General features: G+C 43.0%; 76 protein-coding genes, 2 tRNA genes and 1 pseudogene. 55 read left to right on the top strand and 24 right to left on the bottom strand.

Annotated elements, in window-relative coordinates; all coding sequences use genetic code 11:
• Positions 1-93: 93 nt before the first annotated feature.
• Positions 94-168 (top strand) — tRNA-Val (locus QYT14_RS11940).
• Between the two features lie 459 nt (positions 169-627).
• Here QYT14_RS11940 and mnmA read toward each other — a convergent pair.
• Together mnmA and cysK are read right to left on the bottom strand one after the other, a co-directional pair.
• Entirely contained in the window at positions 628-1,713 is a 1,086-nt protein-coding gene (gene mnmA, locus QYT14_RS11945; RefSeq protein WP_288325509.1) for a tRNA 2-thiouridine(34) synthase MnmA, read from the bottom strand.
• A gap of 14 nt (positions 1,714-1,727) precedes the next feature.
• Complete coding sequence (gene cysK, locus QYT14_RS11950; RefSeq protein WP_288325510.1) at positions 1,728-2,687, bottom strand: cysteine synthase A; 960 nt, start codon at positions 2,685-2,687, stop codon at positions 1,728-1,730.
• Positions 2,688-2,863: 176 nt separating this feature from the next.
• Here cysK and QYT14_RS11955 point away from each other — a divergent pair, with 176 nt between their 5' ends.
• The 3 genes from QYT14_RS11955 (at position 2,864) to QYT14_RS11965 (ending at position 7,784) form a co-directional block, all read left to right on the top strand.
• Complete coding sequence (locus QYT14_RS11955; RefSeq protein WP_288325511.1) at positions 2,864-3,775, top strand: endonuclease/exonuclease/phosphatase family protein; 912 nt, start codon at positions 2,864-2,866, stop codon at positions 3,773-3,775.
• Between the two features lie 31 nt (positions 3,776-3,806).
• Complete coding sequence (locus tag QYT14_RS11960; protein WP_288325512.1) at positions 3,807-6,266, top strand: PQQ-binding-like beta-propeller repeat protein; 2,460 nt, start codon at positions 3,807-3,809, stop codon at positions 6,264-6,266.
• A 237-nt stretch (positions 6,267-6,503) separates the two neighbouring features.
• The gene (locus QYT14_RS11965; RefSeq protein ID WP_288325513.1) at positions 6,504-7,784 is read left to right on the top strand and encodes a DEAD/DEAH box helicase; all 1,281 of its coding nucleotides are present in this window, start codon (positions 6,504-6,506) and stop codon (positions 7,782-7,784) included.
• Between the two features lie 74 nt (positions 7,785-7,858).
• Here the strand turns inward: QYT14_RS11965 and QYT14_RS11970 are convergent, their stop codons facing one another.
• From QYT14_RS11970 to QYT14_RS11980, 3 genes are all read right to left on the bottom strand, one after another.
• The gene (locus tag QYT14_RS11970) at positions 7,859-9,415 is read right to left on the bottom strand and encodes a DUF1566 domain-containing protein (protein ID WP_347280233.1); all 1,557 of its coding nucleotides are present in this window, start codon (positions 9,413-9,415) and stop codon (positions 7,859-7,861) included.
• A 220-nt stretch (positions 9,416-9,635) separates the two neighbouring features.
• Positions 9,636-12,314, bottom strand: a complete 2,679-nt coding sequence (locus QYT14_RS11975; protein ID WP_288325515.1) for a glycoside hydrolase family 2 TIM barrel-domain containing protein — start codon at positions 12,312-12,314, stop codon at positions 9,636-9,638.
• A 206-nt stretch (positions 12,315-12,520) separates the two neighbouring features.
• Positions 12,521-12,593 (bottom strand) — tRNA-Met (locus QYT14_RS11980).
• Positions 12,594-12,825: 232 nt separating this feature from the next.
• On the opposite strand from QYT14_RS11980, the gene QYT14_RS11985 reads away from it, so the two are divergent.
• The 3 genes from QYT14_RS11985 to QYT14_RS11995 are packed head-to-tail and all read left to right on the top strand — an operon-like array spanning position 12,826 to position 14,881.
• Complete coding sequence (locus QYT14_RS11985) at positions 12,826-13,425, top strand: TetR/AcrR family transcriptional regulator (protein ID WP_237040197.1); 600 nt, start codon at positions 12,826-12,828, stop codon at positions 13,423-13,425.
• Positions 13,426-13,455: 30 nt separating this feature from the next.
• The gene (gene fabG / locus QYT14_RS11990) at positions 13,456-14,202 is read left to right on the top strand and encodes a 3-oxoacyl-[acyl-carrier-protein] reductase (RefSeq protein WP_288325516.1); all 747 of its coding nucleotides are present in this window, start codon (positions 13,456-13,458) and stop codon (positions 14,200-14,202) included.
• A gap of 7 nt (positions 14,203-14,209) precedes the next feature.
• Positions 14,210-14,881 carry an RNA pseudouridine synthase gene (locus QYT14_RS11995; protein ID WP_237040195.1) on the top strand — a complete coding sequence of 224 codons (672 nt, stop codon included), beginning with the start codon at positions 14,210-14,212 and terminating at the stop codon, positions 14,879-14,881.
• A gap of 60 nt (positions 14,882-14,941) precedes the next feature.
• Here QYT14_RS11995 and QYT14_RS12000 read toward each other — a convergent pair whose 3' ends face one another.
• From QYT14_RS12000 to QYT14_RS12025, 6 genes are all read right to left on the bottom strand, one after another.
• On the bottom strand, positions 14,942-15,247 hold the full coding sequence (locus QYT14_RS12000) for a hypothetical protein (protein ID WP_237040194.1): 306 nt from the start codon (positions 15,245-15,247) through the stop codon (positions 14,942-14,944).
• A 195-nt stretch (positions 15,248-15,442) separates the two neighbouring features.
• On the bottom strand, positions 15,443-16,789 hold the full coding sequence (locus tag QYT14_RS12005) for a sigma-54 dependent transcriptional regulator (protein ID WP_237040240.1): 1,347 nt from the start codon (positions 16,787-16,789) through the stop codon (positions 15,443-15,445).
• A gap of 90 nt (positions 16,790-16,879) precedes the next feature.
• Positions 16,880-19,366 (bottom strand): hybrid sensor histidine kinase/response regulator, encoded by a 2,487-nt coding sequence (locus QYT14_RS12010; RefSeq protein WP_288325517.1) that lies wholly within the window; start codon positions 19,364-19,366, stop codon positions 16,880-16,882.
• A complete protein-coding gene (locus QYT14_RS12015) occupies positions 19,336-20,682 on the bottom strand; it encodes an MATE family efflux transporter (RefSeq protein WP_288325518.1) in 1,347 nt (448 codons plus the stop codon). The genes QYT14_RS12010 and QYT14_RS12015 overlap by 31 nt, the downstream gene beginning before the upstream one ends.
• A 24-nt stretch (positions 20,683-20,706) precedes the next feature.
• Positions 20,707-21,966, bottom strand: a complete 1,260-nt coding sequence (locus QYT14_RS12020; protein WP_288325519.1) for a pitrilysin family protein — start codon at positions 21,964-21,966, stop codon at positions 20,707-20,709.
• Positions 21,967-21,988: 22 nt separating this feature from the next.
• Complete coding sequence (locus tag QYT14_RS12025; RefSeq protein ID WP_288325520.1) at positions 21,989-22,834, bottom strand: peptidylprolyl isomerase; 846 nt, start codon at positions 22,832-22,834, stop codon at positions 21,989-21,991.
• 108 nt (positions 22,835-22,942) lie between these two features.
• On the opposite strand from QYT14_RS12025, the gene QYT14_RS12030 reads away from it, so the two are divergent.
• From QYT14_RS12030 to QYT14_RS12080, 11 genes are all read left to right on the top strand, one after another.
• Positions 22,943-24,010, top strand: coding sequence for a site-specific integrase (locus QYT14_RS12030; protein ID WP_288325521.1), 1,068 nt, complete (start codon positions 22,943-22,945; stop codon positions 24,008-24,010).
• Between the two features lie 321 nt (positions 24,011-24,331).
• Positions 24,332-24,892 carry a UpxY family transcription antiterminator gene (locus tag QYT14_RS12035; protein WP_288325522.1) on the top strand — a complete coding sequence of 187 codons (561 nt, stop codon included), beginning with the start codon at positions 24,332-24,334 and terminating at the stop codon, positions 24,890-24,892.
• Between the two features lie 13 nt (positions 24,893-24,905).
• On the top strand, positions 24,906-25,457 hold the full coding sequence (locus QYT14_RS12040; RefSeq protein WP_237040186.1) for a hypothetical protein: 552 nt from the start codon (positions 24,906-24,908) through the stop codon (positions 25,455-25,457).
• A 90-nt stretch (positions 25,458-25,547) separates the two neighbouring features.
• Positions 25,548-26,594 (top strand): AAA family ATPase, encoded by a 1,047-nt coding sequence (locus QYT14_RS12045; protein ID WP_288325523.1) that lies wholly within the window; start codon positions 25,548-25,550, stop codon positions 26,592-26,594.
• Positions 26,591-26,896, top strand: coding sequence for a hypothetical protein (locus tag QYT14_RS12050; protein WP_288325524.1), 306 nt, complete (start codon positions 26,591-26,593; stop codon positions 26,894-26,896). The genes QYT14_RS12045 and QYT14_RS12050 overlap by 4 nt, the downstream gene beginning before the upstream one ends.
• Positions 26,897-26,952: 56 nt before the next feature.
• Complete coding sequence (locus QYT14_RS12055) at positions 26,953-27,144, top strand: hypothetical protein (protein WP_288325525.1); 192 nt, start codon at positions 26,953-26,955, stop codon at positions 27,142-27,144.
• A 46-nt stretch (positions 27,145-27,190) separates the two neighbouring features.
• On the top strand, positions 27,191-28,078 hold the full coding sequence (locus QYT14_RS12060) for a hypothetical protein (RefSeq protein WP_288325526.1): 888 nt from the start codon (positions 27,191-27,193) through the stop codon (positions 28,076-28,078).
• Complete coding sequence (locus tag QYT14_RS12065; RefSeq protein ID WP_288325527.1) at positions 28,071-28,883, top strand: hypothetical protein; 813 nt, start codon at positions 28,071-28,073, stop codon at positions 28,881-28,883. Before QYT14_RS12060 ends, QYT14_RS12065 begins: the two co-directional genes overlap by 8 nt.
• Before the next feature lie 6 nt (positions 28,884-28,889).
• The gene (locus tag QYT14_RS12070; protein ID WP_288325528.1) at positions 28,890-29,795 is read left to right on the top strand and encodes a hypothetical protein; all 906 of its coding nucleotides are present in this window, start codon (positions 28,890-28,892) and stop codon (positions 29,793-29,795) included.
• A gap of 53 nt (positions 29,796-29,848) precedes the next feature.
• On the top strand, positions 29,849-30,079 hold the full coding sequence (locus QYT14_RS12075; RefSeq protein ID WP_288325529.1) for a helicase associated domain-containing protein: 231 nt from the start codon (positions 29,849-29,851) through the stop codon (positions 30,077-30,079).
• A 308-nt stretch (positions 30,080-30,387) separates the two neighbouring features.
• Positions 30,388-30,663, top strand: coding sequence for a hypothetical protein (locus QYT14_RS12080; protein ID WP_288325530.1), 276 nt, complete (start codon positions 30,388-30,390; stop codon positions 30,661-30,663).
• 156 nt (positions 30,664-30,819) lie between these two features.
• Here QYT14_RS12080 and QYT14_RS12085 read toward each other — a convergent pair whose 3' ends face one another.
• Together QYT14_RS12085 and QYT14_RS12090 are read right to left on the bottom strand one after the other, a co-directional pair.
• Positions 30,820-30,924 carry a smalltalk protein gene (locus QYT14_RS12085; RefSeq protein WP_237040239.1) on the bottom strand — a complete coding sequence of 35 codons (105 nt, stop codon included), beginning with the start codon at positions 30,922-30,924 and terminating at the stop codon, positions 30,820-30,822.
• A 26-nt stretch (positions 30,925-30,950) separates the two neighbouring features.
• Positions 30,951-31,424, bottom strand: a complete 474-nt coding sequence (locus QYT14_RS12090; protein WP_288325531.1) for an HU family DNA-binding protein — start codon at positions 31,422-31,424, stop codon at positions 30,951-30,953.
• Positions 31,425-31,697: 273 nt separating this feature from the next.
• Between QYT14_RS12090 and QYT14_RS12095 the strand changes: the two genes are divergently transcribed.
• Entirely contained in the window at positions 31,698-31,940 is a 243-nt protein-coding gene (locus tag QYT14_RS12095) for a DUF4248 domain-containing protein (RefSeq protein ID WP_237040178.1), read from the top strand.
• Positions 31,941-32,075: 135 nt separating this feature from the next.
• Here QYT14_RS12095 and QYT14_RS12100 read toward each other — a convergent pair whose 3' ends face one another.
• Together QYT14_RS12100 and QYT14_RS12105 are read right to left on the bottom strand one after the other, a co-directional pair.
• A complete protein-coding gene (locus tag QYT14_RS12100; RefSeq protein ID WP_288325532.1) occupies positions 32,076-33,986 on the bottom strand; it encodes a toprim domain-containing protein in 1,911 nt (636 codons plus the stop codon).
• Positions 33,987-34,044: 58 nt separating this feature from the next.
• The gene (locus QYT14_RS12105) at positions 34,045-35,085 is read right to left on the bottom strand and encodes a hypothetical protein (RefSeq protein ID WP_288325533.1); all 1,041 of its coding nucleotides are present in this window, start codon (positions 35,083-35,085) and stop codon (positions 34,045-34,047) included.
• Between the two features lie 123 nt (positions 35,086-35,208).
• Between QYT14_RS12105 and QYT14_RS12110 the strand changes: the two genes are divergently transcribed.
• The 25 genes and pseudogenes from QYT14_RS12110 to QYT14_RS12220 all read left to right on the top strand — a co-directional run bounded on the left by QYT14_RS12110 (position 35,209) and on the right by QYT14_RS12220 (position 60,491).
• Positions 35,209-35,361, top strand: a complete 153-nt coding sequence (locus QYT14_RS12110; RefSeq protein WP_237040175.1) for a hypothetical protein — start codon at positions 35,209-35,211, stop codon at positions 35,359-35,361.
• A 2-nt stretch (positions 35,362-35,363) separates the two neighbouring features.
• On the top strand, positions 35,364-35,528 hold the full coding sequence (locus QYT14_RS12115; RefSeq protein WP_288325534.1) for a hypothetical protein: 165 nt from the start codon (positions 35,364-35,366) through the stop codon (positions 35,526-35,528).
• Complete coding sequence (locus tag QYT14_RS12120; protein WP_288325535.1) at positions 35,525-36,844, top strand: UDP binding domain-containing protein; 1,320 nt, start codon at positions 35,525-35,527, stop codon at positions 36,842-36,844. Before QYT14_RS12115 ends, QYT14_RS12120 begins: the two co-directional genes overlap by 4 nt.
• A gap of 230 nt (positions 36,845-37,074) precedes the next feature.
• The gene (locus tag QYT14_RS18880) at positions 37,075-37,596 is read left to right on the top strand and encodes an acyltransferase family protein (protein WP_353886563.1); all 522 of its coding nucleotides are present in this window, start codon (positions 37,075-37,077) and stop codon (positions 37,594-37,596) included.
• Positions 37,597-38,203: 607 nt separating this feature from the next.
• On the top strand, positions 38,204-39,277 hold the full coding sequence (locus tag QYT14_RS12125; RefSeq protein ID WP_288325537.1) for an epimerase: 1,074 nt from the start codon (positions 38,204-38,206) through the stop codon (positions 39,275-39,277).
• Positions 39,278-39,279: 2 nt separating this feature from the next.
• A complete protein-coding gene (locus QYT14_RS12130) occupies positions 39,280-41,040 on the top strand; it encodes a thiamine pyrophosphate-binding protein (protein ID WP_288325538.1) in 1,761 nt (586 codons plus the stop codon).
• Between the two features lie 6 nt (positions 41,041-41,046).
• Complete coding sequence (locus QYT14_RS12135) at positions 41,047-42,570, top strand: oligosaccharide flippase family protein (protein ID WP_288325539.1); 1,524 nt, start codon at positions 41,047-41,049, stop codon at positions 42,568-42,570.
• Entirely contained in the window at positions 42,567-43,649 is a 1,083-nt protein-coding gene (locus QYT14_RS12140) for a polysaccharide pyruvyl transferase family protein (protein WP_288325540.1), read from the top strand. Before QYT14_RS12135 ends, QYT14_RS12140 begins: the two co-directional genes overlap by 4 nt.
• Entirely contained in the window at positions 43,585-44,904 is a 1,320-nt protein-coding gene (locus tag QYT14_RS12145) for a hypothetical protein (protein WP_288325541.1), read from the top strand. The genes QYT14_RS12140 and QYT14_RS12145 overlap by 65 nt, the downstream gene beginning before the upstream one ends.
• A gap of 10 nt (positions 44,905-44,914) precedes the next feature.
• Entirely contained in the window at positions 44,915-45,895 is a 981-nt protein-coding gene (locus QYT14_RS18885; protein ID WP_354002068.1) for an acyltransferase, read from the top strand.
• Positions 45,892-47,058: a glycosyltransferase gene (locus QYT14_RS12150; RefSeq protein WP_288325543.1), complete on the top strand. Its 1,167-nt coding sequence runs from the start codon at positions 45,892-45,894 to the stop codon at positions 47,056-47,058. The genes QYT14_RS18885 and QYT14_RS12150 overlap by 4 nt, the downstream gene beginning before the upstream one ends.
• An 8-nt stretch (positions 47,059-47,066) precedes the next feature.
• Entirely contained in the window at positions 47,067-47,459 is a 393-nt protein-coding gene (locus tag QYT14_RS12155; protein ID WP_289307532.1) for a hypothetical protein, read from the top strand.
• Positions 47,429-48,076: a glycosyltransferase family 92 protein gene (locus tag QYT14_RS12160; RefSeq protein ID WP_289307534.1), complete on the top strand. Its 648-nt coding sequence runs from the start codon at positions 47,429-47,431 to the stop codon at positions 48,074-48,076. Before QYT14_RS12155 ends, QYT14_RS12160 begins: the two co-directional genes overlap by 31 nt.
• Before the next feature lie 20 nt (positions 48,077-48,096).
• Positions 48,097-49,287 carry a glycosyltransferase gene (locus QYT14_RS12165; RefSeq protein WP_288325545.1) on the top strand — a complete coding sequence of 397 codons (1,191 nt, stop codon included), beginning with the start codon at positions 48,097-48,099 and terminating at the stop codon, positions 49,285-49,287.
• Positions 49,288-49,289: 2 nt separating this feature from the next.
• Positions 49,290-49,931 (top strand): CatB-related O-acetyltransferase, encoded by a 642-nt coding sequence (locus tag QYT14_RS12170; RefSeq protein WP_288325546.1) that lies wholly within the window; start codon positions 49,290-49,292, stop codon positions 49,929-49,931.
• Positions 49,931-50,842, top strand: a complete 912-nt coding sequence (locus tag QYT14_RS12175; RefSeq protein ID WP_288325547.1) for a DUF4422 domain-containing protein — start codon at positions 49,931-49,933, stop codon at positions 50,840-50,842. The genes QYT14_RS12170 and QYT14_RS12175 overlap by 1 nt, the downstream gene beginning before the upstream one ends.
• The gene (gene glf, locus QYT14_RS12180) at positions 50,839-51,966 is read left to right on the top strand and encodes a UDP-galactopyranose mutase (protein ID WP_288325548.1); all 1,128 of its coding nucleotides are present in this window, start codon (positions 50,839-50,841) and stop codon (positions 51,964-51,966) included. Before QYT14_RS12175 ends, glf begins: the two co-directional genes overlap by 4 nt.
• A gap of 24 nt (positions 51,967-51,990) precedes the next feature.
• The gene (locus QYT14_RS12185; RefSeq protein WP_288325549.1) at positions 51,991-52,905 is read left to right on the top strand and encodes a hypothetical protein; all 915 of its coding nucleotides are present in this window, start codon (positions 51,991-51,993) and stop codon (positions 52,903-52,905) included.
• Positions 52,906-52,929: 24 nt separating this feature from the next.
• A complete protein-coding gene (locus QYT14_RS12190) occupies positions 52,930-53,544 on the top strand; it encodes a putative colanic acid biosynthesis acetyltransferase (protein ID WP_288325553.1) in 615 nt (204 codons plus the stop codon).
• Between the two features lie 65 nt (positions 53,545-53,609).
• The gene (locus QYT14_RS12195; protein ID WP_288325550.1) at positions 53,610-54,107 is read left to right on the top strand and encodes a putative colanic acid biosynthesis acetyltransferase; all 498 of its coding nucleotides are present in this window, start codon (positions 53,610-53,612) and stop codon (positions 54,105-54,107) included.
• Positions 54,108-54,732: 625 nt separating this feature from the next.
• Positions 54,733-55,644 (top strand): glycosyltransferase family 2 protein, encoded by a 912-nt coding sequence (locus QYT14_RS12200; RefSeq protein WP_288325551.1) that lies wholly within the window; start codon positions 54,733-54,735, stop codon positions 55,642-55,644.
• A 57-nt stretch (positions 55,645-55,701) separates the two neighbouring features.
• Positions 55,702-56,472: a glycosyltransferase family 2 protein gene (locus QYT14_RS12205; protein ID WP_288325552.1), complete on the top strand. Its 771-nt coding sequence runs from the start codon at positions 55,702-55,704 to the stop codon at positions 56,470-56,472.
• 157 nt (positions 56,473-56,629) lie between these two features.
• Positions 56,630-58,354 (top strand): annotated as a pseudogene (locus tag QYT14_RS12210) (ATP-binding protein).
• 197 nt (positions 58,355-58,551) lie between these two features.
• Positions 58,552-60,036 carry a capsule assembly Wzi family protein gene (locus QYT14_RS12215; protein WP_289826352.1) on the top strand — a complete coding sequence of 495 codons (1,485 nt, stop codon included), beginning with the start codon at positions 58,552-58,554 and terminating at the stop codon, positions 60,034-60,036.
• On the top strand, positions 60,033-60,491 hold the full coding sequence (locus QYT14_RS12220; RefSeq protein WP_289307208.1) for a lipocalin-like domain-containing protein: 459 nt from the start codon (positions 60,033-60,035) through the stop codon (positions 60,489-60,491). Before QYT14_RS12215 ends, QYT14_RS12220 begins: the two co-directional genes overlap by 4 nt.
• Positions 60,492-60,564: 73 nt before the next feature.
• Here the strand turns inward: QYT14_RS12220 and QYT14_RS12225 are convergent, their stop codons facing one another.
• From QYT14_RS12225 to QYT14_RS12240, 4 genes are all read right to left on the bottom strand, one after another.
• Positions 60,565-61,476: a nucleotidyltransferase gene (locus QYT14_RS12225; RefSeq protein WP_237039143.1), complete on the bottom strand. Its 912-nt coding sequence runs from the start codon at positions 61,474-61,476 to the stop codon at positions 60,565-60,567.
• A gap of 260 nt (positions 61,477-61,736) precedes the next feature.
• On the bottom strand, positions 61,737-64,076 hold the full coding sequence (locus QYT14_RS12230) for a BamA/TamA family outer membrane protein (RefSeq protein ID WP_288324615.1): 2,340 nt from the start codon (positions 64,074-64,076) through the stop codon (positions 61,737-61,739).
• Between the two features lie 5 nt (positions 64,077-64,081).
• Complete coding sequence (locus tag QYT14_RS12235; protein ID WP_288324616.1) at positions 64,082-68,737, bottom strand: translocation/assembly module TamB domain-containing protein; 4,656 nt, start codon at positions 68,735-68,737, stop codon at positions 64,082-64,084.
• 113 nt (positions 68,738-68,850) lie between these two features.
• The gene (locus QYT14_RS12240; protein WP_288324617.1) at positions 68,851-69,750 is read right to left on the bottom strand and encodes a helix-turn-helix domain-containing protein; all 900 of its coding nucleotides are present in this window, start codon (positions 69,748-69,750) and stop codon (positions 68,851-68,853) included.
• Between the two features lie 218 nt (positions 69,751-69,968).
• Between QYT14_RS12240 and QYT14_RS12245 the strand changes: the two genes are divergently transcribed.
• From QYT14_RS12245 to hisS, 8 genes are all read left to right on the top strand, one after another.
• A complete protein-coding gene (locus QYT14_RS12245; RefSeq protein WP_288324618.1) occupies positions 69,969-70,649 on the top strand; it encodes a zinc metallopeptidase in 681 nt (226 codons plus the stop codon).
• Between the two features lie 137 nt (positions 70,650-70,786).
• Complete coding sequence (locus QYT14_RS12250; protein WP_288324619.1) at positions 70,787-71,362, top strand: sigma-70 family RNA polymerase sigma factor; 576 nt, start codon at positions 70,787-70,789, stop codon at positions 71,360-71,362.
• A 176-nt stretch (positions 71,363-71,538) separates the two neighbouring features.
• Complete coding sequence (locus tag QYT14_RS12255) at positions 71,539-72,525, top strand: FecR domain-containing protein (RefSeq protein WP_288324620.1); 987 nt, start codon at positions 71,539-71,541, stop codon at positions 72,523-72,525.
• A gap of 250 nt (positions 72,526-72,775) precedes the next feature.
• Entirely contained in the window at positions 72,776-76,039 is a 3,264-nt protein-coding gene (locus QYT14_RS12260) for a TonB-dependent receptor (RefSeq protein ID WP_347280238.1), read from the top strand.
• A 13-nt stretch (positions 76,040-76,052) separates the two neighbouring features.
• Positions 76,053-76,649: a RagB/SusD family nutrient uptake outer membrane protein gene (locus QYT14_RS12265; protein ID WP_288324622.1), complete on the top strand. Its 597-nt coding sequence runs from the start codon at positions 76,053-76,055 to the stop codon at positions 76,647-76,649.
• 150 nt (positions 76,650-76,799) lie between these two features.
• On the top strand, positions 76,800-77,669 hold the full coding sequence (locus QYT14_RS12270) for a RagB/SusD family nutrient uptake outer membrane protein (RefSeq protein ID WP_289307581.1): 870 nt from the start codon (positions 76,800-76,802) through the stop codon (positions 77,667-77,669).
• Between the two features lie 28 nt (positions 77,670-77,697).
• Entirely contained in the window at positions 77,698-79,227 is a 1,530-nt protein-coding gene (locus tag QYT14_RS12275; RefSeq protein WP_288324624.1) for a sulfatase, read from the top strand.
• 220 nt (positions 79,228-79,447) lie between these two features.
• Complete coding sequence (hisS, locus tag QYT14_RS12280; RefSeq protein ID WP_237039148.1) at positions 79,448-80,812, top strand: histidine--tRNA ligase; 1,365 nt, start codon at positions 79,448-79,450, stop codon at positions 80,810-80,812.
• A gap of 68 nt (positions 80,813-80,880) precedes the next feature.
• Here hisS and QYT14_RS12285 read toward each other — a convergent pair whose 3' ends face one another.
• The 5 genes from QYT14_RS12285 to QYT14_RS12305 are packed head-to-tail and all read right to left on the bottom strand — an operon-like array spanning position 80,881 to position 88,607.
• Positions 80,881-83,424 (bottom strand): prolyl oligopeptidase family serine peptidase, encoded by a 2,544-nt coding sequence (locus tag QYT14_RS12285; RefSeq protein WP_288324625.1) that lies wholly within the window; start codon positions 83,422-83,424, stop codon positions 80,881-80,883.
• A gap of 23 nt (positions 83,425-83,447) precedes the next feature.
• Positions 83,448-84,638, bottom strand: a complete 1,191-nt coding sequence (hydF, locus tag QYT14_RS12290) for a [FeFe] hydrogenase H-cluster maturation GTPase HydF (protein WP_237039150.1) — start codon at positions 84,636-84,638, stop codon at positions 83,448-83,450.
• Between the two features lie 10 nt (positions 84,639-84,648).
• Positions 84,649-86,067, bottom strand: coding sequence for a [FeFe] hydrogenase H-cluster radical SAM maturase HydG (gene hydG, locus QYT14_RS12295; protein ID WP_288324703.1), 1,419 nt, complete (start codon positions 86,065-86,067; stop codon positions 84,649-84,651).
• A gap of 16 nt (positions 86,068-86,083) precedes the next feature.
• On the bottom strand, positions 86,084-87,145 hold the full coding sequence (hydE, locus tag QYT14_RS12300) for a [FeFe] hydrogenase H-cluster radical SAM maturase HydE (protein WP_288324626.1): 1,062 nt from the start codon (positions 87,143-87,145) through the stop codon (positions 86,084-86,086).
• A complete protein-coding gene (locus QYT14_RS12305; protein WP_237039153.1) occupies positions 87,129-88,607 on the bottom strand; it encodes a 4Fe-4S dicluster domain-containing protein in 1,479 nt (492 codons plus the stop codon). The genes hydE and QYT14_RS12305 overlap by 17 nt, the downstream gene beginning before the upstream one ends.
• Positions 88,608-88,865: 258 nt before the next feature.
• On the opposite strand from QYT14_RS12305, the gene QYT14_RS12310 reads away from it, so the two are divergent.
• The 3 genes from QYT14_RS12310 to QYT14_RS12320 all read left to right on the top strand — a co-directional run bounded on the left by QYT14_RS12310 (position 88,866) and on the right by QYT14_RS12320 (position 91,438).
• Positions 88,866-89,138 carry a co-chaperone GroES gene (locus QYT14_RS12310; RefSeq protein WP_005941150.1) on the top strand — a complete coding sequence of 91 codons (273 nt, stop codon included), beginning with the start codon at positions 88,866-88,868 and terminating at the stop codon, positions 89,136-89,138.
• A 139-nt stretch (positions 89,139-89,277) separates the two neighbouring features.
• A complete protein-coding gene (groL, locus tag QYT14_RS12315; RefSeq protein ID WP_237039154.1) occupies positions 89,278-90,915 on the top strand; it encodes a chaperonin GroEL in 1,638 nt (545 codons plus the stop codon).
• Positions 90,916-91,021: 106 nt separating this feature from the next.
• Complete coding sequence (locus QYT14_RS12320) at positions 91,022-91,438, top strand: hypothetical protein (RefSeq protein ID WP_288324629.1); 417 nt, start codon at positions 91,022-91,024, stop codon at positions 91,436-91,438.
• Positions 91,439-91,605: the final 167 nt, after the last annotated feature.

The following is a 91,605-nucleotide window of genomic DNA, read 5'->3' on the forward strand; positions in this document are numbered from 1 at the left end:
CAGAGCATCTGCCTTACAAGCAGAGGGTCGGCGGTTCGAATCCGTCAACGCCCACCGAAGAAAAATTAAATATTGCACGAGAAAGCAACTATCGGGCGTTTAGCTCAGCTGGTTCAGAGCATCTGCCTTACAAGCAGAGGGTCGGCGGTTCGAATCCGTCAACGCCCACCGAAGAAAGAGCTTCATAAGAAAATGTGTATTAGATTTTAAGATTAATTGCTGCGGGCTGACGTGAATACGTTGACTCGTTTTTTTGTATATATACCTCTTGTTTGACATCCAACCTTCTGCATACGTTTAAAACTCCCTAAGTCGTTTCATTAGTCGGACTAAGCATTTTCGTCCTTTCGATTATGCCTGTCTGTCAGTCGAATTACTACAGTCTTCGGCAGTGGACTGTATAGTCCGTTACCGTAGACCGTACAGTCTGCTACAATGGACTGTACAGTCTATTATAGCAGACTGTAATAATCTTCCGTTTAAAAGGACTTGGCTGACCCTAAGAAACGGCTTACTCTTCCTTTGGTTAGTGATATGATATTTAAATCCCCAAGAAAACGATGTGGCCCAAGAATAATAAGTAATCCCAAGTGGACCGGTACTTCATAATCAACTGGACTGTTCCCGTTAAATTTCTGTTGGCCCATTGTTAGTTAGGGATATTTCACCGCTTCCCACGCAAATTTCCGCATCTTTGTCATACAGCACGCCGAACTGTCCGGGTGCAATGCCCTGCAAAGGTTCGTGGCTGTGGATTCGGAACAGGTCATCTTCCCGTGTCAGTATCCCTTTCATAAACGTATCGGTATGCCGGATTTTGAAAGAAACGTCTACAGGAGAATTTCCCTTCCATAAGTCCTCCGTGATGAAATGGAAACCGCGCAAGGCAAAGTCTGTACCGTATTGCTTTTCGGTATCATATCCGCGTGAAACATAGATTATGTTCTCGTCTATATCTTTGCGGATAACGAACCACGGTCCGCCGCTCAGTCCCAACCCTTTGCGCTGTCCTATGGTGTGGAACCAATATCCTTTGTGGGTGCCAATCCGTTTTCCTGTCTCCACTTCAATGATGGCTCCTTCTTTCTCGCCCAAAAAGCGGCGAAGGAAGTCATTATAATTGATTTTCCCCAGAAAGCAGATACCCTGACTGTCCTTGCGCCGTGCACTGGGCAGTTTGGCTTGCAAGGCAATATCCCTGACTTCATTTTTCATCAGTCCGCCAAGGGGAAACAGCAGTTTGGATACTTGCAGATAATCTATCTGTGCCAGAAAATCCGTTTGGTCCTTGACTGAATCTTGTGCGGTTCCGAGCCATATTTTCCCGTCTTTTTCAAGGATGCTGGCATAATGGCCGGTGGCTGTCTTGTCATACAGATGTCCGGCCTCCTGCTCGAAGCATCCGAATTTGATGAGTTTGTTGCACATCACATCCGGGTTGGGGGTGAGGCCGCGCTTCACTTTGTCGATGGTGTATGCCACGACATTGTCCCAGTATTGCCGGTGCAGGTCAATGATATTCAGGTTGAGGCCGTATCTGCGTGCGGTAGCCGTACACAGTTCGATGTCCTCTTCTGCGGTGCAGGTGAGGTCTTCATCACCGTCCATTCCGATTTTGATATAGAAAAGGTCGGGCTTATATCCTTGTTCGCAAAGGAGGTGTACGGCAACCGCGCTGTCGACTCCTCCTGAAATTAATGCAGCTATGTTCATTTTTATGTTTTGGGTCAATGATTATTAGACAGCGGATATTCTTCGGACGCATAGAGCACGGTCGACAGATATCTTTCTCCTGTATCGGGTAAGAGGACTACAATTTGTTTCCCCTCATTCTCGGGTAATTTAGCCAGTTCCAAAGCGGCATAGGCGGCAGCTCCCGATGAGATTCCTACCAGCAGTCCTTCTGTGGAAGACAATTCGCGTCCTGTGCGGATGGCATCATCGTCTTTTACACGGATTATTTTATCTACCAGGTTTCCGTTGTATATCTTGGGGACGAACCCTGCGCCGATACCTTGTATCTTGTGTGCTCCCGGTTGCCCGCCCGAAAGGACAGGGGAGTTGTCCGGTTCCACTGCTACGATTTGTATGTTGGGATTCTGTTTTTTCAATCCTTCCGCCACACCGGTCAATGTACCTCCGGTTCCTACTCCGGCAACAAAGATATCCACTTCCCCATCGGTGTCATCCCATATCTCCCGGGCGGTGGTGCGGACATGAACCGCAGGATTTGCCGGATTGTCGAACTGACCTAAAATGACGGCTCCGGGTGTGGTCTTGCGCAGTTCTTCCGCTTTTTCTATGGCTCCTTTCATTCCTTTGCCACCTTCGGTCAGCACCAATTGTGCACCTGCCGCTTTTAATAAATTCTGGCGTTCCAGACTCATGGTTTCGGGCATGGTGAGTATGGCTTTGTAACCTTTTACTCGGGCAACCCACGCCAATCCCACACCTGTGTTGCCGCTGGTGGGTTCGATGATTACCGAACCGGGTTTCAGGATGCCTTTACTTTCCGCGTCTTCTATCATTGCAAGTGCGACACGGTCTTTTACGCTTCCGCCGGGATTGAAATATTCCAGTTTGGCAATTACTAGTGCTTTCGCACCTTGTTTTTTACTGAGGCGTGACAGTTCCAGGAGGGGAGTGCCTCCAATCAGTTCAGTCAATTGTTTTTTTATTCTTGCCATAATCTTTTGAATTATTAGTGGGTTATCTTTAATAATGCAAAGATAGGGGTTGATGTTCAGACAAACAATACCATATTTATGGTATATTTCTTTTGTGCGGTTTTCTTTTTGTACTACCTTTGTTACATGAAAAACGAATCTAATCAATTATGCGAACACGAAAAACGATGAGGTTTATGGCAGCACTTTGCCTGCTATGTTGCGTGGCTTGTACGCCGCAAAAGGATACTCCTAAAAAACTGAAAGTTCTCTCATGGAATGTGTGGCACGGCGGTCACTCTAAAGCTTATCCGGGAAAAGGATGTGAAGGTACTGTCGGTATTCTCAAGAAGAGCGGGGCGGATGTGGTCTTGATGGTAGAGACATACGGCGCTGCTCCGATGGTGGCTGACTCACTGGGATATCAGTATCATTTAATTTCCAATAATCTATGTATCTACAGTCGTTATCCCATTGTTGAAAAGTATGCCTTCCCCGATAGCATCGGCACTTTTAACTTTGGCGGAGTAAAGATTGATATGGATGGCACTCCGGTGCGCATCTTCGACACTTGGTTGCATTATTTGCCCGATATGCGCTTGGCTCCCACCGACAAGTCGGAAGAAGAAATTCTGGCCTGGGAGACTGCCGGAACGAGGGATGACGAGATAGGGAAGATTCTTTCCGTTCTGAAACCGATGCTGGCGGAGGCCGATAGCATACCTGTCATCATGGGGGGAGACTTCAATGTACATTCGCATTTGGACTGGACAGAAGAGACGCGAAATTTGTATAATCACGGCGGGGCAGTCGTTCGTTGGCCGGTTTCTGTTGCGATGGAGAAAGCCGGCTTTAAGGATAGTTTCCGCGAAATGAATCCTGATGCGGCGGCCAAGTTGGGAGTGACCTGGCTGACTGACGCGGACTCTTTGGAAACGGAATGCCGGGCAGACCGTATCGACTTTATCTATTATCAGGGAAAGACCATACAGGCCACTACTTCAGAGTGTTATGATAACAGTCTGGGAAAGACATTCACTTTTGAGGGAGAGGATTTCTTCTACCCTTCTGACCATGGATTTGTTTTGTCCGAATTTGTTTTGAAATAGATTGTATGATTATTCAATTAAATATATACTGATGAAAAAGACTTTTTTAATTTCCTGCCTGTTGGCTGCTTCTTTTCCTGTGATGGCGGCATACACCGGGCATGTTTATGTAGACAAGAATAAGAACGGTGTGTTTGATAAGGGAGAGAAACCGATGTCCGGCGTCAAGGTATCTGACGGGCTGAATGTGGTGGAAACAGCTGCTGACGGTAGTTTTACGCTTCCCGGTCATGCCAGGGAACGTTTTATTTTTATTACTACTCCTTCTGGTTATAAGACCTATAACCGCCATTATCATAAAATAGAGGATAAGCAGGCTTCTTACGACTTTGGGCTGATGCCTTATGACGGAGGTTTGGGTAAGGATGGTTCCCATAAATATATTCATATTGCCGATACAGAGATTTTCAATACCAAGAATCATGATGAATGGGTAAATAATGTACGTGACTATGCAGCGAATGAGCATGCCGCTTTTATTATTCATACCGGTGATATCTGTTATGAGAAAGGGCTGAAAGAGCATATCAAGCTGATGAATACGGAGAATATGGATTGCCCAGTCTTCTATTGTATCGGAAACCATGACCTTGTCAAAGGTAAATACGGTGAAGAGCTTTTTGAAAATATCTACGGCCCTGTCTATTATTCGTTTGACGCCGGACGCGTGCATTACATTGTCACTCCGATGGCAGGCGGTGACCATGCTCCCGGTTATACCCGTGAGGATGTTTATCTTTGGCTGAAAAACGACCTTGCCCATGTAAAACCCGGGACGCCTATCATGGTGTTTAACCATGACTTGCTGACTTATGATGACACTTTTGTTTTTAAAGGAGACAACGGAGGCAGCATTAACCTGAACGAGCATAACCTGAAAGCGTGGGTATATGGCCATTGGCACATTAATTATATAAAGAAGCAAGGAGATGTGTATAGTGTGTCTACCGCTACATTGGATAAGGGCGGGATTGACCATTCTACCAGTGCTTTCCGTGTAATGCACGTGGATAAGAACGGTGATTTCACTTCCGAACTCCGTTATTCTTATTTGGATAAGAATATCTGCATCGCTTCTCCTGCAGGTACTGCCTCTGCCAATCGTGTTCCTGTCACGGTAAATGTTTATTCGTCTGTAACTCCGGTGAAAGAGGTGGTTTATAGTTGTCTGCAAGACGGAAAAGCCATACTCAAAAACAAGAAACTCGCTCCGGCTACCGACTGGACCTGGAAGGGGGATATGCCTCTGTCTGCCAAGTATCAAGATAAGGAACTGACCCTGCAGGTGACGGCTCGTTTTAATAATGGTGAAACCGCTTATGCCGAAAGCACCTTTACTGTCCAACCGGAACAGGTAAAAGTGTCATTGGGTGCCGACTGGAATAACTTGTTGGGAACTTCTGCCCATGTCGCTCCGGTTTGCCCGCCTTTGGAAGCCCCTCTGCAATTAGCCTGGACGAAGAACGTAGGAGCCAATATTTATATGACTTCTCCTTTGGTGCACAATGGCAAGGTATATATTGCTTCTGTTGACGAAAATCTGAAAGGCGAAGGTCATGTTTATGCCTTGGCCGGAGAAGACGGAGAAATACTGTGGAGTTATCCGGTCCGTAATTCCATAAAGAACACGATTGCAATAGACAAAGGTGTGGTTTTCGCTCAAGATGCACAAGGTTGGCTTTATGCCATCGATGCGGAAACGGGAAAACTCTGTTGGGAGAAACAACTTCCTGTCAACGGTTTGCCTGCATTGATTGACGGATTGGTGGCCAATGACGGTATCGTGTATGCCGGAGCCGGAAAAGGACTCGGTGCGTATGAAGCCCGTACCGGCAAACAGCTCTGGAAGAATGAAGATTGGGGACAGGGTGAAGGAACTACTACCACACTGACACAAGGCAACGGACTTTTAATCGGTTCCGTACAGTGGCGGGCACTTTATGGAAATGATGCCAAAACTGGAAAGAAATTGTGGGAAGCCAGTGATAACGGCTTGCGTAATCGCGGCTCATCGGTTGCCATGCATGGTTCGTTGTTGTATCTTATCTCCAACCAATCTTTCTTTATTCTCGAAGCAACTACCGGAAAGGTGATTGTCCGCAAACCTTTGCCTTATAATGTAGATGTGACTTCCACTCCGTTGCTTACCGACAAAGAGATTATTTTCGGTTCAGCAGAAAAGGGACTGATTGCGCTGGACAATGAAACGCTGGAAGAAAAATGGGTTTGTCCGGTAGGAGCAGGACTGGTCTATACCTGTCCTTATACCCGCAAGGGGGCGGCAACAATTGAAACCAGTCCGGTGCTGGCAGGAAATACCGTTTATGTGACCGCTTCGGACGGAGTGGTGTATGGCATCAATAAAAGTGATGGAAAGATTATTTGGAAATATGCTACCGGAGCACCTGTTTTCAGCTCTGTCGCTGTTTCTGGTAACGTATTGATTGCGGCGGATTTTGGAGGAAATGTCTATACATTCTGTGCCCGATAATCTTTCTTGCCGATTAGCTTATTCAGAAGCCTTTATATTATTGTTTTCTTTGTAAATGGCTTATATACAATGAATTATGGGCATATGGTGATACTGATTTCACCATACGCCCTCTTTATTGTCAATCTTGTTAAATAAGCATAAACTCTGTAGCTTGAATACCTTTGCAACCAATCATTCTCTTATCTTTGTAAAATAATAAATGAAAAGGCCGTGAGGCCCGCTTAATAATTTCAAATGACATTTAAAGAACTAGATCTTATAGAGCCGATATTGAAGGCTTTGGAACAAACCGGCTATACAACGCCGACCCCCATTCAGGAACAAGCAATTCCGGTATTATTAAAAGGTAAAGATTTGCTGGGATGTGCGCAGACAGGAACAGGAAAAACGGCAGCTTTTGCCATCCCCATTATTCAGGGACTTTATCAATCAGATAGTAAGAAAGGTATCAAGGCTTTGATACTCACCCCCACACGCGAACTGGCCATTCAGATAGGCGAGAGCTTTGATGCTTATGCCCGATATACACGTGTAAAGCATACGGTTATTTTTGGAGGGGTTCCTCCGAAACCGCAGATAGATGCATTGAAAAGGGGGGTGCAGGTATTGATTGCTACTCCGGGACGTTTGCTTGACTTGCAGGCGCAAGGATATATTTCCTTGAAAGGGCTTGATTATTTTGTGCTTGATGAGGCAGACCGTATGTTGGATATGGGCTTTATACATGATATAAAGCGCGTATTGAAACTGATTCCTGCCAAGCGGCAGACACTTTTCTTCTCTGCTACTATGCCGCCTGAGATAGAAAAATTGGCTAACTCCATTCTTACCTCTCCCGAAAAGGTGGAAGTGACTCCGGCTTCATCTACAGTGGATACCATCCAGCAAAGCGTTTACTTCGTAGAGAAAAACGAAAAAAAGGATTTGTTGCTCTATCTGCTGAAAGATAAGACGATAGAGTCGGTATTGATTTTTACCCGCACTAAATATGGGGCGGACAAGTTGGCAAAGATACTGAATAAGAACAGTGTGGTGGCAGAAGCTATTCATGGAAACAAATCGCAGAATGCACGCCAGCGGGCATTGAATAATTTTAAGGACCGGTCAACCCGTGTACTGATTGCAACGGATATTGCTGCCAGAGGTATCGACGTAAACCTGCTTTCCCATGTAATCAACTATGAATTGCCCAATATATCGGAAACGTATGTACACCGCATTGGCAGAACCGGACGTGCCGGACACGATGGGGTGGCAATTTCTTTTTGTGAATCGGAAGAATTGCCTTATCTGAAAGATATACAGAAGTTAATCGGATTGGAAATACCTGTGGTGAAAGAGCATCCTTTTATGACTACGGCCGGTGTGCAGCTTCAAAAAGAGAAGACTGAAGAGATAAAGGAGAAGGCAAAGGCAAATAAAGTATATCGTGGAAGCAAGAGTAATGGTGACTATTGGCGCAGAAAGAAACAGGCGCAGAATAAGAAGTCGGCGGCTGTTGCGGTGAAACAGTAATATTTGATTGTGCTTATATACTAAAAAAGGGATGTATCAAAACATCCCTTTTTTAGTGCTTGGCAGCTATGTGTTTAGAACATGGCTACCGGACGTGTATTGTAAGTACTTCCCTTACTGTTTGCCATTAATATTCCACTGAAGAAGTTCAAATACCAGGCCTTGTTTTTATTGCCTTCCGAAGAAGTCCAATAACTCTGCTGGTCGAAGTCCTTGAAACATTCCTGCTTGGCATTGCATATCACACCGGCATGTTGTAACTCCCACAGCAGTGCCAGTTCGCCCACTGCCGGCAGATACCATTCGCCTGCGCCTTTTCCGGGTTTGCTGTATTGGTAGCAATAAGTTCCTGCCGGATAAGTAGAGGTGCTCTTGTTGATATAAGATGTATTTGTTGCTCCATTAAAGTCGCTCAGGATACCCTCCGACGGCCAGGCGGTAATCAGTCCTGTTTCTGTATCGATGGTCGTTCCTTTAATTTGTTCTTCGGCATTGTCAGAGAAATACGAATCTGCGGTGCCATTGAAATAAGGCAGGCAGCCGGTTTGCTGTGTACCATTGATAATGGTGTCGTTCTTCAATTCTTCGATATCCTCCGATTTGCTTGCCCATCTCACTCTGGTTTGTGCATTGGTCAGTGCCACGATACGTCCGTAGGGAGATGCGGTGAGTGTCTTGTCTATATTGCCGTTCTTGTCGTTTAGTGCATAAACAATACCGATACATGTTTTTTCTTCGTTCACTTCTGTAGAATAAGTACCGTCACTATAGTAGTAGTCACCTACTTTGGCAGGGGCTACCGGAGTGCAAGTAAGGGCGGTGGCTGTGTAATACTTTCCTTTTTCCAATGTGATGCTTTCTGCAGTTGAGGCTTCATAGATGTTGCCTGCATTGGTGACCAGGGTAAAATGTAGCTGTGCCGCCTCCGAAGGGAAGAAGGAAATATAAGCGCTGCCCGGCAGTCCGGCGTCATTCTTTATGGTAAAGCTTCCTTCTGTGGTGCTGCTGAATTCTCCATCTTTCAACTTTAAGGTTGCATTGGAATAAAGTTTGCCTGCAGTGGCTGTCACGGTGATGCGTGAAATGTCGTTCAACGGTGTGCTTCCGTCCGTGGTGAACTCAAATTTTCCGATAGTCATCAGGCTTTTCATTTCACAACTGCCTGAGCCGGATTGTGCAGTCATGGTCACCTTGCACAAAGCCCATGAATAATCATAATCTGCCACGCCTGCCAATGTTCCGTCCTGACCGGCAAGACTTAGTTTCTGCGTCAGTGTATCACTGCTGTTTGCTGTAATGGCATCAGCCGGATAAAATACTGCAATTTCTTTATCGTTTTTCACTTTATTCGAGATGTCGCCGGTAAATAAGTCGGTAGAAGTGGGCGACAGGGTGAAGATACTCTTCTTTACTCCTGTCAGGCTGGAGTGCATGGCTGCCAGTTGGGTACCTTCATTCCAATTGCCTTGCAGCATACCCGGAGTTGCAGCGTCGTTGCGTACTTCCAGCGAGGCTGTTAGGGAGAAAGGAACGGTAGATGTCGTATTCGACTTGTCGTTATCATCATCATCGCTGCATCCGAACATGCACAATGTAATGCCTAAAAGGAGAAATGTTTTTGCCTTTTTCATCATAGTTTTGCTTTTGCAAGTTTTTTATTTCAATCGGCAAAGGTAAATGTAATTTGTAGTCTTTTCAAATCTATTCAATGAAAGAAAGGCTTTTTTCGACGAATTAAGAGTTTTTGGTGATGAAAGACTCTACAATTTCGTTGAAAAGGGCTTCTGTCTTATTCTGGATTTTCAATTATCTTCTTACATTTACCGATTGCAGACTGAATTTTTATGGCGTTTACTTTTTCTCGCCGAAATCGGCTTGCTGTTGCTCCACTTCCTTCAGTTTCCGTTTGTTTTGTTCTCTTACTGCTTTTTCCTTTTCCAGCTCCTCTTTAGATTTGGCCGTGATTGGAAAGTACTGTGAATCAAATTCCATTGGGATAAGTGCTGCCTCTTCCTTTGAATAAATCAAAGGATATGCTGCAGGTTTGCTTTCCAGTTCCAATTCTGCAGCAACCGGCATTTGCGAACCTTCGAACAATACGCTGGCTGTTATCTTTATCTTGCCGGGTTTCAGAGTGGATTGTACCAATACCGGCGCTGTTCCCCATTTTACAGGAGCCGGATTAGCCAACACGTTTGCACCGCCGAGGATGCGCCCTTCACCTTCGATGTGGAACTTCACATAGTAATTGTTCAGGCGTTTGATGTTGCCGTTTTTATCGGCAATGGCGGCTACCACCGTTACGAAGTCCGAACCGTCGGCTTTCAGTTCCGTGTTTTCATTATCTGCCCAAAGAAGTAATTGGGAAGGGCGGCGTGCCGGACGTACTTTGTGAGTGGCTACCACTTTTCCGTCCATCAGTCCTTCTGCCAGTAGAAAGACTTCCTTCTGCTTTCCTTCTTTCATAGACATGTTTTTGTCTATCATAAAGTCGTATACATCCTTAAATGTGATGATTGGCGATGGCATTCCTTCGCGGGCTGCCGGTTTAGTATACGTCAGGGTCTTTCCTCCTTTATTATAAGTGAGGCGCACTTCGTCACAGTTGGAATATACGGTCACGTCTTTAGGAGAGAACGGTGTCATTTCGTGGGCGATATATACCATGGGGCCGGTTTCGAACAGGCGTTCTTGCTTTTCGGGCGAACGTTGCGCTTGGAACATATAATAAGAATACTTGGGCTGGCGGAACACGTCCATCAATCCGCCGTAGAAGGGGTCGGGGTGATAGCCGCGCTGGTGGTCGAATGAATGCCACAGGCAGCCTCCCACGTGCTGTCGGGGGGTACGATAAAGTACGTCATAGCAAGTATATGGATAGCTAGGTGCTGCATAATGCCAGGCTTGGATAAGCATGGCCTGTTCTCCCCAGTTGCGGGCCACCCGGCTGGGAGAGTTATGAGAGTTCCAGTCGTCTACGTTATCTCCCCATTCACGGGTGAAGTAAGTGATTTTGGGGTCGAGCTTCTTTATAGCCCAGTCTTTGTCCGCATTGGCCGGATGGGTGAAAAGGACGGGATAGACTTCATGACCGCGCGCCTCGCTGTCGCAACCGGAGTAACAATAAGGATAAGGATATTCTTGTGCCACTAAGTCGAGTGTGTTTTTTGCAAAATCAGTCGGATACCAGGTTTCGTTCAGGATAGGTTCCCACAGCCATACGCAAGGATGATTACGGTCGCGACGGACCAGATTGCGGATGTCACTGTAAACGCGCTGGGCAAACTCGGGAGCGTCATTCCAGAATTGCCAGCCTGGGGTATTGACAATAACGAACAGGCCCAGTTCATCACAGGCATCCATAAAGGCAGGGTCTTGAGGACAATGAGCGTTACGGATGATTTTCAGACCGGCGTCGCGCAACTTTTTTGCATCACGCCAGTGAATACTGTTGGCTACTGCATTGCCTACCACAGCAAAATCCTGATGTCGGTTGGCGCCAATCAAAGGACGCTCGTAGGGTTTTCCGTTCAGCCAGAAACCGTCTTTGCCCTTGAATTCAATGCTACGGATACCGATTCGGCGGCGATAGCCGTCTACCGTGTTTCCTTCATTGTCGCGGATACGGACTATTAAATTATATAAGGTAGGGGTTTCGGGGCTCCAAAGCATCGGCTGCTTAACGATGATTTTATCTTTAGAGGTAATGGCTTTGCCGGGACGAACCTGCACTTTATCGTTTAAGAAAGCGACTTGCCGTCCGTCCGGCTGTTGCAGTTCATATTCCACTACGCCCGTAAAGGTCTTTTTGCCTTCATTGCGCACATGGGTTTTCAGTAGAACTTCCGCCGAGTTGTCGGACACTTTGTCGTAGGCAACGAAAAGTCCGCCTCCAGCCGTTTCGTTCTCAAAGTTGGGGTCGGTGATGAAGACGGAGTTATGGGCAATCAGCCAGCAGTCGCGATAAATGCCTCCGAAGTAAGTATAATCCAGCACATCCTGTGCTTTGCCGGGAGGATAACTGGGGTCATCGCTATTGTCGGTCCATACGGCTATGATGTTATCAGTTTCCCACTTCAGTGCATTCGTGATATCAACCACGACAGGCAGGTATCCTCCAAAGTGTTCGGCCAACAGTTTGCCGTTGACAAACACTTTGCTTTTTCCCATAATGGCTTCAAAATGGAGGAAAAGTTTTTTGCCTTTTAAAGCATCGGCAGGGGTGAAATGTTTGCGGTACCACGCTTCCCCTTGATAGTTGATGCAACCGCTGGCTTCGGTCGGCAGATATTCGATGCCGTTGGGAAGAGAGACCACCTCCCACTTCCGGTCATCGAAGTGGATAGCTTCGGCTCCCGGTGCCGCACCTTTGTGCAGTCGCCATGCGGGGTTCATGGAGAAGACATCGCGGCCGGAATTTGCCAGCCGATAGAAACCGGCAGTAGAGAATTCCGGTTGATGGGCCGCCTGCACTTTGCACAAAGGAAAGAGCAATAAGGCGATAAGATAAAGTAGAATACGTTGCTTCATAATAATAAATAGGGATTTATTTCCCAAAGATACAATATACTATGAGTCTATTCTAATCATGGCCGGTAATTTTATTATTTTTTCTTCGTTTAGCCGAAGCATTGGATTAATCCGAAAATCTTGTGGGTGATAAGCGTGAACTAGAGTTGCCCCATTTTAGTGCAAGAGAGGGAAAAGAGAAGCAATATTGCTTCTCTTTCTCTTAGTTGCGGAGGCCTGACTCGAACAGACGACCTTTGGGTTATGAGCCCAACGAGCTACCAACTGCTCCACTCCGCGATGTTGTGTTTTTGATTACGGATGCAAAGGTACGGCTTTTTTCTTTAACTCCAAATGTTTCTTGAATATTTTTTTGAATTAAAATAGGTAAACGATGTAAGTGGTTGATAATGAGTGTATGTTGTGAATGTTAATTAACATATACATGAATATTATACTTTAATTGTTTGTATGGTCCAAAGAAATGATGTAAATTTGCTCACATATATAAATAATGTGCAACTGAATCTATATGGCAGTATCAAAGACAAGAGCTAAATTGGTAGACGTTGCCCGTCAGCTTTTTGCTAAGAAGGGTGTAGATGACACTACGATGAACGATATAGCGGTGGCTTCCAAAAAAGGAAGACGCACCCTTTATACGTACTTCAAGAGCAAGGAGGATATCTACATGGCGGTGGTGGAATCTGAATTGGAAATGCTTTCGGACGCAATGGAACAAGTCGCAAAGAAAGATATCACACCGGACGAAAAGATTTTAAAATTGATAGAGACGCATTTGGATTCTATTAAAATGGTCGTGTATAGAAACGGAACATTGCGTGCCGGTTTCTTCCGTAATATATGGCGTGTGGAAGCTGTGCGTAAAAACTTTGATGCAAAAGAAATCAAACTTTTCAAGCAAGTATTGGCAGATGGGAAAGACAAGGGACTTTTTGATATCGATAATGTAGACATCATAGCTGATATTGTGCATTATTGTATTAAGGGAATCGAAGTGCCGTATATCCGTGGACAGATAGCTGAAGAGCTGGATGATGAGACCGGTTGGGCGTATGTGGCGAAAATCGTATTCGGCGCTTTGGGACGTAAAAATATTGAAAAAGAATAATTTAATTAATAACGTAAAATAGAAAACAAAATGGGATTATTAACTGGAAAAACTGCGATTGTAACAGGTGCTGCTCGTGGTATTGGTAAAGCAATTGCGTTGAAGTTTGCTTCTGAAGGAGCAAATATTGCATTCACAGACTTGGTTATCGACGAAAATGGTCAGAATACTGAAAAAGAAATTGCTGCTTTGGGTGTGAAGGTAAAAGGGTATGCTTCTAACGCTGCAAACTTTGAAGATACAGAGAAAGTAGTTAACCAAATCAAGGAAGACTTCGGTTCTATTGATATTCTGGTCAACAATGCCGGTATCACGAAAGACGGCTTGATGATGCGTATGAGCGAAGCACAATGGGATGCAGTAATTGCGGTCAATCTGAAATCTGCTTTTAACTTTATTCATGCTTGTACTCCTATCATGATGCGTCAGAAGAGTGGAAGCATTATCAATATGGCATCAGTGGTAGGTGTTCACGGAAATGCGGGTCAGTGTAACTACTCAGCTTCCAAAGCCGGTATGATTGGTTTGGCTAAGTCTATTGCTCAGGAACTGGGCTCTCGCGGTATCCGTGCCAATGCTATTGCTCCGGGCTTTATCATCACTGATATGACTGCCAAACTGAGTGACGAGGTAAAGGCTGAATGGGCTAAGAAGATTCCTTTGCGTCGTGGCGGTACGCCTGAAGATGTGGCTGACGTAGCTACGTTCCTTGCTTCTGATATGTCATCTTATGTATCCGGACAGGTGATTCAGGTTGATGGTGGTATGAATATGTAATCTTTGCATGACAGTCGTTTACGAAGATAATCATATAATCGTAGTCAGCAAGACTTCTTCTGAGATTGTTCAGGGTGACAAGACCGGCGATACTCCTTTGTCGGAAACGGTAAAGGCGTATCTGAAAGAGAAATATGCCAAGCCGGGAAATGTCTTTATAGGCGTTACTCATCGTTTGGATCGTCCCGTCAGCGGTTTGGTGGTTTTTGCCAAAACCAGTAAAGCGTTGGCACGGCTGAACGAAATGTTTCGTGATGGAGATGTGAAGAAAACCTATTGGGCGATAGTGAAAGAGTGTCCGAAGGAAACGGAAGGCGAATTGGTTCATTATCTGGTCCGCAATGAGAAACAGAATAAGTCCTATGCATACGATAAAGAAGTAAAGAACTCGAAGAAAGCGATACTTCATTATAAGCTTATCGGCCATTCACAGAACTATTATCTGTTGGAGGTGGATTTAAAGACAGGACGCCATCACCAGATACGTTGCCAGTTGGCAAAAATGGGGTGCCCCATTAAAGGTGATTTGAAATATGGCGCTCAGCGCTCCAACCCGGACGGTAGTATTTGTCTTCATGCACGGACGATAAAGTTCATTCATCCGGTTTCGAAAGAACCGATTGAACTGACGGCACCGGTGCCCGAAGGCAATTTGTGGAACGGTTTTGATATGGATTAAGAAACAGCAAAAAGGGAGTGCTTCACAGCATTCCCTTTTTTCATTTTAGGCATCTTTCATTTACTTCAACACTTCTCCGCTTTCGCTGAAAAGTACAGTGCTCTCAGTACCCTCTTTGTCGGTTAAAACAACCTTATAGGTCTTTGTACCATCTTCTTTTGCTTCAACAGAAGCTTCTTTGATAGTTGAGTCTGCATAGTTTTTGGTAATGGCATCTTGGACGGCTGTCGGAAGGTCTTTTACTTCGATAGGAGTGAAGTCATTCACTGCTGCAACGGTTTCGATGCTTGCCGGTGTCATGTTATAGGCAAATACGCTTGTTCCAATTCCCATTACTAATGCTACTGCTACAAATAATTTTTTCATAATTGTAAGTTTTTACAGGTTAATGATTTATCTCGTTTGTTCTCTCTGATATTTAAAGAACAATTGGCGTGCCAAACTATAATGTGATTTGTAATCCGTTGATTTATAAGGATTAATGTTTTTGCCGTGATGTGGGGAAATGTGGAAAGACGGGGAATGTGTGGAAAGAAGTGAGGAATTATTCCCCACTTCTTTTTATTGGATATTGTAGAGTTTCAGTTTATTGTACAGTGTCTTTCGGTCAATGCCTAATAAGAGGGCTGCTTTACTCTTGTTGTTTCCGGTTTGCTGAAGGGCTTCCAGAATGCGTTTTTTTTCAGTTGCTTCGTCGTGCAGGCTGAAGCTTGTACTTGTCGGAGAAACGTTGGGCGACTCGACCAATTCATTCCCCAGCTCTGTTAGGGTAATATAGTTGCCTTGTGCGAGCAGCGTGGCACGTCTCACGATATTCTTCAGTTGTCGAAGGTTGCCGGGCCACGAATAGGTTTGCAGTGCATTGCTGGCTGCTGCGTCAAAGCCTATCAGATGCCGGTCGAGTTCATGGTTGGCCTGATCCAGGAAGAAGTTGGCAAAGAGCAAGATATCTTCCTGTCGTTCTTTCAGGGACGGCATGCGCAAGGTAAACTCATTGATTCGATGGAAAAGGTCTTCGCGGAAGTTTCCTTTTTCAATGGCTTGCAGGAGATTCTCATTCGTAGCACTGATAAGCCGGACATTTACTTCTATCTCTTTATTGGAGCCCACGGGACGGATACGTCGTTCCTGCAGGGCACGCAGAAGCTGGATTTGTACTTCGTAGCTCAAATTTCCTATTTCATCAAGAAAGAGTGTACCGCCATTAGCTTCAACGAAGGCGCCGGTCTTGTCGTGGAGTGCTCCGGTAAAGGAACCCTTCACATGACCGAAGAATTCGGAGGCTGCAAGTTCTTTGGGGATAGAGCCGCAGTCTATTGCAATAAATGGTTTGTCGGCACGTTTACTCAATTGATGGATGCGGTGGGCGACATACTCTTTACCGGTTCCGCTGGCCCCATTGATGAGGACAGACATGGGGGTAGGGGCAACTAAGCCTACATAATTGTATAGTTGGCGTGCTGCTTCACTTTCACCCTCCAGAAAGTTGGATGATGGAGCGACCGATACCGATGGGGCAGGATGGGAAGGCGTCGCAACGGTGTTTTTGCTTTGCAGCGCCTCATTTATTTTTTTTAACAGTACATCCGGTTGTACCGGTTTTGAAATATAGTCGTTGGCACCGTTTTTCATGGCTTGTACAGCACTTTGGATATCTGCATAGCCGGTCATGATGATAAGGGGAATCCGGTGCCCATGCTCTTTCATCCATGCAAGTAAGGAAATACCGTCCTGATCCGGCAAACGGAGGTCCGAAAGCACAAGGTCATAAGGTTGGGCGTCCAGTTGTTTTCGGGCACGTGCGCTACTGCCGGCAGTGTCTACCAGAAACCCTTTCTTTCCTAGCCATGTTTTTAGCATGGTGGCAAAAGTTAAATCGTCTTCTACTATTAGAATAGAGTGTGGCATTTTCATGTTTTTAGTTATACAAAAATATACCTTTTTTACTATGCTTCGAAATGCCGGAAGATTTTCTAATACCTTTTAACTTATAAAGGTTTAAATCTGTTCTTCGGCTTGGCGGATTATTTCGTCTATTTCATCAAGGATGAATAGGGCTTTCTCGCGTATTTCGGAGGTCATTACAGTGGTTCCCCGCCTTTGTTCCAGCCAGGTGAGGGGGGCAATGGAAGTGTTGGCTCCCAGCATGGTAAATAAAGGTAAAAGCTTGTGTGCCATCGCGGTAATTCCTTCTATCTCCTCTTTTTCGAGGGCGGCAGCCATGCAGCTTCGGTTCTTTTTGGTTTCAGACACGAAGGTGCGGATAATCTCTTTCGCTGCGGCGGGGTCATCTTCCGAGAACGCGGTAAGGGCTGAGAAGTCCAACGATGCCGGGACGGTGTGAGGGCTGTCATTCGTCTGTGGTTGCAATCCTTCGTTGCCGGTCTCTTCCAGGTCCGTCAAATCCTGTCGGATGGCTTGCGAAAGGGCCTCGAAAATTTCGTGTGTGTTAAAGGGCTTGTGCAGGCATCCGGCAAAGCCCTTCGAACGGAAATATTCGGCATCCATATCACTGCGTGCGGTAATGGCAATAACGGGAATGTTTTTTGCCCGGTCAGCCGGAAGTGCACGGATGGCATCCAGCAGGTCGAAGCCGTTCATGGCAGGCATTTGTATGTCGGTCAGAAGGGCGTCGAATTTGTTTTCTTCCAATTGCCGGAAAAGCTCTTCGGGTTGTTCGCAACAGGTGATATGGATGGTGGGACGTTTAAGCATGGCAGCAGTCAATTGCAGTTGGATGCGGTCATCATCAATAAGGATAAAGTTCTTTATCCCTTCCTCCCTGTTATTCTTTTTGTCGGCATTGGGGGCTTGGGGCAGAGGGAGGTAGACATGGAATGTGCTGCCTTTTCCCGCTTCGCTTTCTATCCTGATGTCTCCTTCGAGTAGCAACACAAGTTTTCTCGTAATGGCCAGTCCCAGGCCGAAACCTTCTTGTCCTTGTGCGTTACGCAGGCGGGTAAACTCTTGGAAGATTCGTTTTTGTTCTTCTTCGCTGATTCCGCAACCGGTATCACTGATGCTGAAGTGCAGTTGTCCGTTTTCCAGTGCCGCACGGAGCGTGATGCTTCCCTTTTGTGTAAATTTCAATGCATTGGAGAGCAGGTTCTCCACTATCTGCCTGGTGCGGAACGGGTCACCTATATATAAACGGTTCAGGGGTTCTCCACAGTCGTACTCCAATAACAGATGTTTGGCATTTGCCATCGGTTTGAAGCTTACATAAATGGTATCAAATAATTGATGAGGGTTGAATGTTACCCTGTTCACATCCATTTTGTGGGCATCCAGACGGTGAAAGTCCAATAAAGAGTTCACCAGACTCAGCAAATGTTTGGCGGAGCTTTGCATATTGTTGAGGTAAAAACGCTGCCGTTCTTCTGTCGTGATTCGCTCCAACAGGTCGGTATAGCCTATAATGGAGCCCACCGGCGCTTTGATGTCGTGTGTAATGGTCAGCATTAACTTTTCGCGTGCCACCAGCAAGTCTTCGGCACGGCGTTTGGCCTTCTCCAACTCCCGGCGGTAATGATTGCTGCGTGTAATGTCTCGCCAGATAAAAATCAGGAATATGCTTGCCAGCAGCACGGCTACGATGGCTATGGCCTCTACGGTGCGTGCCGAACTTCTCCGGATTTCTTCCTCCTGCATCTGTTTGTGTCGGGCCATCTCCAGCCCTTCATTCTCGATGGTGCTTAACAGCTGGTTCACTTTCTGGCTCAGTTTTAAACCGCTGAGGCGCAGGGACTGTGTTCGTTGGTTGAGCCTCTTCAATTGCTGTTGTTGGGTGTCGGTCACACGGCTCTGCACGTCTTTCAGCAGTGTGACGACGGTATCGGCCGGACTGTATGATTCGGTCAGTGTGTCTGTAAATTCTTCTTGAATCACATTGTTGACTTGGGTGGAGTCCCCTTTTCCGGGCGAGAACACTTCTCCCAGTCTTTTGAAAAATCCTTTCGGCTTCTTATGGATGGTGTAGGAATTGGTATGTGTCACGACTTTCCGCCTTACATGGGGCAGGCTGAGTAACGAATCCTGCTCGGCTATCAGCTCTTCGATGTGCTGTCGGTAAATCTTGTCGGTGCCTCCTTCCTGAATGGCGCGGAGAAGATTACGCATATTGCGTTCCTTCTCCATCAGAAACATCTCGACCGTATCCAGTCGGAGGGTCTGTATGCTGTCTGTCAGTAAGCTGCGCAATGAATCGACTGCGGCATTCGCCTTTTGCATGGATGTTTTATAGCGGGAGTATTGTCCCAGTTGGCCGGCGCTCAGGGATTGTCCGATAATCTCGGCTTGATAGAGCTGGCCGACAATCTCGTTGGTTACCCTCCGGCGTAAGTTCAATATGGTCTCGTTGTCGTCCGTTTCGGTCAATGCTTTCATTTCATGGTTGATGTACTGAATGGAAGCAAATAACAGAAACGTGAGCAGGATGTAGCCTGAAGCTACTTTCAGTTGTGTCGAGAGGCGTGGCATAGGCAAAAACTACGGAAACGTAAATAATACATGACGCCGGCGGTGGTGAGGCCAAACGGAAAAGCCATCCAGATGCCTATGATTCCCCAGTCCATTACGAAGCCGAAGAAATATCCGGCCGGCAGGGAGATAAGGAAATAGGCGATGAAGGCGATATACATCATAGGCTTTACATCTGCAATGCCTCGCAGTGCATTGGCAAAGTTGATTTGGAGTCCGTCACCGAATTGGTAGACAATGAACGGTATGATTAATTGTGCCACCATCACGCTTACCGCCTGGCTGTCGCTGAACCAGCCTCCCAGTTGATGCCGTAGCAGGAAAATGGGAAGCGCACCTATCAGGGCAATGCCCAGCATGATGTGGAAGCCCGAGTATGCGGTGCGGCGTACATTCACCCAGTCATTTTGTCCGTTGAAATTGCTGACACGCACAGCCACAGCCGCCCCCATTCCATAATACATCATAAAGCATACTTGCGAAATGGCAAGCATAATCTGATGTGCGGCAAGTGCTGTCGTTCCTATCCAGCCCACCATGATGGCGCTCAGGCTGAAGGATGCGGTCTCCATACCCATCTGCAGGGCGATAGGCCAGCCTAGCTTGTTCAGATAAACAAAATCGGCGCGGTTCACTTTGCTGTGCACAAATCCTTCTTTATATATATGATATCGTTTTGTACAGAAAAAGATGAAGGCAAACGCCACCACCATCATGATTCGGGAGGCGAGGGTAGAGATACCGGCACCGAGCAGTCCCAATTCAGGCATGCCTAACTTTCCGTAGATAAGGATGTAATTGCCTATGATATTCATGACATTACCGCCCAGCAACAGCCACATCGATACGCGGGTATCGGTGATGCCGTCGGCAAATTGCTTGAATGCATTAAACAGAAGGACAAACAGTAATGATATGAGCAGCACGATAAAGTAAGGTTTCATCAGCGGAAGCAACTCTTCGGGTTGTCCCAACTGATGGATATTCAGATAGAGCACCCACATGATAAAGGTGAGCAGTACTGCCAGCAAGACGTTGGCAAAGATACTGTTCTTGAGCATTCGTCCCACTACCGGTGTCTCACCGCGTCCGAACAGACTGCCGACAATGGGAGTCAGGCCATACGAAAAGCCGGTAGCAAAGATGATGGCCAGTGTGAACATATTGTTGACGAAACTGGCGGCAGCCAATTCGTTGGTGCTGTGATGTCCTATCATGAGCGTATCGGCAAAACCAAGGATAATGACACCCACTTGTCCGATGACAATGGGAATTCCGAGTGTAAATAGAGATTTGTAATGTTGAATGTATGTATGGTTCATAGGTTATATATTTTTTCCGTTCTCTTACGGCGTGCGGCTTGCATCTTTGGCGGCAGCTTTATAATACAATACGGAACAATTCCCCGGCAAAAATGTTCGTTTCGCCGCTTCCTTAATCTGTTCTCTCGTGACAGAACGATATTTCTCCACTTCCGTATTTATATCTTCAGCTTTTCCGATTAACTCGAAATAAGCCAGATTGGTGGCCACATTCAGGTAATTGAGATTGTTGAATATCTGTTCGCTTTCGTAGCGGTTCTTTACTTTTTCCAATTCGTTCTCGTCTATACAGCCTTCGGTCAGTAAGGCAAGTTCTTCCCACACAGCTCTTTCCGCTTCTTCCAGAGTCACTTCCGGTACAGGTTTTCCCACGATATGGAACAGGCCCTCATCGATGCTTCCGGATATATACGCGTCAATGGAGTTGAACACTTGCTTTTCCTGTACCAAATGTTGTACGAAACGTGAGGAGCGTCCGCTGCTCAGCAAGTCGCTCAGCATATCAAATGCATAATAGTCGGGATGGTTGCGCGCACACATGTGGAAAGCCATATACAGGGCATCAACCGGCACATTCCGTTCCACACTCAGGCGGCGTTCCTCTGTCTGCACCGGTTCCATGGGGAGCGAACGGCGGGCGACGTGGCGGCAGGGAATCGGACTGAACCACTTCTCGGCCAGTGCCACTGTTTCTTCAAAAGTGATATGTCCCGCCACCGCCAGAATAGCATTGTCGGGAGCGTAATAGCGGAAAAAGAAAGCCTGCACCTCTTCAGGAGTAGCATTGGCGATGTGGCTGATTTCTTTTCCGATGGTAGGCCACCGGTAAGGGTGCACTTTGTAGGCTAATGCACGCAACAAATGAGAAGCATCACCGTAGGGCTGGTTCAGATTCCGTTGCTTGAACTCCTCTATCACCACTTGACGCTGCACCTCCAGACTGCGTGGGTTGAAATCCAGCGATAACATACGGTCACTTTCGAGCCAGAAACCTGTTTCCACATTTTGGCGCGGAAGAGTGATGTAGTAATTGGTGATATCGTTGTTGGTCCATGCATTATTCTCTCCGCCGGCGTTCTGCACCGGAGTGTCATAATCGGGCACATTGATGGAACCGCCGAACATCAGATGCTCAAACAAGTGAGCAAAGCCCGTATGTTCGGGGTCTTCATCGCGTGCACCCACATCATAGAGGATATTCAGTGCCACCATTTGGGTGGTGTTATCCTCCGAATGGACAATGCGCAGTCCGTTTGACAGGGTATGTCTGTTGATTTCTATCATTTTTTTTGCGGGTGACTTCGGTTTATTCTACAACAGTCGCTTTCAGGATGCGTATATTATCCAACGGACGATCGGCACGGTTGGTCTTGGCAATCTCTATCTTCTCTACCGTTTCCATACCTTCCACCACTTCACCGAATACGGTGTACGAACCGTCCAGATGAGGTGCGCCTCCCACAGTGGTATAAGCCTGAATCTGCCGGGGAGTGAAATGGAACTTTTCTTCTTTATCCGCCATTGCCTGTGCTTGGGCTTCGAGTGTATCTTGCAAGGCATACAGTCCTTCCGTGTCACCGGCTTTACGCATTTTATAAATTTCTTTCATGTGCTTCTGTGCCAGACTGTCGAAAATCGCTTCCTCGCGTTGTTCATTAATCTTGTTCTCCATGCCGAGCAGTTGGGGCTCTGTAAATTTGCGTCCTGTCACGATATAGAACTGGCAGCCGGAAGAAGCCTTTTGCGGATTCACGTTGTCTCCCTCGCGGGCTGCTGCCAGTGCACCTTTGTGATGGAAGAATTTGGGAACGAATTCGGCCGGAACCGTATAGCCGACATCTCCGTTGCCCAACATGGCAGTATCAGATGCCGTTTTGCTGGTCGGGTCACCGGCTTGCACCATGAATTGCTTGATGACACGATGGAAGAGAGTACTGTCATACACACCTTCTTTGGCAAGTTTGATAAAGTTATCGCGATGCTTCGGTGTTTCGTTATACAGTTCCACAGTGATGTTTCCCATTGTTGTTTCCAGTTTTACCTGCGTACGCTTTTCGTTTTCCATTTGATGATTCTCTTTTTTTGAGCCGGCACCGCGTGCTGTTATAAATGCGAAAGAGGCGGCTATCATTAATACTTTATTTATTTTCATGTTTATAATATATATGTATAAGTTTGCAGATGATAAAGTGGACAAATGTACAAAATAGTTTTGATGTTGCATAGATTGTCGTGTTATTAAAAAACAGAAAGTAGTGTTATGATAAAAATATATGTTCGTTTCAGCATTCGTGTGTGTAAAGAAAGTAAAAATAAGATTTCATCTCCTTCTAAAGTGATAGATGTGCCGCAAGTGTCTTTTTTGAAGTTCGCCAGACAGGAAATAGCCCATGCCCATCAGATAGGATGCTACAGCATGGCGCGGAATTATGGTACAGCCGTCCGTTCCTTTCTTTGTTTTTATGGGCGTAAAGATATTTGTTTCCACGAAATCACCCCTTCGCTGATGCAGGATTACGAAAAGTGGCTCAAGTCACGTGTGGGCATGAGTACGGTTTCGTGTTATTTCCGCTCTCTCCGTGCTTTGTACAATAAGGCGGTCGAGCGCGAACTGTGTCGGCAAAAGTTTCCTTTTGCCAGAGTGTATACCGGTTATCCCAAAACAGAGAAGCGTTCTATCACGGTGTCCGAAGTGCGTAAACTTCAGGCTTTAAAGTTGGAAGCGGGCTCTTTTGTCGAGCTTGCCCGTAATCTTTTTATTATGAGTGTCCTGCTTTGTGGAATGCCGTTTGTCGACCTTGCCTTTCTCAAGAAGTCTCAGATAAAAAATAACATACTCACTTACAACCGTCATAAAACCAATTATACGGTGCGTATTCATTTGGAACCTTGTATGCATGCCATTCTCAATCGCTATGCAGAATCTTCCACCACTGATTATGTCTTTCCGTTAATAACCAGTTCGAATGAAAAGCTGGCTTACCGGCAATATAAGGGAAAACTGTGCTATTATAATAAAGTATTGAAAAAACTGGGACAAATGGCAAACATCAAGAGCGACCTCACTTCTTACGTGCCGCGCTATACCTGGGCAAGTGTCGCTTATCAATCCGGAGTGGAACTCCCTGTCATTGCAAAAGCACTGGGCCATGCTTCCTCCCAAACGTCTTTATATTATATACGCGGAATAGGTGATGAACGATTGCACGCTGCCAATGCACAATTAGCGGAGCAGTTTGTTAAAGTTTATAAAACCGGAAAAATGAAAAGAACAAAAAGCCGGGATGTGTGTTACTCCGCACAAGAGGTAAGAAAAAACTATAACTGATTATTTATCAATGATATACGAACTACACTTTTGATTAAGCAAGACGACTGCAAACAACTTATTTGATACTTTCGGGCATAAAAACAAAAAAAGTAAGATTTGCTGTAGTAAACTGAATTTAATACCTTTGCAGCGTTTATAGCAATGATGCTTTAATCTGCGAGGTCATACCTCTTGTGCGGTGGTGCTTCAAAAGCTGTAATCTTTAATGGTAATTCAGAACTGCCTTCGAAATTCATTTTCGAGGAAAGGGAGAGAAGTATCATAAAAAGGATGCAGTGATAAAAGCTCCATTTAATATTTGTAATTATTCTAACATTAATGACAGAAACGAATTCCACTGAAGCAGAAAAGGTGGACGAAACTCCTTGGTACGCTATTCGTACCTTTAATTGTCAGGAACAGAAAGTCGTTGATTTCTTTGAAGGTGAATCACTTTACAGTTTTGTTCCGATGATGGATTCCGGCAAAGTGGTGGTGAAAGAGGGACAGAAACCGGAGCGTATATTGGTTCCGGCAATTCATAATCTAATCTTCTTAAAGAAAACGGCCTATAGAAAAGAGATAGCTGAAAAATTAGCTCGATGTCCGATACCGATTAGTCCTCTGAAACGGGAAACCGATTCCGCTTTCTATGAAATCCCTGCTCGTGAAATGCTGGAAATGCGTATGCTTTGCGACCCCCGGTTCAATGCTCTCATTTTTGAGTTGCCCGAAAGCGGTGACATCACGGTTGGGCATGCAGTACGTATTTTGTCCGGTCCCTTTAAAGGCTTTACCGGGCGGCTTATCAGAAAAAGCAAGAAGTATTATTTCGTTAAAACAATAGCCGGTATAGGTGTGATGGTTCGCATCTCCCGTTGGAATTGTGAAACCTTATAAAAACAATAGCCATTTGGAACAGATAGAAGAAAAGAGTCTGGAGGAATTACTGTCCTGTGCAGAAAAATACTCTTCTTTGTATATGCTGATTTATACCGGTTCACCCGAATCAAAACCTGGTGAACAGCGTATGTGTCAGTCATATTTGAATGATATTTTCGTGCAGTTGGAGTTGCGTTATGCACAGGAGACAGACATAGAGCAACGTGCCCGCATCATCTGTGGCCTTTTCCGGATTATTCGCGAAACTATAGCCGTGGTTGACAGTGAAAAGGAACACCGTTGTTATCAGCTGTGCCATCACCTGCTCACCGATGCCTTAAGTCATTCGTTTGCCAGCGCTTCAGTCATGAAGTGCATTGCCGATTATCTTTACACTTGTGCCGACGAAGAAGATGAGCGCTTCTATAAGTTCTATCTTTTCCACCTTGACAACTGGACAAAAGAATGGGATGAGAAAGGCGGTTGGGAAGGGATAACGGCCGAAGAAGCTGATGCCCGCCTGGAGTTGATAGACATGAACTCCTATATGATGATAGGTGATTTATGCATTAATTTAATATAAATATCTACGAGAATTCTTGAAGCCCTGAAATATTTCGTTTACATTTGAATTATATTTTATAAGGTATCAGCATACAAAAAACATGGAAGAATGTTCGAGAATATACACATAGATCATTTTCGAGGCATAAAATCTTGTCAGATAGATGGGTTGGAGCAGGTCAATTTGTTCTTTGGAAAGAACAATTGCGGTAAATCCTCTGTATTGGAAGGACTGTTTTTATTATCCGGCCAATCAAATCCCTCACTGCCAATTACAATTAACAACATGCGTAGTTATTTTCGATTTTCGGAAATGGATTTTGGTATAGACTTCTATAACCTTAATACTGCTATCCCTATTGTTATTTCTACGGGCGGTGCAATGAAACGCACGTTGAAAATATCTCTTATACAATCGAAGGGTAATGAAGTTTCTCTGAATAGTTTGGTAAACGAAACCTCCTCTGTGGCAACGAAATATTATGGATTGACATTGCAGTATACCCTTGGTGATGATGGCAATACCATCTACAAATCAGAGATTATACTCAAAGAAGGAGAGGAAGGTAAAGGAAAGACCAATATAGACAAACGCTATCATGAACATGTCTTTTCCCAATATTTCCCCTCAAACTCGATGGGTATTTCTGTCCAGACCAAGTTTGCCAAAGTCGTAGAAAACAAGCAGGAAAATAATATATTGAAAGCTTTACAAGTCATAGAGCCAAAGATTCTTGATATACAGTTGGTCGGAAATGAGTTGATGGTTGATATTGGTCTTCCCCAGCGTTTGCCTATCAATGTAATGGGAGATGGCATACGAAAGCTTTTATCTATTATTTTGTCTATTTATGAAAGCAAGGATGGCATACTTCTTATCGATGAAGTAGACAACGGTTTTCACTATTCCGCCATGAAACCTCTTTGGAAAGCGGTTTTGCATGCGGCTAAAGAATATAATACCCAAGTGTTTGTTTCCACTCACAATATAGATTCTCTCAAAGGTTTGGTGGCTGTTTTGGATGAAAATGATAATTATCGTCCAATAGTATCAGCTTTTAAACTAATAAAGCATCCTACCGATGAGGTGAAAGCACTGAAATATGGGTATGAGGAAATGGCTTATGCCATTGCACAAGAAATGGAGATGAGATGATAAAGATTTTTATTGAGGCCGGAAAACCATCTACTTCGGAGTATGTCTTTATCAAGACTCTGGTAACCCGCATTCTTGACATAGACTCCGGCAAATTTAAAATAGAATGTGTAGACGGTAAAGACAATTTAGATAAGGCAGCCAATATATTTAAGACAAACAGCGAAGAAGGTGGAATTAATTTAATAGTGTTTGATGCTGATTTTCCGGCAAACAAAGGTGGCTTTAAAGTGCGGCAAGAGTTTTTCTTTTTCCTAACCATAATGATGACGGTGATTTTGAATATTTGCTGGAACAGTTGACTCAGTCAGAACGTCATAAACTTTTTTTCGATTGCTTTGGAGACTATGAAACCTGTTTGGGAAGTAATTATCTGACTCCTAATAGAAAAGGAAAGTTGCATACTTATATCAGTGCAATGCCTATGAGTAAAACCAAGCGCGATAAGTTGGGGCAAGGAGAATGGCAGTTTGAAAATACAGATTATTGGGATTTAAATAAACCTTATCTTGACCCATTGAAAGAATTCTTTTTGCATTGGATAGAGTAGACTGAGTTGTATTTTGGCCAAAGTGAAGATACAGAAAATTTAAACTATGCTTTTTTTAATAATTAAATATATTGTTGTAGCTTTGATTATTGCGTATTTCACCATTGTATTGGCTAGACGCAAAAAGGTTGATATTGAACTGAAAGGAGAATTTCTTGAACATAAATTGCAAGCTTATGTAAGAATTCACACATTTCTTGTCAAAACACAAGATGTGATAGCTTCTCCTATTTATTTAGAACACTACTACCAAACCCTTATTAATGGTACACCATTCAAGATAGGTGATCAGAAGATGGAATACTCATCATTCTTCAATTCATTTGAAAAGTTTGATGCATATCAAAAAGAATTGAAAGATATTATTTCAAGGAATAGCATTTATCTGGATTATTCCTTAGAAAATATACTGCTTGAAATGCAATGTTGGATAGAAGATATCCATGATATGTTGTCAGCTTTTATAAAAACAGAAAGAGATGGCTCTTGGAAATTTAGTCAGAAACAACAAGAAGATCATATTAATTTGGCATGTCAGATATTTGGTATAGTACTTCAGAATGACATTAATAATTTTTCTCACAAAATAAATAACAAGTTGGCTCGAAGACTTCAGCATCCTAGACTTGGTAAATGGTATCATGAGTCTTGCTTTGATAAGTTCTTGTCAAAGTTATCAGAATATTGCGAGAAAAGAGCAGACGGAAAATCAAATAGGAAAAAGAGTTTGCTGCAATTATTTTATTTGTATATATTACATCCGGCTTATGGATGTTCACAATTCAATAAGTATCCTTCTTTTTTAATAGTCGTATTGGCTTTCATTCATTGGTCAGATAAATATACTCGTGATGAATTTGATGAGTTGGAGCTGGAAAAAAGAGCTGTTATGATTAATGGATTCCACAAATGCTTTATAAAATACTATGGTTGAAACGATAAGATTATTGGCAGACATTTTTAAAACAATGCCTGAATATTTTGGCAAAGGGCTTATGGAATTAACAATTCTTATTGTTGGAGGGTTGATTGTAGGATGGTTCTCTTCTACCATTTTCGCCCGAAAAGCGGAAATTGCTGAAGTGGAGGGTACTTTGTTAAAGAAGAAATTGGCAATTTTCGAGGACCTAGCTTGTAAACTTGAAATGTTTAGAGAGCAAGATATGTTACCGCTCTCGGTTACTCAAGGTGCCATAGCTATTCTAAATCAAAATGGATATAAAATGGAAGACAGCAGTCCAGTTCCAATCATGAAGATATTTAAAGAAGCTAAACGATTAACCGACACATTTCTTGAATTTGATAGATATGTGGTTGCTCAAAGAATCTATTTTGATGATGAAACTAACAGTCAATTGATGATATTTCAAAATTACTTTGCTTTCTATCGTCGTATGATTGTCATGTATGAAGAGCACTTTATTGATAAAGGAATTTCTTTGGAAAATCAGGCTGTGAAAAAATATGGGGATTTGTTATGTATTGAACTGGGGTTGCTTCTGCAAGAAGAGTTCTCCGAACAAATAGATAAGGTCTTGTCTGCTATTAAGATAGGAGTGAATAACCTGAGTTTTAAACATCGCCAGACAGTTTTCTATGGGAAAAAGTATTTTGGAGAACAAGGTGATGTGGAAAAGGCATTAGGCAATACTTTAGTTCTTAAAGATAGAGAAAATATACAGTGTATTATTGCTTGTAATATAGCTCTTGGTATGATGACAGGAGAACCGGTTGCATAATTAGGAATGGAGACATTGGAAAACTGTTGGAACGGATTGTCCGAAGAAACATGGTTGGGCATTTTTACTATATGCAAGGTCTTGATACCGGGTATCATTCTTGCACTTTTTACGGCATATTATCAAAACAGGAAAAAAAGAGAAATTAAAGTAGAAGGCAAAATTGCTAAGTTACGAATAGAGGCATATCAAAAGATAGCTTTTACATTCAGTAAAATCTACGAAACGCAAAGTCCTTCATTAAAGGAAGAAGAAGCTGCAAAGAAGATCTTAAGTGGTTTTGATTTTCCTGATATGAATATGGATTATTCATCTGTTTTTGAAAATGAAAAAGAATTTGATAATTTCTATTATGCATTGATGCAAGTTGGACAGGAATATGGCATCTACCTTGACTATCCTACGGCGCAACAACTAAAGAATTCAATAGCGGTTTTTACACATTGTAAGCTGTTTTTAGATGCATTTTGCGATACGGAACATAGACAAACGAAAAAGGATATGGCTTATATGCTGATGGGGATAGCTCTCAAGAATGAGATAAATCGTACTTTTCTAGAAATGGAAGAGGTGCTGGCTTTGCAATTGCAACATTTACGGCTTACTTACAGAAGTTATTGGTGGCAGAGGCTTAAATATACAGTCTCAAAACCTTTTCTGCGTATAGCAGATACTTATCTCACAGATTCTTCTTGGAGAGGATATATTAGCCAATGGTTTTTGCTTAAGATTTTTCAACAACGACATAAGGCTATTATTTGTTATCTTTCTGACTTTATCCAAATATTGGGATATGTTCATGTTTCCGATAGATATTCTCCCGAAGAATATTTTAATAAGGACGAGAATGAGCGTATGAATTTGAATAAAGATTTTTTTGTTAATTATTTCGCACAGCTACATAATGGATAATTTTTTTTATTGAGATATGCTTTAAATTGAGTATTGATGAGTAATTTTTAATCATGTCAACAAGAGAAGAACAATGGCAAATCAATTATGAAAAGCTCAAGGAATATATCTTGGAGCATCATCATCTGCCCGACAAAAAGAAGGTAGAACACAGAGGCTTGCTCAATTGGTGGAAATATAATATGAAACTCATCAAACAAGGCAAGATGAGCGCTGAAAAGGAAAGCATGTTGAGGGAACTGGGGAATATGAGAGAAAAGCAGGCGGTTTCTTTTTGGGAATAGTAAACGTTCTAATCCCATTCTATCATTCGCTTTTTCAGAACCCCGATACCAAAGTATCATCTCCGCAACCCGGTCTTTGGTCTCTAAATAACATCGTCCTTTTTGACGTTATTTATTAGGAAATCGCCTTGTGGTGGCTTTCCTTGGAGTACACGTCAAAATTGGACGCTAACATGGTAAGAACGTGTACCTGTTCCCTTTCTGCTAATCTTTCTGAAAAGCATTTCTTTTCTTTGTTTTTTTGCACAGAAATACGGATATTTGCTGTCGGAGGAAACGAGAAGTGAAATTAAAAAATAAATGAAGTTATGGGATATGCAGTTGATGCTAAAAATAGGAACGATGTGGTTGAGGCTTTTTGGACGTTACTGAAACCGCTTAGTGCTGATGTGCGCGAAACATTGGGACACAGATTGTTAAGCTCTGTAAACAAAGCGAAGGATGTACAGATGAATCCAATGGAAGAAGGTCTTGCCGGTCATGTTACGCCTTTTGTCATGAGTTTGGGGGTGGATATGAATCTTTCTGCTGACTATGATGAAAAAGCGGAGTATCAGAAGTACTTGGAACAGAAATATCGGTAAGGCATGAAGAACGAATAAATAGAGTGATATGATAAAAAAAGAGGAAAGCGTTTGATACCCTTTCCTCTTTCCCAAAAACGATTCACCGTCAGATGCTGCGGTGTTCCGCTTCCACATCAAAGCAAGAACAAAGAATGATAATGAAATGCCGGCCGGCTAAATGCAACTTTGTATGCCTATGGCGCTGGCTATGGCGGTCGCCACAGCAATGATAACTTTGAGGATGATACCCCAGTTGGATTTTCTTTTCTGATTTTCCATACGAATAAAGTTTAGCGAGTGATACATTAAAGTTCCGGTTCGTTTTTGGGCTTCAGCAGGTCTGCCACGGCTTTTCCTTCCTTTTCGGCGCGTAGTGCGGCTGCTTGTGCGGCACGGCTGGCTACCGGCTGGAACTCCAGTGAACCGAAGATGGTTTTCAAGTCCTCACCGGGAATATACTGGATGTTTACCCCGGTGATGCGGGCGGCGGTAAAGTCGGCCGGGTTGTCCGCACCTTCACTGATAATCTGGAGACGGAACTTGCCCAAGTCGCCAAAGTCTACTTGCTTGCCTTCGGTGAGGGCTTCCAACAGATTGTCTACGGTAGCGGTGAGGACGGCCACCACATCGGCGCGGCTCACGGTGGTCTGTGAGGAAATACGCTTGCTGAGTTGTTTCAAGGTAAGCTCTCCGTTTATTTGAGCTGTGGCGTAAGCCTTGGGACTTGCAGCCTTTTCCTGCGGATTGGGACGTAATGCAACACTGTAATTTAATGCCATAATGATTCTGTTTTTTAATGGTTTATATAAATTGAACATGACAAAGATAACACTCCGTAAAGGGGAGATTGTGAAGGGGCGTAAACAGGCATGAGGATGTGTGACACACTGTGGCAGAAGGTGAAATAAAGTGAATTAAAGGCTTCGGATTATTTCTATATATGGACTATTTTCATTACATTTGCTATGAAGATAAACGATACGAAATCATTAATCTACAATGAGTAATTGATGATTTTAAGTTAGAATATTATAGTAAAAATAGTAAATGTTATGAAGGAAGAAGAAACGTATTTGGGCGAATGGCCGGTGAAACCTTATTATAAACGTGATTTGGCGGTGGGGTATGCCCCCGATATTACTCCTGTGGCGGCGTTGAACCGTCTTTCCGCCTGGATACACCATCACAAATTGCTCTATTATGCTTTGCTCGATTCGGGCTATGTGGAGAGACAGCGTATTTTCAATGCAGTGCAGGTGGAATTGATTTTCCATTATCTGGGAAGGCCGGGATAGGCGGTCGGATTTTGCGGCTGTCGGTATGGCAAATCACGTTAGTACGTGTAGGCTTATGCATACGTATGTATCGCCCCACACGTACGTACGTATGAGGCGATGCCACCGTATGTGTAAATTAGGCATTATCCATTCTCATCCGTTACTGCATTCTTCCTCGCTCTCGTGCTCTTCGTAGCGTCCGCAGGGCTGGCGGGTGTAGTACACGGTTCCTGTGCGGCACAGTTCCTGGTCGCGCACTTTCAACACATCCAGACGGGTGAAGGCACGGTTGGGTTCGTTTACGCGGGTGATGGAAAGAATGAAATCGGCCAGGTTCGCCCAGTTTGCACTGCCCGATATGGTGTACATGTTGATGTCCTCCATCTCGTTCTTGCCATCTATCTTCTTCAGGCTGCGCGGATGCGCCACAATGATTACCCAGATGTGGTGTTCACGTCCCCACGATTGGAACCGGGTCAGCATCGACTTGATGCTCTGGGTCTCGGTCTCGGCTTTTCCGTTTTGCGCCTCTACAAAAAGATAGGGGTCAATGACCAGATATTTCAACGGTTGCCTGCGGCGCACCAGGTCGGCCCGGTGCAGGATGTTTCCGGGGGTGGGCGGCACTTCGTGCATATCCAGATGAATCATGTGAGTGTTCAGAAAATCAATATAGGGCGTCAGTTGCTCGTCGGTATAGTCCGTGGTATTGGCTTTGCCCAGCAGTAGGTGTACCAGGTGGGCGATATGCTTGTCCTTGTCCGGCACCTCGAAGGAGAGGTAGCACACAAAGCGTTCCGTGTCGCGCATGATGCGGCTGGTCAGGTCGTTCAGAAAATCAGTCTTTCCGCTGTTGGGCATTCCGGTCATGATAATCAGGCCGCCCGTGTCGGTGGGGTGGAAAATGCGGTCGGTCAGCGGTCCGTAGCCCACGCTGTAGCCGTGGTCGTATTTGCCGTGCAGCACGTCTATCACTTCCTTCCTGCGCTGTTCCACGGTGATGATATCGGTGGTTTGGCAGGCACAGGCATCGTCAATGACGGTTCGCACCACTTCGGTGCCGTAGAGCTTCATCACGTCGCCTATGTCCTTGCATCCTCCGGGCAGGATGGTGAAAAGGCAGCGCGCCCCGAAGTAGTCGGAAAGACGTTTTACCAGTGTGCGCCCGGGCAAGTCGGAGTCACCGCAGATTACGATGTCCTGCACCTGGTCCAGCCAGGGGATGAAGGCCTCGAAGCATTTGGCCAGGTCGGTTGCCGCTCCCGATGGCACGCTGATGACATGGCGGTATCCCGCTTCCATCAGTATCAACGCGTCTTTTCCGCCTTCCACGATGATGAGGCGGGGGATGATTTCCTCTTCCACCAGCAGCGGGTTGATGCAGTCAATGTTGTAGGGTGCGCATGGCGTGGTGGGCGAGTCCTGGCTCCAGAATTTGCTGTACGCGATGGGTTGTCCCTCTTCGGGAGATGGCGACTGGATGGGGCTGCATGAACGGTATTTGGCATTGACGGGACGTCCGTCTACGTAGTTCACGTAGGCGATGCAGGGAAAGACGGTGGAAGCCTGTTCGCGTTTGTCCTCACTGTCCTTGGTGATGCAGTAATGACGCAGACAGCCGATGTGTGCTGCAATGGCGGTAGCGAGGGAGATGCCCTGGTCGGCCAGATAACGGCGTGCCGCCAACTGGTCGGGGTCCGTACAGTCGGGCGACTCGTCCAGCGGTTTGATTTTTTGCAGCACGGTGGGGGCGAGGACTTTGTAGTCGCCCGGCAGCATGGGCACTTCGTTCACAGCGTTTTCCGTATGCCGGTTGTCCTGCGGGCGATATGTCGCGCCATTCGAGGGCGAATCCCCTTTGCGGTAAGAGAACATAGGTCGGTTGTCCTTGCAATAATCGGTCAGGATGCCATTGAAGTCGCATCCCGCATAGAAACAATGATAAAGTCCTTTGGCTTTTGAGATATACAGATGCATGGTGCCGCATTTAGGGCACCGGACGATGAAATTCTTTCCCGCATTCTTGCGGTCGGGAAAGTCGGAGAGAGAGTAGTAGGGTTTCATTTGAATTAAAAATTAAGAATTAAAAAATAAGAGACAGATGCCGGGTAACCGATACGGATTAGCCCATCCATTCGTTGGACAGTATGTTCCAGATGGAGGTGTCGGCAGGTCGTGGCGGTGCCTCCCGCGGTATTTCCACCTTTCCGTCTATGGGGTCGTCATAGTAACGCAAATCCTTGTCGGGGTCCTTCCATTCGAAGGGCGAGATGGGGCGGAATGCACGGAGCTTCCTGCGCTTTTCCTCCAGTTCCTTGCTTCGTTCGCTTTCCATCCGGGCCACGGCTTGTTCCAGCAGTGACTGTCCGTGGCTGGTCTTCATGAGGTTTTGCAGCCAGATGATTCTTCCCGTGTGCGGGTGGCGGGCAAAGCGGGGGTCAGCGTCAAAGTGCGGGATGAGAAATTGGTTGACCAGGACAATGAGTCCTTGCAACGCCCTTGGGCGGCTGTAGTGGTGAAGGGCAGCGATTTTGTTGATAATCGGTACCAGTACCTGCTGCTTGTCTTTGGGCGTGGTGTTGAGCCGGTGGAAGAAGTCCTTGGCAGGCGACGATGAAGAATTTCCGCCGTCAGGCGTTTCCGCAGGAATCTCCGCAGGAGTCTTTTCGGCATCCGTTCCCTTGGAATTTTGCGCTTCCTTTCCGGCGGAAACTCCCTTACGGGAATCCTCCGGAGGATATATATTATTTATATTATATAATATATTACTATAAAAAGCAGAATCCTGCGCAGAATCCTGCGGTGTTTTCTGCGGTGAATCCTGCGGTGATTCCATTGGATTTCCATCCTTTTTGCGATACCATAACGGTGAGTAGAATGCGATGACCTTGGTGTGTGTCTCATCCCAAATTATTCCGAATGATTGGCAATTTGTAACAGCAGTCACCAGTGCCGATGTGTACGAAAATCGGAGTGATAACCGGATGTCATAGAAATTACAGAGCGGATAGATGCCTTCGGGGGTCATGTATGCCGACATACCCAAGTAGAGGTCCAGTAACTTGGTGATGGTGGGGTCGTTTACTCCCCGTTTTTTCCATTGGTGAATCATTTTCTGCACCTCGCTGATGGAGACGCTTTGTTTCAATGCTTTTATAGCCATGTGTGCTTTGTTTTTGTAATAATGACAGCGAAGTTACAAAGGAAAAAATAGAGTCGTCTGTCCACAGTGGACAGACAATTTCAGAACGGTTAGTATTATTAACGATATTTAAACATAGAAAAAATGAAAGACAGGGATTTTTCAACGGAAAAGTTGGCTGAGAGCATCAAAACTCTTAGAAAGGCCGGTGGTGTCAATGTGAAGGAATTATGTAAATCCATCCACATGACGGAACGCAGTTACTACAGGGCCCTTAATAGCAAAGTGACAATCTAAATTTGTATGCTCCTATCATGCATTTCTTGGTAGAGAACTATGGCGACTGCGGACTGGACAAGGAGATAGAAGCGGTGAAAAGAGAGTGGTGGAATGTGGTGATGAAGAATTCGTGGGAGTATGCGGTAGAGGAGAAGAAAGATGAAGTGGAGGAGTTACCTATATGAATACATTTAAAGACTTGAAAATAGCAGTGGCCGGCACAGGCTACGTGGGCTTGAGCATTGCCACCCTGTTGGCACAACACCATGAGGTGAAGGCAGTGGACGTGGTGCCCGAAAAAGTGGAAAAGCTTAATAGCAGAATTTCACCGATACAGGATGAATATATTGAGAAATATTTGGCGGAAGAGCCACTGAACCTGACAGCTACCCTTGATGGTCGCGAAGCCTACCGGGACGCCGACTTCGTAGTGATAGCTGCTCCCACCAACTATGATCCGGTAAAAAACTACTTCGACACCTCCCATGTGGAAGAAGTGATTGACCTGATATTGGAAGTGAATCCCGATGCCGTGATGGTTATCAAGAGTACCATTCCTGTGGGCTATACCCGTAATCTTTACGTAAAGTATGCCAAAAGAGGAGTTAAGAAATTCAACCTCCTTTTCTCACCTGAGTTTCTTCGTGAAAGCAAGGCGTTGTATGACAATCTTTATCCAAGCCGGATTATTGTCGGTTATCCGAAGATTATTGACGCACCGGAATTTGCAGAAGAAAATGAAGCAATCAAGACAGTGACGGATGTTGACAACATGAAAGAAGCGGCGAAAATCTTTGCCGCCCTATTGCAAGAAGGAGCTGTCAAAAAAGATATTGATACTCTCTTTATGGGTATGAAAGAGGCAGAAGCCGTGAAACTGTTTGCCAATACTTACTTGGCTCTGCGTGTAAGCTATTTTAATGAATTGGATACATACGCTGAGATGAAAGGTCTTGATTCAAAAGCGATTATTGATGGTGTTGGTCTTGACCCGCGTATCGGCACGCATTACAATAATCCGTCCTTCGGATACGGTGGCTACTGTCTGCCCAAAGATACCAAGCAGCTTCTTGCCAATTACGAGGATGTTCCGGAGAATTTGATTGAAGCCATTGTGGAAAGTAACCGTACTCGCAAGGATTACATTGCAGATGCGGTGTTGCGCAAGGCGGGGTATTATAATGAAAACAGCAACTACGATGCTGGTTGCGAGCATGCTTGTGTAATAGGCGTGTATCGCCTCACTATGAAGTCTAACTCTGATAACTTCCGTCAAAGTGCTATTCAGGGTATCATGAAACGTATCAAGGCAAAAGGTGCCGAGGTGATTATTTATGAACCGACATTGGAGGACGGAACCACATTCTTTGGCAGCCGGATAGTAAATAGCCTTGATACTTTCAAACAACAGAGCCATGCTATTATAGCGAATCGCTATGATGGTTGTTTGGAGGATGTGAAAGAGAAAGTTTATACTAGGGATATTTTTGGAAGAGACTAATGTTTGTATGTTAAAATATAAATCTATTTCAATTGTTTGTGCTTTGATAATCTAAATAGTAAGTCCTCAAATTAGGGTTATAAATAATAGATGTGTATACCCCCTTTAAAGCAAACGGTTGGCGTCCAAAAATGATGCATTGCTTACCCGTTGGTAAAACTAGAACTTTGCAGACATTAACTCAAAAGCAAAGTATATGTATAGATGCTAACAACAAAACAAGATAATCAATGAACTTGTCCCACGTAAAAACCTCCCCTGCTCGTAACACTTATTTTGATGTCCTCAGAGGAGCGGCCATTATTGGCGTTGTAGGTATTCATACAATACCATCAGCTATTGACTATAATAGCTTGATAGGATTTCTTATGGTTGCTCTTCGACAGTTTATAGGTTGTTCGGTACCTTTATTTGTTGCAATCTCAGGATATTTTCTAGGCCGGAAGAAAATAGGCAATTGGTCTACCTATTTTCATTTCTTGAAAGATAGGCTTTGGATTATTTACTTCCCTATGTTAATATGGTCATTTCCAGACTTTATGATGCGATTGGGTGATGGAGGCTCTGCCTTACATTACATGATGAGTTGGCTGACTGGCAATATTCATGTTTTCTACTTTGTCATGTTGATAATGGAGTGTTACATGGTTCTCCCTTTATTAACAAGTATTAACAGGGGGGGTAATTGTAGCAGTATTTATTTCTGCATTGTTTGTTACTTCATTCACATATATGAATCATTTTGGGCTTGAAAATATTCCAATGATTGTCTATGGTTCATTACCATCTTTCATAGGCTTCTTCTCATTTGGCTGTTATGCAGGACAATGTGGATATGATATTTCACTACCTAAAATATTACTATTGATTTTTATTATGCTTGGTTGGAGTGTTGCAGAAACCTATTGGTTTCATGATTATGGGAATCCTTCGCGGGCGTTAGGATTTAAACTAAGTGTACAATCATATTCGTTTGTGCTTATTGTATTTCTTTTGTCAAAAAATATAGTAAAACTCAGTTGTACATCGATTGCTGGATATTGGCTGGCCCAAGTTGGTTGTCATTCATTCACGATATATTTGACTCATATGCTAGTCTTGCACATTCTGAATATTTGCGGACTTACTACAAATTTTTGGTTAATTGATTGGACTATTCTTCTAATAGTTGATTTACTTGTGGTAAAGATACTTACTTTCATTCCAATAAAGGTACATAGATATTTAGGTATCAGATAAAGGGTCTTTAATATGACCTGAAGGATTACACAAAGATTTCTTGAGCTAAATTAAAAAGACTTAACTTATTTGCTGAATTGCAGAGTGACAGATAGATATTTAGAAAGGGAATATAATTAAATGGCGAAAATTTTATTATTAGGTGGAACAGGTGCAATGGGTATGCATCTTGTTCAATTATTGACTAACACTGAACATCATGTTGTTGTAACTTCTCGACGTTCTCGGCAAGGTCATGATAACATAACATACGTCTTGGGAAATGCTCACGATGACATCTTTTTGAGGTCTTTACTGAAACAAGGATTTGAAGTGATTGTTGATTTTATGGTCTATAATACACTTGAATTTCAGAAACGTTACTCACTTTTGTTAGGTTCTTGTGAACAGTATGTATTTATCAGCTCTTCTAGGGTATATGCAAATAGTGATTCTCCTATAACTGAATCTTCTCCACGTTTGCTAGACACATGTACTGATTCATTATATCTTCAAACTGATGAATATGCTTTGACAAAAGCTAGGCAGGAGGATTGTTTGTTTAATTCAAATAGCAACAATTTCACTATAGTTCGTCCCTATATTACTTATGATAAATATCGTCTTCAATTGGGGGGTATGGAAAAAGAATCATGGGCATATCGTGCATTAAAAGGTAGAAGCATAGTATTTTCTTATGATATTTCTTCTAAGTATACGACTTTAACCTATGGTCATGATGTTGCTCGTGCTATTGCCTCTTTGTTGGGGAATGAATCGGCACTAGGGGAAGTTTTTCATATTACTCAACCCTATTCTTGTACGTGGCAGGAGATATTGGAGATCTATCTTCATACATTGAAAGAAAAATTAGGTAAGGAACCTAACGTCTACATGACAAGACAAAGCCTTTATATTAAGTACCCTAATAAAAAATGGCAAGTAGAGAAAGATAGACTTTATAATCGATTTTTTGATAATAGTAAAATCAATCAATATATAGATACTACGACTTTTCTAAAACCGTCTGAAGGACTTCGTATGTGTTTGACCGAGTTTATAGATAACCCTTTATTCAGTCAACCTTATCTTCGAGATGAGATTATGAAAGATAAATTGACTGGTGAGTATACCTCTATTTCAGAATTTAGTAGTATTAAAGTGCAATTGAAGTACCTTATAGGAAGATACTTCATGCCTATATCAAAAATATAATTATGGAACAAATGTTTTACACTGTAGAGAGAAGTCAACAAATTGTTATATCACTTCTCAAACAATATGGAATAAGAAAAATAATTACTTCTCCTGGAGCCACTAACATTACGTTTGTAGCTAGCGTGCAGCATGATTCATGGTTTGAATTATATTCATCTGTTGATGAACGTTCTGCTGCTTATATGGCTTGTGGTATGGCTGCCGAAAGCGGTGAGCCGGTTGTATTAACATGTACAGGAGCTACAGCGTCTAGAAACTATGTGCCTGGATTAACAGAAGCTTATTATAGGAAACTTCCTGTTTTGGCAATTACTGCCACTCAGGATGAACGAAGAATAGGACATTTGGTGCCCCAAGTGATTGACCGTAGTAATATTCAGAATGATATAGCGGTATGTAGTGAACATATTCGGGCTAGTTTTGATAAGGATGATGAGTGGGACGCAACAATACGTGCAAATCGTGCCATACAAGCTTTATGGCACCATGGTGGGGGGCCAGTTCATATGAACTTACAAACCACTTACAATAGAGATTTTTCTGTTAAAGAACTACCCAAGGCCTTAAAGATACCGCGTTATACATTTGGGGATAAATTACCAGCTATTGAAGGAAAAGTAGGAATTTTTTTAGGTGCCCATACGATTTTTACACCTCAGTTGACAGAACTTGTTGATAAATTCTGTACTAAATATGGTGCGATTGTATTTTGTGACCATACAAGCAATTATCAAGGTGCATTTCGAGCAATGTTTGCATTAATAGGAACTCAATCTATCCACCGTTGTAATGTAGGGACTATGGATTTGCTAATTCATATGGGTGAAGTTTCTGGTAATTATGCTGGTAGTATCAGTGCTTGCAAGAAGGTTTGGAGGCTAAGCTCTGATGGAGAATTACGTGATAAGGTTCATAAATTAACTGCTGTGTTCGAAATGTCTGATGAAGATTTCTTTGAGCAGTATACTCATGATTATGATGGTGTAATCGCGGTAACAAATTCTTGGATGGAACAATATAAAACTGAGTACAACCTGCTGTATAATATGATACCTGAATTACCTTTTAGTAATATTTGGATGGCTCAACATACCATAGGAAAACTACCCAAGAATTCTTTTCTTCATTTAGGTATCTTGAATTCTCTGCGTTCGTGGAATCTGTTTGATTGTCATAGTTCAATTTACGGTTCCTCAAATACAGGCGGATTTGGTATCGATGGAATTTTGTCAACGGTGTTGGGAGCCTCTTTAGTTCATCCGAAGCAACTTCATTTTTGCGTTATAGGCGACTTGGCTTTCTTTTATGATCTTAATGCTGTCGCTAACCGACATGTTGCATCCAATATTCGTATATTAATGGTCAACAATGGGAAGGGAACAGAATTCAGAATTTATAATCATCCTGGAAATGCTTTTGGCGAAGAGGCTGACGAATTCATTGCAGCTGCAGGCCATTACGGTAATAAATCGCATAAACTGGTTCGACATTATGCAGAAGATTTAGGATTTGAGTATCTTACAGCTTCTAATAAGGAAGAATACCTCAGAGTGATGGAACGTTTTATCAATCCTGAACTTACAGATCGTCCGATGCTGTTTGAAGTGTTTACTAAATCTGAAGATGAAAGCCAAGCGCTCTATGAAATCAATCATTTAACACCTAACAAAGAGGATGTTATAAAAATAAAAATGAAAGAAATATCTGAAAAAGTATTGTCTGAAAAGGTGGTGAATAGTTTAAAAAAGATTATAAAGTAATTATCCATGAAAGTAAATCAGATTAAACTAGGATCTGTTCTCTCATATATTTCTATAGGCTTAAACGTGTTGGTAGCGTTGCTTTACACACCTTTTTTACTTCGCATGTTAGGCCAAAATGAATATGGACTATACTCTCTCGTAGCTTCAGTTGTTGCTTACCTTACGGTGCTTGATTTAGGATTTGGAAACGCTATAGTACGTTACATTTCCAAGTACAGAGCAGAGAATAAGTTAGAGGAGCAATCAGAACTATTAGGCATGTCTATGATTATCTACTGTGCTATAAGTATTGTAGTCATAGCTTTTGGTGTATGTTTTATATCTAACATTTCGCTGTTTTTTAATAGTACGTTGACTCATGATGATATTGAGAAAGTAAAAGTAATGATGTCATTACTTGTCTTTAATTTGGCCTTTACATTTCCAATGAGTATTTGGGGAGCTGTTCTTACAGCTTATGAGGAGTTTGTATTTCCCAAGTTAATCAATATAGTTCGTATTATTTTAAATCCATTAGTTATGATTATCTTGTTATGTTATGGCTATAAAGCTATAACTATGGTAATTGTACTAACAACATTCAATATATTAACGCTTTGTATCAATGCGTGGTATTGTAGAAAGAAGGTTTATATTCGATTTAAGTTAGGAAAGTTTCGTTGGGATATGCTTCGCGAAGTTTTAATATACTCTTTTTGGATATTTCTAAATTCTATCATGGATAAGATTTATTATAGTAGTGGGCAGTTTGTTTTAGGAATGTTTAGTGGGGTCTCTGCTGTAGCTGTTTACGCTATAGCTATCCAGCTACAGCATCTTTATATTACGTTAAGTAGTGCAATAAGTGGCATGTTTTTACCAAAGATTACAGCTATGTATGCAAAAGGGATGAGTGATAAATCAGTATCTGATTTATTCATTAAGGTCGGTCGTGTCCAATGGTTTATTATATTACTTATTTTATGCGGATTTATTCTTTTTGGGCAAAAATTTATTCTTTTATGGGCAGGTTCTGATTATGTAGATGCTTATTGGATGACACTTTTGCTTTTTATTCCCAGTGCAATTCCTCTAATACAATCATTAGGGATAGTTATTCTTCAGGCTCGTAATAAGATGCGATTCCGTTCTTTGTCATTTTTGTTTATTTCTATTGTTTGCATGATTGCATCTATACCATTGGCAAAATTATATGGTGGTATTGGCTTTGCTTTTGGGACCTCAATGTCTATTATATTGGCCCAAGGAATTGTAATCAACATCTATTATAAACGAAAGATACATCTTGATATATACCGTTTTTTCATTCAAATAGCAAGAATGTCTATCGCTCCAGTTCTACTTACTATGGTTTGGTGGTTTGGATTGCATTATGTTCAGTTTATAGACTCCATTTTTAATTTGATTCTTTGGACTGTTCTTTTTGGAATGACTTATATAATCGTTTCCTATTATAGTAGTATGAATAATTATGAGCGGGAGTTAATTCTCTCAGTAACAAAGAATATAAAAACTATCATAAAATGAAAATAGGAATACTCACACTCCCTATAAAGACAAATTATGGTGGAGTCCTTCAGGCATATGCTTTGCTGACAATCTTAAAAAAATTAGGTTATGATGCATGGTTTATCAAACGTAGATGGAATAGTGAGCGGCAAAGTTGGTTACATAAAAAAGCAAAAGGTTTTTATCACGCCTTTCTTATTAGGCGATTCAATATTTTTATCAATCGCTACATACAGCCTCAAACAGAAGTCATTGATACGGAAGCGAAGGCTCAGAGTTTATTGAATAGAGGCTTTGATGGCTATGTGGTAGGCAGTGACCAGGTATGGCGTATGAAGAATGTATGGGGGGCGGGGTATAATTACTTTCTGGATTTTACTGCTGACCTACCTGTGAAGCGTGTTGCCTATGCAGCATCTTTCGGCGTGGGGTATTGGGATGATGCTCACCCTGAGTATTCCATCCCTGTCGTGAAAAAACTTCTCTTGAAGTTTGATGGTATCTCGGTGCGTGAAAATACAGGTGTCACTTTATGTAAAGATACATTTGGTGTTCATGCCGAGCATGTACTTGATCCTACCCTTTTGTTGAAAAAAGAAGATTACATTAGCAATTTGCATCTGAAGGTTACTGCTTCTCAACCTTACATAGCGGTATACATTCTTGATATGACAGATAAAAAGCAAGCCTTTTTGGAAAAGATTTCCGTAGAACTTGCTATGCCTCTGCGATTCATCAGTGAGGGAAATTCTGTATGGAAGAAGCTGTTGCCTTATTCTATGCAGGAATTGGTAAAACCATCCATTCCATCATGGATTGAATCAATAGCTAATGCTTCGTATGTTATCACAGATTCATTTCATGGTACTGCATTTTCAATCATCTTCGAGAAACAGTTCCTCAGTATAGGTAATGTTGCTAGAGGTTTGGATAGATTTCTGTCCATCCTTCAAGTTTTGAACTTGGAGAATCGTTTGTTATGTGACTTGAATGTTGTGCCTTCCATCAATGAAATCGACTATCAGGAAGTCAATGAAAAGTTGGCTGAACAATGTGAGCACTCTATTAACTTTATCAAATCAAACCTTCATGTTTAAATATTTTTGTCGCTTACATCTAAGCAGACCAATCAATCTATTTCTTATCATCGAGAGTCTGCTAGTTGTTTGGCTATCCTTTTTGCATACATCCGGAGCAATGTTTCCGGCTGCCGTTTGTATGACAATCAATGCGTTGTTGTTTTTCTTTGTCTATGGGAAAATCAGTTATATTACTGAATCTTCTGTTACGAAAATATTTTGTGCAATGGCACTTCTGTCTATCCTATCATTTAGCAATTATTGGGGGAATAGTCGGTTTACTGGAGGATTATTCTTTGGTTGTAGTGACTTTCAGTTGTTTTGCTACTCATTAGTATGGTTGAACTTATACCTCTTTTATTATGTATATATTAGGCGCTATCGAGACATCAAGCTAATCTATATCTTTGCCATTCTATTTTTTATTTTTGGAGTTATCAATAATTTCCGTGCATATACCTATTTCCGGGTTGTAAATAGTAGCATGATACAACACCATTATTACTATTTTCCATTAATGTGTTTGCCTTTATTGTTCTTAAAGGCAAAACCTGTAATGAAGTATCTATTGATTCTCATAGTAGTACTTTGTACCGTTTTTGCCTTTAAGCGTGCGGGCATTTTTGTGAGTGCAGCTATCTTGATGGTCAATATCATCATTGATGCAAGGTTTAAGTTTAAACGCCTCATTGTGTATTCTTTGATATGTGTCGGAATTTTTGCTACAACATATTCCTTAATGGAGAATAATGAGAACCTTCTCCGACTTGAACAGAGAATGAATAACATTAGTGAAGACAAAGGAAGTGGTCGCTTAACCAACTTGAAAGGAGTATTTGCAGAAATGGAGCGGGCTTCTATTGAGACCCAATTGATTGGAAACGGTTTTATGAGCTTTATGGCTAAGCATCGTCGAATGGTAGATAACGAGATAGGGTCAATGCTCTATTATTTTGGATGGGTAGGGCTGGCTATTTATGGTATCATGCATGTTATTTTGCTGAAACGTATTTTATTCATAGCCAAGCATCCGAACCCGGAAATACGTCGTTTTTTATCCTCGTATACTTCTTTTTACGTTGTCGTTGCCATATATACCATGGCTGGTGAATTCTTTACGTATCATTATCTGTTTTGTATGTTTTTTATCTATGCGGGAACTGTGGAAGGGCTCATTTCAAATAAACTCTATGGCTTTACAAATAACCTCTTAAACAACCTCTATGGCTTTACAAATAACCTCCCAATTAAGCAAACGAATCGTACTGCTTAATTCTCTATGCATGATTCTGATTGTGATGATGCACTGTGTAGTCCCTGTGACTTGCAATGTTGACCACTACGCAATGATTGTCATTTCTAAAAATATCACACGTATGGCGGTGCCTCTGTTTTTTGTGATTTCTGCTGTTCTTTTCTTTCGTGATTTCAGCACATTGAGTGAATTCTCATGGAGTCTATATGCTCACAAGATAAGGAGGCGTTTTATGACTCTGGTCGTACCGTATCTTCTTACCGTTCTCATTTATGCGACCTTCTTTTATTGTTCACAGAAAATCCCGTATTTGCGTGCTTTCTATCCTCCTGAGAAGATGATCGAGAATCAAAGTTTGATGCAGATTGTGTGGTCCATAAATCCAGCATTGTGGTTTCTCAGAAACTTGTTCTTTGCTTTTTGTTTGTCGCCAGTCTTTCTTCTTCTCTATGAAAAAAGATGGTTGGCAATTCCACTATTCATAGCCTCCTTCTTTTGGTGGTTGACTCGCATTAACATCTATGCCGAAACGGTGTTTTTTATCAGTTTGGGATTGTTGATCGCACGTTATCCTCAATACTTGCATAAAACGATTTGCAAACGTACGGAAGTGATTGTTATGATTCTTTTCTTTGCTTCAGTAATGTCACGTATCTACTTGTTGGGAAATTACTGGAATGACCAATTGATCTATTTGATTCTACTGCTGAAGGTAGAAATCCTATCATCCATCGTACTTGCCTATCGATGGATAGTCAAACTCCCTAAATATGCAGAAAGAATATTGGAATTATTCGCAAAGTACTCTTTCTATACCTATCTGATGCACATGTTGATATTGCATGTATCTCGCAATATATGCATAAAGTTTTTACCCCCCCCCAATATACTTTCGTATATATTGATACTGAGTACTACGATAATAATCGCAATCTATTCATATAAACTATTACTCCATGTATACCGACCATTCTTGTCGGTTTTACTTGGAAACAGATTGAAAAAATGAATATACTATATCTTTATACTGGCGCCATTAACCCCATGAAAGGTGGTGTTCAGCGAGTTACAGATGTTGTTTCTACTCGTCTCCGGCAGCGAGGACACACGGTTTACTTTCTAGGTCTTGTAAGTGGAGATTCTCCCTATCAGTTTACATTCCCCAACAAGCAAGATGCTTGCGGAGATGAAAACCTTTCTTACTTAAAAAAGTTCATTTATGAACATCAAATCAACATAGCCATTTTTCAAGAGGGCATTTCACCCTTGCATTCTGCATGGGCCTATGCTGTGAAGGATACTTCCGCCAAACTCGTATCCTGTATCCATAATAGCATGCTGGGTGGGGTAGTCAACATGGAGCAGGCTACTCGTGATCGGTTGAATAAGTTTCATTTAGGGATGTTGGCACCTCTGGTGCGTATCCCTATGATAGCAAGGCTTACCAAATATACCTATTGCAAGCTCATGCATGGGCATTACATCAAACTTTGTAACGAAAGTGACCGAGTGGTATTGCTTTCTGATAGGTTTATTGCAGAACTGAATGAATTTGTTGATGCAAAGCGATACCAAAATATTTGCGCCATCCCCAATCCTGTCTCATTTGAGCTATCTAAACCTTTGGTATGGGATGAGAAGAAGAAAAAAATTTTGTATGTAGGAAGAATCGATTCAAAGTTGAAGCGGGTAGACCTCCTCTTGAAAATATGGGAAAAAGTGTGGAAGCAACTACCGGATTGGAGTTTGGATATAGTAGGTGATGGTCCGGAGTTACCTAAGTTCAAAGAATATGCGTCGGTGCATCAGTTGGAGAATATTCATTTTTATGGCTTCGATAATCCTAAATCCTATTATGAGTCTGCATCTATCTTTACCATGACTTCTTCTTCCGAAGGTTTCGGCATTGTATTGGTGGAAGCCATGCAATATGGTGTTATTCCTATAGCTTTCAATAGTTATTTGAGCGTTACTGACATCATTGATGATGGAGTCAATGGCTTGTTGGTTGATGCTATGGATGTTGATAAATATGTGGAAGCACTTGTTTCGCTCGCTCATGACAAAGCGCGTAGGAAGCGGATGGGCTTGGCGGCTATCGAAAAGGCCAAGCTGTTTTCGATAGATAGTGTGGTGGATAAGTGGGAAGATTTGTTATTTACGATTAAATAAAATATGGTATGAAAAAATATTTTAAATACTTCAAGTATCTCTACTTCTATAACGAACGTATTATTTTGCCGCTAAAGCGCTCACTGAATAATTGGAGCTATTTGATATTTATTCTAATAAACCCTATTTTAATAGTGTATTTTGTTCTTTCAGTAATTTATGAACATACTGTCGGAGAGAGATTAGTACATTATCAGATGAAAAACGATATGAAAGGCTCTTTTGTTCACGATATTGCAATCGTATCCATCAGTAAAAACAAAGGCCCTTATCTGCTGGAATGGATTGAGTTTCATAGAAATGTAGGTGTAACAAAATTCTTTTTTTTTATAATAATGATGATAATACACGTGAACTACTTCAGCCATATATCGATTCTGGCATCGTTGACTGTGTATTGATTAAGGGCAAAGGACAGCAATTGAATGCATATAATGATGCCATACAGAAGCATAAAAATGAATGCAGGTGGATGGCATTTATTGACATGGATGAATATCTCATTCCTTCTCAAGGAGGAATGTTGGGAGAGACAATGCAAAGGCTTTTTGAAGGTAGAAATGATGGTGCAGCAGGAATTGGAGTGAACTGGGCAATATTCGGCACTAGTGGTCATAAAAACAGATTACCCCCCCCTATTACAGAAAAATTATTAAATCGTGCTGAGAATAATTATTGGACTAACTTTCACGTTAAGACGATTTGCAACCCTCGCCTTGTCGCCAATTACATCTCCCCTCATTATCCACATTATAGATTAGGAGCATATTCAATCTCTGATACAGGAAAGCGTCAATGGGGATGGAGTTTCAACGATGTACAATATAACAATTTGCGTATCAACCATTATTATTGTAAATCAGAAGAAGATTACCTAAAGAAGATTTCACGCGGTCTTGGAGATAGGGTTGGCAGTTATGATATGAGTAGATATAAATACTATGATAAAAATGACGTACACGACGAATTAATGTTGCGATATAAATCTGAATTGTCTAAACGTTTGAAATCTTTCTAAATAGAAATCAATACTTATCAATGAATATATTAGTTATTTCACATGTATATTCGGGTGGAGGTATGCCTCAGTCATTCACTCCGGTGGTGCATTACTTCACTCGCGAATGGGTAAAGCAAGGGCATAAGGTGATTGTGGTGAACCTCAGTACCTATTTTCCTTGTATCGTTTATCATTTACCTCCGTTTGTGAAGAAGTACTTGGTCAACAAGTTTCAGTCTGTACTTCCGGAAGAACGGTTGAACAAGGCTATTGATTTCAATTATGAGGGAGTGGACGTAATACGTGTACCCATATTCAAGTATAAGCCATCCATGGTGGTGCCCTATAAGCGGCAAGCCAAGCAAGCAGACTATATCATCGCCAAGTTGCAGGAACGTGGATTTGTGCCTGATGTAGCTGTAGGGCATTGGCAAAATCCGCTATATATCCTCTCGCGCATTAAGGCACATTATGGTTGCAGTACTGCTATGGTGCTGCATGGAGTGGTTTCGTTCGATAGGTATCCCAATTGGAAGAATTTGACTAGTCAGATTGATTTATGGGGGCTTCGCTCTGTTTGTATGACAGAAGTCTTTAATAAGTTGATGGGTATTGAGACCCCTCGATTCATCTGTGCATCGGGTATACCACAGTCCATTGTCAATCCGGAGGCTGATCTTATGCGATGGAACGACCGATATATCTATGTCGGCTTTCTGCTTGACCGTAAATACCCTGACGTGGTAATAAAGACATTACCTAAGGTGTATGGCCAGGATGATTACCATCTGGACGTTGTGGGCGGTGGCTTTATTGAGAACGAACTTCATGCTTTAATCAAGCAACTTGATGAAGAACGCCGTATCAACATGACCGGGCGTAAACCTCGTGAGGAAGTAATTCTGATGCTTGATAGGGCCGATTGCTTTATCATGATTTCGCGCGATGAGGTGTTCGGTCTCGTTTATCTAGAAGCTATGGCAAGAGGATGCATTGTGGTGGCAAGCCGTGGTGAAGGTATGACAGGTATCATCGAGGACGGTGTGAATGGATTCCTTTGTGCTGCTGGCGATGAGGACGAATTGGCACAAATCGTGCAGAAGATTCGTTCGTTGCCCTCTGAAAATCGATTGGCAATACGGAAAGCAGCTATGAAGACAGCAAGTGAGTACACTGATTGGAAAGTGGCGGAAAGATATGCCGAGCAGTTATCTACCATAAAGAAATAATTATGAAGAAACTTATCAATTTACTGCGTCTGTTTAAAAGGCGTTATTATATCTGGAAATATGGATTGAAACAGGTTCATTCCACGTTTATTGCTGCTCCTCGATGCTCTATTGCAAAGGATTTCAAGGGGGAAGCTTATTCTTATGTAGGGCCGGGTTCGAGCATCTATCCGGGTGTGAGTGTAGGTAAATATACTATGATAGCGAATAATGTACATATTATCGGTGGTGACCATTGTTTCAATAAGGCAGGGATTCCTATCATCTTTTCAGGGCGAGAACCTTGTAAGGAGACTATTATCGGTAGTGATTGTTGGATAGGTGCTTATTCCGTTGTGATGACGGGGGTACAGATTGGCGATGGAGCCATTGTAGCCGCTGGGAGTGTAGTCACGAAGGATATACCTCCTTATGCTATTGTAGGAGGGGTGCCTACCAAGTTGATAAGGATGAGATTCAATGAAGATGAAATAAGAAAACATCAAGCTATGTTGGAAAAAGACTATACGGAATTGGACCATTTAACGCGCCAAATATTGCGCGGAAATATGAAGGATGGTTCCTTCATTATACCTCGGGGGGGGGGAAATAGCTCTAATAATGTCATTATGCTGGTGCCCTTTACAGAAAGGAGGACTGCATAATGAAAAAGTTATTAACAATAGGAGTTGCATATCATAAAAATATGGAATTTGTAGATCAGGGACCTTATATTCCCATACAAGTTGGTGCAGTATATAATAAGGATCTTGGTATACAGAAGGACAGCGATGGGGATAACATTTCAGTGGACAATCCGTATTGTAGTGAGATGTCAGCGATGTATTGGATATGGAAGAATGTAGATGCTGATTATAAAGGATTATTTCACTATCGACGTTTCTTAACTTATAAAAAGGGAAATAGCTTAAAGGTGATGCGTAATATAGTCTTGTATATAGCTTCTAAAGTGATTTCTCCTTTCATCCCTGATTCGAGATGCTTATGTAATTTCTCTTCCACTCTTGAAATACCACAAAGTGAAATCAATGAACATCTTGATATATTTGCCCATGACATATATAAAGATATTGAAAAGGGTCGGTATGATTTGTATTGCATGAAAAAGTTACATTATAGTACTTATACCATGCAGACTCATTTGAAAAAAGCAATAGGATTCTGGCATTATAATTATGTTGTGGACTTGATAGCAAAAGATTTTCCGGATTTTAATGTTTACTTTTCTCAAACATTAAAAGACAATAAGTTCGTATCGTGCAATATGATTATTGCAAAGTCAGATGTGTTCGATCAATATTGTAGACTAATGTTTGATATTAAGGACAAATATTTGCATCATATGAATGCTGGAATACCTAATGGAGTTACAAATATTGCAATGTTGCGTGATTTTGGATATATAGCTGAATTAATCACTGATGCATACGTAAGGATGATTTCTTCACGTAGATTAAAAGTTAAGTATTTGAACTGTATGTCTGTTGATATGAACGTGTCTGGCATGAGTTCTGTTCAGGCTTCTATGTGGAAAAGAATAAAAAAGAATCTATGACAAAACAATACGACTATCTTATAGTGGGTGCAGGGTTATTTGGTTCTGCATTTGCTTATTTTGCTAACAAATGGGGTAAGAAGTGCTTGGTTATTGACAAGCGCGAACACCTTGGAGGTAATGTGTATTGCGAGAAAGTGGAGGGAATTAATGTCCACAAATATGGGGCGCATATTTTCCATACTTCTAATAAGGAGGTATGGACGTTTGTCAATTCTATAGTAGAGTTCAACCGCTACACTAACTCACCAATAGCTAACTATAAAGGCCGATTCTATAATTTGCCCTTCAATATGAATACATTCTATCAAATGTGGGACGTGCACACTCCTGCTGAGGCTATGGCTAAACTGAATGAGCAGCGAGCAGAAGCACTTTCTGCTCTTAATGGTAGAGAACCGCAAAATCTTGAAGAACAGGCACAAATACTTATTGGGAAAGATATATATGAGGTTCTTATTAAGGGCTATACAGAGAAACAGTGGGGCAGAAAATGTACTGAGTTGCCTGCCTTTATCATCAAACGACTACCTGTGCGTCTAATTTTCGACAATAATTACTTTAACGATAAGTATCAAGGTATCCCTGTCGGTGGCTATAACAAGTTGATAGATGGCTTGTTGACAGGAATTGAGACTCGGGTAAGTTGCGATTACTTCGCTCATCGTTCAGAACTGGACGCATTAGCAGATAGTGTGGTATATACAGGTGCACTCGATGAGTATTTTGATTACAGTGAGGGTAAACTGCAATATCGTACCGTTCGTTTTGATACATTTATTGAAGATATCGCGAACTATCAAGGTAATGCCGTAGTGAACTATACAGAACGAGACATACCCTATACTCGCATTATAGAGCATAAACACTTCGAGATGTTCGGACAAGCGGTGTTTGATTGTCCAAAGACTGTAATCAGTAAGGAATATTCCGCAGAGTGGAAACCAGGTATGGAGCCATACTATCCCATCAATGATGTAGCTAATTCTGCAATTTATGCAAAGTATCGCGAGAAGGCTGAGACTATTCCAAACTTGATTGTTGGTGGTAGATTGGCGGAGTATAAGTATTATGACATGGCTCCTACAGTGGAGAAAGTAATGGCATTGTTCTTAAAGAGATAGTAAGTCTTAATAAAAAATATGTAAATGAAACTTGTTTATAAAATAGGGGGGAGTATTGCACTTCTCTTCCTTGGTGAAGCTTTTTTGCGTTTCTACGGCTTTGCCAATGCACCTCTTTTTGAGGAAAGTATTGCTTACGAATATATAGCTAAACCCAATCAAGACATGATGCGCTTTGGCAATCATATTCATTATAATTCTTATTCACAGCGAAGTGATGAGCCTGATACAACTAAAGTTATAATTCTAGGTCTGGGTGACTCGGTAATTAATGGAGGCGTACAAGTGGATCAGGATGACATTGCAACTTCCCTCTTTACGAAAGAAACCGGTATGCAAATGCTGAACATATCGGCAGGAAGTTGGGGGCCGGATAATTGTGCTGCTTATTTAAGAGAAAATGGGCTGTTTGGTGCAAAGGCCATGTTCCTAGTTGTGAGCAGCCATGATGCACACGATAATATCAATCATCAACCGGTAGTGGGTGTACATCCCTCATATCCTGACAAGCAATATCCATTGGCATGGGCTGAACTGTTGGAACGGTATGTGCTACCGCGAGTGTTGCCACGGAAGAAAACGGCAGAACCTGACCCTGACCAAAAAGTGCTTCGTGCAATTTCGAAAGATGGTACTGGTATAAAGAAAGATGGAAAAGTATTTAATCCAGGCTTTGATGAATTAAAGGTCATGGCTGATAAAGCTTCCATTCCCTTGATTGTATATCTGCATGCTGACCAAAAAGAGTTGAGACAGGGACGATATAATGAGCAAGGGGAAGAGATTATAGAGTGGGCTGAAAGAAATAAGGTTACTCTTGTGCGGGAATTGGATTCTGGATTTACATCTCAGGATTATAGAGATGGGATTTACCTCAGCAAGAGCGGACAACGTAAGTTGGCGAATATAATGAAAGAAATTATTTGTGAAAATGTATAAGTCAATTATATGGGTAATGATTTAATGGAGTTTCAAACTCCTTATTCAAAAGCGAATAAATTGCGACGGTTAGTATGGACTTTCACATGGACTTGCTTCGCTCGCCCTTTTCCTCGTTCTATGGCAATGAGATGGAAACGTATGTTGCTGTGTGCGTTTGGGGCCAAAATAGCACCGACCGCGGCTGTTTATGCAACTGTTCGCGTGTTTCAGCCTTGGTTACTTACGATGGATGATTATGCGTGTTTGGCTGAAGGGGTGGACTGTTACAATGCAGCTCCTGTTCATATTGGGCGTAACGCTACAGTGAGCCAACGTGCTTTTCTCTGCACGGCAAGTCATGACATAACCGACCCACATCATCATCAGACGGAAGCGCCTATCGTGATTGAAGACCGTGCTTGGGTTTGTGCAGAAGCGTTTATTGGGCAAGGGGTTACTGTTGGTGAAGGAGCTGTATGTGCTGCACGTGCAGTGGTGGTAAAGGATGTAGAACCGTGGACAGTGGTGGGTGGTAATCCTGCGAAACTGATTAAGAATAGGGTGTTGATAGATATTAAACGGGGGGGGGTAAAATGTGAGACCGTAGAGGAAATTAAAGCATTGTTGGCTGATTTGGAGAAAGGGGGTGTGTTATGAATCAAGTTTCTTTATTTCAGCCTATTCAAACTAACGCTATGCCTCGTAAAGATAAAATAAAAAATATGATTTGGGGAATGGTCAATGCATCTGTATTCCGTTGGTCGCCTCGTGTTGGTCGCCCATTTAAACTCTTCAGAGTGTGGTTGGTTCGTCTTTTTGGGGCTGATATTGATTGGACGTGTAGTCTCCATCCAAAGTGTAAAATTGAATATCCTTGGCATTTGTCTATGGGACGTTATTCTTCTTTAGGCGAACGTACATGGGTATACGCAATGGCTTCTATTCAAATTGGAGACAAGTGTTGCATTGGTAACGATGTGTATCTGCTTACCGGTTCACATGATGTAGCAAGAAAAGATTTCATGTTGGTTACACGTCCCATTGTGGTAAACTCCTGTTCATGGATTGCTACAGGAGCTTATCTTCTTCCTGGTGTAACTATTGGAGAAGGTTGTGTCGTATCAGCTAAGGCTTTGGTATGCAAAGATGTTGCTCCTTGGACGGTAGTGGGTGGCAATCCTTCTAAATTTATAAAAAAAAGAGAATTCAAAAGTAACTAAAAGATTTTATGAACAATCAATTAACCTCACCTCTCCTTTCCTCGACAAAACTCCGTTCTAGTGAATTGGATTTCGTCAAGGGGGTATTAATCACCTTGATGGTGTTGTTTCATCTTTCATATTTTGTGGAGCGTCACGTTGCACTCACCGAGTGGGTGTACACCTTTCACATGTCTGGATTTTTGGTAATTTCCGGGCTTTTGTTTAATGTCGAAAAGGATTGGCATGGATTCGGGAGGCATTGCGGAGCATTATCGTTCCTTATGTGGTGTTTGAGGTGATGTATCTGGTGGCGCTCACGCTTTCCATGATGAGTTTACTGTGCGGAGTTTATCGTTTTACCCCCCCCCAGCTGCTGAAAGGTATTACGTTCTTGGGTAAAATTCGCTGTGCATCGTGCTGTTTTCTCCGTTTTTCACGGTATGTACCAAGCTGTATGTACGTCTTTTTGCTTTCGATGTTTCGGGCATGCTGTGGGCGTTGGTCAGCACGATACTAGTTGTCGGTCTTTGTCTCCTAATGGGGTGTCTTTGCGACCGAATGGGGCTTTCTGAAATTCTGATGGGGAAGGGCTCTCGCCTTATTAAATAATAGCACTATGTATGAGTGCATAACTTTTTAACAAATGAATAACAACACGATAGCCGCTCTTATTCTTACTAAGAACGAGGCTAAGCATATTGAGCGTTGTATAAATTCCTTAAAAGGAGTATGTGATGAAGTAATCGTTGTGGATTCGTTCAGTACTGACAATACTTGCGGATTAGCGGAAAAATTAGGTGCGAAAGTCTATAAAAATCCATGGAAAAACTATGCTACGCAGTTCAATTATGGTGTATATCACTGTAACATCCAGTCTGAATGGATTTGGCGTATTGATGCTGACGAGTTTTTGGAGGGCAATTTGGGGAAGGCTATGAAGAAAGCTTTGAAAGATTGCGAAGATGATGTGAATGGTGTGTATGTGCGTAAGCGTATTGACTTTATGAATCGTTCGCTATTGCATGGAGGGTGGTATCCTAGTTATCACTTGAAGGTGTTTCGTCGTGAACACGGTGATTGCGAAAATCGATGGATGGATGAGCATATTCGCATCTTCGATGGGTGTACTATTACGGTTGATGATGGAAATCAGGTAGACGCTAACTTGAATGACTTAACCTGGTGGACGGATAAGCATAATGGATATGCTACTCGTGAAATGGTGGATATGCTGATGATGCAATATGGTTTGGATGCTAAAGCGCAAGAAGTGATTCCTAAGTTTTTCGGAACTGAGGAACAACGCAAGCGTTGGCTTAAAATCAAGTACATCAAGTCACCGCTGTTCGTACGGCCTTTCATCAACTTTATATGGCGATATATTTTGAAAGGCGGATTCCTAGATGGCAAAGAAGGCTTTATTTGGCACATATTACAAGGCTTTTGGTATAGAATGTTGGTTGATGCCAAAATTTATGAAATCAAGAAGCGTTTCAATTATAATGAAGAGGAGATAAAAAACTATCTCAAAGATAATTATTTAACAAAATACTGATTCTTTTGAAACTGGCCAGGGGGCTTCAGTTAATTATTTTTCCACATATACATATTTATGAAAGTATCTATCATTACTTCGTGCTACAATCGCGCGGGGACTATTCGTTGTGCCATAGAATCTGTATTGGCACAAGATTATCCCGACATTGAGTATATCATTGTGGACGGAGCATCAACAGACGGTTCGACTGAGATTATTCGCCAATACGAAGGCAGGGTGGCACGAATCATTTCCGAACCCGACCGGGGGATGTATGAGGCTATCAATAAAGGTATCCGTGCAGCTACCGGTGATATTGTCGGTCTGATGCACTCGGATGATTTTTTCTTTGACAATCATGTGGTATCGGACATTGTAAAGCGGTTTGAGGGAACAGATGCCGACTTTGTATATGGTGACGGACTTTTTGTGGATTGTAACGATACCAATCGGGTGGTGCGTAATTGGATTGGCGGAAGTTATCAACGCTGGAAAGTGAAATGCGGATGGCTTCCTTTGCATCCTACTTGTTATATCCGCAGGGATGTGATGTGGCGTGAGGGGTTGTATGATGAGAGTTATAAGATTGCTGCGGATACCGACTTGTTGGTACGTTATTTATACAAGAGCCGGTTGAAAGTGGAGTATCTGCGTAGATATATTGTGCGTATGCGTATGGGGGGATTAAGTACGGATAGTGAAAAGCGAAAAGCGATGTGGCATGAGGATATCCGGCTGTATCGTGCACATGGATTTTGCCCTGTCCCTACCAAGGTGATGAAGATGATGTGGAAAATCCCTCAGTTTATTACTGCAAAGTTTCAATGTGTTGGCATCCAATTTTGATATTCTGTTATTATTCTCCACCCTCATTTGAGATAATAAAATAAATTATCCGGTTAGGATTTTCTCGTTGGATTTCGTCTGCAAACCTTTGTCCGGTCGGAATTGTTTATGTAACTTTGTAACAAGCAATGTTGCTGTATAAATGTGAGATGAAGCTATGGAAGAGATAAAGCAAGTGCCCTATGGAGTGTCCGACTTCGTGACGGTGAGAGAACAAAATTTGTATTATGTGGACAAGACGATGTATTTGTCCTTACTGGAGCAACAGCCTCGAAATCTTTTTTATATCCGTCCTCGTCGATTCGGTAAAAGCTTGTTCATCAGTATGATGCAAGCTTATTATGACAAGGCGATGGCAGACCGTTTTGACTCCCTGTTCGGCGGGCTTTTGATTCATGACCATCCTACACCGCTCCGTGGGCGGTATCAGATGCTTTATCTGGATTTCTCTCAAGTGGGTGGAGACATAGACCGGATTTCGGAGCGTTTTGACGAATATTGCAAAGTGATGTTGGATGGGTTCATGCGCAAATATCAGAACGAATATCCGGAAGCTGTGGTAAAGGCTTTTTTTGAGATACAGACATTCTCGGGTAAGTTGGCATTAATCCGCGACAATGCCGGGGCACTGCGTATCCCCCTTTATCTCATCATCGACGAATACGATAATTTTACCAATATCGTGCTCAATGAGAAGGGGGAGGAGGTGTATCATGCCATCACCCATGCCAGCGGTTTCTATCGCGATGTGTTCAAGAAGTTCAAGGGTATGTTTGAGCGTATCTTCATGACAGGTGTAAGCCCTGTGACTTTAGACGACCTGACCAGCGGTTTCAACATCGGCTGGCACTTGTCCATGAATCCCAAGTTCGACAAAATGTTGGGTTTCAGTACCGAGGATGTGCGTGGCATGCTTCTTTATTATAAAGAATCGGGTATGCTTCCTGCCGAAAGTGACGTGGAGGCGATGATAACGGAAATGAAACCGTGGTATGACAATTATTGTTTCGCTAAGGAGTGCCTGAAGCAGGATGGCCGCGTGTTCAACTGTGACATGGTGCTTTATTATCTCCGCCAGTACATGGACAGTGGTCATTCGCCTGAGAGGATGGTGGACCCAAATACGAAAACTGACTACAATAAGTTGAAGAAGCTGCTGCAGCTGGATCGCTTGGACGGTGACCGCAGAGGTATCATCCGGCGTATCGCTGAAGAGGGGCAGATTATAACGGAAGTGGAAGAGTCCTTCCCTGCCAAAGATTTGACTAATCCCGACATTTTCCCCAGTCTGCTGTTTTATTATGGCATGCTGACTATAAAGGGTACGTATGGCAAGAGATTGATACTATGCATTCCGAACAACAATGTGCGTAAACAGTATTATGAGTACCTGCTGGAGGAATAAGAAGCTCATTGCCATGTAAGTATAGACACCTTGAACGATTGTTTCGATGCCATGTCCTTCGACGGTCAGTGGCGGGAAGCTTTGCAATATATAGCTGATGCCTATGAAAAGCTGTCATCTGTACGCGACTCCATCGAAGGTGAGCGTAGCATACAGGGTTTCTTTATGGCTTATCTGAGTCTGAACGATTATTACATCACCGCTCCTGAAGTGGAGTTGAGCCACGGTTATTGTGATTTCTTTCTTCTGCCCAACCTGACGCACTATCAGTCCAAGCATTGCTACATAGTGGAGCTGAAATATCTGCCGAAGAAGGATTTTGAGGCAAAGGCTGAGGAGCAGTGGCAGCAAGCTGTGGAGCAGATAGATGGCTATGCTCGTGCACCAAGAGTGGAAGTGTTGCGCCAAGGTACGCAACTGCACAAGATTGTGATGCAATTCTCAGGGTGGAATTTGGTAAGGATGGAAGAGGTATAAAGGGGGGAAAGTTTCAAATTATATAAGGATACAACAGATGAGAATTTGGAAGTTATCTTTTTTGTTGCCTGTCTTGATATTTTAGCCATAACCTCATAACCTGTTTTCTCGTATGAAGCTGTTTTTATAGTTTCAAGGGAGGACTTTGGGCTTTTTCATAAGTTATTAATCATATTAAATAGTAATTTATACAGCGAATGTATTGTAAATCAATTGGTTTATCTGTATTAGCTTTCTGTATTCCCCTCTGCCTGTCGGCACAGGAACAGGAAGCGTCCACTCCGTTTTCTTACCGTGTAGAGACCTCCGTCTCGGTTGCCGATGGAACGTATGCTCCGCTGTGGTTCACCGCCAATCGTTATGGGCTGTCTTCGCAAGAGCCGAAAAGTGCTTATCTGCGTGCCGGTATGCAATGGCGGAAGGAATGGCGTCATGGATGGAAGATACAGGCCGGCGCAGACTTGGCAGGAGGAAAGAATCTGACTGCGGACTTCTTTGTGCAACAGGCTTACATGGATGTTGCATGGAAAGCGATAAGGATGAGCATCGGGAGTAAGGAGAGAAACGGATTCCCGCTGGAAAAGGATGTGAGGCTGAGCAGCGGCATGATGGTGGAGGGGGCAAACGCAAGACCCATTCCGCAAGTGAGGGTGGGATTGCCCGAATATCTGACGGTACCCTTTACCGGCAACTGGCTGGCACTGAAAGGGCATATCGCTTACGGCGTGTGCACGGACGGCAATTGGCAGGAAGAGTTTGCCGGAGCGGACAAACCGTTTCTGAAGGATGTGCTGTATCACAGCAAATCACTGATGCTGCAGTTCGGCAACAGGGAGAAGCTGCCTCTGGAACTGGAAATAGGGTTGTTGGACATCGCACAGTTCGGGGGAAAAAGGTATGTGAAGAATGCGGACGGAAGTATAAAGCTGCTCCAGAAGTATCCGACCGGTCTGAAGAGTTTCTTCAAGGCGCTGGTGCCTACTCAGGAGAGTACGCTGCAGAATGTGGAGGGAAACCATAGCGGAAGCTGGAATGCGGCGCTTTCCTATTATGCCGGTGACTGGAAGATAAGGGCCTATATGGAGCATTTCTTCGAGGATCATTCGCAGATGTTCATGGAGTATGGTGTGTGGAAGGACGGACAGTTGGGACTGGAAGTGACATTGCCCCGGAACCGGTGGGTGAGCCGGGTGCTGTGGGAAGGTCTCAGCACGAAGGACCAGACGGGGCCGATTCTGTATGACGGAATAGCCGGCTCGTTTTCCGAATTCCAGATAAGCGGTGGTGACAACTATTTCAATAACGGCCAATACCTGGCATGGCAGCACTGGGGAATGGGTATGGGCAACGGACTGATTCCGGGACCTGTATATAATGACGACGGAACGGTGCTGTTTAAGAGTACCCGCGTAAAAGCCCACCACATAGGCTTCTGCGGAGAGCCGGACCGTGAATGGAACTACCGTGTGCTGGCATCGTATGTGCGGCATTGGGGGACTTATCCGATTCCGCTGGACAAGGTGAGGAAGCAATTCAGCGGCATGGTGGAAGTGAGTTACTGCCCACGGAAATGGACAGGTTGGAGTGCCACGGTTGCCCTTGCCACGGACAGGGGGAATTATCTGGGTAACAGCATGGGAGCCATGCTGACGGTAAGAAAGACAGGAGGATTCGGAATATGAGAAATAGATGCGGATTAAAGTTTTTGTCGGGAGTGGTGGCGGCTGTCCTGCTGTGCCTCGTCATGGGAGGATGCCAGAAGGAGGCTATCGACAGTGATATGGAAGGGCACTGGGAGTTGGTGGAATATACAACGGTAGCTGACGGTAAGGTGCATGTGTGTGATCGGATTTATTACAGTATCCAGTTGTGGGTGGTGGAAATAGCAGCCAAGCAGAGCGGCACACCGCACAGGCCGGTCATCGGACGGTTTGAGCATGAGGAGAATGGAAATGTGCGGATGAGGGACTTCAAAGGAAGAAAAGCCACAAGCGATGATAAAAAGGATGTCACGGTGGAGGAGCTTCTCCCCTATGGCATCAATGCTTTGGATACAGAGTTTGAAGTGGTGAAAGCCAACGGAAAGGAGTTGATTTTGAAATCCGATTATGCTACACTGATGCTGAAAAGGTTTTAGCACGGATATAGAAGGTGAAAAGAAGAGAGGACATATCGATTGGGATGTGTCCTCTCTTTTTTATGATATATGATTAAAACAGTTTAGCAGGATATTCTCCGGCATCTACCAATGCCTGAATCTTGTCTACTACACTCTGGCGGTCTTCGGGATAAGTTACACCGAACCACTTGCTGGCAGTATCCAGAACTTCTACGGTAGCTGTTCCGTCACTAATCAGTTTGTCTACCATCAATGGAATAAAGAATTCGCTCTTCAGGTTTTCCATGTTCTTGGGATCACTCAAGAAGGTCTTGAAGAATTCCTGGCTGTATGCAAAGTAATCGGGAGTGAAGCCCCAGAAATTCATACTAACCGGAGTTGTGTCGGCTGTTGCTGTCCATTCGCCATTGTCGTCGATGTATTTCACTTCTCCGTCAATGCGCTGAATCTTGGTACGTTCTACTACGGAAGTCAACAGATTCTTGTCGTTTGTTTCACAGATACCACGAGAAACGGTACCGCTTTCGCTCAGGGTGTTACCTACACGGAAACCTACCATTGAATAGGTGTTTTTAGATCCTTCAGGAAGATTTGCAAGGAATTTGCCCATTACCTGGAATGAGTCACGGCCATAGAAGTCGTCACAGTTGATTACTGCAAACGGTTCTTTAATAACATCGGCACCCATCATGACTGCATGGTTGGTACCCCATGGTTTGGTGCGGTCGGCAGGACAAGTGAAACCTTCGGGCAGTGCGTCCAAAGCTTGGAATACCATTTCGCAAGGGATGTGTCCTTCGTACTTGGAAATGATTTTATCGCGGAAATCTTGTTCGAAATCTTTGCGGATAACAAAAACGAGTTTGCCGAAGCCGGCGTTAATGGCATCATAGATGGAATAATCCATAATAGTTTCGCCGTTAGGACCCAGTCCGTCCAATTGTTTGAGGCCACCATAACGGCTACCCATACCGGCTGCCAATAAGAATAATGTAGGTTTCATAGTCTATTTATTTAAAAATTGATATTCTGACTACAAAGCTACAAAAATATATGAATGAAAATGTATTTGTGAGAGGAAAAAGAAAAAAACGTTCTTTTTTTGAATTTTAATATCGATAAAATGTATTTTTCCGAATAATATTCCTATCTTTGCGCCATCAGTTTGAATACTAAAGTATTAAAATATATATCCCTCAATGATTGTGGAGGACATTACGATGTGATATCGGGGTGTCCTCATTTTTTTTGCCCCTTCCTCTATTAGAAGGGGTAGCCGATAGCGAAGTGAAGGCCAAGGCCGTCTTTGAACTTCGGTATATTGTAATAGCCGCTTTTTCCGGTGTCGTAGGGGGCATGCAGGGCGATACCCAAATCGAGGCGGATAACCAGGAAGGTCAGGTCATAACGCAATCCTACGCCGGTGCCGAGCGCCACACTTTTTGCAAGGTTCCGCATGGTGAGTTCTCCACCGGGACGCGCTTCGTCTTTTTTCATCAGCCATACATTGCCCGCGTCAAGGAAAGTGGCGCCATATAGGTCGCCCAATATAGGGAAACGGTATTCTATGTTGGCTTCCAGTTTCACGTCGCCTGTTTCGTCAATATATCCATAGCGGTTGTCTGCGTTGGGGTGGAAAGTACCCGGACCGATGGAGCGGACTGTGAATGCACGTATACTGTTGGCGCCTCCGATATAGAACTGTTCGCTATAGGGGGCGACGGTCTGGTTGCCGTATGCATAGAGTATTCCTCCCATCAGGCGGGTGGCTATGTGTTGCTTTTCTCCTACTTTGAACAGGCAGCGGACTTCCGAGGTCATTTTAAGGAATTGTGCGAAGGGGCTTCCCAGCAGTTCTTTCCCTTTTTCCTTCATTCCTTTGCCGAAGGCGGCATAAACAAGTGAAGTCACATTGCCGGCAGAGGTGAAGGAGGTTTCCCACCATAAGTTATGCCGTTTTTTCAGGGGGGCGTTGTCATAAGTAAAGGTATAGCTCATGGCTGGGATAAACTGATTTCCCAAACTGAGTGCCAGTGACTTGTTTACATTGATAATGGAATCGAATTCACTGGTGGTATGTTGCAGGGTATTGAACGTAAGCCTGAAAGGGGTTACTGTGTGTTTCCAGGTGCGCGATGGCTGGAAATCATAACTGACGGTTCCGCCAAAAGATAACATCTTGAAGAAGCGGGCACGGTTCAGCTGGTCCACATAGAGCTTGAAAGAGGTATGAGAGGGAAACAGTAAGCGGTTCGACTTGTTCTTCCACGGCAGTAACAGGCGTGGATAATCCAGTGAGAAGGATGCTCCCAGTTCATACGAATTCATTTTTGACTTGTCTCCAGCCACACTGTTGGATGCGGTTTGCCATTCGTAGGACCCTTTCAGTTGGAAAGATAGTTTGGCGGCTGTGCGCATAAAGTTGCGTCGCGACAAACTGAAGATGGCTCCCGGGCCTGTCTGGTCGGTGCTCTTGGTTGTGACATTGAATTCCAGCTCTCCGTCGTAGGGAAGGTCGAACATGGCATTTACCTTGATGTTCAGGGTGTCACAGTCGGGCAGGGTGTCTTTGGGTGTGTAGCGGAATTCTGCATATTTAAAGATTCCCAAGCGTGCCAGTGCTTCTTGGGTATAGGTTTGGCGTATCTGGGAGTATAGTTGTCCTTCTTTATATAGGAAACGTCTGCGCAAGACCTGTTCGCGGATACCGGGTTTCTTGCCATGATAATGGATGGTCATATCTGCAAAGGTCAGTGAGTCTGTCGGTTGCTCTCCCTTATATCCTGTCAGGTAAACAGAGGTCTTTCCTATATAATAAGGACGGCGTGCTTCTGCCGGCACTCCTTTTTGCGGCACTACCTGCAAACTTACAAAACCGGGATTGCGCAATGTGTCTGCGCGGAAGGTGGTAAACTCGGGGCGGAAATAATAGTATCCGTTATTTCTGAAAAGAGTACTTAGCCGCTGGCGTTCTTCTTCCAGTTTCAACACGCTGAAGTTGTCTCCTTTGCGTAATATGCGCTGGTTGTAGGTGGCACGAATCAGGCTGTCGGCCCGTATCGGATATTTGAGGTAGGCAATAGAGTCCAGATAGTAAGGATTGGCCATATTGATTTCATAGTTGAGCTTTGCTTTTCGGGGGTTCTTCAGGGTGTCGACCGAATAGGAGACAGAGCCATTGAAGAAGCCATAATCACGCAACAAGTTGGTCGCTACCTTTACACGGGTTTCGGGATTGACGGTGGAGATATAAACCGGGGTGGAGCCTAGCTTGTTGAATATCCAGCGGCCCAGTCCCTTCTTTTCCTGGTATTTCACAAAGTCATTATATATCCACAAACCGAACGGAATGGGAAAGCGCAGGGAGTTGCTTCCCAATATGGCGTTATTGGGAGGGTAGGACAGGGCTGCCTCTACTTCTTCCAGAGTTTGCACTCCGGCGGGAGTTTTGTCTTCGTTGATAACGTTCATGTTCTTTACGCCTACGTAAAGAGTTTCGCCTTCGGGCAGGTTCTTTGTGGTGGAGCAACCCGCCAGCAGGCATAGAAAAGCTGTCAGCAACAGCTGGTTAACGTGAAGTTTTCTCTTTCTTATCCTTGTCATTTTTATCAATCTTTCTTTTTCCTGAATATAAATAACTCACCCAGATGGCTCATCTTCTTTCGCAGAACGATACCGACGCCTGTTTCGATGATTTCACCTTCGAGCACACTCTCGTAGTTTTTGTCGTGGAACACCTTGATATATCGGGTACCGCTATTGTCCAGACGATATTCGACGGAGACGTTGTCGATAAATGTTTCATCTTGCTGGGCGGTATTGCCGGTAGACACTTTTCCGCCGATAACGATGCGGAAACGGTTATTCCAGAAACGTTTGGCAAACTGGAAGTTGTAATCTGTACGCTTTCCGCCGTCTTCGGCATTGTCGACGGTTTCCATGCCTAGGCTGATGTCGAGGGCTTTTCCTGCAATATTCGAAATTTCGCTTTGCAGGAAGGAGTTGAGGGCATTGTTCATATTGAATCCTCCGGTAGAGTTGCCTTCTGCCATATACATACCGGTGACAAGCATGGTTACGGCCAGTTTGCCCCGTTCTTCTGGACTCATGGCGGTAAGCTGGTCTTGCACGGAGGCGTCTTCGGGGGCTGAAAGGGTAAAGGCCAGTCCCAGGTTTTCCAGTCGTTGGCTCAGGGCGATACCTACATCGAAGCTGACCATGCGGGGGCTTTGTCCGTCCTCGCCCACAGTGGCGCGCACTCGCTCTGTGGCGGTGATACTGAGTTGGGGGTTCATCACGTTGCCTGTCCATTCCACATAGCTGCCGTTCTGGATATTGAACGTCTTGAGCGGAATGACCGGGATTTCATATTTCATTTCACCGCTGATGAGCGAGTAGCGTCCGTTCAGCAGCATCTCGCCTTGCGGGGTGTATTGGAAAGAAAGGTCTCCGCCTCCTTCGAGCAGCATATAGTTGGAACCATCCGGTGTGATATCGACATGTGCTTGAACGGCTTGGTCGATATGCATTGTCATGGCGATATCCATGCCATTGATGGACACCGGCTGGATGGTTTCGTTCGCCACTTCAGTGGTGTCATTGAAGTTGACGAAAGTCACCATGTCTCCCAAACGGTCGTTTACGGTCAGCGGGGAGTCTTTCATCACATAAGTGAAATCTGTCTTTCCCAATATATTCATATTGCCCCGCATCATGAGGGCGTCTACGGGGCCGCGGAGAGTGGCGTCGAAGTCTACATACATCTTGCCGTATACCATGGCCCGTTTGGTGCGGGGAGCATTCAGTAGTTCGTAGTTCCGGGCCTTCATCTTCAAGTCGGTAGTCATACGCTCCAGATTGGAGAAGTCCACATGACCGTTGATAGTGAAAGGATTTTTTCCTTTGGTGAAGATATCGAAGTCCTTAAACATCATTTTGCTGTTGACCATCTGTACCGGCTCGTTGTCGAAGCGGAAGAGTGCAGACAGTTCGGGCATGAACATTGATACGGAGTCGAGTGACAGTTCGCCATTGAGCAGAGGCTTGGAGGGGTCTCCCTTCATGGCCAGTGTTCCGTCAATGTCGCCGTTCAGTTCCACCATATTGTCGGGGATGAACGGATTAATGACATTCAGCGGGAAGTGTTCGAGCGCAACATCTGCACTCAGGCTGCCTTTGCCGTCGGCTGTGGGCAGATAGATACCGCCGAGGTGGGCTATCTCTTTGTTATTGTGGCGGATGTATCCGTCTACGTGGTGGTCTTTCTCGTCGCCGGGCAGATATACGCCACTAAATTCCCAATTGCCGAGTGGGTTGCCTTCATATTTGAATTCATCGACTTTCAAGTCACTGCTCACCATCATGTAGGGGCCGGATTCGATATAGTGCGTTTCTGCTCCAATCCATCCTTCCATATCAGGCATATAAGGCAGGATACGGCGGAACTCTTTCAGATTGATTCGGGAGAGCTCGACTGTCATGTCCTGACTGGCAATGGTATCTTCGCGATTGGTATAGAAGCTGAGGCCCGTACCTGCATCGTCGTGCAGATGGAGATTGGCATGGATGCGTCCGCGGTCTGTCAGGAAGATATAATTATCCCTGTTGACCGTGAAAGGACGGTAAACCAATGTCGGATGTTCGGGGAAAAGACGTAGACGGATTCCCCGACGTCGTAAATCGGCCTGCACTCCCATATAGACGCCTTGCTCCTTGCGGGCGTTGAGGTACTGAATGAGCAGTTGTGCCTGATTGGTACCGATGTTTCCTTCCAGGCTGACATCGTAAGCTTCTTGGTTAAGCTTCGGTCCGTTGACAACTCCACTTAGGAATTTGATGCCTTCCATGTCTTGCTGTACGTCAAGATAAATTGTATCCAAGACAATGCTGTCTGTGCTCAGACTATAAAGGAATGCTTCTCCGTTCAGCCCTTCTGTCGGAGAGGAATCCATATCCATAAAAAGTTTCCGGTAGGAGATGCCCATCATGGAAAGGTAATTGCAGACCGGATTATCCTGTCCTGAAGTGACGCGTAAACACAATCCGGGCAGATATTGTTTCAACTCTTCCTGGTCGATATGTTTATGCTCCCACTGTTCGGAGAGTTTCTTCATCAATATCTCTGCCTGGCGGGATAAGCGTGTGATGTGCCCGGCTCCTTCCAAAGAGAGGTCGAAATCACCGGCACGCAAATACATCCGGGTAGAATCGCTTGCTGTGGCAAATCCCAGTAAAAGGTCTTTGGGATGAGATGTGCGTTTGGGCGTGATGACGGTGATATTGGCCATGGATGCATCCACGGAATATTTGTTAGCCATATCCGTTGCGAGGTGGACGGTAATATTTTGCGAAGTCTGCATGCGCTCATTCATCAAGTGCAATGCCTGCCAGTCCATGCGGTCGATATCCAGCTTCAGCGTGGCTGCCGCATTATGCGGCTTCAGGCTGCCATCGAGGTGTGCCCGTATATCCATTACTTTATTATTGATTAATAAAGCAGTGTTGATGATATGTTTTTCGAGTCCGGCAGAAAGTTGGATGCCCGACAGGATATAATTGCCGTAATGGAAACGGTCGATACTGCCCGAGGCACTGAAGGTGGTTCGGGGAGACATGAAGTCCAGTCCTTCTCCTTTGACACCAAGGCGTGCGGATACTGCAAAGAGTGAGTCTTGCGGCAAGAATCGGTGCAGGTTCAGATTATTGACGGCAACATCGGCTTCATAGGCCTCGCGTGAAAGGTCGTACTTGGCATAGAGCCGGGCGGCATGTTCCATTTTGAAATCATCTGTAATGGAGATGCTGTCATTATACACGGTGATGGGGATGGTGTCGATGACTGCCAATATGCGTGCGTCCGGTTCTTTCAACAAAAGGTCTGTACCCATTTTGGAGCCCGACATGCTGAATTTACCTTCCAGGCGTGTGCCGTTAGGGATGGCAATACCTTCGGCAAGAGCACTCAGAAAATCCATGTTCCCCACTTCCGTTTCGAGTGTAATGTCTCCTCCGCGTTTCAGCGTATCGGTCAGATGGGTTAATTCGCCTTTGGCAAAAAGCTCCAATGCGCCGGGAAGTTCGGCACTCAGAGTGGTCAATTTGAGTTGGTTGAGGTCACCGTCCACTCCTGTACGGATGCGTAAGGGTTCGGCTGGGTATTTCTGTACGAAATGTTCGTCCATACCGCCTACCAAACGTATGATGTCCTGTTTGCCTATATCAGCCATTAACCGGGCGGATAACCGTCCTTTACTTTTCATTTCGAATACGTCCCAATCGATGGATGCATTCAACTCGAAGTCCGAATCGGAGGTGGTGAGACGCAAAGAAGGGATACGGAGCGATTTCTGGTTGGAGAGCAATCGTCCTTGGGTGGATAGAAGTTCCAGTCCTGAACGCTCCTTTAGCACAAACCGGTTGATAATGGCTTTCATGTCACGGCCCTCATAATGAAGAGAGTCGAGTTGCACACCGATGCCGGTCAGTGCGATATGAGAAGGATCCAATCCTCTCAGGGCAATGCTGTCGGGCGGGAGAAGAGACGGTGCTCCCGAATCATAGTTCACCTGTCCGTTTTCTATTTTAAAACTTTGAAGGGAATAGGCGGATTTATGCAGGTCTATCAATCCGTTGCGCAAAGATGCTTTTGACAGCGATGTGCTGAGCGCGAGACTGTCAAGCGGCATCTGCAAAGCGAAAGACACATTTTGCAAGTCGATGTCCTGCAGGATTATTTTCCAGTAGGTGGTATCGGTTTTGGTGGTGTCGGCAGCTGTGGTGTCATTCAGGCAAAGAGACAAGTCGGTGTCTTTGAGCAGTACTTTGTTCACTATGGCTGTTTCGGGGTCGAGTGCCACACCGTGGCTGGATATAAACAATTCACCAAGAGTTCCCCGCAACTGCATCCCATTAATCAGGTCATTGGAATTGACGGTGGCCTCTTTGAGGGAGATACCATCTACTTCCACTTGCTTTTTCAGCAATGGCAACAACTGGACATTTACCTGAAGGCGCTTTACGCTGAGCAGCGTATCGTTGTGCAGGGAAGACGCTTCCACATCATTCACCACCAAGTTGAGCGGAAAAGATAAAGAGATTCTTCCCACCCTTATATTCATTCCGGTTGATTCAGAGGCATATGAAGCCGCTTTGTCCACCAGGAAATTCTGTATGGGGGGCAAATAAATCAGTATACATAAAAGAATGAACAATATGAAAGGAGAGGCTACCGTCCACATTGTCCAACGGATATATTTCTTTTTCATCGTGTGTTTTGTACAAACGTTTCTGCAAACTTAAACAAATTTATCGGCATATTAGTTGAATGTATCTGCCTTTTATCTTTTATTCTTGATAATTTTATCTTTTCGTCCATGTGCTATTGCACTTTATACTCACTTGGCGACATTCCGGTGTGATGTTTAAAATATTTCCCAAAAAAGGAAGGGTTGGGGAAATTCATGTAATAGGCTACTTCCTGAATGGACATGACCGAATATTTAAGTAATGCTTTTGCTTCCAGAATTACATATTCGTCAATCCACTCACCGGCTGTTTTTCCACTAACTTTCTTTACCACGGTAGAGAAGTGTTTCGGACTTAAAAACAACTGTTCGGCATAGAAGTCCACCCGTCTTTCCTTGCGATGGTGTTCGGTCAGTAAATTAATGAATTGGTTGAATAGTATTTCTTCGCGTTTCATGGATTTGGGGTTGGCTGCCAAAAACTCCGGTTGCCTGCGATGCAGGATGGAACCTAATTTATAAAGATAGGCACCCATCAGCCGCCGTACAATCTCTGTGCGGAAATTATCGTTCCGGTCAATCGTTTCTTCTATTAATGTGTAGAAAGCCTCCAGCTCTTTTACCTCCTCATCCGTCAGGCTGAAAATAGGTTGTTCTTTCAATGAAATAAAGAAAGGCATGAAACTGTTCAGGTTGATATACATTTCTTTTAAGAAATCGGATGAAATGAGGAACATCTGGGTTTGATGCATGCCCGGTTGGGGTATTGATTGAAGGATGTCGCCGGGAGCGCAAATCACCAAATCGTTTTTAGTCGTGTTGTATTCACGCAAGTTGATGTTGATGGTTGCACTTCCTTGTTTCCGCACTGCGATGATGATACCGTCGAGGCGGAGAGGATATCTGAATATAGAATTGACATCCGGAATATAATATTCTGTATTGTCTATTATAAAATCATTGCCTATACCCTTCATGGCAGCGTTCAGTTTGCGGATGAGGGCAATGGATATATTTCCAATTTCTTGTTCCATATCTCTTAATTTTGCTTCAAAAATATAAATCAATAATCATATAGCAATCCTTTTTGTCTCCTTTATATGTTTTTTTAATTGAATTTGGCGGAAGCATCTGCCAAGTGACTGTCAATAACCCGCTAATATTCTTAATTCTTTCTAAAAGGGTAAGGATGGCAAACTATTTGTATGTAATAACCTGTATATTTAACAACAAAATTATAAAGAACAAAACTATGTCAATGTATTGGATATTATTTATTGGAATTGCGATTATTAGTTATATCGTGCAAGCCAGTTTGCAGAGTAAGTTTAAGAAATACTCTAAGATGCCACTGTCAAACGGTATGACCGGAAAAGAAGTGGCAGAGAAAATGTTGCATGACAATGGTATTTATGATGTCAGGGTGACAAGTACTCCGGGAATGTTGACCGACCACTATAATCCGGCTAACAAAACGGTGAACCTGAGTGAGGGGGTATATGGAAGCAACAGTGTGGCTGCCGCCGCTGTAGCTGCCCATGAGTGCGGACATGCCGTACAGCACGCCCGTGCCTATGCTCCGTTGAAAATGCGTTCTGCTCTTGTTCCGGTGGTTCAGTTCTCATCATCTATCATGACTTGGGTGTTGTTGGGTGGAATCCTGATGGTAAATACTTTCCCGCAGTTATTGCTCGCAGGTATCTGTTTGTTTGCCATGACTACCCTATTCAGTTTTATCACCTTACCGGTAGAAATAAATGCAAGTCAGCGTGCATTGGTATGGTTGAGTAAGGCAGGCATTACCAATTCCTATAATCACCATGCGGCGGAAGATGCATTGCGTTCGGCTGCTTATACTTATGTAGTAGCTGCGCTTAGCTCACTGGCTACATTGGTTTATTATATTATGATTTATATGGGACGCCGGGAGTAAACGGAAATTGATAACTGTTATAAGGTGAGCGGAGAAAGGAAGAATGTTCCTTCTCCGCTTTTTTATTTAATAAATAAATAGTATTTTTGACGTTCGCGAAAGAAAGCATAATATGTTGTAGATAAAGTTGTATAAAAATGATAGATGAGAAAGAACTGATATTAAGCGTCAAATCAGGTTCGGAGTGTAGCTATAAAGCTCTTTACGAATTATGGGTGTCTAGATTGTATCGATTTGTCTATCATTATGTTAAATCGGAAACGGTAACGGATGATATAGTGCAGGAAACTTTTTTGAGAATTTGGAACAATCGTAGTAAATTAGATCCTGAATGTTCTTTTAAGTCGTATCTTTTTACAATATCCTATCGATTGCTGTTAAAGGAGATACATCGTCAATTGAATAATCCTGTAATGGCAGAGTTTATAGATTATCAATCGGAACTGGCAACTGCTACAGATGAGGCAGAGAGAAAATTGGAATTTGACCTTTTTCTAGTAGCATTAGAAAAAGCAAAGAAATTGCTGCCACCTCGTCAGCGAGAAATATTTGAAATGAATAAAGAATTGAATATTCCCATATTGGACATCGCAAAGAAACTGAATATAGGGGAACAAGTGGTACGTAATCAGTTATCTGCATCTTTAAAACTAATCAGAACTGAAATGTCTGGATACTTAAAATTTTTATTGGTCTTTTGGGGTGACTTTTAGATTTATATTTTACTTCATTTTTGTTTTTGAATAGCTGATTGCTTTTTTCATGAATCATCATTGTTTGTTTCTTGTGATCTATAGCACTTTTTTATATTATGCTTTATAACATATAAATTCGTATGTTATATTTAAGCCGTATACGGATATTACTAATAAATAGTAGATATACATATATGGATAATAGAATTAGTGCTTTATTAAAAAAATATCATTCTAATGAAATATCATTGGAGGAACTGCGGGTATTGACCGGCATGATTAATAATATCTCTAATGAAGAATTATATATGGTTCTTAATAAACATTGGGAGGAGTATGATGATTACCTTCCTTTGTCACATGAGAAAATGAATGCTTTGTATAAAAATGTGCAGTCAAAGAAAAAAACTCCTCTTATTATAAATATGAAGCGTTATTGGTTGCATATTGCAGCTTCGTTGCTCCTTTTATTGGCAAGTAGTATTTCTGTGTTATTTTATATGCAGTATCAGGATATGCAGGAAATAGCGGAGCAGAACATTATAATAAATTCTGGTGAATACGGTTCTTCTTCAGTTTTACTTCCTGATGGAACTAAAGTCCGTTTGAATTCTAGATCATCACTTTCTTACCAACATGATTTTGGACAAATAGAACGAAGGGTAAAACTTTCGGGGGAAGGCTATTTTGAAGTGCAACGGGATGAAAAGAAACAATTTGTTGTAACGACTAACTTTATGGATATCACAGTATTGGGAACTACTTTTAATGTGTATGCTTATGAGAATAAAAATTTTCAAGAAATGACGCTTGTGGAAGGAGCTGTTTGTGTGGCAACGAATCATCCTCCCTATAAGACCTTGCACGTAAAGCCCAATGAAAAAGTAACTTATGACAAACGCACTGGTGAATTGAATCTGGAGTCGACTCGAAATAGAATTGAAACAGTATGGATAGAGAAGAAATTAGTCTTTCGGCATGACAGTTTGAAAGATGTCTTTAAATGCTTGGAACGGAAATTTGGTGTGACTTTCACTGTGAATGATGAGAATATACTGAAAGATGTCTATACTGGAGTTTTTGATGAGGAAAATATTGAAAGTATATTGCGGATTTTGCAAGTACACTATGGATTTGAATATAAAATAGAAAATGCTGATATAAGTATCAGTTTGAAATAACCCAATGTTTAATCTTTAAAATAATCGTAGTATAATGAAAACATAGTATTTATAAAAAATGCTCCGAATAATTTGCAGATTATCCGGAGCGGTGTCTGGTATGGCCTACCATAAACTATGCGGTAACATAGTTTGATAAACTAATAACCAAAAATTAAATAATATGAAAAATCAAAATCAATTGATTACTTCTTTCTACAAAGGTAAGGGAAAAAAGGGATTTTTACGTCCTCTTGCTCTATCTTTTTTTATGTTGGCATCTATTGATGCTTCGGCGCAAGTCGGAAAAGTAAGTTTAGATATAAATAATGTTTCGGTAAAGGAATTCTTTTCTGCGATTGAAAAACAAACATCTTATCATTTTTCTTATCGTGATATAGAAATTCAAGATAAAGAAGCTGTTACGGTTTCTTCTAAAGATGAAGAAATAAAAAAACTATTGGTGAGAGAACTTTCACAAAGAAATTTAACTTATCGGGTTTCTGGCAATAAGATAATTGTTACTCCTGTGAAGCAGGAAAGCGGAAAAAGGATAACAGTGAAGGGGATAGTGAAGGATGCTAATGGCGAAGCTTTGGTTGGAGTAACTATAAGATTGGAGTCGGATAAAACTATAGGTGCTATTTCTGACTTTGAGGGTAATTTTATGTTACCGGATGTTCCTAAAGGAGATAAACTCTTAGTATCGTATATTGGGTATAAAGATCAAACGATTCTAGCTCAAGATAATATTGTGGTTAATGTGGTGTTAAAGGAAGATACACAAACTCTTGAAGAGGTAGTTGTAGTTGGCTATGGTACTCAAAAGAAAATCAATTTGACCGGTGCAGTGGAAAGTGTAAGTTCAGAAACATTGGAAAACCGTCCCATAAAAAGTGCCACAGACGCTCTTCAAGGAGCAGTTTCCGGACTGACTGTTACATCGGGAACAGGACAGCCAGGTGAATTTGCCAGTTTTAAAATTAGAGGAAATACATCTATAAATTCTGCCGGTGCATTGGTTATTATTGATGGTCTTCCCGGTGATATTAATTTGGTGAATCCACAGGATATTGAATCTATATCTGTTTTGAAAGATGCGGCATCTGCTGCTATATATGGTGCCCGTGCTGCCGAAGGCGTTGTGTTAGTGACAACACGCGCAGGAAAAAGTGAAAAAGTAAAGGTAGAATATTCTGGAAACTTTTCTTTTAATAAGCCCACTAGATTGCCTAAAAGTAATACGGGGCTCAATCATGCGTTATTGTCGAATGAAGCTTTCAAGAATGCAGGTTTGGCAGTTCAATTTCCAGAAGATGCCATTGTTGCTTTAAAAGATCCTTCTATTTCAGCAATAGCCAAAGGAAATGATTGGATATATACTGATAATATGGATTGGATTGGTACCATGATGGATAATAGTTTCCAACAAACTCATAATCTGACAATATCAAAGGCGGCCAAAGGACTTAAATATTTATTTTCGGCAGGATGGCTTGATCAAAATGGTATGTTTTCTGAATATGGTCCTGATAATTATGATAGAGTGAATCTGCGTTCTAATATTAGTTTGGATATTATTCAAGATAAACTGATACTGGACAGTAAAATAACCTATTTGCAGACTAATAAGTTATATCATCCTCAGTTTGCTGGTTGGTCAATTCCTTATATTACATTTATACAGGCGGGGCCTAATATGCCTATATATGATCCAAATGGAAATTATTCTCGCTATAGGATGCAGGCCAATCCCATTCAGGCACTTAGAGAAGGCGGTGAAGGCCGTAACAGGCAGCAGACAATAGAAGGAGTGTTTACGCTGAGTTATAAGCCTATAAAAGGACTTACACTGAAGGCGGTAGGAGGTGCTACTATTAGAAATCGTCAAATAAAGGAATGGAGAAGACAATATGGAAAATATGGGCCTAACGGATTAATCTCAATGGGAGCCGGACAATCGGGACCTAATAAGATTTCTCAAGAGTCTCAGACAAGCCGTTATTTGACAGGGCAATTATTGGCAGAATATAAATTAAAGTTAGATAAGCATGACCTGAACGTATTAGGTGGTTGGTCTGCTGAAGAACAACTTTATGAGAATCTGGGAGGTATTAGGACTAATATCGTTGGTAATGAGGTTCCGGCTTTGAACTTAGGAGCTACTGAAGGATGGAGTAATAGCGCTGATGAAACGGAATGGGCTTTGTTGTCAGGCTTTATGCGTTTGAATTATGCTTATGCTGATAAATATTTGTTTGAAGCCAATTTCCGTGCGGATGCTTCCTCTCGTTTCTCTAAGAAAAATCGTTGGGGAATATTTCCTTCATTTTCTTTGGGATGGCGCATCACAGAAGAAGAGTTTATGAAAGAACAGAAGGTATTTAGCAATTTGAAACTAAGAGCTTCATGGGGACAATTGGGTAATCAGAATGGATTAGGCTTATATGATCATATTGCACAATATGTAGTATCCGGTTATTATCCTTTTGGAAATGAACTGGGGCAGTGGGCGTCTGTTCAAAAATTGCCTTCCGAGGAGCGTACTTGGGAAACGGTAGAGATGTTTAATGTTGCATTGGATATGGGCTTTCTTGATAATAGACTGTCTGCAACTGCCGAGTACTTTATCAAGCGCAACAAAGATATGCTTGTCTCCATTGAAATGCCAAGTGTTATCGGTATTACTGTACCTACCGGAAATAATGGTGAGCTGGAAGTGAAAGGATGGGATTTTTCTATAGGATGGAAAGACAGTATCGGAGAGTTGGATTATGGAGTACGTTTTAATATCTCTGACCAAAAAGATAAGTTGGTTGATTATGGAGTGGAATATAAGGATTTTACAGCCGGTGTAAATCAAAAAATGCAAGGCTACTCTTTGGGTTCCATTTTTGGATATAGAACAGATGGATACTTTACGAGTGAAGACGAAGTGAAGAATTCTGCTGTTATTAATCGTTCTGTAGTTGGAGTAGGTGACATTAAATATGTTGATAAGGATGGAGATGGTAAAATTTCTGCTCCCAAGGATCTGGAATACTTAGGAACGACTACACCACGTTTTGTCTTTGGGTTAAATCTGAATGCAAATTGGCGCGAATGGGATTTTGGAGCAGTATTCCAGGGAGTTGGGAAACGGAATTTCTATCTGGCACAGGAAATAATGGCTCCTTTCTCTGTCACATGGGGGAATTTTTCTTATGAAATGCATAATGATTATTGGACGCCTGAGAATCCGAATGCTGCCCTGCCTCGTCATTATGCGGGAAGTGGTCATAATTACCAAATTTCTGACCATTGGTTGCAAAATGCAGCGTATTTGAGAATGAAAAACCTTCAATTAGGATATTTGTTCAAAAAAGAATTGATTAATAAGATAGGTATAGAGCGCCTTCGTATCTATTTTAGCGGTGAAAATCTATTTGAATTCAGTAAGTTGAATAAAAATTTTGATCCAGAATTGACCAGTACTAGTGGATATATTTATCCAATTATGCGTAGTTTTTCTTGTGGTATAAATTTAACCTTTTAGATTTGAGAAAAAAATGAAAAAGATACTATATACTTTATTGTTGGCAACTCTTTGTGTGAATAGTGGTTGCAGTGATTTTTTAGATAGGGAACCTAAGACGACTTTGTCTCCTGGTACATTTTGGAAAACAGAATCTGATTTAAGACTGGCGCTGAATATCCTATATCAGAATATGAATCGCTCTTATACATTAGATAATCAATCTATCGATTGTTTTGCTGCTGTGGGGAATCATGTAAGTAGTGGCAGTTTGACTGCTAGTAATACAGATGATGTTTGGACTAAATCTTATAAACAGATTCGTATTATCAATGATTTCTTCGAAAATTACGAGAGAGCCCAAGTTTCTGAAGCAATAAAGAGACGTTATTTAGGTGAAGCGCGTTTTTTTAAAGCTTATTATTACTTTAATCTGATTAAAAGATTTGGAGATGTACCTTATATTAATCATACCTTAGATATGGAGTCGCCTGAACTTTGGGGACCTAGAGTTGAGAAAAAAGAAATTCTGGATGATATTTTGGAAGAATTACTTTTGGCTGAACAGGATGTTCCTGTGAAAAGTGCGATAAAGGCTGATGTAGGAAGAATAACGAAAGGTGCTATTTAAGCTTTAACTTCACGCATAGCATTATATTATGGTACTTATTATAAGTTTCGTGGACAAGAAGACTACCGGCAGTATCTTACTATTGCCCGTGATGCGGCAAAGCGTCTGATTGATTCTAAAGAATATGTAATTTATAAGGATTATCGTAACTTGTTCCTGCTGCCGGGAGAGGATTCGTCTGAACATATTTTGTCGTATAGATATTCAGAGGATGCCAATACTTATAATCCTCGTATCAGAGGGGTTATAGTGGATTTTATCCAGGAGCCGACAAAATGGTTGGCTGATGCGTTTTTGTGTAAGGATGGATTGCCTTTGGATAAATCTCAATATAAAGTTGAGTATTTGCCGTTGGGTAAAGAATTCGAGAATCGTGATCCCCGTATGGCTTTAACAATATGGAAACCAGGGGATTCCTTCTTAGGAGCTCCTTTTGTGCCTAACTTGTCTAATCAGACAAAAACAGGTTATATGTTTAAGAAGTATGGGGATGAAGGTTCATATTCCAATATACGTTCTCAAATTGATGAAATATTGATGCGTTATGCAGAAGTCCTTTTAAATTATGCAGAGGCTACTTATGAGTTAAATGAAAGCATTTCGGATAGTGATTTGGACATTTCCATTAATGAAATAAGAAGACGCTTTGATTCTGACCCGAATTGTTTGCCTGGTCTTACTAATATTTTTGTCACGTCGAATAATTTGAATATGCGAGAAGAAATCAGACGTGAAAGAAGAGTGGAAATGGCTGCTGAATCGTTGCGTTATGATGATTTGATTCGTTGGAAGGTAGCAGAGGCAGAGTTGCCTCAAGAAATTTTGGGAGCTAAGTTTGATCAGGAAACTTATCCGAATGTTGTACCTGATAAAGATATTAATTTGAATGAAGATGGCTTTATCATCGTTCAAAGCAAGAAATCAAGGACTTTTGACGTTGAAAAGAATTATCTCTTTCCTTTACCGCTACGCGAACTGTCTTTGAATCTGCAACTTACACAAAATGAGGGTTGGGATTAATAATGTATATTCTTAAAAAGGAACTGTAATGATATTATTTAATAAGAAAAAGTTGGCTCCGCTGGGATTGGCTTTGTTTGCAGCCAGTGTGTCAGCACAAGAAAAGCCCAATATTATTGTTTTTTTAGTCGATGATATGGGACTGATGGATACCTCATTGCCTTTTATTGTCGACGAACAGGGAAATCCGGTGAGGCAACCTCTTAATGATTGGTATCGGACTCCTAATATGGAACGTCTGGCCAAACAAGGAACAAGGTTTTCTACCTTTTACGCTCAGAGTGTGAGTTCTCCTTCTAGAGCATCTTTGATGACAGGGCAGAATGCTGCCCGTCATCGCACAACAAATTGGATTAATGCGGAGAGTAACAATCGTACTCCGTTCGGTCCGAAAGATTGGAACTGGAAGGGGTTGACTGCGGAAGATATGATATATCCGGCTGTAATGAAAAAAGCCGGATATAAGACGATTCATGTAGGCAAAGCTCATTTTGGTTGTATGAATAGTGAAGGGGAGAACCCTACTCGAATTGGTTTTGATGTGAATATTGCAGGCTCTTCTATCGGGCATCCGGGAAGTTATCATGGTGAAAATGGATACGGATGGATAAAAGGTCAAAAAGCAAGGGCAGTACCTGACTTGGAAACATATCACAATACATCGACTTTCCTTTCGGATGCATTGACATTGGAAGCAGGAAAGGAAATGGAAAAAGCCGTTTCTGCTAGACAGCCTTTTTATCTTAATTTAGCTCATTATGCAGTGCACGCTCCTTTTGAAACGGATGCTCGATTTATAAAAAACTATCAAACTGGTGATAAGAATGAACAAGCAAAAGCTTTTGCCACACTGATAGAAGGGATGGATAAATCATTAGGAGATGTGCTGGATAAATTGGAGGATTTAGGTATTGCAGAGAATACTTTGATTATTTTTTTAGGAGATAATGGTGGAGATGCTCCTTTGGGCGGTCCTGCTGATTATGGTTCGTCTGCTCCTCTGAAAGGGAAAAAAGGTTCGGAATATGAAGGAGGAGTACGTGTTCCATTTATTATGAGTTGGGCGAAACCTAATTCAAATAATGTGTTTCAGCGTATGTATCCGATAGCAGAAGGCAAAGTACAGACACAGATGGCTACCATTATGGATGTCTATCCAACTGTACTTGCTGCGGCAGGTATTGATGTTCCTGAGAATCATGTGCTGGATGGAAGTGATTTGAAGAGATTACTTCAAGGAATACCGGATAAAAAACATCGGGATGATTTTTTGATGCATTTTCCACATGAACATAGAGGCAGTTACTTTACTACCTATAGAAAGGGGGATTGGAAGTTGATTTATTATTATCATCCAGAAAAAGATGGAAATCCTTCTTATAAACTGTTTAATTTGGCAAAAGACCCTTATGAAAAGGATGATTTGGCAAGTTCAGAACCTAAAATTGCAAAGAAAATGTGCAGACTGATGATAAAACGTTTACAAGAAGAAGAAGCTTTGTATCCGGTAGATAAAGAGAATAATACACTTTATCCCATTATACCGATAAGTGATTAAAAGTGGGCCGGAATTAGAATGATTTTTTTTGAAGACTGAATGATGCCGGATATTGACAAGTGATGTTGATATCCGGCATTTTCCTTTTCAGTCATTAGCATCGTCTGTCTTCATAATGACTTTATATTCAAGTCACTTAGTATCATTTCTCTCTTTTTATTCGTTTATTACAGAGATTTTTTCGTAATTTTGTGCCTCAAAATCAAATCAGAGAATCATTATGGCAGCAAAACCGGGTATTCCTAAAGGAACCAGAGATTTTTCGCCCGTAGAAATGGCGAAACGCAATTATATATTTAATACTATTCGTGAAGTGTTCCATCTTTTCGGCTATCAGCAGATTGAAACTCCTTCTATGGAGAACTTGTCTACTTTGATGGGAAAATATGGAGATGAAGGTGATAAACTATTGTTCAAGATACAGAATTCAGGCGATTACTTTTCGGGAATTACCGATGAGGAACTATTGAGCCGCAATGCTGTGAAATTGGCCGGCAAGTTTTGTGAGAAGGGGCTGCGCTATGATCTTACCGTACCCTTTGCCCGCTATGTGGTGATGCACCGCGATGAGATAAGTTTTCCTTTCAAACGTTATCAAATTCAACCGGTATGGCGCGCAGACCGTCCTCAGAAGGGACGTTACCGCGAGTTCTATCAGTGTGATGCCGATGTGGTGGGCAGCAATTCGCTGCTGAACGAAGTGGAACTTGTACAAATGATTGATCGTGTGTTCAACAAGTTTGGCGTGCGTGTTTCCATTAAGATTAATAATCGTAAGATATTAACGGGTATTGCCGAAATAATCGGTGAGGCCGATAAAATAGTGGATATTACCGTTGCTATCGATAAACTGGATAAGATAGGTTTGGATAATGTGAATGCGGAATTGGCTTCGAAAGGTATTCCACAAGAAGCGATTGATAAACTTCAGCCTATTATCTTATTGAGCGGTTCCAATGAGGAAAAACTTGAAACACTGAAAACGGTTCTGGCTGCCAGCGAGACTGGTATGAAAGGGGTGGAAGAAAGTGAGTTTATCCTGAAGACTGTTGCCTCTCTCGGAGTGAAGAGCGAAGTAGAGCTGGACTTGACGTTGGCTCGCGGATTGAATTACTATACCGGTGCTATTTTTGAGGTGAAGGCATTGGATGTGCAGATTGGCAGCATCAGTGGTGGAGGCCGTTATGACAACTTGACAGGCGTGTTTGGAATGGATGGAATGTCTGGAGTCGGTATTTCGTTCGGAGCAGACCGTATCTTTGATGTGCTGAACCAATTGGATTTGTATCCGAAAGAGGCTGTGAATGGTACGGAACTGTTGTTTGTGAACTTCGGAGAGAAGGAAGCTGCCTACTGTCTGCCTGTTTTGGCCAAAATGCGTGATGCCGGTGTACGTGCCGAGATTTATCCTGATTCAGCCAAGATGAAGAAGCAGATGGGGTATGCGAATGACAAGCAGATTCCGTTTGTTGCCATTGTAGGTGAAAATGAGATGGCTGAAGGTAAACTGACGCTGAAGAATATGACTACAGGTGAACAATCGTTGCTGACTCCCGATGAATTGTTGGAAGCAGTAAGAGGATAATAAGAAGAGATTTTATATTTTATTTATCACCGTAGCAGCTTTATCATGGGCTGCTACGGTGATATTTTTTATAGATGGCGTTCGGGATACAAATCGTTCCACCATTCAGGGCTGTCCTGCAACCAACGTGCAAACCATGCCATGATAGAGTTGTGCCATAATATTCGTTTCGGATAATCGGCAATGAAGTGGTTCTCGCCGTCTACGGTTACAAATTCGACAGTCTTGCCCAGAATCTTCAGCGCATTGAACAGTTGAATACTTTCTCCGATGGGTACATTGGTATCCACCGTTCCGTGTAACAATAACAAGGGGGTGTTGATTTTGTCGGCATTGAACAGTGAACCTTGCTTGGTAAACAGTTCCGGATTCTTCCAAGGATAGCTGTCGGCGGCAGCTATTGCATTATATGAATAGCCCCAATACCCTTCTCCCCAATAGCTTGTCACATTACTGATACCGGCATGTGAAACTGCTGCAGCGAAAATGTCGGTTTGTGTTTGCAGGTATTGTGTCATGAATCCGCCGTAGGATGCACCCAAGCAGCCGATTTTCTTGTCATTGACAAATGGATGTTCTTTGCAGAACTGCTTGGTGCCTTCGATGATATCGTCGGCTGTGCGTTTACCCCACGCGTTGACGTGGCGTGCCGAGAACTCTTGTCCGTAACCGATAGTTCCGCTCGGATTGATGACATATACTACATAGTCTCGTGAAGCAAACAGTTGTGCACAATAGGGATTGCTGATGCCACGTTCGGTAGGAGTCGTTCCACCATAATAATATACGATTAGCGGATACTTCTTATTGGGGTCGAAATTTGGAGGCAGACACATCATGCCCTGAATAGTGGTTCCGTCTGAGGCGGTGAAGTTCCAAGGTTCCGTCTTACCCAATTCAATCTCGTCCAATATCGGCTTCATGGGGTCGGCAAGCAGACGTGAAGTCTTCTTTTTCATATCATAAAGGTAGGCAACCCCCGCATTATGATTGCTTTGTCCGATATAGGCGGCGATGGAAGGGTTGTTCTCTGAAAGAGCAAAGGCACTGGTGACATCCGTTTCCAGATTGAGTTTCTCAAACTTCTTTGTTTGGGGAGAGTAACGATAGATATTTCTGCAATCTTCATCATTGGTATTGAAATAGATGCAGCCGTCACCTTTATTCCATTGCAGAGGATAGACAGTCGGGGCAAAATCTTTTGTTATCGGCTCAATGTGGCGGGTAGCCAAATCCATGATATAAGCCTGTGAGTCGAAGTCATTGGCAATAGGGTGGTTTCCGCAATTCTTGCCTATGCCTCCGAATGCTTCGGGACTTCCGGTCAACAGCAATTGTTTACCGTCGGGTGAATAACTTGCTCCTCCCATAAAGCGGTCGTTGATAAAGAGTGTATCGACAGCCAATGTTTCCAAATTGACTTGGTAAAGAGAACTTAATGAGAAAGGACGTTCTGTGATATTCTCTTTTGAAGTGCTATAAAGGATATACTTGCCATCGGGCGAGATGTCATTCAGGTAGGTACTGTGGTTACCGAAGGTGAGACGTTCGGATATACCCGTTGCCGGATTATATTTTGCCAAAAAGCTGCGGCGGCGTGAACCGGGAATGCGGTCGGCCGGACTTACGATGCGTTTTAGCGGCCCTTCCTCTTTTACTCCCTCTTCCGAAGGATGATAAATCAGATAGTCTTCATTTGGTGACCAAGTAAAACTTTCTTCCGGAATACCTCTCAGAATAGTCTCTTCTTTTAAAGTCAGCGGGTCGAGGGTGATTACATCATTGCCTTTTGCCGCCTGTACGGTATAATACAATTTATTACTTTTGGGCATCCAGCGCATACCTTCTTTGGCATTGGACAACAGAACTTTACCTGTCTTCAGCTCGGACAGCGTGGTATAGGTATAAGAACGTTTTAAAGAGTGGTTGTTCCAATAGCGTGTAAGCAGGTACTTGCCGTCGGGTGAGATGGATACGCCGATGACACGATTGCCGTAAACCGTGTTCGGGAGGGCAAAGCGTTTCTTCTGTTCGGGAGAAACAAAACAGGTTATTTCTTTAAATTTATCATCTTTGATGAGTTCACACTTTAAAGTAGGCTCTGCTTTATCCTCAGAACTGGAAAGTAGCTTGATGGTGATTTCGTAATCGGCTTCAGGTTCCAGACGGAGGTTGACTTCACGGGTAGAGGCGCCGGATATGCTGTCTTCAGCACTTTCTTTCGACATCTTTGATTCTCCGTTGATAAAGATTTCCCAACGGGCCGGTGAAGTGATTTTTAATTTCCCCGTCATGAAGCGTTCGGCACGCAAGGCGGTCTCCAATAAGTAGATACTGTTGTCTTTCTCTGCTTTGGGGAATGATAGGATTCCGGCAGTATCGGCATTCAGCACTTGAAAAGGAGCTCCGGCAAGGTCAAGCACAACTGGAGTTTTAAGCAAATCCTTGGCTGTGTGTTTTTCACCTTTCGGGTTGATGCTGTCATTCATAATCGGGGTGCGTACTGTAATGGCATCGCGCACCTTGAATTGGGTTAGTTTCTCTTGGGCTTGCAGGCAGGTACCGGCTCCGGTTGCCAATAACAAGGCAAGCATTGTGGTTCGTTTCTTCATGCTTTTATTTTTTGATTAAATGGTTAATAAACTATTTTATCTAAAATGCCGTTGAGACAGGCAATAGCCACTCCGTAATTGGTCATCGGTATGTGCTGGCGGCGTGCCTGGTCGATACGGCTTAATACATATTTACGGTTGAACATACAACCTCCGCAATGAATAATCAGCTCATAAGAACTAAGGTCGGTGGGGAAGTCGGTGCCTGATACTATATCTATATGTAGACTTTCACCGGTTTTCTTTTTGAGCAGCCGAGGGAGTTTCACTCTGCCGATGTCTTCCGAAAGAGGAGCATGCGTGCAGGCTTCGGCTATCAGTACCCGTGATTGTGGGGTGAGGCTATCAATGGCAGCGGCACTTTCTATATAATAATGTATATCTCCTTTATATCCTGCCATCAACACAGAAAAGGAGGTGAGCAGACTGGATTCGGGTTTCAGGCGATATACCTCGTGGAACACTTGTGAGTCTGTGATAATCAGACGGGGAGCGCGTGAAAGGGCTTCCAGTGTGTGGGTGAGTCGGTCGGTTGTGCAGCTCATGACAAGGCATTTTTTGTCGAGCAGTTCGCGCATGGTTTGCACCTGAGGAAGGATGAGTCTTCCTTTGGGTGCCTGTATATCTTGCGGCATGACCAGCAATACCAAGTCTCCTTCTTGTACCAAGTCACCGGTAATGGTTTGTTGACCGAAATCGGTCGGCAGCTTTCGGAGAATGGTTTGATACACGGCTTCTATGCCTGTACGTTCCTTGGCGCTGACAATGAGAGGCGTTTCTCCGCAAGTCTTTTCAATTCGGACAGCGGTGTCGGCAGCACATTCGCGATGGTCTGACTTATTAAGAATAAGGATGACCGGAATGTTTCGGTCGTTCAATTGCTGTATCCATTGCCGCTCCTCTTCCATATTTCCGTCTTCGCAAAGCAATAATGCAATGTCTGTGCGTTCGATGGCTTTCAGGGTGCGGGCAATGCGCATTTCCCCCAATACTCCTTCGTCATCAAATCCCGGGGTATCTATAAAAATACAAGGCCCGATGCCGTGTATTTCCATGGCTTTATTCACAAGGTCGGTAGTGGTGCCCGGAACATCGGAAACAAGAGCCGTGTCCTGTCCCGTCAAAGCGTTGATAAGCGATGACTTACCACTGTTACGACGTCCGAAAATAGCAATATGCAGACGGTTGGCGTTAGGGGTATTGTTCATATTCATGAATTCTATATTAAAATCTAAAGTCACGTTTTCCTTCTATTATCTCTTTCAGATTATGTGCGGCTATCTCTTTTATTTTGGGATTGGGGATATGTTCCAATTCTTTTTGGATTAAGACTTCTCCTTTGGCGCGTGTGCCGGCGGATGCATAATCTTCCAGATATTCTTTTAAAGTCATGAGAGCGTTGGGAGCACAGCAATTCGCTATTTGTCCCGATTTGACTAATGACATGAAACGGTCGCCTGTTCTGCCTGCCCGGTAGCAGGCGGTGCAGAAACTGGGAATGTGTCCCATGTTGAGCAGCCAGTTGACTACCTCATCCAATGTCCGTGTATCGCTGATATCGAATTGGGCGGAATTTTCTTCCTTCGGCTCAGGCGTGGCGTAACCGCCTACGCTGGTGCGTGACCCGCCACTGATTTGGGATATACCCAAATGCAGTACCTTGCTGCGTGTGGCAACCGATTCGCGTGTGGAAATAATCATTCCCGTATAAGGTACGGCAATGCGGATAATGGCTACGATGCGGCAGAATATATCATCGGAAACGGCATTGGGAAAGTCGTTTGTGGAAATATCGTCAGCCGGACAGATGCGAGGCACGCTGATGGTGTGCGGGCCGACTCCGAAGGTGGCTTCCAAATGTTCCGCATGCATCAACAGTCCGATAAAGTCATATTTATAAGTGTTGAGTCCGAACAATACTCCCAGTCCCACGTCGTCTATGCCACCTTCCATGGCACGGTCCATGGCCTCGGTGTGGTAGGCATATCTGCTTTTAGGACCGGTGGGATGCAAGGCTTCGTAGTTTTCTTTGTGATAAGTTTCCTGAAACAGGATATAGGTACCGATGCCGGCATCCTTTAACCGGCGGTAGTTTTCTACTGTGGTTGCGGCAATGTTGACATTCACCCGGCGGATGGCTCCATTTTTATGTTTGATGCTGTAAATGGTGTCAATGGATTCCAGGATATATTCGATGGGATTGTGCAAAGGATCTTCGCCGGCTTCGAGTGCCAGACGTTTGTGCCCCATATCCTGCAGAGCGATAACTTCTTTCCTGATTTCCTCCTGTGTCAACTTCTTGCGGGCTATCGTCTTATTCTTCAGGTGGTAAGGACAATATACACAACCATTGACACAATAATTGGAAAGATATAACGGAGCGAACATGACAATGCGGTTGCCATAAAATTTATGTTTGATTTCTTCGGCCAAGCGAAAAATCCGTTCTATCAAGTCCGGTTGGTCACATTCCAGCAGGAGAGCTGCTTCCCGGTGGGTCAGACCTTTACATTGGGCAGCTTTGTCTATCAATGACTCAATCAGTGCACGGTTACTCTTATGGGTTTCTGCATCACTCATTGTATCCAGAATTTCCTGATGGTCAATAAACTCTTCCGCTATTTTTGAATCTGCTTTATACATTATATTCTTATTGTTTTTATGTTCTGTTTCCGTCATAATCTCCTCTTTCTGCCGAAATCCGGTACCCAATGGCGTCTAACCGTTCGGACAGCTTTTTTAATCCTTCCGCAGCTTCGGCACCGAAAGCGGCCTTATGGTCATACAAGGCATATTTCGCGCGTTGTTCCGGTGGTGATAGATTGGGCATCACTACATTGGCTCCTGCCAATATCCCTTGTTCGCGTCCATCCGTTGCAAGAGTTGCCAATGCTGTTGTGGATGGGATAAGGGCGTATGGATGCATTAACCTGAAGATGGAAAGCAATTTGAGTGTCATTCTCACGCTTCCGGCGGCTTTACCGGCAAATGGAGTGTCGTGATGGGGAATGAAAGGACCGATGCCAATCATCTCCGGTTGAAAATGCTCGATAAACAATAGGTCTTCCACCAGATGCCCGATTGTTTGTCCGGGACTGCCTACCATTATCCCCGTACCGGTCTGATAGCCGATTTCCTTTAACCATTGCAGGCATTGCAACCTGTGTTCGGATGACATGGTGGGGGGATGGAGTTGCCGGTAATGTGCCCGATTGTATGTTTCGTGGCGAAGTAAATAGCGGTTTGCACCGGCACGGAAAAAACGCTCGTAAGCCTCTCGTGTTTTCTCGCCCAGTGACAAGGTAATGGCGCAATCAGGAAAAAGCTGACGGACAGATGATACCGTTTGCTCTATCCATTCGTTCGTCATGGCGGGATCTTCTCCTCCCTGCATTACAAACGTACGGACTCCGGCTTCGTATCCTTCACGGCAGCATGTTAAGATTGTTTCCCGCGTCAGTCCGTAGCGGGTGACCGACGGATTACCTTTCCGAATGCCGCAATAATAGCAATTATTACGGCATCGGTTACTGATTTCTATGAGTCCGCGGATGAATACTCTATTGCCGAACCGAGAAAGGGTTTCCTCTTGAGCTTGCTTTTGTAGATAAGATAAGCAGTTACTGTCCTGACATTCGAGCAGAATTTTATATTCTTCCGCCGTCAGTTTATGTCCCTTCCTCAGTTTGTCTATCAAGAGTATTTCATTCCATATTTTCATAGGTTTTGGTTTGTTTGGTCAATTCTTGCGATAGTTGCCACTTACCCGACTTGCTTCCACTGTGCGTGCTGGGGCCGGTGATGCAACCTCCTTCGCAAGCCATTACTTCGATAAACTGTCCCGGAGTCTTGCCTGTTTTGGCGTATGCACGTAATGCTGCAATATTTTTTTTATTCAAGTCTGAAACCTGAATGGCATTTATCTTGTCTGCTTCCATCTTGAGGAATGCTTTCACAGCACCCATTACACCGCCTGCCTGAGCAAATCCATGCGCTTCGCGCACAGAAGAGAACTCCATGGCGTATGGTTGTACTATTTCTAAATTGACTTCCATCGCATCGAAGATAGAAGAAATTTCCTCGAATGTCATCACAAAATCCACAGCTTCGTCACGTTGTGCTTCTTTACGCTTGGCTACACATGGCCCCACAAATACTATTTTTGCATCGGGATGCTTTTTCTTGGCGATACGTGCGGCATAGTACATTGGAGAACCCGTAGTCGAAACATATTTCTTCATGTCAGGAATATACTTGTTCACCAACTCAATATAGGAAGGACAACAGGAAGTGGTCATGAACTTTTGGCCTTCTTCCAGTTTCTCAATCAGTTCATGTGCTTCATTTTCTACTGTTTCCATTGCACCTTGTGCGACTTCAATCACATCTGCGAAACCGATTTGTCTGAATGCTCCGTATACTTGTTCGATAGTGGTGCTGAACTGTCCTAGAATGGAAGGTGCTACAATAGCCACTACCTTTTCTCCTTTACGGATACGCTGTAACACATCGAACGTTTGTGATATCTCGAAAATAGCTCCGAAAGGACAAGCATTCATACATTTTCCGCAATAGATACACTTGTCTTCGTCAATGTGTTCTATGCCATGCTCGTCTTTGCTGATAGCCTTGACAGGACAGGATTCCTCGCAAGGAACCGGGATGTAAACGATAGCATGATAAGGGCAACTTTTGTGGCAGATGCCGCAACTGATGCAAGTATCGTGGTCAATCCATGCTTTACCGGTGTCTGCATGTACATGAACAGCCCCTTTGGGACAGTTGTATTGACAACTGCGGGCAGTACATCCGCGACACAGGTCGGTAATTTCGTAGTTAATCTGTACGCAGGCGGAGCAGGCTTCGTCTATCACGCACATTATATTGTCCTTGGGCATCCCATTTTCTGCACGGTCGAGTGCTTTGGCGGCATATTCGGATAATGAAGTGAGTTCGTCTATTTCATCGTCCATATCCAGGCCCAGCAAAGGGAGTGATTTATACTTCCACACGGCGCGTTCTTTATGCACGCAGCAACGTCCGGCATGTTTTGAACGTCGAGGACTCAATTCCAGAGGCAGACGGTCTATCTTGTCTGTTGTCAGTTCTCCATTTTTCCACAGTCTCACAAGTTCGGTCAGTAACTTGTGGCGGACAATCATAATGTTGTTCGTAAAAGCCATATAGTTCAAAAGGTTAGTTGTTAGGTTTTGCAAAGATAGTGATATGTTTGCGTTTCATCCCTATAATCGTTAAAGAAAATGAATAAAAAAGGATTTTGGCAGAAACGAACGTTTGTCATAATGTCAATTTGACAGTTTATATCTGCCAATTCATCGACTTTCGGCTTTGGCATGCTTTTAGTTGAAGGTTTTCCGTCGTCTTTTAAAAAGACATCAATAAACTCGATATAATGTATAACAAATAAAATATTAAGCACTATGAACATTAAACCATTAGCAGACAGAGTACTGATTCTTCCTGCTCCTGCAGAAGAGAAAACAATCGGTGGTATCATCATTCCTGATACAGCAAAAGAAAAACCATTGCAAGGTGAAGTTGTTGCCGTAGGTAACGGAACAAAAGACGAAGAAATGGTGTTGCATGTAGGCGACCAGGTATTGTATGGTAAATACTCGGGCACTGAACTGGAACATGACGGTAAGAAATACCTTATCATGCGTCAGAGCGACGTTCTCGCTGTTTTGGGATAATTCATTTTAAATAATTAGATTAACAATAGAACAGAATCATTTGTTATCCTGAATGAAAACGAAGAATCGGTAAACTACTTGGAGGTATTTTGATTCTTCACTTCGTTTAGAATGACAGATTAAAAAAAGAATAAAGATTATGGCTAAAGATATTAAATTCAACATTGACGCCCGTGAAGAACTGAAAAAGGGTGTAGACGAATTGGCTAACGCAGTGAAAGTAACTCTTGGCCCGAAAGGTCGTAATGTGATTATCGAAAAGAAATTCGGTGCTCCTCACATTACTAAAGATGGTGTGACAGTTGCTAAAGAAGTGGAATTGGCTGACCCATTCCAGAACACAGGTGCACAATTGGTGAAATCGGTTGCTTCAAAGACTGGTGACGATGCAGGTGACGGTACTACTACCGCTACAGTATTGGCTCAATCAATCGTGGGTGTTGGTTTGAAGAATGTTACTGCCGGAGCAAACCCGATGGATTTGAAACGCGGTATAGACAAAGCTGTTGCAAAAGTAGTTGAATCTATCAAGTCTCAGGCCGAAATGGTAGGTGATAACTATGACAAGATTGAACAAGTAGCTGCTGTTTCTGCCAACAACGATCCTACTATCGGTAAGTTGATTGCAGACGCTATGCGCAAGGTTTCTAAAGATGGTGTTATCACTATCGAGGAAGCCAAAGGTACTGACACTACTATCGGTGTGGTAGAAGGTATGCAGTTCGACCGCGGTTACCTGTCAGCTTACTTCGTGACTGATACTGAAAAGATGGAATGTGTGATGGAACATCCGTACATCTTAATCTATGATAAGAAGATTTCTAACTTGAAAGATTTCTTGCCTATCCTGGAACCGGCTGTACAGAGCGGACGTCCTTTGTTGGTGATTGCAGAAGATGTGGACAGTGAAGCATTGACTACTTTGGTGGTGAACCGTCTGCGTTCTCAGTTGAAAATTTGTGCTGTGAAGGCTCCGGGCTTCGGCGACCGTCGTAAGGCCATGTTGGAAGATATTGCCGTATTGACCGGTGGTATCGTTATCAGCGAAGAAAAAGGTTTGAAACTGGAACAAGCTACTCTTGAAATGTTAGGTACTTGCGATAAGGTAACTGTTTCTAAGGATAATACTACTATCGTAAACGGTGCCGGTGCAAAAGAAAACATCCAAGAACGCATCAACCAAATCAAAGCTGAAATCAAGAATACCACTTCAGACTATGATAAGGAAAAATTGCAGGAACGTCTGGCTAAGTTGTCAGGTGGTGTAGCTGTTCTTTATGTAGGCGCTGCTTCTGAAGTAGAAATGAAGGAAAAGAAAGACCGTGTGGATGATGCATTGTGTGCCACTCGTGCAGCTATCGAAGAAGGTATTGTTCCGGGCGGTGGTGTAGCTTACATCCGTGCTTCAGAATCTTTGGAAGGCTTGAAGGGCGATAACGAAGATGAAACAACCGGTATTGAAATCATCAAGCGTGCCATCGAAGAACCGCTTCGTCAGATTGTGGCCAATGCAGGTAAGGAAGGTGCAGTAGTTGTACAGAAAGTACGTGAAGGTAAAGGTGACTTCGGTTACAATGCCCGTACTGACGTTTACGAAAACTTGCACGCTGCCGGTGTGGTAGACCCTGCCAAGGTAACTCGTGTCGCTCTTGAAAATGCAGCTTCTATTGCAGGTATGTTCCTGACTACAGAATGTGTGATTGTGGAAAAGAAAGAAGATAAACCCGAAATGCCGATGGGTGCTCCCGGAATGGGTGGCATGGGCGGCATGATGTAATTTTTGCCCTATAAATGATTGAAATTCCTTGCTGGCGATAAAAAGTCGGCAAGGAATTTTTTTATTTGATAGTATTCCCTATATTTGTGAAAACTAACATTTTAATATGATGGATACATTTTTAGTTCATTGGGATAAGAAGAAGTTTTTCAACTGTCTTCCGGATGTGTGGTTTCTAGCTATTTTGTTGTTGGGCTGGGGAGAACTCATGAGTGCTGTGTTGCTAGGCATATGGCATACCGTAGAGATTATACTGGGTGTATTTCTTTTGCTGGTTACAGGTCTTTTAATCAAGCAGCTTATCCGAAGGAATGGGGCGATAAGTGTCTTTATGGGTATTTTCTTTCTGATGTGCTCCCTTTTCTTTTCAATCGCTCTCTTTTCGGAGCTTCGTGAATTCTCAAAGATGACAGAGCCTAATGCAATAGCATTATTATTGGGAGGAGGGATGATAGTGGGAGGTTCGCTGGTGATGTCGATTCTGATGATGGTACGTGATACCTCGGTTCGGATGCCATCATAACAACTTTCACAAACAATACCCCTTGTTTCTTGGGAAAAAGATACAATTAGAAAGAAGTGGGGTGTGTTAAAACGTGGATAATGCTGTCGTTTCGTTCGTAGGGGCAAGGTTTGCTCGCCCGAAAACAGTTTGCTTTGTGTCTTCGGGCAGGCAAACCCTGCCCCTAC

The sequence above is a fragment of the uncultured Phocaeicola sp. genome, from assembly GCF_948499155.1.
Lineage (GTDB): Bacteria > Bacteroidota > Bacteroidia > Bacteroidales > Bacteroidaceae > Phocaeicola > Phocaeicola faecalis.

Excerpts from the sequence above, each read along its gene's own strand:
- QYT14_RS12170 (WP_288325546.1), top strand. The coding sequence starts at position 49,290 with ATGAAGAAACTTATCAATTTACTGCGTCTGTTTAAAAGGCGTTATTAT.
- QYT14_RS12250 (WP_288324619.1), top strand. The coding sequence starts at position 70,787 with ATGATAGATGAGAAAGAACTGATATTAAGCGTCAAATCAGGTTCGGAG.
- QYT14_RS18885 (WP_354002068.1), top strand. The coding sequence starts at position 44,915 with ATGATTCTGATTGTGATGATGCACTGTGTAGTCCCTGTGACTTGCAAT.
- QYT14_RS12095 (WP_237040178.1), top strand. The coding sequence starts at position 31,698 with ATGAAGGAAGAAGAAACGTATTTGGGCGAATGGCCGGTGAAACCTTAT.
- mnmA (WP_288325509.1), bottom strand. The coding sequence starts at position 1,713 with ATGAACATAGCTGCATTAATTTCAGGAGGAGTCGACAGCGCGGTTGCC.
- QYT14_RS12275 (WP_288324624.1), top strand. The coding sequence starts at position 77,698 with ATGATATTATTTAATAAGAAAAAGTTGGCTCCGCTGGGATTGGCTTTG.
- QYT14_RS12165 (WP_288325545.1), top strand. The coding sequence starts at position 48,097 with ATGAATATATTAGTTATTTCACATGTATATTCGGGTGGAGGTATGCCT.
- hydG (WP_288324703.1), bottom strand. The coding sequence starts at position 86,067 with ATGTATAAAGCAGATTCAAAAATAGCGGAAGAGTTTATTGACCATCAG.
- QYT14_RS12145 (WP_288325541.1), top strand. The coding sequence starts at position 43,585 with ATGAAAAGTTGGCTGAACAATGTGAGCACTCTATTAACTTTATCAAAT.
- QYT14_RS12285 (WP_288324625.1), bottom strand. The coding sequence starts at position 83,424 with ATGAAGAAACGAACCACAATGCTTGCCTTGTTATTGGCAACCGGAGCC.
- QYT14_RS12005 (WP_237040240.1), bottom strand. The coding sequence starts at position 16,789 with ATGCCACACTCTATTCTAATAGTAGAAGACGATTTAACTTTTGCCACC.
- QYT14_RS11985 (WP_237040197.1), top strand. The coding sequence starts at position 12,826 with ATGGCAGTATCAAAGACAAGAGCTAAATTGGTAGACGTTGCCCGTCAG.
- QYT14_RS12140 (WP_288325540.1), top strand. The coding sequence starts at position 42,567 with ATGAAAATAGGAATACTCACACTCCCTATAAAGACAAATTATGGTGGA.
- QYT14_RS12015 (WP_288325518.1), bottom strand. The coding sequence starts at position 20,682 with ATGAACCATACATACATTCAACATTACAAATCTCTATTTACACTCGGA.
- QYT14_RS12070 (WP_288325528.1), top strand. The coding sequence starts at position 28,890 with ATGGAGACATTGGAAAACTGTTGGAACGGATTGTCCGAAGAAACATGG.
- QYT14_RS12020 (WP_288325519.1), bottom strand. The coding sequence starts at position 21,966 with ATGATAGAAATCAACAGACATACCCTGTCAAACGGACTGCGCATTGTC.
- QYT14_RS12245 (WP_288324618.1), top strand. The coding sequence starts at position 69,969 with ATGTCAATGTATTGGATATTATTTATTGGAATTGCGATTATTAGTTAT.
- QYT14_RS12305 (WP_237039153.1), bottom strand. The coding sequence starts at position 88,607 with ATGGCTTTTACGAACAACATTATGATTGTCCGCCACAAGTTACTGACC.
- QYT14_RS11955 (WP_288325511.1), top strand. The coding sequence starts at position 2,864 with ATGGCAGCACTTTGCCTGCTATGTTGCGTGGCTTGTACGCCGCAAAAG.
- QYT14_RS12090 (WP_288325531.1), bottom strand. The coding sequence starts at position 31,424 with ATGGCATTAAATTACAGTGTTGCATTACGTCCCAATCCGCAGGAAAAG.
- QYT14_RS12030 (WP_288325521.1), top strand. The coding sequence starts at position 22,943 with ATGATAAAAATATATGTTCGTTTCAGCATTCGTGTGTGTAAAGAAAGT.
- QYT14_RS12100 (WP_288325532.1), bottom strand. The coding sequence starts at position 33,986 with ATGAAACCCTACTACTCTCTCTCCGACTTTCCCGACCGCAAGAATGCG.
- QYT14_RS12110 (WP_237040175.1), top strand. The coding sequence starts at position 35,209 with ATGAAAGACAGGGATTTTTCAACGGAAAAGTTGGCTGAGAGCATCAAA.
- QYT14_RS12130 (WP_288325538.1), top strand. The coding sequence starts at position 39,280 with ATGGAACAAATGTTTTACACTGTAGAGAGAAGTCAACAAATTGTTATA.
- QYT14_RS12240 (WP_288324617.1), bottom strand. The coding sequence starts at position 69,750 with ATGGAACAAGAAATTGGAAATATATCCATTGCCCTCATCCGCAAACTG.
- hisS (WP_237039148.1), top strand. The coding sequence starts at position 79,448 with ATGGCAGCAAAACCGGGTATTCCTAAAGGAACCAGAGATTTTTCGCCC.
- QYT14_RS12150 (WP_288325543.1), top strand. The coding sequence starts at position 45,892 with ATGAATATACTATATCTTTATACTGGCGCCATTAACCCCATGAAAGGT.
- QYT14_RS12045 (WP_288325523.1), top strand. The coding sequence starts at position 25,548 with ATGTTCGAGAATATACACATAGATCATTTTCGAGGCATAAAATCTTGT.
- groL (WP_237039154.1), top strand. The coding sequence starts at position 89,278 with ATGGCTAAAGATATTAAATTCAACATTGACGCCCGTGAAGAACTGAAA.
- QYT14_RS12065 (WP_288325527.1), top strand. The coding sequence starts at position 28,071 with ATGGTTGAAACGATAAGATTATTGGCAGACATTTTTAAAACAATGCCT.
- QYT14_RS12050 (WP_288325524.1), top strand. The coding sequence starts at position 26,591 with ATGATAAAGATTTTTATTGAGGCCGGAAAACCATCTACTTCGGAGTAT.
- QYT14_RS12000 (WP_237040194.1), bottom strand. The coding sequence starts at position 15,247 with ATGAAAAAATTATTTGTAGCAGTAGCATTAGTAATGGGAATTGGAACA.
- QYT14_RS12190 (WP_288325553.1), top strand. The coding sequence starts at position 52,930 with ATGGAGTTTCAAACTCCTTATTCAAAAGCGAATAAATTGCGACGGTTA.
- QYT14_RS12310 (WP_005941150.1), top strand. The coding sequence starts at position 88,866 with ATGAACATTAAACCATTAGCAGACAGAGTACTGATTCTTCCTGCTCCT.
- QYT14_RS12220 (WP_289307208.1), top strand. The coding sequence starts at position 60,033 with ATGAGAAATAGATGCGGATTAAAGTTTTTGTCGGGAGTGGTGGCGGCT.
- QYT14_RS12085 (WP_237040239.1), bottom strand. The coding sequence starts at position 30,924 with ATGGAAAATCAGAAAAGAAAATCCAACTGGGGTATCATCCTCAAAGTT.
- QYT14_RS12230 (WP_288324615.1), bottom strand. The coding sequence starts at position 64,076 with ATGACAAGGATAAGAAAGAGAAAACTTCACGTTAACCAGCTGTTGCTG.
- QYT14_RS12320 (WP_288324629.1), top strand. The coding sequence starts at position 91,022 with ATGATGGATACATTTTTAGTTCATTGGGATAAGAAGAAGTTTTTCAAC.
- QYT14_RS12185 (WP_288325549.1), top strand. The coding sequence starts at position 51,991 with ATGAAACTTGTTTATAAAATAGGGGGGAGTATTGCACTTCTCTTCCTT.
- hydE (WP_288324626.1), bottom strand. The coding sequence starts at position 87,145 with ATGAAAATATGGAATGAAATACTCTTGATAGACAAACTGAGGAAGGGA.
- QYT14_RS12080 (WP_288325530.1), top strand. The coding sequence starts at position 30,388 with ATGGGATATGCAGTTGATGCTAAAAATAGGAACGATGTGGTTGAGGCT.
- QYT14_RS12215 (WP_289826352.1), top strand. The coding sequence starts at position 58,552 with ATGTATTGTAAATCAATTGGTTTATCTGTATTAGCTTTCTGTATTCCC.
- QYT14_RS12260 (WP_347280238.1), top strand. The coding sequence starts at position 72,776 with ATGTTGGCATCTATTGATGCTTCGGCGCAAGTCGGAAAAGTAAGTTTA.
- QYT14_RS11975 (WP_288325515.1), bottom strand. The coding sequence starts at position 12,314 with ATGAAGCAACGTATTCTACTTTATCTTATCGCCTTATTGCTCTTTCCT.
- QYT14_RS12205 (WP_288325552.1), top strand. The coding sequence starts at position 55,702 with ATGAAAGTATCTATCATTACTTCGTGCTACAATCGCGCGGGGACTATT.
- QYT14_RS12125 (WP_288325537.1), top strand. The coding sequence starts at position 38,204 with ATGGCGAAAATTTTATTATTAGGTGGAACAGGTGCAATGGGTATGCAT.
- QYT14_RS12255 (WP_288324620.1), top strand. The coding sequence starts at position 71,539 with ATGGATAATAGAATTAGTGCTTTATTAAAAAAATATCATTCTAATGAA.
- QYT14_RS11965 (WP_288325513.1), top strand. The coding sequence starts at position 6,504 with ATGACATTTAAAGAACTAGATCTTATAGAGCCGATATTGAAGGCTTTG.
- QYT14_RS12025 (WP_288325520.1), bottom strand. The coding sequence starts at position 22,834 with ATGAAAATAAATAAAGTATTAATGATAGCCGCCTCTTTCGCATTTATA.
- QYT14_RS12225 (WP_237039143.1), bottom strand. The coding sequence starts at position 61,476 with ATGAAACCTACATTATTCTTATTGGCAGCCGGTATGGGTAGCCGTTAT.
- QYT14_RS12200 (WP_288325551.1), top strand. The coding sequence starts at position 54,733 with ATGAATAACAACACGATAGCCGCTCTTATTCTTACTAAGAACGAGGCT.
- QYT14_RS12060 (WP_288325526.1), top strand. The coding sequence starts at position 27,191 with ATGCTTTTTTTAATAATTAAATATATTGTTGTAGCTTTGATTATTGCG.
- QYT14_RS12235 (WP_288324616.1), bottom strand. The coding sequence starts at position 68,737 with ATGAAAAAGAAATATATCCGTTGGACAATGTGGACGGTAGCCTCTCCT.
- QYT14_RS12265 (WP_288324622.1), top strand. The coding sequence starts at position 76,053 with ATGAAAAAGATACTATATACTTTATTGTTGGCAACTCTTTGTGTGAAT.
- QYT14_RS12155 (WP_289307532.1), top strand. The coding sequence starts at position 47,067 with ATGAAAAAATATTTTAAATACTTCAAGTATCTCTACTTCTATAACGAA.
- QYT14_RS18880 (WP_353886563.1), top strand. The coding sequence starts at position 37,075 with ATGAACTTGTCCCACGTAAAAACCTCCCCTGCTCGTAACACTTATTTT.
- fabG (WP_288325516.1), top strand. The coding sequence starts at position 13,456 with ATGGGATTATTAACTGGAAAAACTGCGATTGTAACAGGTGCTGCTCGT.
- hydF (WP_237039150.1), bottom strand. The coding sequence starts at position 84,638 with ATGAATATGAACAATACCCCTAACGCCAACCGTCTGCATATTGCTATT.
- QYT14_RS12175 (WP_288325547.1), top strand. The coding sequence starts at position 49,931 with ATGAAAAAGTTATTAACAATAGGAGTTGCATATCATAAAAATATGGAA.
- QYT14_RS12195 (WP_288325550.1), top strand. The coding sequence starts at position 53,610 with ATGATTTGGGGAATGGTCAATGCATCTGTATTCCGTTGGTCGCCTCGT.
- QYT14_RS11970 (WP_347280233.1), bottom strand. The coding sequence starts at position 9,415 with ATGAAAAAGGCAAAAACATTTCTCCTTTTAGGCATTACATTGTGCATG.
- QYT14_RS12135 (WP_288325539.1), top strand. The coding sequence starts at position 41,047 with ATGAAAGTAAATCAGATTAAACTAGGATCTGTTCTCTCATATATTTCT.
- QYT14_RS12105 (WP_288325533.1), bottom strand. The coding sequence starts at position 35,085 with ATGGCTATAAAAGCATTGAAACAAAGCGTCTCCATCAGCGAGGTGCAG.
- QYT14_RS12075 (WP_288325529.1), top strand. The coding sequence starts at position 29,849 with ATGTCAACAAGAGAAGAACAATGGCAAATCAATTATGAAAAGCTCAAG.
- glf (WP_288325548.1), top strand. The coding sequence starts at position 50,839 with ATGACAAAACAATACGACTATCTTATAGTGGGTGCAGGGTTATTTGGT.
- cysK (WP_288325510.1), bottom strand. The coding sequence starts at position 2,687 with ATGGCAAGAATAAAAAAACAATTGACTGAACTGATTGGAGGCACTCCC.
- QYT14_RS12120 (WP_288325535.1), top strand. The coding sequence starts at position 35,525 with ATGAATACATTTAAAGACTTGAAAATAGCAGTGGCCGGCACAGGCTAC.
- QYT14_RS11995 (WP_237040195.1), top strand. The coding sequence starts at position 14,210 with ATGACAGTCGTTTACGAAGATAATCATATAATCGTAGTCAGCAAGACT.
- QYT14_RS12035 (WP_288325522.1), top strand. The coding sequence starts at position 24,332 with ATGACAGAAACGAATTCCACTGAAGCAGAAAAGGTGGACGAAACTCCT.
- QYT14_RS11960 (WP_288325512.1), top strand. The coding sequence starts at position 3,807 with ATGAAAAAGACTTTTTTAATTTCCTGCCTGTTGGCTGCTTCTTTTCCT.